The sequence below is a fragment of the Micromonospora sp. MA102 genome (assembly GCF_025460765.1).
Taxonomy (GTDB): Bacteria; Actinomycetota; Actinomycetes; order Mycobacteriales; family Micromonosporaceae; genus Micromonospora; species Micromonospora halotolerans.
Genome location: NZ_JAMWEG010000005.1, coordinates 56,900 through 172,242, shown reverse-complemented (window position 1 = coordinate 172,242; position 115,343 = coordinate 56,900). Strand labels below are relative to the sequence as shown.

General features: G+C 73.8%; 89 protein-coding genes and 1 riboswitch (1 of these 90 cut by a window edge). Of the genes, 53 read left to right on the top strand and 36 right to left on the bottom strand.

From position 1 onward, the window contains the following. Positions 1-130 precede the first annotated feature (130 nt). The 3 genes from NFX44_RS12640 to NFX44_RS12630 all read left to right on the top strand — a co-directional run bounded on the left by NFX44_RS12640 (position 131) and on the right by NFX44_RS12630 (position 2,288). A complete protein-coding gene (locus NFX44_RS12640; protein ID WP_262283709.1) occupies positions 131-1,051 on the top strand; it encodes a proteasome assembly chaperone family protein in 921 nt (306 codons plus the stop codon). 96 nt (positions 1,052-1,147) lie between these two features. Next, on the top strand, positions 1,148-1,945 hold the full coding sequence (locus tag NFX44_RS12635) for an exodeoxyribonuclease III (RefSeq protein WP_262283708.1): 798 nt from the start codon (positions 1,148-1,150) through the stop codon (positions 1,943-1,945). A gap of 22 nt (positions 1,946-1,967) precedes the next feature. After that, on the top strand, positions 1,968-2,288 hold the full coding sequence (locus NFX44_RS12630) for an antibiotic biosynthesis monooxygenase (protein WP_262283707.1): 321 nt from the start codon (positions 1,968-1,970) through the stop codon (positions 2,286-2,288). A gap of 234 nt (positions 2,289-2,522) precedes the next feature. On the opposite strand, the gene NFX44_RS12625 is transcribed toward NFX44_RS12630, so the two are convergent. Together NFX44_RS12625 and NFX44_RS12620 are read right to left on the bottom strand one after the other, a co-directional pair. Beyond that, positions 2,523-3,188 carry a class F sortase gene (locus tag NFX44_RS12625; protein WP_262283706.1) on the bottom strand — a complete coding sequence of 222 codons (666 nt, stop codon included), beginning with the start codon at positions 3,186-3,188 and terminating at the stop codon, positions 2,523-2,525. 8 nt (positions 3,189-3,196) lie between these two features. Beyond that, entirely contained in the window at positions 3,197-3,799 is a 603-nt protein-coding gene (locus NFX44_RS12620; protein ID WP_262283705.1) for a hypothetical protein, read from the bottom strand. Positions 3,800-3,922: 123 nt separating this feature from the next. Between NFX44_RS12620 and trmB the strand changes: the two genes are divergently transcribed. From trmB to NFX44_RS12595, 5 genes are all read left to right on the top strand, one after another. Then, a complete protein-coding gene (trmB, locus tag NFX44_RS12615) occupies positions 3,923-4,627 on the top strand; it encodes a tRNA (guanosine(46)-N7)-methyltransferase TrmB (protein ID WP_262283704.1) in 705 nt (234 codons plus the stop codon). A gap of 47 nt (positions 4,628-4,674) precedes the next feature. Then, positions 4,675-7,179: an RNA helicase gene (locus tag NFX44_RS12610; RefSeq protein WP_262283703.1), complete on the top strand. Its 2,505-nt coding sequence runs from the start codon at positions 4,675-4,677 to the stop codon at positions 7,177-7,179. Between the two features lie 119 nt (positions 7,180-7,298). After that, on the top strand, positions 7,299-7,946 hold the full coding sequence (locus tag NFX44_RS12605) for a hypothetical protein (RefSeq protein WP_262283702.1): 648 nt from the start codon (positions 7,299-7,301) through the stop codon (positions 7,944-7,946). 251 nt (positions 7,947-8,197) lie between these two features. Next, the gene (locus tag NFX44_RS12600; protein ID WP_262283701.1) at positions 8,198-8,392 is read left to right on the top strand and encodes a hypothetical protein; all 195 of its coding nucleotides are present in this window, start codon (positions 8,198-8,200) and stop codon (positions 8,390-8,392) included. 26 nt (positions 8,393-8,418) lie between these two features. After that, positions 8,419-9,678, top strand: coding sequence for an Nramp family divalent metal transporter (locus tag NFX44_RS12595; RefSeq protein ID WP_262283700.1), 1,260 nt, complete (start codon positions 8,419-8,421; stop codon positions 9,676-9,678). 19 nt (positions 9,679-9,697) lie between these two features. On the opposite strand, the gene NFX44_RS12590 is transcribed toward NFX44_RS12595, so the two are convergent. The 6 genes from NFX44_RS12590 to NFX44_RS12565 all read right to left on the bottom strand — a co-directional run bounded on the left by NFX44_RS12590 (position 9,698) and on the right by NFX44_RS12565 (position 17,298). Then, on the bottom strand, positions 9,698-11,188 hold the full coding sequence (locus NFX44_RS12590) for an MFS transporter (protein WP_262283699.1): 1,491 nt from the start codon (positions 11,186-11,188) through the stop codon (positions 9,698-9,700). Next, positions 11,185-12,963, bottom strand: coding sequence for an IucA/IucC family siderophore biosynthesis protein (locus tag NFX44_RS12585; protein ID WP_262283698.1), 1,779 nt, complete (start codon positions 12,961-12,963; stop codon positions 11,185-11,187). The genes NFX44_RS12590 and NFX44_RS12585 overlap by 4 nt, the downstream gene beginning before the upstream one ends. Positions 12,964-12,974: 11 nt before the next feature. Further along, entirely contained in the window at positions 12,975-13,535 is a 561-nt protein-coding gene (locus NFX44_RS12580; protein ID WP_262283697.1) for a GNAT family N-acetyltransferase, read from the bottom strand. Positions 13,536-13,563: 28 nt separating this feature from the next. Next, positions 13,564-14,856, bottom strand: a complete 1,293-nt coding sequence (locus NFX44_RS12575) for a lysine N(6)-hydroxylase/L-ornithine N(5)-oxygenase family protein (RefSeq protein WP_262283696.1) — start codon at positions 14,854-14,856, stop codon at positions 13,564-13,566. A 22-nt stretch (positions 14,857-14,878) separates the two neighbouring features. Further along, positions 14,879-16,414 (bottom strand): aspartate aminotransferase family protein, encoded by a 1,536-nt coding sequence (locus NFX44_RS12570; protein ID WP_262283695.1) that lies wholly within the window; start codon positions 16,412-16,414, stop codon positions 14,879-14,881. A gap of 173 nt (positions 16,415-16,587) precedes the next feature. Then, on the bottom strand, positions 16,588-17,298 hold the full coding sequence (locus NFX44_RS12565) for a siderophore-interacting protein (protein ID WP_262283694.1): 711 nt from the start codon (positions 17,296-17,298) through the stop codon (positions 16,588-16,590). 98 nt (positions 17,299-17,396) lie between these two features. Here NFX44_RS12565 and NFX44_RS12560 point away from each other — a divergent pair, with 98 nt between their 5' ends. Next, on the top strand, positions 17,397-19,451 hold the full coding sequence (locus NFX44_RS12560) for a penicillin acylase family protein (protein ID WP_262283693.1): 2,055 nt from the start codon (positions 17,397-17,399) through the stop codon (positions 19,449-19,451). Next, positions 19,448-20,005 carry a GNAT family N-acetyltransferase gene (locus NFX44_RS12555; RefSeq protein ID WP_262283692.1) on the top strand — a complete coding sequence of 186 codons (558 nt, stop codon included), beginning with the start codon at positions 19,448-19,450 and terminating at the stop codon, positions 20,003-20,005. Before NFX44_RS12560 ends, NFX44_RS12555 begins: the two co-directional genes overlap by 4 nt. Before the next feature lie 56 nt (positions 20,006-20,061). On the opposite strand, the gene NFX44_RS12550 is transcribed toward NFX44_RS12555, so the two are convergent. The 4 genes from NFX44_RS12550 to NFX44_RS12535 are packed head-to-tail and all read right to left on the bottom strand — an operon-like array spanning position 20,062 to position 24,027. Continuing rightward, complete coding sequence (locus NFX44_RS12550) at positions 20,062-21,006, bottom strand: ABC transporter substrate-binding protein (RefSeq protein WP_262283691.1); 945 nt, start codon at positions 21,004-21,006, stop codon at positions 20,062-20,064. A 38-nt stretch (positions 21,007-21,044) separates the two neighbouring features. Continuing rightward, positions 21,045-21,887 carry an ABC transporter ATP-binding protein gene (locus NFX44_RS12545; RefSeq protein WP_262283690.1) on the bottom strand — a complete coding sequence of 281 codons (843 nt, stop codon included), beginning with the start codon at positions 21,885-21,887 and terminating at the stop codon, positions 21,045-21,047. Next, positions 21,884-22,984 (bottom strand): iron chelate uptake ABC transporter family permease subunit, encoded by a 1,101-nt coding sequence (locus NFX44_RS12540; protein WP_262283689.1) that lies wholly within the window; start codon positions 22,982-22,984, stop codon positions 21,884-21,886. Before NFX44_RS12540 ends, NFX44_RS12545 begins: the two co-directional genes overlap by 4 nt. Further along, positions 22,981-24,027, bottom strand: coding sequence for an iron ABC transporter permease (locus NFX44_RS12535; RefSeq protein WP_262283688.1), 1,047 nt, complete (start codon positions 24,025-24,027; stop codon positions 22,981-22,983). Before NFX44_RS12535 ends, NFX44_RS12540 begins: the two co-directional genes overlap by 4 nt. A gap of 123 nt (positions 24,028-24,150) precedes the next feature. Here NFX44_RS12535 and NFX44_RS12530 point away from each other — a divergent pair, with 123 nt between their 5' ends. After that, a complete protein-coding gene (locus tag NFX44_RS12530) occupies positions 24,151-25,083 on the top strand; it encodes a MerR family transcriptional regulator (RefSeq protein ID WP_262283687.1) in 933 nt (310 codons plus the stop codon). 4 nt (positions 25,084-25,087) lie between these two features. Further along, positions 25,088-25,447, top strand: coding sequence for a YciI family protein (locus NFX44_RS12525; RefSeq protein WP_262283686.1), 360 nt, complete (start codon positions 25,088-25,090; stop codon positions 25,445-25,447). Between the two features lie 16 nt (positions 25,448-25,463). On the opposite strand, the gene NFX44_RS12520 is transcribed toward NFX44_RS12525, so the two are convergent. Both NFX44_RS12520 and NFX44_RS12515 read right to left on the bottom strand, forming a co-directional pair. Beyond that, the gene (locus tag NFX44_RS12520) at positions 25,464-26,294 is read right to left on the bottom strand and encodes a phytanoyl-CoA dioxygenase family protein (protein WP_262283685.1); all 831 of its coding nucleotides are present in this window, start codon (positions 26,292-26,294) and stop codon (positions 25,464-25,466) included. A gap of 88 nt (positions 26,295-26,382) precedes the next feature. After that, positions 26,383-26,853: a cytidine deaminase gene (locus tag NFX44_RS12515; protein WP_244167727.1), complete on the bottom strand. Its 471-nt coding sequence runs from the start codon at positions 26,851-26,853 to the stop codon at positions 26,383-26,385. A 144-nt stretch (positions 26,854-26,997) separates the two neighbouring features. On the opposite strand from NFX44_RS12515, the gene hrpA reads away from it, so the two are divergent. Continuing rightward, a complete protein-coding gene (gene hrpA, locus NFX44_RS12510) occupies positions 26,998-30,993 on the top strand; it encodes an ATP-dependent RNA helicase HrpA (RefSeq protein ID WP_262283684.1) in 3,996 nt (1,331 codons plus the stop codon). Here the strand turns inward: hrpA and NFX44_RS12505 are convergent. Further along, entirely contained in the window at positions 30,990-31,925 is a 936-nt protein-coding gene (locus NFX44_RS12505; protein ID WP_262283934.1) for a LysR family transcriptional regulator, read from the bottom strand. The genes hrpA and NFX44_RS12505 overlap by 4 nt on opposite strands. A 77-nt stretch (positions 31,926-32,002) precedes the next feature. Here NFX44_RS12505 and NFX44_RS12500 point away from each other — a divergent pair, with 77 nt between their 5' ends. The 6 genes from NFX44_RS12500 (at position 32,003) to NFX44_RS12475 (ending at position 38,892) form a co-directional block, all read left to right on the top strand. Continuing rightward, positions 32,003-32,686, top strand: coding sequence for a succinate dehydrogenase cytochrome b subunit (locus NFX44_RS12500; protein WP_262283933.1), 684 nt, complete (start codon positions 32,003-32,005; stop codon positions 32,684-32,686). A 1-nt stretch (position 32,687) separates the two neighbouring features. Beyond that, complete coding sequence (locus tag NFX44_RS12495; protein ID WP_262283683.1) at positions 32,688-34,622, top strand: fumarate reductase/succinate dehydrogenase flavoprotein subunit; 1,935 nt, start codon at positions 32,688-32,690, stop codon at positions 34,620-34,622. Beyond that, complete coding sequence (locus tag NFX44_RS12490; RefSeq protein WP_262283682.1) at positions 34,619-35,380, top strand: succinate dehydrogenase/fumarate reductase iron-sulfur subunit; 762 nt, start codon at positions 34,619-34,621, stop codon at positions 35,378-35,380. Before NFX44_RS12495 ends, NFX44_RS12490 begins: the two co-directional genes overlap by 4 nt. A gap of 154 nt (positions 35,381-35,534) precedes the next feature. Next, positions 35,535-36,719 carry a zinc-dependent alcohol dehydrogenase gene (locus NFX44_RS12485; RefSeq protein ID WP_262283681.1) on the top strand — a complete coding sequence of 395 codons (1,185 nt, stop codon included), beginning with the start codon at positions 35,535-35,537 and terminating at the stop codon, positions 36,717-36,719. After that, a complete protein-coding gene (locus tag NFX44_RS12480; RefSeq protein WP_262283680.1) occupies positions 36,716-37,660 on the top strand; it encodes an SDR family NAD(P)-dependent oxidoreductase in 945 nt (314 codons plus the stop codon). Before NFX44_RS12485 ends, NFX44_RS12480 begins: the two co-directional genes overlap by 4 nt. Before the next feature lie 89 nt (positions 37,661-37,749). Then, a complete protein-coding gene (locus NFX44_RS12475; protein WP_262283679.1) occupies positions 37,750-38,892 on the top strand; it encodes an MBL fold metallo-hydrolase in 1,143 nt (380 codons plus the stop codon). Between the two features lie 9 nt (positions 38,893-38,901). On the opposite strand, the gene NFX44_RS12470 is transcribed toward NFX44_RS12475, so the two are convergent. Further along, a complete protein-coding gene (locus tag NFX44_RS12470; RefSeq protein WP_262283678.1) occupies positions 38,902-40,413 on the bottom strand; it encodes a deoxyguanosinetriphosphate triphosphohydrolase family protein in 1,512 nt (503 codons plus the stop codon). 154 nt (positions 40,414-40,567) lie between these two features. On the opposite strand from NFX44_RS12470, the gene NFX44_RS12465 reads away from it, so the two are divergent. Next, positions 40,568-43,039, top strand: a complete 2,472-nt coding sequence (locus NFX44_RS12465; RefSeq protein WP_262283677.1) for a Tex family protein — start codon at positions 40,568-40,570, stop codon at positions 43,037-43,039. Between the two features lie 379 nt (positions 43,040-43,418). Further along, complete coding sequence (locus NFX44_RS12460; protein WP_262283932.1) at positions 43,419-43,853, top strand: hypothetical protein; 435 nt, start codon at positions 43,419-43,421, stop codon at positions 43,851-43,853. On the opposite strand, the gene NFX44_RS12455 is transcribed toward NFX44_RS12460, so the two are convergent. Beyond that, positions 43,816-44,823, bottom strand: coding sequence for a DUF389 domain-containing protein (locus tag NFX44_RS12455; RefSeq protein WP_262283676.1), 1,008 nt, complete (start codon positions 44,821-44,823; stop codon positions 43,816-43,818). The genes NFX44_RS12460 and NFX44_RS12455 overlap by 38 nt on opposite strands. A gap of 202 nt (positions 44,824-45,025) precedes the next feature. On the opposite strand from NFX44_RS12455, the gene NFX44_RS12450 reads away from it, so the two are divergent. From NFX44_RS12450 to NFX44_RS12405, 10 genes are all read left to right on the top strand, one after another. After that, the gene (locus NFX44_RS12450) at positions 45,026-46,279 is read left to right on the top strand and encodes a DegT/DnrJ/EryC1/StrS aminotransferase family protein (RefSeq protein WP_262283675.1); all 1,254 of its coding nucleotides are present in this window, start codon (positions 45,026-45,028) and stop codon (positions 46,277-46,279) included. Positions 46,280-46,334: 55 nt separating this feature from the next. Continuing rightward, complete coding sequence (locus NFX44_RS12445; protein WP_262283674.1) at positions 46,335-47,546, top strand: glycosyltransferase family 4 protein; 1,212 nt, start codon at positions 46,335-46,337, stop codon at positions 47,544-47,546. 100 nt (positions 47,547-47,646) lie between these two features. After that, a complete protein-coding gene (locus NFX44_RS12440) occupies positions 47,647-49,509 on the top strand; it encodes a polysaccharide biosynthesis protein (RefSeq protein ID WP_262283673.1) in 1,863 nt (620 codons plus the stop codon). 62 nt (positions 49,510-49,571) lie between these two features. Then, positions 49,572-50,261 (top strand): sugar transferase, encoded by a 690-nt coding sequence (locus NFX44_RS12435; RefSeq protein ID WP_315974588.1) that lies wholly within the window; start codon positions 49,572-49,574, stop codon positions 50,259-50,261. 144 nt (positions 50,262-50,405) lie between these two features. Continuing rightward, entirely contained in the window at positions 50,406-51,053 is a 648-nt protein-coding gene (locus NFX44_RS12430; protein WP_262283672.1) for a NeuD/PglB/VioB family sugar acetyltransferase, read from the top strand. Beyond that, positions 51,050-53,806, top strand: a complete 2,757-nt coding sequence (locus NFX44_RS12425; protein ID WP_262283671.1) for an O-antigen ligase family protein — start codon at positions 51,050-51,052, stop codon at positions 53,804-53,806. Before NFX44_RS12430 ends, NFX44_RS12425 begins: the two co-directional genes overlap by 4 nt. Next, positions 53,803-54,999: a glycosyltransferase family 4 protein gene (locus NFX44_RS12420; protein WP_262283670.1), complete on the top strand. Its 1,197-nt coding sequence runs from the start codon at positions 53,803-53,805 to the stop codon at positions 54,997-54,999. Before NFX44_RS12425 ends, NFX44_RS12420 begins: the two co-directional genes overlap by 4 nt. Beyond that, positions 54,996-55,910, top strand: coding sequence for a D-glucuronyl C5-epimerase family protein (locus NFX44_RS12415; protein ID WP_262283669.1), 915 nt, complete (start codon positions 54,996-54,998; stop codon positions 55,908-55,910). The genes NFX44_RS12420 and NFX44_RS12415 overlap by 4 nt, the downstream gene beginning before the upstream one ends. Continuing rightward, positions 55,903-57,141 carry a glycosyltransferase family 4 protein gene (locus NFX44_RS12410; RefSeq protein ID WP_262283668.1) on the top strand — a complete coding sequence of 413 codons (1,239 nt, stop codon included), beginning with the start codon at positions 55,903-55,905 and terminating at the stop codon, positions 57,139-57,141. Before NFX44_RS12415 ends, NFX44_RS12410 begins: the two co-directional genes overlap by 8 nt. A gap of 9 nt (positions 57,142-57,150) precedes the next feature. After that, entirely contained in the window at positions 57,151-58,074 is a 924-nt protein-coding gene (locus tag NFX44_RS12405; protein WP_262283667.1) for an NAD(+)/NADH kinase, read from the top strand. Positions 58,075-58,083: 9 nt separating this feature from the next. Here the strand turns inward: NFX44_RS12405 and pgm are convergent, their stop codons facing one another. Together pgm and glgC are read right to left on the bottom strand one after the other, a co-directional pair. Then, positions 58,084-59,727: a phosphoglucomutase (alpha-D-glucose-1,6-bisphosphate-dependent) gene (pgm, locus tag NFX44_RS12400; protein ID WP_262283666.1), complete on the bottom strand. Its 1,644-nt coding sequence runs from the start codon at positions 59,725-59,727 to the stop codon at positions 58,084-58,086. A 31-nt stretch (positions 59,728-59,758) separates the two neighbouring features. After that, positions 59,759-60,991: a glucose-1-phosphate adenylyltransferase gene (gene glgC, locus NFX44_RS12395; RefSeq protein WP_262283665.1), complete on the bottom strand. Its 1,233-nt coding sequence runs from the start codon at positions 60,989-60,991 to the stop codon at positions 59,759-59,761. 95 nt (positions 60,992-61,086) lie between these two features. Between glgC and glgA the strand changes: the two genes are divergently transcribed. From glgA to NFX44_RS12375, 4 genes are all read left to right on the top strand, one after another. Beyond that, positions 61,087-62,295, top strand: a complete 1,209-nt coding sequence (gene glgA, locus NFX44_RS12390; protein WP_262283664.1) for a glycogen synthase — start codon at positions 61,087-61,089, stop codon at positions 62,293-62,295. Between the two features lie 38 nt (positions 62,296-62,333). Next, complete coding sequence (locus NFX44_RS12385; protein WP_262283663.1) at positions 62,334-64,436, top strand: alpha-1,4-glucan--maltose-1-phosphate maltosyltransferase; 2,103 nt, start codon at positions 62,334-62,336, stop codon at positions 64,434-64,436. After that, entirely contained in the window at positions 64,424-66,526 is a 2,103-nt protein-coding gene (gene glgB, locus NFX44_RS12380) for a 1,4-alpha-glucan branching protein GlgB (RefSeq protein ID WP_262283662.1), read from the top strand. The genes NFX44_RS12385 and glgB overlap by 13 nt, the downstream gene beginning before the upstream one ends. Before the next feature lie 476 nt (positions 66,527-67,002). Then, complete coding sequence (locus NFX44_RS12375) at positions 67,003-68,538, top strand: hypothetical protein (RefSeq protein WP_262283661.1); 1,536 nt, start codon at positions 67,003-67,005, stop codon at positions 68,536-68,538. A 314-nt stretch (positions 68,539-68,852) separates the two neighbouring features. On the opposite strand, the gene NFX44_RS12370 is transcribed toward NFX44_RS12375, so the two are convergent. After that, on the bottom strand, positions 68,853-69,893 hold the full coding sequence (locus NFX44_RS12370; protein WP_262283660.1) for an App1 family protein: 1,041 nt from the start codon (positions 69,891-69,893) through the stop codon (positions 68,853-68,855). A gap of 118 nt (positions 69,894-70,011) precedes the next feature. Between NFX44_RS12370 and NFX44_RS12365 the strand changes: the two genes are divergently transcribed. The 6 genes from NFX44_RS12365 to NFX44_RS12340 all read left to right on the top strand — a co-directional run bounded on the left by NFX44_RS12365 (position 70,012) and on the right by NFX44_RS12340 (position 80,040). Continuing rightward, on the top strand, positions 70,012-71,622 hold the full coding sequence (locus NFX44_RS12365; RefSeq protein ID WP_262283659.1) for a SirB2 family protein: 1,611 nt from the start codon (positions 70,012-70,014) through the stop codon (positions 71,620-71,622). A gap of 22 nt (positions 71,623-71,644) precedes the next feature. Continuing rightward, positions 71,645-72,442 carry a peroxide stress protein YaaA gene (gene yaaA, locus NFX44_RS12360; RefSeq protein ID WP_262283658.1) on the top strand — a complete coding sequence of 266 codons (798 nt, stop codon included), beginning with the start codon at positions 71,645-71,647 and terminating at the stop codon, positions 72,440-72,442. A gap of 108 nt (positions 72,443-72,550) precedes the next feature. Further along, positions 72,551-73,216 carry a hypothetical protein gene (locus NFX44_RS12355; RefSeq protein ID WP_262283657.1) on the top strand — a complete coding sequence of 222 codons (666 nt, stop codon included), beginning with the start codon at positions 72,551-72,553 and terminating at the stop codon, positions 73,214-73,216. 225 nt (positions 73,217-73,441) lie between these two features. Next, positions 73,442-75,703 (top strand): helix-turn-helix domain-containing protein, encoded by a 2,262-nt coding sequence (locus NFX44_RS12350; protein ID WP_262283656.1) that lies wholly within the window; start codon positions 73,442-73,444, stop codon positions 75,701-75,703. A 188-nt stretch (positions 75,704-75,891) separates the two neighbouring features. Further along, positions 75,892-78,963 carry a S8 family serine peptidase gene (locus NFX44_RS12345; protein ID WP_262283655.1) on the top strand — a complete coding sequence of 1,024 codons (3,072 nt, stop codon included), beginning with the start codon at positions 75,892-75,894 and terminating at the stop codon, positions 78,961-78,963. 162 nt (positions 78,964-79,125) lie between these two features. Beyond that, a complete protein-coding gene (locus tag NFX44_RS12340; protein ID WP_262283930.1) occupies positions 79,126-80,040 on the top strand; it encodes a TAXI family TRAP transporter solute-binding subunit in 915 nt (304 codons plus the stop codon). A 7-nt stretch (positions 80,041-80,047) separates the two neighbouring features. Here NFX44_RS12340 and NFX44_RS12335 read toward each other — a convergent pair whose 3' ends face one another. Together NFX44_RS12335 and NFX44_RS12330 are read right to left on the bottom strand one after the other, a co-directional pair. Further along, entirely contained in the window at positions 80,048-81,502 is a 1,455-nt protein-coding gene (locus NFX44_RS12335; protein WP_262283654.1) for a HAMP domain-containing sensor histidine kinase, read from the bottom strand. Positions 81,503-81,511: 9 nt separating this feature from the next. Beyond that, positions 81,512-82,180 (bottom strand): response regulator transcription factor, encoded by a 669-nt coding sequence (locus NFX44_RS12330; protein WP_262283653.1) that lies wholly within the window; start codon positions 82,178-82,180, stop codon positions 81,512-81,514. Positions 82,181-82,259: 79 nt separating this feature from the next. On the opposite strand from NFX44_RS12330, the gene NFX44_RS12325 reads away from it, so the two are divergent. Then, the gene (locus tag NFX44_RS12325) at positions 82,260-82,598 is read left to right on the top strand and encodes a DUF952 domain-containing protein (protein WP_262283652.1); all 339 of its coding nucleotides are present in this window, start codon (positions 82,260-82,262) and stop codon (positions 82,596-82,598) included. 151 nt (positions 82,599-82,749) lie between these two features. Next, a complete protein-coding gene (locus tag NFX44_RS12320) occupies positions 82,750-83,292 on the top strand; it encodes an acyltransferase (RefSeq protein WP_262283651.1) in 543 nt (180 codons plus the stop codon). 72 nt (positions 83,293-83,364) lie between these two features. On the opposite strand, the gene NFX44_RS12315 is transcribed toward NFX44_RS12320, so the two are convergent. Genes NFX44_RS12315 through NFX44_RS12305 form a run of 3 tightly spaced genes read right to left on the bottom strand, consistent with a single transcriptional unit; the run spans position 83,365 to position 87,777 of the window. After that, positions 83,365-84,648 (bottom strand): nucleotide sugar dehydrogenase, encoded by a 1,284-nt coding sequence (locus NFX44_RS12315; protein WP_262283650.1) that lies wholly within the window; start codon positions 84,646-84,648, stop codon positions 83,365-83,367. 4 nt (positions 84,649-84,652) lie between these two features. Continuing rightward, positions 84,653-86,224, bottom strand: a complete 1,572-nt coding sequence (locus NFX44_RS12310; RefSeq protein ID WP_262283649.1) for a glycosyltransferase — start codon at positions 86,222-86,224, stop codon at positions 84,653-84,655. Continuing rightward, positions 86,221-87,777 carry a glycosyltransferase family 4 protein gene (locus tag NFX44_RS12305; RefSeq protein WP_262283929.1) on the bottom strand — a complete coding sequence of 519 codons (1,557 nt, stop codon included), beginning with the start codon at positions 87,775-87,777 and terminating at the stop codon, positions 86,221-86,223. Before NFX44_RS12305 ends, NFX44_RS12310 begins: the two co-directional genes overlap by 4 nt. A gap of 293 nt (positions 87,778-88,070) precedes the next feature. Here NFX44_RS12305 and NFX44_RS12300 point away from each other — a divergent pair, with 293 nt between their 5' ends. Then, positions 88,071-89,261: a hypothetical protein gene (locus NFX44_RS12300; RefSeq protein ID WP_262283648.1), complete on the top strand. Its 1,191-nt coding sequence runs from the start codon at positions 88,071-88,073 to the stop codon at positions 89,259-89,261. Positions 89,262-89,291: 30 nt separating this feature from the next. On the opposite strand, the gene NFX44_RS12295 is transcribed toward NFX44_RS12300, so the two are convergent. Beyond that, entirely contained in the window at positions 89,292-91,145 is a 1,854-nt protein-coding gene (locus tag NFX44_RS12295) for a hypothetical protein (RefSeq protein ID WP_262283647.1), read from the bottom strand. A 520-nt stretch (positions 91,146-91,665) separates the two neighbouring features. Between NFX44_RS12295 and wecB the strand changes: the two genes are divergently transcribed. Genes wecB through NFX44_RS12280 form a run of 3 tightly spaced genes read left to right on the top strand, consistent with a single transcriptional unit; the run spans position 91,666 to position 96,312 of the window. After that, on the top strand, positions 91,666-92,751 hold the full coding sequence (wecB, locus tag NFX44_RS12290) for a non-hydrolyzing UDP-N-acetylglucosamine 2-epimerase (RefSeq protein ID WP_262283646.1): 1,086 nt from the start codon (positions 91,666-91,668) through the stop codon (positions 92,749-92,751). 34 nt (positions 92,752-92,785) lie between these two features. Then, positions 92,786-94,192 (top strand): glycosyl transferase, encoded by a 1,407-nt coding sequence (locus NFX44_RS12285; RefSeq protein WP_262283645.1) that lies wholly within the window; start codon positions 92,786-92,788, stop codon positions 94,190-94,192. Next, positions 94,189-96,312, top strand: a complete 2,124-nt coding sequence (locus tag NFX44_RS12280) for a glycosyltransferase family 1 protein (protein ID WP_262283644.1) — start codon at positions 94,189-94,191, stop codon at positions 96,310-96,312. Before NFX44_RS12285 ends, NFX44_RS12280 begins: the two co-directional genes overlap by 4 nt. An 87-nt stretch (positions 96,313-96,399) precedes the next feature. Here the strand turns inward: NFX44_RS12280 and NFX44_RS12275 are convergent, their stop codons facing one another. The 5 genes from NFX44_RS12275 to NFX44_RS12255 form a co-directional block, all read right to left on the bottom strand. Next, positions 96,400-98,034, bottom strand: coding sequence for a glycosyltransferase family 4 protein (locus NFX44_RS12275; protein ID WP_262283643.1), 1,635 nt, complete (start codon positions 98,032-98,034; stop codon positions 96,400-96,402). Positions 98,035-98,116: 82 nt separating this feature from the next. Next, a complete protein-coding gene (locus NFX44_RS12270; protein WP_262283642.1) occupies positions 98,117-99,820 on the bottom strand; it encodes a glycosyl transferase family 1 in 1,704 nt (567 codons plus the stop codon). Further along, on the bottom strand, positions 99,817-100,845 hold the full coding sequence (locus NFX44_RS12265) for a Gfo/Idh/MocA family protein (protein WP_262283641.1): 1,029 nt from the start codon (positions 100,843-100,845) through the stop codon (positions 99,817-99,819). Before NFX44_RS12265 ends, NFX44_RS12270 begins: the two co-directional genes overlap by 4 nt. Continuing rightward, positions 100,842-101,951, bottom strand: coding sequence for a DegT/DnrJ/EryC1/StrS aminotransferase family protein (locus NFX44_RS12260; protein WP_262283640.1), 1,110 nt, complete (start codon positions 101,949-101,951; stop codon positions 100,842-100,844). Before NFX44_RS12260 ends, NFX44_RS12265 begins: the two co-directional genes overlap by 4 nt. 155 nt (positions 101,952-102,106) lie before the next feature. Further along, positions 102,107-102,739, bottom strand: coding sequence for a TetR/AcrR family transcriptional regulator (locus tag NFX44_RS12255; protein ID WP_262283639.1), 633 nt, complete (start codon positions 102,737-102,739; stop codon positions 102,107-102,109). 163 nt (positions 102,740-102,902) lie between these two features. On the opposite strand from NFX44_RS12255, the gene NFX44_RS12250 reads away from it, so the two are divergent. The 4 genes from NFX44_RS12250 to NFX44_RS12235 all read left to right on the top strand — a co-directional run bounded on the left by NFX44_RS12250 (position 102,903) and on the right by NFX44_RS12235 (position 108,009). Beyond that, positions 102,903-103,805 carry an ABC transporter permease gene (locus tag NFX44_RS12250; protein ID WP_262283638.1) on the top strand — a complete coding sequence of 301 codons (903 nt, stop codon included), beginning with the start codon at positions 102,903-102,905 and terminating at the stop codon, positions 103,803-103,805. Further along, the gene (locus NFX44_RS12245) at positions 103,798-104,598 is read left to right on the top strand and encodes an ABC transporter ATP-binding protein (RefSeq protein ID WP_262283637.1); all 801 of its coding nucleotides are present in this window, start codon (positions 103,798-103,800) and stop codon (positions 104,596-104,598) included. Before NFX44_RS12250 ends, NFX44_RS12245 begins: the two co-directional genes overlap by 8 nt. 137 nt (positions 104,599-104,735) lie before the next feature. After that, complete coding sequence (locus NFX44_RS12240; RefSeq protein WP_262283636.1) at positions 104,736-106,289, top strand: bifunctional cytidylyltransferase/SDR family oxidoreductase; 1,554 nt, start codon at positions 104,736-104,738, stop codon at positions 106,287-106,289. Between the two features lie 22 nt (positions 106,290-106,311). Further along, positions 106,312-108,009: a CDP-glycerol glycerophosphotransferase family protein gene (locus tag NFX44_RS12235; protein ID WP_262283635.1), complete on the top strand. Its 1,698-nt coding sequence runs from the start codon at positions 106,312-106,314 to the stop codon at positions 108,007-108,009. Positions 108,010-108,017: 8 nt separating this feature from the next. Here NFX44_RS12235 and NFX44_RS12230 read toward each other — a convergent pair whose 3' ends face one another. The 5 genes from NFX44_RS12230 to NFX44_RS12210 form a co-directional block, all read right to left on the bottom strand. Beyond that, positions 108,018-108,770 carry an alpha/beta fold hydrolase gene (locus NFX44_RS12230; RefSeq protein ID WP_262283634.1) on the bottom strand — a complete coding sequence of 251 codons (753 nt, stop codon included), beginning with the start codon at positions 108,768-108,770 and terminating at the stop codon, positions 108,018-108,020. A gap of 102 nt (positions 108,771-108,872) precedes the next feature. Then, positions 108,873-109,715 carry a C39 family peptidase gene (locus NFX44_RS12225; protein WP_262283633.1) on the bottom strand — a complete coding sequence of 281 codons (843 nt, stop codon included), beginning with the start codon at positions 109,713-109,715 and terminating at the stop codon, positions 108,873-108,875. Between the two features lie 202 nt (positions 109,716-109,917). Further along, a riboswitch (cyclic di-AMP (ydaO/yuaA leader) is annotated at positions 109,918-110,059 on the bottom strand. Between the two features lie 360 nt (positions 110,060-110,419). Continuing rightward, positions 110,420-111,217: a hypothetical protein gene (locus NFX44_RS12220; RefSeq protein ID WP_262283632.1), complete on the bottom strand. Its 798-nt coding sequence runs from the start codon at positions 111,215-111,217 to the stop codon at positions 110,420-110,422. Between the two features lie 162 nt (positions 111,218-111,379). Beyond that, positions 111,380-111,778, bottom strand: coding sequence for a hypothetical protein (locus NFX44_RS12215; RefSeq protein WP_262283631.1), 399 nt, complete (start codon positions 111,776-111,778; stop codon positions 111,380-111,382). A gap of 219 nt (positions 111,779-111,997) precedes the next feature. Further along, positions 111,998-113,182 carry an acyltransferase gene (locus NFX44_RS12210; RefSeq protein WP_262283630.1) on the bottom strand — a complete coding sequence of 395 codons (1,185 nt, stop codon included), beginning with the start codon at positions 113,180-113,182 and terminating at the stop codon, positions 111,998-112,000. A 222-nt stretch (positions 113,183-113,404) separates the two neighbouring features. On the opposite strand from NFX44_RS12210, the gene NFX44_RS12205 reads away from it, so the two are divergent. After that, a complete protein-coding gene (locus NFX44_RS12205) occupies positions 113,405-114,043 on the top strand; it encodes an alpha-ketoglutarate-dependent dioxygenase AlkB (RefSeq protein WP_262283629.1) in 639 nt (212 codons plus the stop codon). Positions 114,044-114,137: 94 nt separating this feature from the next. Further along, on the top strand, positions 114,138-115,343 hold the 5' portion of the coding sequence (locus NFX44_RS12200) for a uracil-xanthine permease family protein (protein WP_262283628.1). 132 nt of this gene lie beyond the right edge of the window; only the first 1,206 of its 1,338 coding nucleotides appear in the window; the start codon lies at positions 114,138-114,140; the stop codon falls past the right edge of the window.

Genomic DNA, 115,343 nt, shown 5'->3' with positions numbered 1-115,343 from the left:
GTGCCGTCGCCGAATTGTGATCATCGGTCGGCCCGTAACGGAATGGACCACGGCGGCCGGTACGTTGGCCGAACGGGGTGCCCCGTACGCGCGGCCCACCCCGTACGCGTCGACAGGAAGGTCCGAACCGGTGCTCGACCCACACGAGCTCTACGAACTCACCGACGATCTGCCCGATCTCGGCCAACCGGTGCTGATCCAGGCCCTCACCGGTTTCGTCGACGCCGGCAACGCCACCCGGCTGGCCCGGGAGCAGCTGCTCACCTCCCTGGAGGCGCGGCCCATCGCCCGCTTCGACGTCGACCAGCTCTTCGACTACCGCTCCCGCCGGCCGGTGATGACCTTCGTCGAGGACCACTGGGCCGACTACGACGCCCCCGCGCTGGAGCTGCACCTGCTGCACGACGACGACGAGACCCCGTTCCTGCTGCTCACCGGCCCCGAGCCGGACGTCCAGTGGGAACGTTTCGTGGCCGCCGTGGCCGCGCTCTCCGCGCGGCTCGAGGTCCGGCTCACCGTCGGGCTCAACTCGATCCCGATGGCCGTCCCGCACACCCGGCCCACCGGCGTCACCGCGCACGCCACCCGGCGCGAGCTGATTTCCGGGTACGAGCCCTGGCTCCAGAAGGTCCAGGTGCCCGCCGGCGTGGGTCACCTGCTGGAATACCGCCTCGGCGAGCGGGGTCGCGACGCCCTCGGCTTCGCCGCGCACGTGCCGCACTACGTGGCCCAGACCGAGTACCCGGCCGCCGCCGAGGCGCTGCTCGCCGCGGTGTCCCGCAGCACCGGGCTGCTGCTGCCCCGCGACGGCCTGCGCGCCGCCGCCGAGGTGGTGCGGGTGGAGATCGACCGCCAGGTCGCCCAGACCGAGGAGGCGGCCACCCTGGTCCAGGCCCTGGAGGAGCAGTACGACGCGTTCGCCCGCGGGCGCGGCGAGAAGAGCCTGCTCGCCCCGGAGACCGGCCCGCTGCCCACCGCCGACGAGCTGGGCGCCGAGCTGGAACGCTTCCTCGCCGAGCAGACCCGGCCCGGGGACACCCCGGAACGCTGACCGACGGCCGCGTCGGGGCGGCACCCCGGGAGGCGACGGCGCGACACCCCGCGGGCTGACCCGGCGGGGTGACCGCCGATGCGGCAGGCTGGAGACATGCGCCTGGCGACCTGGAACGTCAACTCGGTGAAGGCCCGCCTCCCCCGCCTGCTCGACTGGCTGGCCACCACGAAGCCCGACGTCGTCTGCCTGCAGGAGACCAAGTGCCCCGACGGGGCCTTCCCGGTCGCCGAGGTGGGCGAGCTGGGCTACGAGGCGGCCAGCCACAGCGACGGCCGGTGGAACGGGGTGGCCATCCTGTCCCGCGTCGGGCTGGCCGACGTGGCGGTCGGCTTCCCCGGCGAGCCGGGCTTCCCCCTGCCGGAGGCCCGGGCCATCTCGGCCACCTGCGCCGGCCTGCGGGTCTGGTCGGTGTACGTGCCGAACGGCCGCTCCCCCGACGACCCGCACTACGCGTACAAGCTGGCCTGGTTCGCCGCGCTGCGCGACGCGCTGGAGCCGGAGGTGGCCTGCGGGCTGCCCGTCGCCGTCTGCGGGGACTTCAACGTCGCACCGACCGACGCCGACGTCTGGGACCCGAAGCTCTTCGTCACCTCGACCCACGTCACCCCGGCCGAGCGGGCCGCCCTGGCCGCGCTGCGCGACCTCGGCCTCAGCGACGTGGTGCCGACGCCCATGAAGGGGCCGCACCCCTACACGTACTGGGACTACCGGGCCGGCATGTTCCACCAGAACAAGGGCATGCGGATCGACCTGGTCTACGCGACGGCGCCGTTCGCCCGCGCGGTCACCTCCGCGTACGTGGACCGGGAGGCCCGCAAGGGCAAGGGCCCCTCCGACCACGCCCCGATCGTGGTCGACGCCGACCTGGTGCCAGCTGTCGAGTCGTTCTGACCCGGCTCGTTAGGGTGGAGCCATGGCAGTCGTGAAGATCAACGCGATCGACGTCCCGCCGGGCGCCGGCGAGGAGCTGGAGAAGCGGTTCGCGGCCCGGGCCGGCGCGGTGGAGAACTCCCCCGGCTTCCTCGGCTTCGAACTGCTCCGCCCGGTCGGCGGGGAGAGCCGCTACTTCGTCTACACCCGCTGGGAGACCGAGGAGGCCTACCAGGCGTGGGCGCAGGGGCCGTCCCGGGCCGCGCACGCCGGCGGCCAGGGCGGCGAGCCGCGCAAGCCGGTCTCCACCGGCGCCACCTTGCTGGAGTTCGAGGTCGTCCAGCAGGTCCCCGCGAAGGGCTGACCCCTCCTACCGCTGACATATGGTCCGCGCCACGTCGGCCATGAGCTGCCAGCAGGGCCAGGGCATCTTCGTCGCCGAGGCGGAGCAGCCGAACACTCCTGGCTTGAGTCATTGCTGACGTCAGCTCCAAGGCGTTCGCGGATGCGCGCGCCGCTCCCTCGCCAGGGCCCACGAACTTGATGTCGCCGTCCAAGGCGCCGCCGGTCGCAGGCCCGGCGCGCGGGATCCGCGGTGTCAGGGGTTGGCGGTGCCGAGGAGGGAGGCGAAGGCGATCACGTTGTCCTGGTAGCCGGTGTGGCCGCCCACCCACTCGCCACCGCAGGTGATCAGCCGCAGCTCGGCCGGCCCGGCGTCGCCGTACACCCGGTCGGCGGGGAGGTTGGCCTTGTCGAAGTACTCGACGGTGTCGACCTTGAAGGTCACCACGCTGCGGTCCGCCCGGGTCACCTCGATCCGGTCCCCCGGCTTCAGGTCGTGCAGCCGGTAGAAGACCGCCGGCCCGCTCTTGGTGTCCACGTGCCCGACGATGATCGCCCGACCCGGGTCGCCGGGCACCGCCCCGCGGTCGTACCAGCCGGTCTGGTGGTGCTGGGTCAGCGGCGGGACCGCGATCGAGCCGTCCCGGGCCTGACCGACCGGGGTGACCGGGGCGGTGATCTTGATGGCCGGCACGGCGAGGCGGACCGGAAGGCTGGTCGGCTCCCGCGCCCGGGTCGGCTCCGCGGTGCGGTGGCTCGACCCGGTCGCCGCGTCGGCCCAGTCGAACGGCCCGGCGGTCCGGCCCAGCCCGGCGCCCGTGGCGAACACCCCGACCAGCACCAGCAGCACGGCGAGCGGGACCGACCACGGGCTCCGGCCGGTGGCCCGGGGGCTGGGCTGGGGGGTGGGGTTCGCGGCCATGGCGGGGCTCAGCGCCGGGCGGCGCCACGGAGGCTACGGGGCTGCTGGCGGGACGCGGCCACGCCGACCACCGCGCCGGCCACGGTCAGCGCCAACCCGACCGGCACCAGCAGCCCACCGCCGAGCCCGCCGCCGGCCGTGCCGCCGAAGCCGGTCGCCGGCCCGCGGCTGGGCTGCACCTGCTTGACCACCTGCAGCATGGTGGACGCCGTCTGCCCGCTCGGGCACTCCAGCTTCACCCGGTAGTTGCCGGGGCGGGTGCGGTCCCGGACCATCGGCGAGGCGGTGAGCAGGCCGCGCTGCGGCTGCACCTGGACCCGGCCGAACGCGTCGGACACCACGGTGGCCGGCACCGAGTTGTCGCGGCAGCTCGCCCGGATGCCGACGAGGAAGCCGGCCTCGACGGTGCTCGGCGTCACCTCGACGAAGATGAGGTCGGCGGGGGGCTGCGTGCCGGGCTGGTCGGGCACGGGCTCGGCAGCGGGGGCGGCCGCTCGCACCGTCGCCGCGGCGAGCCCCGGGGCGGCCTGGGCGGGCAGCGCGCCGACCAGCGGGGCGGTGCACGCGGCGGCCGCGACCAGCAGCGCCGCACGTCCCGTGACTGACACCATGCCCCCTCCCGGCGTCGGGGTCGGGCGGCGGGCCACCCGTCCTGCCGTACGGGATGAATCCTCTCACCCCGGGCCGCCCATCACATCCGATCCGCTCCGGCGGTCGCGTACGCTCGGGTCGCTGTGACCTCCACCGACTTCAGCGCCGCGCCGCCGGCCCACGCCGCCCGTATCCGCACCTTCCACCCGCGTCGCGGGCGGATGAGCGACCGGCAGCGCGACGCGCTGGCCCGGCTCTGGCCCGCGTACGGCCTGGAGATCGACGACCTGGACGGGCCGTGCGATCCAGCGGCGCTGTTCGGACGGCGGGCGCCGCTGGTGCTGGAGATCGGTTCCGGCATGGGCGACGCCACCGCGGCGATGGCGGCCGCCGACCCGGACCGACACTATCTGGCGGTTGAGGTGCACACGCCCGGAATCGCCAACCTTCTCGACCTGGTCGAACGGCACGGCCTGGGCAACGTGCGGGTGGCCAAGGGCGACGCGCTGGACCTGGTGCGGGCCATGCCGGAGGGCTGCCTGGACGCGGTGCACGTCTTCTTCCCCGACCCGTGGCCGAAGGCCCGGCACCACAAGCGGCGGATCATCCAGCCGGGGCACGTGGCGCTGCTGCGCTCCCGGCTGGTCCCCGGCGGGACGCTGCACTGCGCGACCGACTGGGCCGAGTACGCCGAGTCGATGCGGGAGACGCTCACCGCCGACCCGGAGCTTGTCGACGTGCACGGCGGCTTCGCGCCCCGCCTGGAGCACCGGCCGGTGACCAAGTTCGAGCGCCGGGCGCTGACCGCCGGGCGGGAGATCTTCGACCTGGTCCACCGGCGGCGCTGAACCCGGTTGGCGCAGCGACCCATGATCCAGGCACGATGGGAACCGCCATGACTCTCACCGCCGTGCTGCCGAAGAGCGCCGACCCCGACACCCTCTACGACGCGTTCGCCGGCTGGGCGTCCGAGCGCGGCCTCGACCTCTACCCCCACCAGGAGGAGGCGGTCATCGAGATCGTCTCCGGCGCGAACGTGATCATGAATACGCCGACCGGCTCGGGCAAGAGCCTGGTGGCGATCGCCGCGCACTTCGCCGCGCTGGCCGACGACCGGACCACCTTCTACACCGCGCCGATCAAGGCGCTGGTCTCGGAGAAGTTCTTCGCCCTCTGCGAGGTATTCGGCGCGGAGAACGTCGGCATGCTCACCGGCGACGCCAGCGTCAACGCCGACGCCCCGATCATCTGCTGCACCGCGGAGATCCTGGCGAACCTGGCGCTGCGCGAGGGCGCCCGGGCCGACGTCGGCCAGGTGATCATGGACGAGTTCCACTTCTACGCCGAGCCGGACCGGGGCTGGGCCTGGCAGGTGCCGATCATCGAGCTGCCGCAGGCCCAGTTCGTCCTGATGTCCGCGACGCTCGGCGACACCACCCGCTTCGTGGACGACCTCAGCCGGCGCACCGGGCGGCCCACCGCCGTCGTCCGCTCGGCCGAGCGGCCGGTCCCGCTCCTCTTCTCGTACGCGCTGACGCCGCTGCACGAGACCCTGGAGGAGCTGCTGGCCACCAAGCAGGCCCCGGTCTACGTCGTGCACTTCACCCAGGCCGCCGCGCTGGAGCGTGCCCAGGCGCTGATGAGCGTCAACGTGTGCACCCGCGCGGAGAAGGACATGATCGCGCAGGCGATCGGGAACTTCCGGTTCACCTCGGGCTTCGGCAAGACGCTGTCCCGGCTGGTCCGGCACGGCATCGGCGTGCACCACGCCGGCATGCTGCCCAAGTACCGCCGCCTCGTGGAGACCCTGGCCCAGGCCGGGCTGCTCAAGGTCATCTGCGGCACCGACACCCTCGGCGTCGGCATCAACGTGCCGATCCGCACCGTGCTCTTCACCGGCCTGTCGAAGTACGACGGCACCCGGACCCGGCTGCTCAAGGCCCGCGAGTTCCACCAGATCGCCGGCCGGGCCGGGCGGGCCGGCTTCGACACCCTCGGCCGGGTCGTGGTGCAGGCCCCCGAGCACGTCATCGAGAACGAGAAGGCCCTCGCCAAGGCGGGCGACGACCCGAAGAAGCGCCGCAAGGTGGTGAAGAAGAAGCCGCCGGAGGGCTCCATCGGCTGGGGCGAGCCGACCTTCCAGCGCCTGGTCGAGGCCGAGCCGGAGCCGCTCACCTCCAGTTTCCAGGTCAGCCACTCGATGCTGCTCAACGTCATCGGCCGTCCCGGCGACGCGTTCGCCTCGATGCGGCACCTGCTCACCGACAACCACGAGGACCCGGCCGCCCAGCGCCGGCACATCCGCCGGGCCATCGCCATCTACCGTGCGCTGCGGGCCGGCGGCGTGGTCGAGGAGCTGCCCGAGCCGGACGAGCAGGGCCGCCGGGTGCGCCTGACCGTCGACCTCCAGCTCGACTTCGCGCTCAACCAGCCGCTCTCCCCGCTCGCCCTGGCCACCGTCGAGCTGCTCGACCGGGAGTCCCCGGCGTACGCGCTGGACGTGCTCAGCGTGATCGAGTCGATCCTGGACGACCCGCGCCAGGTGCTCTCCGCGCAGCAGTTCAAGGCCCGCGGCGAGGCGGTCGCCGCAATGAAGGCCGAGGGCATCGAGTACGAGGCCCGGCTGGAACTCCTCGACGAGGTGACCTGGCCGAAGCCCCTCGCCGAGCTGCTGGAGTCGGCGTACGAGATGTACCGGCAAGGGCACCCGTGGGTCGCCGACCACCAGCTCTCCCCGAAGTCCGTGGTCCGGGACATGTACGAGCGGGCCATGACCTTTACCGAGTACGTCCAGTTCTACGGCCTGTCCCGCTCCGAGGGCCTCGTGCTGCGCTACCTCGCGGACGCGTACAAGACGCTGCGGCAGACCGTCCCCGAGGACGCCAAGACCGAGGAGCTGGTCGACCTCATCGAGTGGCTGGGCGAGCTGGTCCGCCAGGTCGACTCCAGCCTCATCGACGAGTGGGAGCGGCTGCGCAACCCGTCCGACGTGGCGGAGGTGGCCGCCTCGCTGGACGACCGGCCGCCGGCGGTCACCCGCAACGCCCGGGCGTTCCGGGTGCTGGTGCGCAACGCGCTGTTCCGCCGGGTCGAGCTGGCCGCGCTGCGCCGCTGGGACCTGCTCGGGGAACTGGACGCCGAGCACGGCTGGCACGCGGACGCGTGGGCGGACGCGCTGGAGCCGTACTTCGAGGCGTACGACTCGATCGGGGTGGGGCCGGACGCCCGCGGGCCGGCCCTGCTGATGATCGAGCAGGGCCGGGAGCGGTGGACCGTACGCCAGATCCTGGACGACCCGGAGGGCGACCACGACTGGGGCATCAGCGCCGAGATCGACCTCGCGGCCTCCGACGAGGCGGGCGCCGCGGTCGTCCGGATCACCGACGTCGGCCAGCTGTAGGACTTCGCGAAAAAGGGCCGCCCGGAATGCCCGGGCGGCCCTTTTCGCACCCTGGGCGATGTCAGGGTCGTCGATTAGAATGTATGTACTAATCGAGCTTTTGACCTGGGAGGATGCTCGTGACTGCGCCCACCTCCGCCGCCCCCGTCACCCCCTACGCCACCCTCCTCGGGTTCACCCGCTACGTGGACCGCACCGGTCCCACCAAGGCCACCTTCGTCGGCGGCCTGCGCAAGCAGCGGGCGAGCCGGCACGGCTTCAACCCGCACGGCCAGTTCGTCAAGGCGCTCAAGGCCGACGTGGCCTTCCACACCGGCGGGACGCACCTGGCCCAGATCGCCGACCTGGTCAAGCCACGCTGGCGCCCGCTCTACGAGGCGCTGGTGCCCGGGGCGACCACCTGGCTGCACTCGCTCGGCGAGCCGGCCAACGTCGACCTGGCCCAGACCCGCGACGCACTGGCCATGCTGGGCGACCTGCCCGTGAAGATCAACCCGCAGTTCGGGGTGCGCTACGCCGACGGTCGCGCCGAGGCGATCCGGCTGCACTTCGACGAGGCCCCGCCGAGCGAGGAGACCACCCTGGCGACCCTGCACCTGATGGCCCGGCACATGGACGCGGTCCTGCCGCACGCCGAGCCGGTGCTGGTCGACGTGCGGCGCGGCGAGTCCTACCGGATGCCCGCCGACGTCAAGCCGGAGCAGGTCGAGCAGTGGCTGGCAGGTGAGGCCGCGGCGTTCCGCGCCATCTGGTCCACCGCCGCCTGACCCGGCCCGCCCCGACGAGCGGCCGCCCCTCCCCGGGCGGCCGCTCGTCCGTGTCCGCGGCTGGTCGACCAGCATGCTCAGCCCGGATGATCGTCTCTGCGATCCGTTTCTCCCTCTTTCGGGAAGATCCGTGGCATCTGTGAGCTGATGTCGGGAAGCTGGACTCATGAGAGTTCCTCAGCGTGTGCCCGCCGCCCGCCGACCGGGCCCGCTCGCGAGCCGCTGGACCGCCGCCTGATCCGGGAGGTGACATGTCCACCGCCAACCGCACCAAGCTGGCCGTCTTCGCCCTGCTCACGGTCGGCGCGGCGAGCGCCGGCACGGCCCTGCCGGCGGTCCTCGCGCTGGCCGCCGTCACGGCGCTCATCCCGGTCGCCGACGCGCTGGACCGGAAGGCCGCGGCGCGGCCGGCCCGCCGGCCGGCGCCCGAGCGCGAACCCGTCTGATCGCCCGGCCGGTCAAGGAGCACACCGTGGTCACGAACGACGTCACCATCGCGTCACCGCTGCAGACCGCCCGCGCCCGGGGCCGGGTACGCGGCCGCCTCATCCTGCTCGGGCCGGCCTTCGTCGCCGCGGTCGCCTACGTCGACCCGGGCAACTTCGCCACGAACTCCACCGCCGGCGCGCGCTACGGGTACCTGCTGGTCTGGGTCGTCGTGGCGGCGAACCTGGCCGCCATGCTGGTGCAGACGCTCACCGCCAAGCTCGGCCTGGCGACCGGCCGCAGTTTGCCCGAGCTGTGCCGTGAGCACCTGCCCCGGCCGGTCAACCGGGTCATGTGGGTCCAGGCCGAACTCGTGGCCATGGCCACCGACCTGGCGGAGGTCATCGGCGGCGCCGTCGCCCTCTACCTGCTCTTCGGCATCCCGCTGCTGGCCGGCGGCCTGATCGTCGGCGCGGCCGCGTTCGCCGTCCTCGCGTTGCGCTCGCGGGGTTTCCGGGCCTTCGAGATCGCGATCGCCGTGCTGCTCGGCGTGATCGTCCTGGCCTTCGCCGTGAACCTGCTCAGCGCGCGGCCCGACGTGCCCGCCGCGGCCGGCGGGCTGCTGCCCCGGATGCAGGGCACCGACAGCATGATGCTGGCCGCCGGCATCCTCGGCGCGACGGTGATGCCGCACGTCATCTACGTGCACTCCGCGCTGACCCCGAACCGCATCCCCGCGGCCGACGAGGCCGAGCGGCGGATCGTGGCGAAGGGCCTGCGCACCGACGTGCTGCTCGCCCTGAGCGCCGCCGGCGCGGTCAACCTGGCCATGCTGCTCGTCGCGGCGTCCACCTTCCACGGCAGCGGGATCCCCGGCACCGACACGCTGGAGGGCGTCCACGCCGGTCTGGCCGGCAGCCTCGGCGCGGTGGCGGCGCTCGGCTTCGCGGTGGCGCTGCTGCTGTCCGGGCTGGCCTCGACAAGCGTCGGCACCTACGCCGGCGAGGTCATCATGCAGGGTTTCCTGCGCCGCCGCGTACCGCTGGCGGTGCGCCGGCTGGTCACCCTGGTGCCCGCGCTGCTGGTGCTCGCCGTCGGCGTCGACCCGACCCGGGCCCTCGTGCTGTCGCAGGTGGTGCTGAGCTTCGGCATCCCGTTCGCGCTGATCCCGGTGGTGGCCTTCACCCGCCGCCGGGACCTCATGGGCAGCCTGGTCAACCGCCCGGCGACCACCGCCGTCGCGTCGGTGATCACCGCCCTCGTGGTAGCGCTCAACCTGTTCCTGCTCTGGCAGTTGGTCGCCTGACCGGCCGGGCCCGGCGCCGTCACCGCTGCCGGGCGCGGTGCAGCAGGTACGCGGTGACCAGGCCACCGGCCAGCACGGCCGCCGCCCCGGCCGTCTGCCCGGTCTCCAGCGCCACCCGGAACGCGTCCCGGACCAGGACGCGCTCACCGTCGGTGCCGGCGGCGGCCAGCGCCGCCGGGAACGAGCCGGCCCCGGCCAGCGCGGCCGGCAGCAGGGCGGTGAAGCGCGCGTTGAGCACCGCGCCGAGCACGGCCACGCCGAGGCTGCCGCCGACCTCGGTCATGGTGCCGTCGACACCCGCCCCGGCGCCGGCCCGCTCCGGCGGCAGCGCGCTCACCACCGCCTCGACGATCGCCGGGTTGGCCAGCGCGCAGCCGGAGCCCATCAGCAGCAGGCCCCCGAGCAGCACCGGATAGCCGTCGCCCGCGGTGTACGTGACGGCCAGCAACCCGACGGCGAGCAGCGCCATCCCGACGGCGACCGCGGCCGGCCGCCCCATGCGGCGGATCAGCGCGGCGGCCACCCCGGTGAGGTTGAGCACCACGATGGAGAGCGCGAACGGCGCCAACCGTAGCCCGGCCTCCCAGGCCGGGTAGCCGCGAACGAACTGCAGGTGCTGGGTGAGCAGGAACAGCGCGCCGGTCGCGCCGAAGGTGATCAGCACGACCCCGGAGACCGCGCCGGTGAAGCGGGGGTCGCGGAACAGCCCCATGTCCAGCATCGGGTCGGCGACCCGGTGTTCCCAGGCGACGAAGAGGCCGAGCAGCAGCAGGCCGGCCACGGCCGCGGCGAGCACCGCCGGAGCGGCGAAGCCCTCCTCCGGCCCGGCCGTGATGGCCCACACCACGCCGGTGAGCCCGGCCGTGCAGAGCAGCACGCCGGGCACGTCCAGGCGGCCGGTGACGGCCTTGCGGGACTCCGGCACGAGCAGCCGGACGGCCACCAGGCAGACCAGCACCACCGGCACGTTCACCAGGAAGATGGCCTGCCAGGGCAGGTGGGCCAGGATCGTCCCGCCGACCGGCGGCCCGACGGCGAAGCCGAGCGCGCTGGTCGCCGCCCAGACCCCGATGGCCCGCTGCCGCGCGGGCCCCTCGAAGGCCTGCACGGCCACCGCGAGGGTCGCGGTGACCAGCAGCGCGCCGCCCACGCCCATCCCGGCCCGGGCCGCGATGAGCTGGCCGGTCGTGGTGGCCAGCCCGGCGGCCAGCGACCCGGCCCCGAACAGCACCAGCCCGGCCAGCAGCATCCGCCGCCGGCCGTACCGGTCGGCGGCGCTGCCCGCGCTGATCAGCAGGCCGGACAGGACCAGGGCGTACGCGTTGATGATCCACTGGATGTCGCTGGTGCTGGCGTTCAGCTCGGTGGTGAGCACCGGCACCGCCACGGTGAGGACGGTGTTGTCCAGCACCACGGTCACCTGGGCCAGGCAGAGCACGGCCAGGATCCACCAGCGGTGCCGGAGCACCGCCGGCCCGACCGGGGCGGCCGGCGCCGCGAGGGCACTCACGGCCGCGTGGCGTACGGGGCGAGGGGGTTGGCCAGCGTCCCGACGAACTGGAGCGCCGCCGAGGGATCCGCCAGGTCGACCATCTGCTGGTTGTTGCGCAGCTGCAGCCGGTTCAAACAGGACAGCGCGAACTCCGGGGCGAACAGGTCGTGCCGGTCGGCCAGGTGCGGCACCGACGCCGTGTACGCCCGGACGCACTCGGCCACGGTCCGCCAGAAGCCCTCCTCGTCGAGGATCCCCTCGGTGGTCAGGATGGCGTTGAGGTGGCGCAGGAACGAGTCGAACACGTCGGTGAAGACGGCGAGCACCTTCTCGTCCTCGGGCACGGCGGCCCGGATCCGGCTCACCGCCTCGGGCAGGTCGGCCGCCGGGTCCATCACCACGATCTCCTCGGCGATGTCCTTGAAGACCACCCGCTCGACCACGTGGTCGCGCAGCACGAGGATGACGTTCTCGCCGTGCGGCATGAACGCCAGGTCGTACGCGTGCAGCGCGTGCAGCACCGGCACGAGGTAGGCGTCCAGGTAGCGGCGCAGCCAGTCCGCGGGGGCCAGCCCGGAGCCGGCGATCAGCGCGCCGGCGAACGAGCGGCCGGCGCGGTCGACGTGCAGCAGCGACGCCATGGTGGCCAGGCGCCGGCCGGGCCCCAGCCCGGGCACCGGACTCTCCCGCCAGAGCGCGGCGAGCATCTTCCGGTACGGCGAGTACCGGTCGGTGGCCGCCTCGAACTGCCGGTGCCGGTAGCCGATCGCGGCCCGCTCCCGGATGATCGACAGCCCGGTCCGCGCGAACACCGGGTCGGCGGCGATCAGGCCGGCCAGCCAGTCGTTGATGGCCGGGGTGTGCTCCATGTACGCGGCGGACAGCCCGCGCATGAAGCCCATGTTGAGCACCGAGAGCGCGGTCTTCACGTAGTGCCGGTTCGGGTCGGTGACGTTGAAGAAGGTGCGCACCGACTGCTGCGCCAGGTGCTCGTCCGGTCCCTCGCCCAGCGGCACCAGGTGCCGCCGGGCCACCTCGCCGGCGAAGGTGACGGCCAGCCTGTTCCACCACTGCCAGGGGTGCACCGGCAGCAGCAGGTAGTCGGCCGGGTCGAGGTCGAGCCCGGTGAGGGTACGGGCGAACCCCGCGAGCGTCTCCTCGCCGAGTTCGGCCCGGACGTGGGTGTCGTAGTCCAGGTCGGCGGCGCAGGTGAAGGTGGCGTGGTCGCGGTGGGCGGCGAGCCAGAGCAGGCGGACCGGCTGGCCGGCCTCCGGGGCGTACCGGTGGTGGTCGTGCACGCCCCAGCCGATCCGGCCGCTGTTGGCCACGAAGCACGGGTGGCCCTCGGTCATCGCGGTCTCGATCCGCTGGAAGTCCGCCTCGACCAGCTCGGCCGCCGTCAGCTCGGGCCGGGCCAGCTTGTAGGCGAGCCCGGCCAGGGTGGAGGTGATCTCCTCGAGGTAGACGGGCAGGACGGCGTCGGTGAGGCCGAGCGCGCCGCGCAGCTCCAGGCAGAGGTCGACCGCGTCGAGCGGGGCCGCCCGCCCGTCGACGTGCCGGGTCAGGCCGGCGGGGTCGATCCACCAGTGGTTCAGGGCGAGCTGCCGGGCCGCGAAGCGGTACTCGACGCTGCCGTCGTCGCTGCGTACCCGGTAGTGGCCGGGGCCCTGGGGCTCGGGGGTGACGAGCCGTTCGTGGGCGAACTCGGCCAGGGCCTTGCGGACCAGGTGGCGGTTGGCGGCGGCCCACCGCTCGGGGGTGAGGTGGTCGACGGCGGCGGAGGGGGTGGTCACGCGGGTACCTCTCAACGGGTGGCGGCCAGGAACTGCGCGCGGGTGCAGACGCTCAGCAGGGCGGTCTTCTCGGGCTTGGTGATCGGGCCGACGACGGTGAAGCCGACGGCCGCGTTCAACGCGTGCACGGCGGTGTTGCGCACGTCGGGCTCGACCACCACCCGGCGGGTGGCCGGGTCGGCGAAGAGCCAGTCCAGCACCGTGGTGAGCACGGCGCGGGTGAAGCCGTGCACCGGCGCCCCGGCGGGCGCGCAGAGGAAGTGCATCCCCACGTCGCCCTCGACCGGGTCGTAGAGGCCGACCAGCTCGACCTCGGCCGGGTCGTAGCGCTCGGCGAGGAACGCCGGCCGGTCCTGCCAGAACCCGAGGTACGCGTCGTGGTGCGGGTGCGCGGCGATCCGCCGGTACTCCGCGGCCACCCGGGCGACGTCGGCGTCCTGCATCATCCAGAACACCGCCTTGGGGTGGGTGACCCAGCCGTGCAGCAGCACGGCGTCGGCGTCCGGGTCGAGCGGGCGGAGGCTGAACTCGCCGAGGCGCGGATCGTGCCGGCGGTGAGCGGGCGTGGTCACGGGCCACCTTCCGGTCGCGACCGCGGGGTCACGAGGCCACCCCGGCCGGCGCGCCGAACTCCTGGAACGCGATGCTCTTCTCGATCGGGTAGTGCTCGCGGCCGGTCAGCTCCCGGATGATCCAGGAGTTGCGGTAGGGACCCATGCCCAGGTCGGGCGAGGTGACGCTGTGCGTGTGGGTGCCGGCGTTCTGCAGGAAGATGCCCCGTCCGGTGTGGTCGACGCTGTAGTTGCGGGCCACGTCGAAGCGGCCGTGGCCGTCCCAGCGGATCCGGTCCCGGATCGGGTCGAGGAAGGCGGGCACCCGGTAGCGGTAGCCGGTGGCAAGCACCAGCCCCTCGGTCTCCAGGGTGAAGTCACGCCCCTGCTCGACGTGGTGCAGCCCCAGCGTGTACGTCGCGCGCTCCGGGTCGTGGGCCGCCTCGGTCAGCTCGGTGTTGGTGAGCAGCCGGGTGGGCACCGGGCCGCCGATGCTCTTCACGTAGAGCAGGTCGAAGATCGCGTTGATCAGCTCGGCGTCGATGCCCTTGAACAGGCCCTTCTGCTCCGTCTCCAGCCGGTAACGGGTCGGCTCGGGCAGGGCGTGGAAGTAGTCCACGTAGTCCGGGGACGTCATCTCCAGGGTGAGCTTGGTGTATTCGAGCGGGAAGAAGCGCGGCGAGCGGGTGACCCAGTTCAGCTGGTAGCCGTGGGTGTCGATGTCGGCGAGCAGGTCGTGGTAGATCTCGGCGGCGCTCTGCCCGCTGCCGACCACGGTGATGCTCCGCTTGCCACGCAGCGCCGTCCGGTGCTCCCGGTACCGCGAGTTGTGGATCACGTCGCCGCCCAGCCGCGCGCACGCGGGCGGCACGTGCGGCGGGGTGCCGGTGCCGAGCACCAGCCGCCGTGCCCGGTGGGTGACCTCGCGGCCGTCCACCCGGGCGTGCACCACGTACCGGTCGTCCGTCGGGTCGTACTCGATGGCGGTGACCTCGTGGCCGAACCGGACGCCGGGCAGCTTCGCGGCGGCCCACCGGCAGTACGCGTCGAACTCGCTGCGCAGCGGGAAGAAGTTCTCCCGGATGTAGAACGGGTAGAGCCGGCCGGTCTCCTTGAGGTAGCTGAGGAAGGAGAACGGCGAGGTCGGGTCGGCGAGCGTGACGAGGTCGGCGAGGAACGGGGTCTGCAGGTGGGCGGTCTCCAGCAGCATGCCGGGATGCCAGTCGACGTCGTCGCGGGCCTCCAGGAAGAGGCCGTCGAGGTCGGCGATCGGGGCGGTCAGGCAGGCCAGGCCGAGGTTGTACGGGCCCAGCCCGACGGCGATGAAGTCGTGGGTCGACATGGGGTTCTCCAGGGCGGGCCGGTCAGCCGACCGGGCAGGACAGCTCGTCGGCGGTGCGGGTGCGGGCGTACCAGCCGGCGTGTTCGGCGATCAGGTCGAGCACCGCGGCGACGTCCTCCCCGGTCGCCTCGGGGTTGAGCAGGGTGAACTTCAGGTGGTGGGCGCCGTCGACCCGGGTGCCCGCGACGAGCGCGGCGCCGGAGGCGGCGAGCGCCTCGCGGGCGTACAGGTTGGCGTCGTCGACGAGATCGGCGGCCAGTCCGGCGGGCCGCCAGCGGAACACCAGGGTGCTCAGCGTCGGCCGGGTCACCACCTCGAAGCGCGGGTCGGCGTCGAGCAGGCGCCACGCCTCGCCGGCCCGGTCCACCACCTCGTCGAAGAGCGCGCCGACCGCGTCGGCGCCCATGATCCGCAGGGTGAGCCAGAGCTTGAGCGCGTCGAAGCGGCGGGTGGTCTGGAGGCTCTTGTCGACCTGGTTGGGGATGCGCTGCTCGACGGCGCGCGCCGGGTTGAGGTAGTCGGCGTGCCAGGTGGCGTGCCGCAGCGTCCGGCGGTCTCGCACCAGCACGGCGCTGGAGCTGACCGGCTGGAAGAAGGACTTGTGGTAGTCGACGGTCACCGAGTCGGCCTGCTCGATGCCGTCGAGCAGGTGCCGGCGGGTCGGCGAGACCAGCAGCCCGCAGCCGTACGCGGCGTCGACGTGCAGCCACACGCCGGCCGCCGCGCAGATGTCGGCGACCTGCGGCAGCGGGTCGATGCTGCCGAAGTCGGTGGTGCCGGCGGTGGCCACGACGGCCATGACCAGCAGCCCGTCCGCCCGGCAGCGGGCGATCTCCCGGGCCAGCGCGTCGGGGCGCATCCGCCGCTGCGCGTCGGTGTCGACGGTGCGGACCGCGTCCGGGCCGAGGCCGAGCAGCCGGGCCGCCTTCTGCACGCTGAAGTGGCCGGCGGCGGAGGTGACCACCCGCAGCCGGGACAGCGCCTCCGGCCCGGGCCGCAGCCCGGCCCGCGTCCGCGTCTCCTCCCGGGCCAGCAGCAGCGCCTGGAGGTTGGAATGGGTGCCGCCGCTGGTGAACACCCCGTCGGCGGCGGGCCCGAGGCCGATCCGCTCGGCCGTCCAGTCGATGAGGCGCCGCTCGATGAGGGTGCCGCCGGCGCTCTGGTCCCAGGTGTCCAGTGAGGAGTTGACCGCGCTGAGGACCGCCTCGCCGAGCAGCGCCGGGATCACCACCGGGCAGTTCAGGTGGGCCAGGTACCGGGGGTGGTGGAAGTACACGGCGTCGCGCAGGTAGACGTCGTGCAGCTCGTCGAGGGCCGCGCCGGTGTCGCCGAGCGGCCGGTCGAGGTCGACGGCCGCGACGCGCGGGGCCAGGTCGTCCGGGCCGACCCCTGTGAACGGCCGGTCGGCGCTCGCCACCCGGCGGGCCACCCGCTCGATCCCCTCGGCCAGCACGCCGCGGTAGCGGTCCACCGAGCGCGCGGTGAACAGGTGGTCCCGGGCGGCGGCCGGGCCGGCGCCGGCCGAGGGGGCCGGAACGGTTGCTCCGGGCAGACTCATGGGCAGTCCTCAGTGGTCGGAAGCGGACCCGGCGGCGACGGCGCGACGGCGCCTCGCGATCCCGCGCGGTCCGGAAGTGATCGCTAAGTTAGGTTACCCTAACCTAACTTGTGAGGGTCAAGAGGCCGGGTGGCGACACGCGGGTCCCATGGGCAGCGTGCCCAGGCGACCGGTCACCGGACGCTCCAGTAGCCCAGCGAGGTCACCTGGTGCTTCCCGACCCCGAGGGTGCGGCGCAGGTGCCGGGTGATGTCCCGGGTGCTGGCCGCCTCGGCGGCGACCCAGTAGTGCGCGTCGTCGGCGGCCGGCAGCGCGTCCCGGACGATCTTCACGAGGCCCTCGCCATCGGCGCCGCGCGGGATCCAGGTGACCTCGTGGTGTTCGCGGGCGCGCGGCGCCAGCGCCCGCTCGCCGTCGTGGGCGTACTCCAGCCAGACCGTCGCGGGCACGTCGGCGGCGGCGTCGAGCAGGCTGTTCACCGCCGGCAGCGAGGCGGCGTCGCCGACTAGGTAGAGGTGGCGCGGGGCCGGCTCGGGCAGGGCGAAGGCGCTGCCCTGGACGGTGGCCTCGATGGTGTCGCCGACGGCCGCGGTCTCCGCCCAGCGGGCGGCGCACCCGTCGTGGAGGGCGAACTCCAGGTGGAAGCGGCCGGTGGCCGGGTCGGGGTCGACAAGGGTGTACGCCCGCTGGTGCGGCTTGCCGTCGTTGTCGAACCACAGGCGGATCCACATGGTGGGGTGCACACCGCAGGCGTCCAGCAGGTCGCCGCCGTCCATCAGCAGCCGCCGGTACCGGTCGCCGACCGGCTCGGTGTCGAGCACGGTGAGCCGGAAGTTCCGCCCGCCCATGACGCGCAGCACGACCGCTTCCCAGTTCCGCTTCACGTGACCCCTCCAGTAAGGTCTGGATTAGTTAGGGAAGGGTAACCTAAGTTGATGTTCATGACGTGGCCGGCCGGTGACGTGTCCGCGACGGCCGGCCGGTGACCGGCACCCGGCGTGACGCCTGGGGCGTGCCGCAGCTGTGGGGGGACACCGTCGAGGAGCTGGCCCGGCTCCAGGGCCGCGCCGCAGCGCTCGACCGGGCCTGGCAGATCGAGGTCGAGCGGTGGCGCGCCGAGGGCCGGCTGGCCGAACACCTCGGCCCCGCCGAACTGGGCTGGGACCGGTTCGCCCGGCGGGCCCGCCTCGCCGACACCGCCGCCCGCTGCTTCCGGCGGCTCTCCCCCGCCACCCGCCGCTGGGTCACCGCCTACGTCGACGGGGTGAACGCGGGGCTCGCCGAGGGCGCCGCGGGCGCCCCCGAGTTCGCGGCGACCGGCTGCGCCCCCGGCCGGTGGCGGCCGTGGTCCCCGCTCGGCGTCTTCCTGGTCCAGCACATCCTCTTCGGCACGTTCCCCAACAAGCTCTGGCGGGCCCACGTGGACGCCACCCTCGGCCCGGCGGCGACCGGCCTGTTCGCGGTCGAGGGACCGGGCGGGTCGGGCAGCAACGCCTGGGTGGTGCCCGGCGACCCGGCCGCCGGCCGGGGGCCGGTGCTGGCCGGCGACCCGCACCGGGTGCTGGAACTGCCCGGGATCTACCAGCAGGTCCGGCTGGCCTGCCCCGAGTTCGACGTACTCGGGTTCGCCTTCCCCGGCGTGCCGGGGCTGCCCCACTTCGGCCACGCCGGCGAGGTGGCCTGGGCGGTCACCAACGCGATGGCCGACTACCAGGACGTCTACCGCGAGCGGCTGCGCCGCGACGGCGGGCGGGTGCTGGTCCGGGACGCCGAGGGCTGGCTGCCGGCCCGCCACCACGTCGAGCGGATCCGGGTCCGCGGTGCCGCCCCCGAGCCGGTCCAGGTGATCGAGACCCCGCGCGGCCCGGTGGTCGACCACGACCGGCACACCGGCGAGGCGCTCAGCCTGCGGACCCCCGCCCGGGTCGAGGCGGACCTCGGCTTCGACGCGCTGCTGCCGCTGCTGCGCGCGCGGACCGTGGACGACGTCACCGAGGCGCTGCGCGGCTGGGTCGAGCCGGTCAACAGCGTGCTGGTGGCCGACCGGCACGGCGGCGTGCGGCAGCTCGTCGCCGGGCTGGTGCCGCTGCGCGACGACCGCTGCCGGTGGGTGCCCGTGCCCGGCTGGGAACCGCGCTACCGGTGGTCCGGCCGGTACGCCGAGGCCAAGCCGGTCGAGGTGGCCGGCGTGGCGGTCTGCGCCAACGACCGGCGCGACGACGTGGCCGACCTCGGGATCGACTTCGCGCCCCCGCACCGCGCCGCGCGGATCCGGGACCTGCTCGCCGCGGACGTGCCCTCCGACGCCGTGCACGTCGACACCCGGCTGGCGGCCGGCCCGCTGCGGGCGGTGCTCGACCGGCTCGACCCGGCGGCCCTCGACCCGGCCACGCGGACGCTGCGGGACCGGTTGCGCGCCTGGGACGGCCGGATGGCCGCCGACAGCACCGACGCCGGCGCCTGGGCGGCCTGGCGGAGCGCGCTGGTCCGCCGGCTGCACGAGCACCCCCGGGTGCGCCCGCTGCGCACCCCGGTCCGGTACGACGCGCTCTTCGCGCCGTGGACCGACCCCCTCGCCCGGCTCGGGCACGCCCTCGACGGCCTGGTCGCCGGGGCGGACCGGCTCGGGGTGGACGTCGACGCGGTCGCCACGGCGGCGCTGGCCGAGGTGGCGGCCGCCGGCCCGGCCCCGGCGTGGGGCGCGCGGCACCGCCTGCACCCCGTGCACCTCGGGGCGGCCCCCGAGGTCGACACCGCCGTGGCGGCCATGCGCGAGCGGGTCACCCTCGGCGGCGACACCGACTGCGTGCTCGCCACCTCCAGCGTCCCCGGGGTCTCCGACGCGTGCTGGCGCGGGCCGGTGGCCCGCTACGTCTGGGACCTCACCGACCGATCGCGCAGCCGCTGGGTGGTGCCGTTCGGCGCCTCCGGCCGCGCCGGCGACCCGCACTTCGACGACCAACTGCCGCGCTGGGCGGCCGGCGAGCTGATCCCGGTGCCCGACGCGGACCTCACGCGAGAAGGAGACCCGTCATGACGTACCAGGAGAAGCTGCCCGGCCTCGGCGAGCTGCGGCTCGTCCCGGTCGAGCCGGCGACCGACGCGGCGCTGCTGCACGGCTGGGTGACCCAGCCCTGGGCCCGGTTCTGGGGCATGGGCGAGCACACCGAGGTGGAGGTGCGGGAGGTCTACACGTTCCTCGACGGGCTGACCACGCACCACGCGTACCTGATCGCCCTGGACGGGACGCCGGTCGGCCTGTTCCAGACCTACCAGCCCGAGGCCGACCCGGTCGGTGAGCGCTACCCGGTCCGCGCCGGCGACGTCGGGATGCACCTGCTGCTCGTGCCCGGCCGGCAGCTCCCCGGGCTCACCTCGGCGGTCGGGCCGGCCCTGGCCCGCTTCCTCTTCACCGACCCGACGCGGCAGCGCATCGTCGTCGAGCCGGACGTGCGCAACGAGCGCGCGCTGCGCCGGTTGGAGCGGGGCGGCTTCACCTTCGACGCCGAGATCGACATGCCGGACAAGCGGGCCCGGCTCGCCTTCCTCACCCGGGACCGGTTCGAGGCCGCCCACCCGCTCCCGGCCTGAGGACGACAGCGCCCGCCCGGCACGGGGCCGGGCGGGCGCGGACGGTCGTCGGTGGCTCAGGCGGCCAGGAACTTCTCCAGGTCGTCCAGGATCTTGTTGGCGGCGCCGACACCGATGCCGGTCATCCAGACCTCGTCGGAGACGACGTGCGCCTTGCCCGCCTTCACCGCGGACAGGCCCTGCCAGAGGCTGCCGGCCGTGACCTTCGTCTGCTCGGCGGCGGCCTTCTCGCCGTACGCGGTCACGAAGACCACGTCGCCGTCGACCTCGTTGACCCGCTCGGGGCTGACCAGGTCGAAGCGCTTGTCCTCCTTGCCCTCCAGCAGCTGCCGCGCGGGGCGGCCCAGGCCGGTGTCGCCGACCACGATGCCGGAGAACGAGTCCGGGCCGTAGACCCGGATGTTGCCCGGGATGAAGCGCACGATGGAGATCTTCCGCGACGAGGCGTCGCCGAGCTTCGCGCCGAACTCCTTGGCCCGCTTCTCGTACGCGGCGAGCTGGTCCTTGGCCTGCTGCTCCTTGCCGAGGGCCTTGCCGTCGAGGAGGAAGTTCTCCTTCCAGGTGATGCCCACCTTCTCGGTGAACACGGTCGGGGCGATGGCGGACAGCTCGTCGTAGAACTTCTCCTGGCGGAACTTGCTCCCGAGGATCAGGTCCGGCTTGAGCGCGTTGATCGCCTCCAGGTCGGGCTCGGTGAGCACCCCGACCTCCTTGATGCCGGCCAGCTTCTCCGCGCCGAAGTAGGTGGGCCAGCTCTTCGCCTCGCCGGCGGTGGCCGCGCCGACCGGGGTGACACCCAGCGACAGCGCGGTGTCGATCTTGTCGGTGTCGAGCACCACGACGCGCTTCGGCTCGGCGGGCACCTTGGTGGTGCCCATGGCGTGGGTGATCTCCCGGGTCTCCCCGGCGCTGGTGCCGGAGACGGGATCGCTCTCCCCGCAGGCGGTGAGGCCCACCCCGAGGGCGAGGGCCGCGGTGAGAGCGACGGCGAGACGACGCATCAAGGGTCCTTTCATGACGGGTACGGGCCGGCGCGCGGTCACGCGTCGCCGGCGGAGGCGCCGGCCGGGGCCGGCGTGGCGGCCGGAGTGGCCGAGGTGTGCGTCAGGGCCGGCACCACGAGCGGGGCGCCGGTGACCGGGCAGGGCACGACCACGCAGTCGAGCCCGAAGACGTCGCGGACCAGGTCGGCCGTGAGGATCTCGCGCGGCGGGCCGGCGGCGACGACCGCGCCGGCCCGCATGGCGACCAGGTGGTCGGCGTAGCGGGCGGCCTGGTTGAGGTCGTGCAGCACGGCGACCACGGTCCGGCCCCGCTCGGCGCGCAGCCGGTGCAGCAGGTCCAGCACCTCCACCTGGTGGGCCAGGTCAAGGAAGGTGGTCGGCTCGTCCAGCAGCAGCGCGTCGGTGTCCTGGGCCAGGGTCATGGCGATCCAGACCCGCTGCCGCTGGCCGCCGGAGAGGGTGTCCACCGGCCGGTCGGCCAGCTCGGCGACATCGGCCATGGCCATGGCCTCGTCGACGGCCCGGCCGTCCTCCGCGGACCACTGCCGCCACCACCGCTGGTAGGGCTGGCGGCCGCGACCGACCAGGTCGGCGACGGTGATCCCCTCGGGCACCAGCGGGCTCTGCGGCAGCACGCCGAGCCGCCGGGCCACCTCGCGGGTGGGCACGTCGCGGATCGCCGTGCCGTCGAGCAGCACCGCGCCGCGGCGCGGGGTGAGCAGCCGGGCCATGGTCCGCAGCAGGGTGGACTTGCCGCAGGCGTTCGGCCCGACGATCACCGTGAACGCGTCGGCGGGCAGGTCGAGGTCCAGCCCGTCGAGCACGGTCCGGGACTCGTAGCCGACGACCAGGTCGCGGGTGGACAGCAGCGCGGTCACGACCGCCTCCCTCGGGTCCGCAGCAACAGGAAGATCAGGTATGGGCCGCCGATCGCCGCGGTGAGCACGCCGGCCGGGAGCTGGGTCGGGGCGAACAGCCGGCGGCCCGCCAGGTCGGCCAGCACCAGCAGCAGCGCGCCGAGCAGGGCGGAGCAGAGCAGCGGCGGTCGCTCCGCCCGCACCAGCCGCCGGGCCACCTGCGGGGCGACCAGCGCCACGAAGTCCACCGCGCCGACCTGGGCCGTGACGGTGGCGGCGGCGAGCACGCCGGTGGCGGCCAGTCCGACCCGGCGGGCCACCGGTCGCAGCCCGATCCCCCGGGCGGTGTCGTCGTCCAGCGCGGTGCTGCGCAGGGCCCACCCCGCCCAGAGCAGGACGGGCAGCAGCGCGGCGAGCGTGCCGGCGATCCAGGCCGCCTCGGTCCAGCCCTTGCCGGCCAGCGTGCCGATCAGCCAGAGCTGGGCGCGCAGCCCGTCGATCGGGTCGGCCGAGAGCATCACCACCTCGGTCAGCGCCCGGAGCGCGAACGCCACCGCCACGCCGGCCAGCACGAAGCGCTGCGCGGCCAGGCCGTGCCGCGCGCCGAGGGCGAACACCAGGACGGCCGCCACCAGGCCGCCGACCAGGGCGGCCGGCGCCACCAGGACCGCCGCGGCGCCGCCGGTCAGGGCCACCGTGGCGGCCAGGCCGGCGCCCTGGGTCACCCCGATGACGTCGGGGCTGGCCAGGGGGTTGCGGGCCACGCTCTGGATCAGGGTGCCGGCCACGCCGAACGCGGCCCCGGCCAGCGCCGCGAGCACCGCGCGGGGCAGCCGCAGGTCGAGCACCACGAGGTCGTACGGGGTGCCGGCGCCGGAGAGCGCACGCAGCACGTCGGCCGGGGCCACGTACGGGGTGCCGAGCGAGAGGCTGACCACCATGGCGGCGGCGAGCAGCAGGACGAGCGTGACGGCGACCAGCACCGGCCGGCGGCGCACCGGGACGGCCACCGGACCGACGCGCAGCAGCGACCGCCCCGCCAGGGCGCTGGACGTACGCAGCGCTTCCCTCGTTCGCGGCCGCGGGGCGCGCAGGCCCGGCGCACTCCCGGCGCTCACGCCGTCACGACCTTGGCGCGGCGGACCAGGAAGGCCAGCAGCGGCGCGCCGACCAGCGCCGTGATGATCCCGGCCGGGACCTCGCCGGGCGGGGCGACCAGCCGGCCGACCACGTCGGCCCCGAGCACCAGGGCCGGACCGAGCAGCGCGGCGACCAGCAGGGTCCACCGATGGTCGGCGCCGACCAGGGCCCGGGCGAGGTGCGGCACGGCCAGCCCGACGAAGGCGATCGGCCCGGCGGCGGCCACCGCGGCGCCGGTGAGCAGCACCCCGCCGACCCCGGCGGCGAGACGGACCAGGGCGATCCGGTGGCCGAGGCCGCGGGCGACGTCGTCGCCGAGGGCCAGCGCGTCCAGCCCGCGGGCGGCCAGCGCCGCGAGAACCGTGCCGGCCAGGACGAACGGGAGCACCTGCCCGGCGACGCCGACGTCCCGGCCGGTGAGGCCGCCGACCACCCAGAACCGGTACTCCTCGAAGGTGCGGGCGTCGATGCTGAGCAGCGCGTACACGACGGCGCCGAGACCGGCGTCGAGCGCCGCGCCGACCAGCGCGAGCGTGACCGGGCTGGCGCCCTCGCGGGTGCGGTTGGCCACGGCGAAGACCAGCAGCCCGGCGAGCAGCGCGCCGGCGATGCCGAACCAGACGTACCCGGTGAGCGTGCTCACGCCGAACACGGCGATGGCCAGCACCACACCGAACGACGCGCCCGCGCTGACCCCGAGGATGCGCGGCTCGGCGAGGGGGTTGCGGGTGACGGCCTGGAAGAGCACGCCGGCCAGGGCCAGGGCGACCCCGACGACCAGCCCCAGGGCGGTCCGCGGCAGCCGCAGCTCGCGGACCACGGTGGTGGCGTCGCCACCGTCCGGGGCGACCAGGGCGTGCCAGACCTGGTCGACGGGGAGGTGGCGGCTGCCGAGCGCCAGGCTGGCCAGCAGCGCGGCGACGAGCAGGAGGGCCGCCGCCACGGTGACCGCGAGTCGACGGGGCGTGCCGCGGCGGGTGGGGGCGTCGGTCCGGGCGGACCGGACGGCGACGGTGGTCACAGGGGGTGCTCGCCTCTCGGATTAGGTACGCCTTACCTTAACCGAGCTGGTTAGGCAGGCCTAACTCGGTTTCGTCGATGCGCGGTTGCGCCTCCACCGGGGGGAGGCGGCAGGGTGGGCGGCATGGACGGTGTGACGCGCTATTCGATCGGCGACCTGGCCCGGCGGACCGGGCTGCCGGTGAAGACCATCCGCTTCTGGTCCGACCGCGGGATCGTGCCGCCGACCGACCGCGGCCCGACCGGTCACCGCCGGTACGGCGCGGACGCCCTGGCCCGCCTGGAACTGGTCCGGACGCTGCGTGAGCTGGGCGTGGACCTGCCGACGGTGCGCCGGGTGGTGGAGCGGGAGGTCGGGCTGGCCGAGGTCGCCGCGGCGCACGCCGACGCCCTGGCCACCCAGATCCGGGTGCTGCGGCTGCGCCGCGCGGTGCTCACCGTGGTCGCCCGGCGCGGGTCCACCGCCGCCCAGGCGGAACTCCTGCACCGGCTGGCCGGGCTGGCCGCGGCGGAACGGCGGCGGCTGGTCGACGAGTTCCTCGACGCCGCCTTCGCCGGCCTGGACGAGCCGGGGTTCGCCGGGATCCGCCGCTCGCTCACCCCCGAACTGCCCGACGACCCCACCGACGAGCAGGTCGAGGCGTGGGTGGAGCTGGCGGAGCTGGCCCTGGACCCGGGCTTCCGGGCCGGCCTGCGGCGGCTGGCGGAGCAGCACGCGGCCGACCGGGCCGGCGCGCCGGGGGTCCGCCGGGACGCGGTGGCCGTGGTCCGGGAGGAGGTCACCCCGGCGCTGGCCGCCGGCGTCGACCCGGTCTCGCCCGGAGCCGACCCGGTCGTCGCCGCGGCCGCGAGCCGGTACGCGCGGCTGTGCGGCCACCCGGACGACGCCGACCTGCGGCGGCGGCTGCTGGACCGGCTGGAGGCCGCCGGCGACCCGCGCCGGGAGCGGTACCTGAGCCTGCTCTCGGTGGTCAACGGCTGGCCGCCGGTGGAGAGCCTGACCCCGGTGCTCGACTGGTCGATCCGGGCGCTGCGGGCCCGGCAGCCCCTACCCTGAGGGCATGCGATTCGACCAGCACACCGTGGTGCTCCTGGTCCGGCCGGACGACGCGCCCGACCTGCCTCAGGACGCGCTCGACCGGCTCCAGGACGCGCACCTGGCCCACCAGGCCGGGCTCGTGGAGCAGGGGGCCGTGCTCGCGGCCGGCCCCTTCCTCGGTGGTGACGACGAGCGGATCCGCGGGATCGCCGTGCTCTCGGTCGACCCGCAGATGGCCCGCGACCTCTACGCCAACGATCCGGCCGTCCGGGCCGGGCGGCTGGAGGCGCAGGTGCTGAGCTGGATGGTGCCGGAGGGCAACGTCCGCTTCGAGCAGGTGCCGGTGCCCCGCTCGATGCTGGAGGCGGCGGCCGGCGACTGACCGCTCGCCGGCGCCCTCACTCGGCGCCCATCACCAGCCCCTCGATGGTGTGCTTCTGGCGGATCGGCACGAGGGTGTCGACCACGGGGCAGTCCAGGTGTGCCCGGACCGGTTCCGGCAGGCCCGCCCAGTAGCCCCGGGTTACCGCCATGTCGTGGTGGGCGGCGTTGCCCGCGCCCGGCGCGTCGACGCCGAGCACCAGCACGGGCCGGGCCAGCCGGCTGACGTTCGGGGTGCCCCGGTGGATGGTGAGCGCGGAGCGCGCCGAGATGTCGCCGCGCTTCGGGTACTTGCGGACCGCGCGCGCCTCGTAGCGGGGGTACCGGTCCTTCGGCGGGAACATCTCGTGGTCGAAGTCGCGGCCGTCGTCCCACTGGGTGCCCGGGGCGATCTCGAACGGCCCCATCTCCTCGACGGTGTCCACAGTGGTCAGGTTGAAGGCCAGCGAGGTGAGCCGGCGTCGCAGGCGGGTCTCCTCGGGCATCGGGAAGTCCCGGTGCCACGGCTGCGTCTTCGCGCCGGGGAACGGGATGTCGAACCCCAGCTCGACGATCTCGTAGTCGGGGCCGAGCACCGCGCGGCACACCGACACCACCCACGGGTGGGTGACCAGGTCGACGAAGCCGCGCAGCTGCTCCGGGTGGATCTCGACGTACCAGCGTTCCGGGCCGCGGCCGACCGCGCCGTCGGGGCGGGCCCGGGCCTCCCGGAACGCGGCGTCGATGTCCTCGTCGACCCGAGCGACCCAGTCGACTCCGAAGGCGCCACGGCAGGCGGTGATGCCGTCGCGGTAGAGGTCACCGAGGGCCTCGACGGGGGTCTCGTCCTCGGTCAGCTGGGATGTCATCGGGCCTCCTCGTCGGGGGGACGACCCGAGTATTACAACGTTGTAGAAGCCTCGCAAGACCGGGCGACGACGCTCCGTGCGAGCGGGCTCAGTCCTCGGCGGCCTGGCGGCTGCCCGGCACCACCGGCATCGGCCACACCCCGGTGCGCGGCGGCCCGACCGGCACCTCCACCTGGTGGTCCGACCAGACGTACGTCTCCGGCAGCAGGTCGGTCACCGGGACCGCCCGCAGCGCGTCCGGCGGGCCGACGATCACCCGGATCGACGGGAAGTAGTCGAGGAGCACCTGCCGGCACCGGCCGCACGGCGGGATGACGCCCCGGCCCCGGTCCCCCACCGCGACGATGGTCTCCAGGTCCCCCGCGCCCTGCGTGGCGGCGGCACCGATGGCCACCACCTCGGCACACGGGCCGCCGGTGAAGTGGTAGACGTTCACGCCGCTGAAGACCCGGCCGTCCGTGGTCCGCGCGGCGGCGGCGACGGTGTGGTTGTCGCTGCGGCAGCGCAGCTTGGCGACGGCCATCGCGGCCTGCACCAGCGCCCGGTCGGTGTCCCGCATGATCATCCCGTCCCGTCGTCGACCTCGCCTCGGCGGAAACTCTAGCCCGGCCACCCGTTCCCACCTGGGAGGGCGCGCGGACGGCCGCGGTCGCCGGTAACCCGGGGGCGCTCCGCCGCACGCCTGCCTATCCTTGGCGACGTCATGCAGAATCCAGCCGCACCCGCCGTACCCGAGACCGCCCGCGACCTGCACCGCCGCCTCCCCGCCCTGATGTTCCGCGACCAGCGCCGGCTCCAGCGGCGGCTCGACGGGGTACGGAAGCTGCGCGACCCGCAGCGGCGGGAGTCGGCGCTGGCCGAGATCGCGGCCGACGTGGCCCGGGCCGAGGCCCGCCTGGCCGCCCGGCGGGCCGCCGTGCCGACGATCACCTATCCGGCGCAGCTGCCGGTCAGCGAGCGCAAGGACGACATCGCCGCCGCCATCCGCGACCACCAGGTGGTGATCGTGGCCGGCGAGACGGGCTCCGGCAAGACCACCCAGCTGCCCAAGATCTGCCTGGAGCTGGGCCGCGGGGTCACCGGGCTGATCGGCCACACCCAGCCCCGGCGGCTCGCCGCCCGGACGGTGGCGGACCGGATCGCCGAGGAACTCGGCACCGAACTGGGCGACGTGGTCGGCTACAAGGTGCGCTTCACCGACCAGGTCGGCGAGAACAGCCTGGTCAAGCTCATGACCGACGGCATCCTGCTTGCCGAGCTGCAGACCGACCGGATGCTGCGCCAGTACGACACGTTGATCATCGACGAGGCGCACGAGCGCAGCCTCAACATCGACTTCATCCTCGGCTACCTCCGCCAGCTGCTGCCCCGCCGCCCCGACCTCAAGGTGATCATCACCTCGGCGACCATCGAGACCGACCGGTTCGCGAAGCACTTCGCCGACGCCGAGGGCAACCCGGCGCCGGTCGTCGAGGTGTCCGGCCGGACCTATCCGGTGGAGGTGCGCTACCGCCCGCTGGTCGAGGTCGTCGAGGGCGAGGAGGAGGACGACGGGGACGAGGAGAACGTCCGGGACCAGATCCAGGCCATCGGCGACGCGGTCGAGGAACTGGCCGCCGAGGGGCCCGGCGACATCCTGGTCTTCCTCAGCGGCGAGCGGGAGATCCGGGACACCGCCGACGCGCTCGGCAAGCTGGTGCAGAAGAAGCGCTCGCTGCTGGGCACCGAGATCCTCCCCCTCTACGCCCGGCTCTCCACGGCCGAGCAGCACCGGGTCTTCGCCCCGCACGCCGGGCGCCGGGTGGTGCTCGCCACCAACGTCGCGGAGACCTCGCTGACGGTTCCCGGCATCAAGTACGTGGTGGACCCCGGCACGGCCCGGATCTCCCGCTACTCCAGCCGGCTCAAGGTGCAGCGGCTGCCCATCGAGCCGGTGTCCCAGGCGTCGGCCAACCAGCGCAAGGGTCGCTGCGGGCGCACGTCGGACGGCATCTGCATCCGCCTCTACGACGAGTCGGACTTCGCCTCCCGGCCCGAGTTCACCGACCCGGAGATCCTGCGCACCAACCTGGCCTCGGTCATCCTCCAGATGACCTCGATCGGGCTGGGCGACATCGCCGCGTTCCCGTTCATCGACCCGCCGGACCGGCGCAACGTCACCGACGGCGTGAACCTGCTGCACGAGCTGGGCGCGCTGGATCCGGCCGAGACCGACCCGGCGAAGCGGCTCACCCCGCTGGGCCGGCGGCTGGCCCAGCTCCCGGTCGACCCGCGGCTGGCCCGGATGGTCCTGGAGGGCGAGCGCAACGGCTGCGCCACCGAGGTCGTCGTGATCGCGGCGGCGCTGTCCATCCAGGACCCGCGCGAGCGGCCCGCCGACAGGCAGGCGCAGGCCGACCAGGCGCACGCCCGGTTCGCCGACAAGGAGTCGGACTTCGTCGCGTACCTGAACCTGTGGCGCTACCTGCGGGAGCAGCAGCGTGCCCTGTCCTCCAGCGCGTTCCGGCGGATGTGCAAGGCGGAATACCTGAACTACCTGCGGGTGCGCGAATGGCAGGACATCGTCAGCCAGCTGCGCCAGGTGCTGCGTACCTCGGACAAGGGTGACGGCCGGCGCGGGGCCGGCGCGGACCTGCCCGAGGAGATCGACACCCCGAAGGTGCACCAGTCCCTGCTGCCCGGCCTGCTCTCCCACCTCGGGCTCAAGGACGCGCAGAAGCACGAGTACCTGGGGGCACGCGGGGCGAAGTTCGCGATCTTCCCGGGCTCGGCGCTGTTCCGGAAGCCGCCGCGCTGGGTGATGGCCGCCGAGCTGGTCGAGACCTCCCGGCTCTGGGGCCGGGTGGCCGGCCGGGTCGAGCCGGAGTGGGTCGAGCCGCTCGCCCAGCACCTGGTGAAGCGCAGCTACAGCGAGCCGCACTGGGAGAAGAAGCAGGCCGCCGTGATGGCCTACGAGAAGGTCACCCTCTACGGCATCCCGCTGGTCACCTCCCGCAAGGTCAATTTCGGCCGGATCGACCCGGTGCTGAGTCGGGAGCTGTTCCTCCGGCACGCCCTCGTGGAGGGCGACTGGCAGACCCACCACCAGTTCTGGGCGGACAACCAGCGGCTGCTGGCCGAGGTGGAGGAGCTGGAGAACCGGGCCCGCCGGCGGGACATCCTGGTCGACGACGAGACCATCTACCACTTCTACGACCAGCGGATCCCCGCCGACGTGGTGTCCGGCCGGCACTTCGACACCTGGTGGAAGAAGACCCGCCGGGAGCAGCCGGACCTGCTCACCTTCACCCGCGAGCTGCTGGTCAACTCCGGGCGGGGCGGGTTGGACGAGACCGACTACCCGGACGAGTGGCGGGCCGACGGGGTCGCCCTGCCGCTCACCTACACCTTCGACCCGGGCACCCCCACCGACGGCGTCACGGTGGACATCCCGCTGCCGCTGCTCAACCAGGTGCCGGCGGAGAGCTTCGACTGGCAGGTGCCCGGCCTGCGCGAGGAACTGGTGATCGCGCTGATCCGGTCGCTGCCCAAGGCGATCCGGCGCAACTTCGTCCCGGTGCCCGACTACGCCCGGGCGGCCCTCGCCGCGATCACGCCCGGCGAGGAGCCGCTGCTCGCCGCGCTCACCCGGCAGCTGCGCCGGATGACCGGGGTGACCGTCCCGCCGGACGCCTGGGACCCGGGCCGGCTGCCGCCGCACCTGCGGGTCACCTTCCGCGTGCTCGGCGAGGACGACAAGCCGGTCGCCGAGGGCAAGGACCTGCCGGCCCTGCAACGCGAGCTGCGCCAGGAGGTACGCCAGGTCGTCGCCGCCGCCGCGCCGGACGTGGCCCGCACCGGCCTGACGGAGTGGTCCATCGGCACCCTGCCGCGCACCATCGAGCAGGTCCGCGCGGGCTACGCGGTGACCGCGTACCCGGCCCTGGTCGACGAGGGCACGACCGTCGGGGTGAAGGTGTTCGACTCCCCCGCCGAGCAGGAGGCCGCGCACTGGGCCGGCACCCGGCGGCTGCTCCGGCTGACCGTGCCCTCCCCGGCGAAGTTCCTCCAGGGGCGGCTCAGCAACGAGGCGAAGCTGGCGCTGTCCCGCAACCCGCACGGCGGGGTGCCGGCGCTGATCGAGGACGCGGCCGGCGCGGCCATCGACAAGCTGATGGCGGACGCGGGCGGCCCGGCCTGGGACGCCGAGGGCTTCGCCGCCCTGCGGGAGCGGGTCCGCGCCGACCTGGTCGACACGGTGGTGGAGGTGATGGGCCGGGTCCGGCAGGTGCTGGCCGCCGCGTACGCGGTGGAGCAGCGACTGGGCGCCACCCGGAACCTGGCCGTCGTGGCCGCGCTGGCCGACATCCGCAATCAGCTCGGCGGCCTCGTGCACAAGGGCTTCATCACCGAGGCCGGGTACGCCCGCCTGCCCGACCTGCTGCGCTACCTGACCGCGATCGAGCGGCGGCTGGACCGGCTGCCCGGCAACCCGCAGCGGGACAAACAGCAGCAGGACCGGATCGCCGTGGTGCAGAAGGAGTACCAGGACCTGCTCGCCGCGCTGCCCCCGTCGAAGCGGCAGTCCACCGCGGTCCGGCAGATCCGCTGGATGATCGAGGAGCTGCGGGTGAACGTCTTCGCCCAGGCGCTCGGCACCCCGTACCCGGTCTCCGAGCAGCGCATCTACCGCGCCATGGACGACGCCGAGGGCCGCTAGAGCGGCTCCACGCCGGCCGGGAGCTGGTCGGCGGCGGTGGCGTCGTGCACGTACTCCAGGAGGATGCGGCGCAGCTCGCGGCCGGCGTGGGTGGGCACCACGTCGCGGCGGCGGGCCACCGCGATGGTCCGGCGGACGCCGGGCGGGGCGAGCCGGGTGACCCGGATGCCGGGGCGGCGGGTGACCGCGATGCCGGGCACCAGCGCGGCGCCGAGGCCGGCCTCGACGAAGCTGAGCACGGCGTCCAGCTCCCCGCCGTCCACCGACAGGGTGGGCTCGAAGCCGGCCGCCCGGCACGCCTGGAGCGTGGCGTCGCGCAGGTCGTAGCCCTGGCGGAACATCACCAGCGGTTGGTCGCGCAGGTCGGTGATGCGCACCTCGCCCCGGTCGGAGGCGGCCGGCAGCGGGTCGACCGAGGCGACCACGAGGCTCTCGCGCAGGATCGGGTCGGCGCGCAGCCCCGGGTCGGTGCCGGCGGACGGCATGATGATCAGCGCCAGGTCGAGGTCGCCGCGGAGCAGGTCGCGGACCAGGTCCTGCGAGCCGCCCTCCTCCACGCGGAGGTCGACGGTGGGGTGGGCGTCGCGGAACCGGCGCAGCACCGGGGGCGCCAGCGAGGTGGCCAGGCTGGGGGTGGCGCCGAGCCGGACCCGGCCCCGCCGCAGGCCGACCAGCTCCTGCACCTCCCGGGTGGCGGTCTCGACGTCGGCGAGGATCCGCTTGGCCAACGGCAGCAGCACCTCACCGGCCGCGGTGAGGGCGATGTTGCCCCTTACCCGCTCGAACAGCGGAGCCCCCAGGTCGGCCTCCAGGGCGTGAATTTGCTTACTCAACGAGGGCTGCGTGATGCCCACCAGATCAGCAGCTTGGGTGAAATGTCGTACTTCTGCGACCGCGACGAAGTACCGGAGCTGATGGAGCTGCATCTGTATAGCTTATGGCTATCAAGACTGCGAGGTCGATGCATTGGACGACTGATCAAACTGCTCCTAGCGTCGGTCACGTGGTAATCACGAAAACTCGGTCGCCCATCCGCTCGAACGTCGGCCTCAAGGCCGTCATGGCGGTGACGGGCATCATCCTCGTGCTGTTCCTGATCGCGCACATGCTCGGCAACCTGAAGATCTTCACGGGCGAGACCTCGTTCGACCACTACGCGCACTGGCTCCGCGAGATCGGAACGCCGCTGCTGCCGTCGACCTGGTACCTGTGGATCCAGCGCACCGTGCTCACCGTGGCGGTGGTGGCGCACATCGTCTCGGCCACCGTGCTCGCGATGCGTGCCCGGGCCGCCCGCCCGGTGGCGTACGCGCACCGCAGGAAGATCCACGTGAACTACGCGGCCCGCACGATGCGCTGGGGTGGTGTGATCATCCTGCTCTTCGTGATCTACCACATCCTGGACCTGACGACCGGTCACCTGAACCCGCAGGGCGACCCGGCCAACCCCTACGGCAACGTGGTCCAGGACTTCGCGGCGGACCGCTGGTACGTCACGCTCTTCTACACCCTGGCGATCGTCACGCTCGGCTTCCACCTGCGGCACGGCGCGTTCAGCGCGTTCCGCAGCCTCGGCCAGCAGACCCCGAAGGGCGAGCGCCGGGCGCGCGCCGCGGCCCTCGTCTTCGCCGTCGCGCTCTGCGTCGGCTACCTCGTGGTCCCGTTTGCCGTACTCACCGGATTGGTGGCCTGACATGGATCTCTTCACCACCGGCGACCCGATCGCCGACACCAAGGCTCCCGACGGCCCCATCGAGACCCGCTGGGACCGCCACCGGTTCGAGATGAAGCTGGTCAACCCGGCGAACCGGCGGAAGCTGACCGTGATCGTGGTCGGCACCGGCCTGGCCGGCGGCTCCGCCGCGGCCACCCTGGCCGAGCAGGGCTACCACGTGAAGTCCTACTGCTACCAGGACAGCCCGCGCCGGGCCCACTCCATCGCCGCGCAGGGCGGCATCAACGCCGCCAAGAACTACCGCAACGACGGCGACTCGGTGCACCGGCTCTTCTACGACACCGTCAAGGGCGGCGACTTCCGCTCCCGCGAGTCGAACGTGCACCGGCTGGCCGAGGTCTCGGTCAACATCATCGACCAGTGCGTCGCCCAGGGCGTCCCGTTCGCCCGCGAGTACGGCGGCCTGCTCGACACCCGCTCCTTCGGCGGCGCGCAGGTGCAGCGCACCTTCTACGCCCGGGGCCAGACGGGCCAGCAGCTGCTGCTCGGCGCGTACCAGGCGCTGGAGCGGCAGATCGGCCTGGGCAACGTGGAGATGAACGCCCGGCACGAGATGCTCGAACTGGTCATCGTCGACGGCAAGGCCCGCGGCATCGTGGTCCGCGACCTGGTCACCGGCGAGATCAGCACCGAGATGGCCGACGCGGTCGTGCTCGCCTCCGGCGGCTACGGCAACGTCTTCTACCTCTCCACCAACGCCAAGGGCTGCAACGTCACCGCCTCCTGGCGGGCGCACCGCAAGGGCGCGTACTTCGCCAACCCCTGCTACACGCAGATCCACCCGACCTGCATCCCGGTCTCCGGCGACCACCAGTCGAAGCTGACCCTGATGAGCGAGTCGCTGCGCAACGACGGCCGGGTGTGGGTGCCCAAGGCCAAGGGCGACGCCCGCAGCCCGAAGGACATCCCCGAGGACGAGCGGGACTACTACCTGGAGCGGATCTATCCCTCCTTCGGCAACCTGGTCCCCCGGGACATCGCCTCCCGCGCCGCCAAGAACGTCTGCGACGAGGGGCGCGGTGTCGGCCCCGGCGGGCTCGGCGTCTACCTCGACTTCGCCGACGCGATCAACCGGCTCGGCCGCAAGGCCATCGAGGCGAAGTACGGCAACCTCTTCGAGATGTACGAGCGGATCACCGGCGAGGACCCGTACGAGGTCCCGATGCGGATCTACCCCGCCGTGCACTACACGATGGGCGGCCTCTGGGTCGACTACGACCTCCAGTCGACCATCCCGGGCCTGTTCGTGATCGGCGAGGCGAACTTCTCCGACCACGGCGCGAACCGGCTCGGCGCCTCGGCGCTCATGCAGGGCCTGGCCGACGGCTACTTCGTGCTGCCGAACACCATCGCCAACTACCTGGCGTCCGGCGCGCTGGAGAAGGTCGACGCCAGCCACCCCGAGGCGGTGGCCGCGCGGACCGAGGTCGAGGAGCGGCTCCAGCGGCTGCTGGCGATCAACGGCGACCGCACGGTGGACTCGTTCCACCGGGAGCTGGGCCAGATCATGTGGGAGCACTGCGGCATGGAGCGCTCCGAGGCCGGGCTGCGCAAGGCGATCGACGAGATCCGCACCCTGCGCGACGAGTTCTGGCAGCGGGTCCGCGTCCCGGGCGACGGCGAGGGGCTCAACCAGTCGCTGGAGAAGGCCGGCCGGGTGGCCGACTTCTTCGAGCTGGCCGAGCTCATGTGCATCGACGCCCTGCACCGCGAGGAGTCCTGCGGCGGCCACTTCCGGGCCGAGCACCAGACCCCCGACGGTGAGGCGCAGCGCGACGACGACCGGTTCTCCTACGTGGCCGCCTGGGAGTACACCGGCACCGGTCAGCCCGTGCTGCACAAGGAAGACCTGACCTTCGAATACGTCCACCCCACGCAGCGGAGCTACAAGTGAACCTGACCCTGCGCATCTGGCGCCAGAAGGGCCCCGAGGACAAGGGTCAGATGGTGACCTACCCGGTGCAGGACGTGTCCCCGGACATGTCCTTCCTGGAGATGCTCGACGTGCTCAACGAGCGGCTGATCCTCGACGGCGAGGAGCCGGTCGCGTTCGACCACGACTGCCGCGAGGGCATCTGCGGCATGTGCAGCCTCATGATCAACGGTGAGGCGCACGGCCCGCAGCGCGGCACCACCGCCTGCCAGCTGCACATGCGGCAGTTCTCCGACGGGGACACGATCGACATCGAGCCGTGGCGGGCCCGGGCCTTCCCGGTCGTCAAGGACCTCGTGGTCGACCGCAACGCCTTCGACCAGATCATCGCCGCCGGCGGCTACGTCACCGCGCCGACCGGCAGCGCCCCGGAGGCGCACTCCACGCCGGTGGCCAAGGCCAACGCCGACGCGGCCTTCGAGTCGGCCGCCTGCATCGGCTGCGGCGCCTGCGTGGCGGCCTGCCCGAACGGCTCCGGCATGCTGTTCACCGCCGCCAAGATCACCCAGCTCTCGCTGCTGCCGCAGGGCCAGCCCGAGCGGTACACCCGGGTGATCGGCATGGTGGACGCGCACGACGAGGCCGGCTTCGGCGGCTGCACCAACATCGGCGAGTGCGCGGCGGCCTGCCCGAAGGGCATCCCGCTGAACACCATCGGCCGGCTCAACCGCGACTACCTCAAGGCGACGTCCAAGCGCGCCGGCACCCCGGGGTCCTGAGCCGCCCGCCGTCCGACCCACCCGACCGCCGCGCCCCCACCCGGGGCGCGGCGGTCGCCCTTTTCCGGGGCGACGCGGGCCGCAGCGCCGCCGGTTCAACCCCTCTCCCGCGGGTAGCAGTCCGATGGACGGCACCGAGAGGGGACATTCAGGCATGAAGGCACTGACCTGGCACGGCAAGCGTGACGTCCGCGTCGAGGATGTACCGAACCCCCGGATCGAGGAGCCGACCGACGCGGTCATCCGCGTCACCTCGACCGCCATCTGCGGCTCCGACCTGCACCTGTACGAGGTGCTCGGGCCGTACCTCAAGCCCGGCGACGTGCTCGGGCACGAGCCGATGGGCGTCGTCGAGGAGGTCGGTCCGGGGGTGACCCGGCTCAAGCCCGGCGACCGCGTGGTCGTCCCGTTCAACATCTCCTGCGGCTCGTGCTGGATGTGCGACCGCCAGCTCTACGCCCAGTGCGAGACCACCCAGGTGACCAGCCAGGGCAAGGGCGCCGCGCTGTTCGGCTACACCTCGCTGTACGGCTCCGTCCCCGGCGGGCAGGCCGAGTACCTGCGGGTGCCGCAGGCCCAGTTCGGCCCGATCAAGATCCCGGAGACCGGGCCCGACGAGCGCTGGCTCTACCTCTCCGACATCCTGCCCACCGCCTGGCAGGCCGTGAAGTACGCCGACACCCCGCGCGGCGGCACCCTGGCCGTGTTCGGCCTCGGCCCCGTCGGGCAGTTCTGCGCCCGCATCGGCCGGCACCTCGGCGCCGACCGGGTGATCGGGCTGGACCTGGTGCCGGAGCGGCTGGAGATGGCCCGCCGGCACGGCATCGAGGTGCTCGACGTCAGCGAGCTGGACGACGTGCCCGGCGCCCTGATCGACCTGGTCGACGGGCGCGGCCCGGACGCGGTCATCGACGCCGTGGGCATGGAGGCGCACGGCGCGCCGCTGGGCAAGGTCGCCCAGGCGGCCGCCGGCCTGCTGCCGGACAAGCTGGCCCAGACCATGACCGACAAGGCCGGCGTGGACCGGCTCGTCGTGCTGCACGCCGCGCTCAAGGCGGTCCGGCGCGGCGGCACCGTGTCGATCTCCGGCGTGTACGGCGGCGAGCAGGACCCCATGCCGCTCATGGAGATGTTCGACCGGGGCGTCCAACTGCGCATGGGCCAGTGCCACGTGAAGCGGTGGGTCGACGAGATCATGCCGCTGCTCGCCGGCGACGACGACCCGCTCGGCGTCGAGGACCTGCGGACCCACCGGCTGCCCCTGGCGCGGGCGCCGCAGGCGTACGAGATGTTCCAGAAGAAGCAGGACGGCTGCGTCAAGGTCGTGCTCCAACCGTGAGCCGTACGGTGGTCATCACCGGCGCGACCAGCGGGATCGGCCGGGCGGCGGCCCGGGAGTTCGCCGGCCGCGGGGACCGTCTGGTCCTCGCGGCCCGCTCCCCCGCCACCCTGGCGCAGGTACGCGACGAGTGCCGGGCGGCCGGCGCCGAGGTGCTGACCGTACCGCTGGACGTCACCGCGCCCGGCGCGGTGGCCGCCCTGGCCGATGCGGCGGAGGCCGAGTTCGGCCGCATCGACGCCTGGGTGCACACCGCCGCCGTGATGGCCTACGGCCGCTTCGACGAGACCCCCGCGGAGGTCTTCGACCAGGTCGTCCGCACCGACCTGCTGGCCGCGAGCGAGGTGGCCCGGGTGGCGCTGCGCCGCTTCCGGGCCGCCTCGGCCGGCACGCTGGTCCTCACCGGCTCGGTCCTCGGGCACATCACCGCGCCCTACATGAGCGGCTACGTGGCGGCCAAGTGGGGCCTGCAGGGGCTGGCCCGGGCGCTGCAGCAGGAGGCCCGGGAGACCCCCGGCGTGCGGATCTGCCTGGTCAACCCGGGCAGCGTCGACACGCCGGTCTACCGGCAGGCGGCGAACTACCTGGGCCGCGTCGGGCGCCCGCCGCCGCCGGTCACCACGCCCGAGCGGGTGGCCCGGGCCATGGTCGACTGTGTCGACCGGCCCCGCCGGGAGGTGTCGGTGGGGCGGCTCAACGTCGTCATGCGGTTCGGCTTCACCGTGCTCCCCGGCGTGTACGACGTGCTGGTGGGGCCGCTCATGCGACTCGCCGGGCTGACCAACCAGCCGATCGCACCCCACCCGGGCATCATCTTCGACCCGAACCCGGCCGGCGAGGCCGTCCGGGGCGGCTGGCTGCCCGACGTGTCGCGGGCGGTCCGGACGGTGGGCGGGGCGACCGCGGCGGCCGGCTCGGCGCTGCTGCGCCGGCTGCGCTGAGCGGGGCGCCGGCGGGGTGCGTCGTCGCCCGCGCGGGGTGGCGGGCGGATGGCTACCGTGTACTGCGGGACACGGCGGAGGGACGGGACATGCGGGAAGCGGACCGGGAACTGGACCGGGCGGTCGGCGGGCGGCTGTGGCGGCTGACGGGGCTGGCCGCGGTGGCCGGGCTGGCCTGGGCGGCGCGGGACGTGCCCGCCCAGCTCGGCGGCCGGCTCGCCGGCGCCCGCGCGGAACGGGCGGCCCGCTCGCCGCGCTTCCGGGACGGCACCTTCCACAACCCGTCGGGCACCCGCAGCACCATGGTCGCCGACCCCGGGCGCAACCTGGTCAAGGAGCTGATCTTCGGCAAGCAGAAGCGGCGGCCGGGCAGCGCCGTGCCGGTGCTGCGCCCGACCGACCCGGCGCCGGCCGACCCGGCCCGCGAGCTGAACGTCGTCTGGTACGGCCACGCCTCCACGCTGGTCGAGATCGAGGGGCACCGGGTGCTGCTCGACCCGGTCTGGAGCGACCGCTGCTCCCCGTCGGCGCTGGTCGGCCCGCGCCGCATCCACGAGCCGCCGGTCCGCCTCGAGGAACTGCCCCGGCTCGACGCCATCCTCATCTCGCACGACCACTACGACCACCTCGACCTGGCGACCGTCCGCGGGCTGCTCGCCCACCAGACCGCGCCGTTCCTGGTGCCGCTCGGCGTCGGCGCCCACCTGGACCGGTGGGGCGTGCCGGAGGACCGGATCGTCGAGCTGGACTGGTCGGAGAGCCACCGCGTCGGCGGGCTGACCCTCACCGCCACCGCCGCACAGCACTTCTCCGGGCGGGGCCTGCGCCGCGACGGCACGCTCTGGAGCTCCTGGGTGGTGGCCGGCGCGCAGCGGAAGGTCTTCTACACCGGCGACTCCGGCTACTTCGACGGCTACGCCGAGATCGGCGCCGAGCACGGCCCGTTCGACGTGACGCTCATGCAGATCGGCGCGTACGACCGCGCCTGGCCGACCATCCACATGTTCCCCGAGGAGGCCGTCGCCGCCCACCTCGACCTGCGCGGCGGGCTGTTCGTGCCGGTGCACTGGGCCACCTTCAACCTGGCCCTGCACGACTGGTCCGAACCGGTGGACCGGCTCTGGGCCGAGGCGAAGGCCCGGGACGTCCGGCTGGCCGTGCCGCGTCCCGGCGAGCGGGTGGTGGTGGACGAGCCGCCGGCGGTGGACGGCTGGTGGCAGGCGGTCGCCTGAGCCCGCGCCTCAGAGCACGAAGGCGTCCGTCCAGAGGGCGCCGGAGCGGCCGGAGAGCGCGTCCAGCATCGCCACCGCCTGCCCGTCGGTGAGCTGCGCGACGAAGTCGACGATCGCCCGCCCCCGGGCCCGGCCGATCCGGTCCGGCGTGCGCGGGTGCAGCTCCGCCTCGGCCAGCTCGACCAGGTCGTGCAGCCGCCGGGGCAGCCGGGACTCCTCCTCCGGGTCGAGCAGCCACTCCCACAGCGCCTCCACCAGCGTGCCGAGCAGCCGCGCCTGACCACGCTGGTGCAGCGCCAGGTCCGGGCGGGCCAGCACGAACCGGTGGTGCACGAACTTGAGCACCTGCACCTCGTGCCACTGCGGCTTGGCCAGCAGCACGTACCCGGACCGGACGTCCGGCTCGGGGGTCACCGTGATGGCGTCGACGAACCGGGTGGACCAGCGGGCGGAGAACCGGGCCACGTACTGCTCGGCCTCGATCGAGCCGTCGAAGGGCAGCGCCAGCAGCCCCTCCACCAGCTCCTCGCGGACGTGCTCGACGGCGGCGGCGAACGCCTCGTCGTCGGCGATCCAGGCGTCCTTGCGGTGCAACTGGCGGCGCAGCCGCTCGATGGCCGCACCGGGGCGCCGGCCCGCCGCGGCCAGCGCCGAGGCGGTGATCGCCCGGAAGTGCCCGCACTCGCGCTGCCAGGCCGACAGCTCGGCGGCCACCGCGCCCTGCTGGAGCACACCGACCCGGTAGAAGTCCTCCACGTCGTGGATGGCGTACGCGATGTCGTCGGCCGTGTCCATGATCGACGCCTCGGGGGTCTGCTGCCAGTCCGGGATCCGGCCGGCGAACGGCTCCCGGGCCTGCCGCAGGTCGTCCAGCTCGGTCCGGTACGCGCCGAACTTCACCGACCCGCTCTCCGGGTCGTCGGGCGGGCCGGCCGCGCCGCGCGGGGCCGGGTCCAGGTGCCGCGGGTGCGGGTCCGGGTGGTCCAGCCGGGTCCACGGGTACTTCAGCATCGCGGCCCGGACCGCCGCGGTCAGGTCCAGGCCGGTGGTCGCCGCGCCGCGGATCTCGGTGCTGGTGACGATCCGGTACGACTGGGCGTTGCCCTCGAAGCCGTCGGCCAGCCCCAGCCGCTGCCGGGCCAGCCGGTCCAGCACCCGCTCCCCCAGGTGCCCGAACGGCGGGTGCCCGAGGTCGTGGGCGAGCGCAGCGGCCTCCACCACGTCCGGGTCGCAGCCGCCCAGCTTCTCCAGCAGGTCACGGTGCGCCGGGTCGGCGGTCAGCCGCTCGGCGACCGCCCGGGCCACCTGCGCCACCTTGAGGCTGTGGGTGAGCCGGTTGTGCACGAGCAGCCCCGACCCGCCCGGGCTGATCACCTGGGTCACCCCGTTCAGCCGGCTGAAGAAGGGTGACCCCACGATGCGGTCACGGTCGGCCCGGAACGGGCTGGCCGCCAGGTCGCCGAGCGCCCGGGCGCTGCCTCCGAAGAGCCGCCGGGCCCGCGGATCCGCAGGTTGTTCCATGATCGCCACGCTAGCGCAGGGCACCGCCGGTCGCGATGCTCCGGACACCCCCTGGGGCCGGTGGGACGGATGGGGTCCGGCGGGTGCCGCGCGGCCAGCCGCGACGCGACCGGCACAATGACTGCCGAACCCACCCGAGAAGGCGGATCAGATCGTGACCCAGTCTGTGCACCAGCGGATCGCCGAGGAACTCGGCGTCGCCGAACGTCAGGTGCGGGCGGCCGTCGAGCTGCTCGACGGCGGTGCCACCGTGCCGTTCATCGCCCGCTACCGCAAGGAGGCCACCGGCCTGCTCGACGACGCGCAACTGCGCACCCTGGAGGAGCGGCTGCGCTACCTGCGGGAGCTGGACGAGCGGCGCGCCGCGGTGCTGGAGTCCATCCGCGGGCAGGGCAAGCTCGACGAGGCCCTGGAAGCGCAGATCATGGCGGCCGACTCGAAGTCCCGGCTGGAGGACATCTACCTGCCCTACAAGCCGAAGCGGCGGACCCGCGCGCAGATCGCCCGCGAGGCCGGGCTGGAGCCCCTCGCCGACACGCTGCTGGCCGACCCGACGCGGGACCCCCGCGCCACGGCCGCCGACTTCGTCGACGCCGACCGGGGGGTGGCCGACGCCGCCGCCGCGCTCGACGGCGCGCGGGCCATCCTCATCGAGCGGTTCGCCGAGGACGCCGACCTCATCGGCACGCTGCGGGAGCAGATGTGGTCGCGGGGCCGGCTGGTCTCCCGGGTACGCGAGGGCCAGGAGACGGCCGGCGCCAAGTTCGCCGACTACTTCGACTTCGCCGAGCCGTACCCGAAGCTTCCCTCGCACCGGATCCTCGCCATGTTCCGGGGCGAGAAGGAGGGCGTGCTCGACCTGACCATGGACCCGGAGGCCGACGGCGACTCCGACGCCGTGGTCACCGGCCCCACCCGCTACGAGGCGGCCATCGCCGGCCGGTTCGGGGTCAGCGACCGGGGGCGGCCCGCCGACCGCTGGCTCACCGACACGGTGCGCTGGGCCTGGCGTACCCGGATCCTCATCCACCTCGGCGCCGACCTGCGGCTGCGACTGTGGCAGGCGGCCGAGGAGGAGGCCGTCCGGGTCTTCGCCACCAACCTGCGCGACCTGCTGCTGGCCGCGCCTGCCGGCGCGCGCCCCACCATGGGCCTCGACCCGGGCCTGCGCACCGGCGTGAAGGTGGCCGTGGTCGACGCCACCGGCAAGGTGGTCGCCACGGACACCATCTACCCGCACGAGCCGCGCCGGCAGTGGGACGCCTCCGTGCACACGCTGGCGACCCTGGCCGCCGCGCACGGCGTCGAACTGGTCGCCATCGGCAACGGCACCGCCAGCCGGGAGACCGACAAGCTCGCCGGTGACCTGATCAAGCGGCACCCGGAGCTGAAGCTGACCAAGGTGGTGGTCTCCGAGGCGGGCGCCTCGGTCTACTCCGCGTCCGCGTACGCCTCCCAGGAACTGCCCGGGCTCGACGTCTCGCTGCGTGGCGCGGTCTCCATCGCCCGCCGCCTCCAGGACCCCCTCGCCGAGCTGGTGAAGATCGACCCGCGCTCGATCGGCGTCGGGCAGTACCAGCACGACCTGTCCGAGGTGAAGCTGTCCCGCTCCCTCGACGCGGTCGTCGAGGACTGCGTCAACGCGGTCGGCGTCGACGTGAACACCGCCTCCGCCCCGCTGCTCACCCGGGTCTCCGGCATCGGCGCCGGACTGGCCGAGAACATCGTGCTGCACCGCGACGCCAACGGGCCGTTCCGCACCCGCGGCGAGCTGAAGAAGGTGGCCCGGCTCGGGCCGAAGGCGTTCGAGCAGTGCGCCGGCTTCCTGCGCATCCCGGGCGGCGACGACCCGCTCGACTCCTCCAGCGTGCACCCCGAGGCGTACCCGGTGGTGCGCCGGATCCTCGCCCACACCGGCCAGGACCTGCGCGCGCTGATCGGCAAGTCGGCCATCCTGCGCGGGCTCCGGGCGACCGAGTTCGTCGACGACACCTTCGGCCTGCCCACCGTCACCGACATCCTCGCCGAGCTGGAGAAGCCCGGCCGCGACCCGCGCCCGGAGTTCCGCACCGCCACCTTCGCCGAGGGGGTGGAGAAGATCAGCGACCTCACCCCGGGCATGGTGCTGGAGGGCGTGGTCACCAACGTGGCCGCGTTCGGCGCGTTCGTCGACGTCGGCGTGCACCAGGACGGCCTGGTACACGTCTCGGCCCTGTCGCACACCTTCGTCAAGGACCCGCGCGACGTCGTGAAGTCCGGCGACGTGGTCCGGGTCCGGGTGCTCGACGTCGACGTGCCCCGCAAGCGGATCTCGCTGACGCTGCGGCTGGAGGACGAGGCGCCGGCCGGACGCCCGCAGGGCGGCGACGGGCGCCGCGACCGCGGCGGGTCGCGCGGCGGTCGTGACGATCGGGGCGGTCAGCGCGGCGACGGTCAGGGAGGCCGTGGCGGCCAGGGTGGCGGCGGACGGCGCGGCGGCCCGGGCGACGGTGGCCAGGGCGGCGGTCAGCGCGGCGACCGGGGCGGCTCGCGCGGCGGGCCGCAGCGGCAGGGGCGCGGCGGTGGCGCGCCGGCACCGGCCAACGACGCCATGGCGGACGCGCTGCGCCGCGCCGGGCTGGCCTGAGGTCACGCGCCGCTGTCGAGCTGACGTCACGAACGACTCGGCTCGACGGCGCACCCACTCGGGGCCGTTCCGTGCACCTTTCGGATCTTGGAGAGTTGCGCCTCTTCGCCGGCGGGAGGCAGCAGTGCTGCTGCCTCCCGCCACCAGCGCGAGTGCGCACGACGGCGTTGCGCCGGTCCCGCCCCGGGTCTTCCGGCGCTGTCGAGCTGGGATCAGGAAGGACTTTCTGCGGTGATCTCACCGACGCCTGGGTGCGCAGACGTCACTGACGGCTCGGCGCGATGACCTCACCGACCACAACGGTGTGGTGACGTCACCGACGACTCAGGCCGACAGCGTGGACGTGGTGGGGCGGGGCCGGGCGCGTACCCTCGCCGACGTGGGTGGCGACGACGGCCTGGAGTGGCGGGAGCGGCAGCGCCGCGCGGTGCGGGCGCACGCGGCGGCCGACGCCCGGCAGCGCGCCGCCGAGCAGGGCCAGGCCGCGGAGTTGGTGGCCCGGTTCGCGGCCGAGGCGCTGCGGCGCGGGCTGCGGACCGAGCGGCTGACGGCGGCCGGCTACGACGGGCGGGGCCGCTACCGGACCCGGCTCACCGGCTGGTACGTGGATCGGGCGCACAGCCGGGCGGTGGACACCGAGGGCCGCTTCTACCTGCTCACCGTGCCGCCCGGCCTGCGGTCGCGCCTGTTCGGGGCGGACCCCGAGCCCGCCCCGCCGCCGCTGGTGGTCGGGCGGGGCGGCCGGGACGGCGAGTCGGTGCCCCTGGCGACGCTGCTCAGCGTGCGTCTCGAGGCGGGCGACGACTGGCGCTGACCGGGGTGGGCCGATCGGCCCGCTGCCGCGGCACGCCCCGCGCCGACCGCCGCTGCACCCGCCGCCACCAGCAGAGCTGCACGACCAGGGTGAGCAGGCCGGCCAGCACGATGGCGGCCAGGTTGATGACGAGCTGGAGGGCTGAGCCGGCCGCCTCGTGCCAGACCCCGTAGGCCGCCGCGACCGCCACGTTCGCCGCCGCCGGCACGGTGGTCACCGAGATCAGCACGCCGACCAGGGAGCCGGACTTCTTCGAGGTCAGCGAGAGCATGCCGGCGACCCCGGCGAGCAGGCCGACCACCCAGGAGAGCGCATCCGGGCGCCAGATGAAGTCGGTGAGCGGCCGGTCGGCCAGCAGCATGTCCCGGCCGACCAGCCCGGCGGCGGTGAGAGCCCAGGTGCTCAGCACGGTGACCAGCATGGCGGCGAGGAAGCCGACCACCAGCGCCTGCACCGACCGGCCGATGATGCGCGGCTGCCGGCGCAGCAGCGCCACACAGAGCGCGGCGAGCGGGCCGAACTCCGGGCCGACGACCATGGCGCCGACGATCAGGATGGGCTGGTCGAGCAGCACGCCGATGCCGGCGATCATGGTGGCCACGATGATCAGCGCGAGGAAGGTGCCGGTGAGCACCGTCTGCTCCCCGGTCTTCGCGGCGATCTCGTCCCAGACCACGGCGTCCTCGCCGTGCCCGGGGGCGTCCTTCGCGGCCTTGTCCGCCGCGGCGGACAAGGTCAGCTCGACGTCGTCCGCGGCGATCGCCCCGTGCGCCTCGACGCCCAGCTCCTGGAGCGCGTGCAGCACGCCGTCGGCGCTCTCCCGCACCACGTCGCAGGTGACGTAGTCACCGGCCGGCTGGCGGGCGGCCCCGGCCAGCACGACGAGGTGGGTGACGCCGGGATCGGCCGCGAGCAGGTCGACGACGGCGCTCGACCGATCCGGGGGCGCGATCACCCGCAGGTGCAGCACCGGCCACCTCCTGCTGCCGTTGCGGCGGCCCAGCACCGCCGGCCGCCGCACTTTACCGGTCCGGTCCGGCCGCCGCAGGGAAGCGGGCGAGAAACGCGAAAGGGATCTTCGTTGGTATTAGGGCAACACCGCCGATCAGGTGCCTCGTTGACCTTCCCGGAGACAGCGGGACGACTCCCGCCGACAGACCCGGGGGCTGAGGATGGCGGCAGGCGGACAGGACGACACTCAGCGGCCGACCGAAGGCGGTCACGAGCGCGTACTGCTCTCGCCGCCCGACGTCGGGCCGCTGGAGGAGTCCTACCTGCTTCGCGCGCTGCGCTCGGGCTGGGTGGCGCCGGTCGGCCCCGAGGTCGACGCCTTCGAACGCGAAGCCGCCGAGCGGGTGGGTACGGCCCACGCGGTCGCGTTGTCCTCCGGCACCGCCGGGCTGCACCTGGCCCTGGTCGCCCTGGGCGTCCGGCCCGGAGACGCGGTGATCGTCCCCACGTTGACCTTCGTGGCGACCGCCAACGCGGTGGTCTACACCGGCGCCGAGCCGGTCTTCGTCGACTGCGAGCCCGACACCGGCAACCTGGACCCGGAACTGCTCGAACGCGCCCTGCACGAGCTTCGCGCTGCCGGCCGCCGGGTCGCCGCGGTGCTGCCCGTCGACATGTTCGGCTCCTGCGCCGACTACGGCCGCATCCTGCCGATCTGTGCCGCCGCCGGCGTGCCGGTGGTGGAGGACGCCGCCGAGGCACTGGGCGCGACCCGCGACGGCCGGCCCGCCGGATCCTTCGGCCGGGCCGGGGTGCTGTCCTTCAACGGCAACAAGATCATCACCACCTCCGGTGGCGGCATGCTGGTCTCGGACGACGGAGCTCTGGTCGACCACTGCCGCTACCTCTCCACGCAGGCACGCCAGCCCGTGCCGCACTACGAGCACACCGACACCGGCTACAACTACCGGCTGAGCAACCTGCTGGCCGCCGTGGGCCGCGCCCAGCTGCGCCGGCTCGACTCGATGATGGCGCGGCGCCGGTCCCACCGGTCGCGCTACGCCGAGCTCTTTGCGCAGACCGCGGGTGTACGCCTGCTCAGCGCCGGCGATCCGACCGCCAACTGCTGGCTGACCAGCATCGTCGTCGACGCACAGGCGACCGGCTGGCAGGCCGGGGAACTGGCGGCCCACCTGGCCGGGGCGCACATCGAGACCCGGCCGGTCTGGAAGCCGATGCACCTGCAGCCCGTCTTCGCCGGCGCCCGCGCGCTGCTGACGGGCACCGCCGAACGGCTCTTCGCGACCGGTCTGACCCTGCCCAGCGGCTCCGGGATGAGCCCGGAACAGCTGGACCGGGTCTGCGCCCGGATCGGCGACTTCCTGCGCTCCCGGCCGGCGAGGAACAGGAACCTGCCGGGGGTCCGGCCGGCCCAGGACGCCGAGTCGGTCGGCTCCGCGCTCTCCACCTCCTGAGCGCCCCGGGACACCGTTCGCCGCCGTCTCCGCATCTACCTCCGGAGGTTCTGCCATGGACACCCGACAGCGCCGTCGGCGGGTGGTCGTCCTCAACCAGTACGCCCAGCCCCTGTCACGCGCCGGGGGGACCCGGCACGTCGAGCTGTTCGGCCGCCTGCACGGCTGGGACTGGTCGATCGTCGCGGCGGCCTGGGACCACTTCAGTCACAGCGACCTCAGCGCCGACGACCCGCACTTCGTCACGGTCCCGGTGACCCGCTACACCGGCAACGACCACCGGCGGGTGCTGAGCTGGCTCACCTACGCCCGCAACGCGTGCCGGGCGGTCCTGCGCGGGCCGCGCCCCGACGTCGTGTACGCCTCCTCCCCGCACCTGCTCACCCCGGTGGCCGGATGGCTGGCCGCCCGGCTGTGCCGGTCCCGGTTCGTGCTCGAGATCCGCGACCTGTGGCCCGAGGCCATGGTGAGCACCGGCTTCCTCCGCCGGAACTCGCCGACCCACCGGCTCCTGCGGGCGCTAGAACGGTGGCTCTACCGACGGGCCGACCGGATCGTCATCGTCGCCGCCGGCTGGCGCGCCTACTTCGCCGAGGCGGGAGTGCCGGCCGAGAAGCTGGAATGGGTGAGCAACGGCGCCGAGCCGGGGGACTTTGATCTCCGCCCAGACCGGTACCAACCGCTGCGCCGGCGCGTTCCGGTACGCGGTCGGCTGCTGGTGTTCGCCGGCTCGCACGGTGCGATCAACGGGCTGCACCGGCTGCTGGACGCCGTGGCCCAGGTGCCGGAGCACACCTTCGTCCTCATCGGCGACGGCCTGGAGAAGCCCGCGCTGGTGGCCCGCGCGGCGGCCGAAGGCCTCACCAACGTGCACTTCCTCGACCGGGTTCCGAAGCAGGAGCTGCGGGGCATCCTCGGCGACGCCGACATCGGCATCCACGTGCTCGCACACAGCCCCGTCTACGACCTGGGCGCCAGCCCGAACAAGCTGTACGACTACCTCGCCGCCGGCCTGCCAGTGGTGAACAACTGCCCCGGCGAGCCCGAGGACATCCTGCGGGCCGCTGATGCGGGGCTCACCGTCCCGACCGCCGACCTCGCCACTGGCCTGCGGGAACTTGCCGCTCTGGAGCCCGAGAAGCTCGCCGCGATGGGTCGGCGTGGTCGCCGGTATGTGGAGGAGAACCGGTCCCGGACGGTGGTGGCGGCGAAGTTGCAGCGAGTGCTGGACACGCTCGTGGATGATGTTCCAGCCGTTCGGTCCTGAATACGTGAAATATCACCTTTAAGCATGTTTGACCGTTTATAACGGTTGGGGCGTTCATCGCCGCCGCTCGTACTCGAAGCCCTTCCAGCAAGGAGCCTCCATGCCGCTCAGCGCCGGTAATTCCGCCTCGACCAAGACCACCGCCGGCAGATGGCCGGACGGAGCCACCGGCTTCGCCCCGGCCGACGCCCCGGCGTGGCTGGTCGGCGTCACGGTCGCCACCTGGGCCCGCTACGAGTTCGACCTGACCGCGGCGCAGATCCTCGGAGCGGCCGGATTCGGACTTCTCCTGGCCCTGCTGCACCAGGTGTTCGGGTGGTACCGGCGGCTGCGGTGGGGCCGCCACCCGGTCGGCAGCCTGGAGGACGCCCGGTCGTTGGCCTACATCGCAGGCGTCGTCGCCGTGGTTGGAACGGTGGTGGACCTGGCCCTGCCCGGCCGCCCGGTGCCGGCCAGCGCGCCGATCCTGGGTGCCGCCGTGGCCCTCGTGGGCATGCTGACCGCCCGCTGGGCACACCGGAACCGCCGCGACCGCACCCTGCGTCCCGACCCGCAGACGGCCAGACCGGTGCTGCTGTTCGGGGCCGGCGAAGCTGGGCACGCCCTGCTCCGGGCGATGCTCAGCGACCCGCAGGGGCGCTACCTGCCGGTGGGGCTGCTCGACGACGACCCCGCCAAGCGCGGCCTGCACGTGATGGGTGTGCGGATGCTGGGCGACCGGAACGACATCGCGGCGGCCGTGCGCGGCACCGGCGCCACCACGGTGATCTTCTCGGTGGCGACCGCCAGCGCCGAGGAGATCCGCGAGGTCCGGGCCCTGGCCGTCGCCACCGGCGCCGACTTCAAGGTCCTCCCGCCCGTACGCGAACTGGTCGACCACCGCATCACCGTCACCGACGTGCGCACCCCGGACATCGCGGACCTGCTCGGACGTCGGCAGGTGGTGGCCGACCTGGCGACGGACGGAGGGCTGCGCGGCCAGCGGATCCTCGTCACCGGGGCCGGCGGCTCGATCGGCTCGGAGTTGTGCCGACAGATCATGCGGGCGGAGCCGGGTGAGCTGATGATGCTCGACCGCGACGAGTCCGCCCTGCACGCCCTGCAACTGTCGCTCAACGGCCGGGCGCTGCTCGACGGCAACGAGTTGATCCTCGCCGACCTGCGCGACGACGAGGGTATCCGGCGAATCATCCGGGAGCGCCGTCCCGACGTCATCTTCCACGCTGCCGCGCTCAAGCACCTGCCCCTCCTGCAGCGGCATCCCGGCGAGGCGGTCAAGACCAACATCTGGGGCACGTTGTCCGTCCTGGATGCGTGCCGGGATGTCGCCAAGTTCGTCAACATCTCCACCGACAAAGCCGCTGACCCGGTCAGCGTGCTCGGGTACTCCAAGCGGATCACCGAGCGGCTGACCGCGCACGCGGCACAGTCGTACCCCGGGACGTTCCTCAGCGTGCGCTTCGGAAACGTACTCAGCAGCCGGGGCTCGGTGGTCACGGCGTTCCGGGCCCAGGTCGAGGCCGGTCTCCCGATCACGGTGACCCACCCGGAGGTCACCCGGTACCTGATGACCGTGCAGGAGGCCGTGCACCTGGTCCTGCAGGCCGCCGCGATCGGGCGGGACGGCGAGGCGCTCGTGCTGGACATGGGCGAGCCCGTCCGCATCGACGACCTCGCGCGCCAGATCGCCGCGCAGTCCCCCGGCGAAGCCCGGATCGTCTACACCGGGCTGCGCCCCGGCGAGAAGCTGCACGAGGACCTGTTGGGTCGGGACGAGACGGACGTCCGGCCGCTGCACCCGCTGATCTCCCACGTGGTGGTGCCGCCGCTGGACCCGGTCGAGACGACCACGCTCGACCCGTACGACGACCCCGACAAGACGATCGAGCGGCTGGCGTGGCTCTGCCGGCAGCCGGCCGGCCTCCCGGCGGAACTCGAGAGCATGACGTTCGGCACCCGCTGACTTCCGGCCGGCGACCCGGGCCGCCGGCCACACCCTCCCCGAACCACCATCCGGAGGTCCTGATGATGATGCCCTCGACCGCGGTCCTGGCTGGTGTCCCGGTGGACCGCTCCAGCGCCCGCTACGAACGGGGCAAACGACTGTTCGACGTGCTCGTCGCGGCGGTGCTGCTGGTCGTACTGGCGCCGCTCGTGGCGTTGGTGGCGGCGCTGGTCGCCCTGAAGCTCGGCTGGCCCGTGCTGTTCCGCCAGATCCGCCCGGGGCGGCACGGACGGCCGTTCCTCATGGTCAAGTTCCGGACCATGCGGATCGACGATTCCGTCGTGGGGCCGAGCGGCGACGAGCAGCGGCTCACCCCGTTCGGGAACCTGCTCCGCTCCACCAGCCTGGACGAGTTGCCCTCGCTCTGGAACGTGCTCAAGGGCGACATGAGCCTGGTCGGTCCGCGACCGCTCCTCCCCGAGTACCTCGATCGTTACTCACCGGAACAGGCCCGGCGTCACGACGTGCGGCCGGGGATCACCGGGCTGGCCCAGGTGAGCGGCCGCAACGCAGTGAGCTGGGAGGAGAAGTTTGCCTACGACACCTGGTACGTCGACAACCGCTCCTTCCGGCTGGACTTGCGCATCCTGCTCGCCACCGTCGCCACCGTACTGACCCGTCGGGGCGTCGCCGCCGCCGGCACCCGGACCGCCCACGAGTTCCACGGTTCGGGCTCGCCGGTCCGGCAACTGGAGGACGCGTCCCGCTGACCGGCCGGCTCCCGCCGGCCCCGCCATACCGTCCGGAAGAAGGCCGATGACCACATTCGCGCAACTCCTGTTCCGCCCTGGGCCCTGTGCGGACGGTCGCGCCGTGCCGCCACCGACGGCTCGCGGATCGGAGGGCGTCCAGGCATGAGCACGGATGTCGTGATCGTGGGCTGTTCCGGCCACGGACGTGAGGTGTTCAGCATTATCCAGGCCGTCAACCAGGCCGGCGGCGACCGGGAGCCGGTCCGCGTGCTCGGCTTCGTGGACGATGCGCCGTCCGAACGCAACCTCAAGCTGGTGCAGCGTCTGGACGCCGCGTACCTCGGTCGCATCGACTGGCTGCGGACCGCGCCGGCGGGCACCCACGTGCTGCTCGGTGTCGGTCACCCGGCGGTCCGCCAGCGGCTCGGCCGGCGGGTCGGCGACTATCGCCTGCCCGCGCTCAGCGTCGTCCACCCGGACGCGACCCTGGGGCGGGACTTGGTGCACGGCGAAGGGCTCGTGGTCTTCCCCGGCGCGCGGGTCACCACGAACGTGACCCTGGGCCGGCACGTCCACCTCAACCAGAACGCCACGGTCGGCCACGACTCGCTGCTGGACGACTACGTGTCGGTGAATCCGTCGGCGGCGGTCTCCGGCGACTGCCACCTGGCCGAGGCGGTCCTGGTCGGCACGTGCGCCGCCGTCCTGCAGGGACGGCGGGTCGGCGCCGGCGCCACCGTCGGGGCCAGCGCCTGCGTGGTCCGGGACGTGCCGGGTGGGACGGTGGTGAAGGGGGTGCCGGCCCGATGAGCACCGGATACACGGCGTCCGGCGCACTCGGCGGAACCTCCGGGCGGGTCCGCCGCACCGCCCTTCACGCCGCTCCCACGACCACGCGAGCCGACGGCGGATCCCGCACCCGTGCGCTGGTCAGCGCCACCGCCGGCACCGCCGGCACCCGCATCGGCACGCTTCTGGTCAGCCTCGTCGCGGGCGTGGTCGCGGCGCGCGCCCTCGGCCCGCACGACCGGGGGCTGCTGGCCGTCGCCATCGCCTCGTCCGCGGTGTTCAGCACAATGTTCGCGCTCGGCATCGACACGGCGAACCTCCGGCTGGCCGGTCGCTCGGCCGAGTTGCACCGGTACGCGGCCCTGACCAGCGTCCGCTACGCGCTGCCGCTCGGCGTGGCGGCCGGCACCGTGTGGGGGCTGGTCGGCTACCTGGGCGGCCCCACGGCGCGGCTCGGACTCGACCCCGCGACCTTCCGGTTGACCCTGGCGCTCTGTCCGGTGGTCCTGCTGGCCGCGTTGCTCGGCGCCGCAGAGATCGGCCGGGGACGGGCCGCCACGTACAACCTCACCGTCATCGGCTCGCTCGTGGCGTACCTGGCGGCTCTGGTGTTGTTGGTGGCGGTCGACCGGGCGAACCCCGCCACGGTCCTAGGCGCCTACCTGCTCGGCCAGGTCGGTGGGCTGGTGGTGCTGCTGCGGCAGGTCGTCGGCAGCCGGCACCTGGCCCGTCCCGCCGCGGAGACCCGCCGGGAGTACTGGTCGTCGGCGCGCCGGGGCTTCGCCCCAAACGTCGCCCATTTCAGCATGGTGCGGGTGCAGGTGCCACTGACGCAGGTGCTGATCGGGGCGAGCGCTGTCGGCGTCTACTCGGTGGCCCTCGCGCTGGCCGAGACATTGCTGATCGTGCCGATCGCGCTGAGCCTGATCCTGGTCCCCACGGTGGCCAACGGGCACGCCGACTGGCATCAGGTCGCCCGGCTCGCCGGACGGTCGCTGGTCGTCACGGTGCTCAGTGCCGCGGCGCTGGCCGCCGCCGGTCCGCTGCTCGTAGCCACCCTGTACGGCGATCGTTTCGCCCCTGCCGTTCCGGTCCTGTGGGCGCTTCTGCCCGGCGTCGTCATCTTCGCCCTGGCGAGGGTGGCGCAGAGCTATCTGACCGCGACCGACCGGCCCGCCGGCACCCTGGTCGCCGCCGTCGCGGCGTCGGTCGTCGGGTGCGGCCTGATGGTCGCGCTGGTGCCGCGGTTCGGCCCGGTGGGTGCGGGTGTTGCGGCCTCGGCAGGATTCGTCGTCTACGCGACGGTCATCGCGGCGGTCTTCCTCCGGCTGAACCCGGCTCGCCGCGCGGTCACGGCGACGACCCCAGGGACGACCCTCGGCGAGTCCAGACCCACCGGAGGGCGTACGCCGCGTCGAGGCACGACACCGCCGCACGGCTCGTGGGACGGATGGTTCCTGGCGCTGGTGCTGGCCGTCATTGGCGGGGCGGTGGCTAGTGTCGCCGTGTCCCTCGGCCCCGGCCTGCCGCTCTCGACCGCGCAGCTCGTCGGCGCCGTCGTGGTCGCTGTCCTCGCGACACTCCTGCCCAGCGTTGGCCTGTACGGGCTGGCGCTGCTGGGTCCGCTGAGCCAACTGCCCGCGCTCCCGCTGCCGGCCATTCCCGCCATGCTGGTGTGCGGCCTCTGCTGCCTGTTCGGCACCGTGCTGCGGCGGCGGCTTCCGGTCCGCAACCGTACCGCGGCCGCGCTCCTCGTAGCCCTGGTCAGCTGGCTGCTTATCAGCATCACCATGATCAATCCCGACGTCACGCTGCCCCGGGCGTTCTCGGTGGTGGCGGTGGTGGCCCTGCCGCTGGTGGTGCTCCCACTGGTGGCTCCCGAGGGTGGCCTCGGCGGGCGGGTGATGCTCACCTTCGCGTTCGCGACGGCCGGTGTCGGACTGGTGCGGTTGGTGACGGTCGCCCGCGAGGGCGATCTCGCGTCGGCCGGTCCGCTGGCCGGTGACGCGCCCACGTACAACCACAATGCCTGGGGCTGTCTCCTGGTAATCGCACTGGCGGTGCTACTGGCCCGGCTCGCCGGGACGAGCCGACCACCGCTGCGCGCCCTGACGCTCGCCGCGGTCCTGCTGACGCTCGTATCGACCGGCTACTCGTACAGCAGGTCCGCGTACCTGGGGGCGCTGGCCGTGCTGGTGTGCTTCGCGTTGCGCCGGCCGGCCCGCAGCGTCGCGTGGGCCGGCCTGGTAGCAGCCGTCACGCTCGCCCTCGGCGTCACCAGTGCGTTGCTGCCGTCCACCATCGTGGACCGGATCACCGGAACCGCCACCGGCGACACCCTCGACCTCTCCTCGTCGATCCGGCTCGATCTGTGGACGGCGGCGCTGCGGATGGCGGCCGACCACCCTGTCCTCGGGGTCGGGTATCTCAACTTCAACACCCGGCTGGCCGAGTACTTCGTCCCCACCCAGACCGACGCGCACGCGTACACCGGCCTGGAGTGGAGTCAACTCGCCCACCCGCACAACCAGTACCTGATGCTCCTGACGGAGACCGGCCTCGTCGGCACGCTGCTCGTCGGTGGCCTCCTCGTCCTGACGGTGAGGTCGGTCTGGCGCCGCTATCGCGCCCGCGTCGAGTGGACCGCCGAGGCAGCACTGCTCGCCCTGCTGGGAGTCGGGATCGCCAGTCTGACCGGCGAGCCACTGCTGGCGCCGGCGGTCCTCGTCCCGTTTCTGCTGCTGCTCAGCACCGCTACCCGGAGTACACCATGACGACCCGAGCATCGGCCGACGACCGGCCCCTGCGCATCCTCCAGGTCACCACCACGCCCACCGGAGGTGACTGGTTCCTCGACCAGGTAACCGGGCTGCGCGACCGCGGGCACGACGTGCTGGCCGTGGTGCCCGGCGAGGGTCCGCTCGCCACCCGGCTCCGGCAGGCGCGCGTACCGCTGCGGATGGTCCCGCTCGCCGGCTGGCACCCGCACAAGCTGCCCCGGGTCGCCGCAGCCGAGCTGCGGCTCGTCCGGCTGATCCGACAGTTCCGGCCCGACGTGGTGCACGCCCACCTGCTCAAGGCCAATGTCGCCTGCCGGGTGGCCAGCCTGCTCGCCGGCCGGCCACTGCACGTCAACCAAGTCACCGGCATGATCCATCTGCACAGCCCGTGGCTGCGCCGGATCGACGTGACGACGCTCTCCCGTGCCGACGTGCTGATCACCTCGTGCCGCGCGTTCGCCGAGCGCTACCGGACCTTCGGGGCGCGGGAGGTCGCGGTCAGCTACTACGGCTGCGACGTGCACGCACTCGACCCGACCGCCTCCGGGGAGCCGTTCCGCAAGGAGTTCGGGCTGGCTGCGGACACCCCGACCGTCGGGATGGTGGCGCACATGTACCCGAGCCGAATTCGGGCGTACCGCGAGGTGGGGGTGAAGGGGCACGAGGTGCTCATCGACGCGGTGCCGGAACTGCTGTCCCGGGTGCCCGACGTGCACGTCTTCGTGATCGGCGACCAGCTGGTGGGCGATGGGGCGTACCGGCGGTCGCTCGAGGAACGGGCCCGGCGGCGGGGCGTGGAAGGCAGGGTGCACTTCACCGGCCACCGGGCCGACAAGCAGCACGTCATCGCGGGTCTGGACGTGCTGGTCAGCCCGTCCCTGGAGGAATCCGCGTGCTACGCGATGGTGGAGGCGCTGCTGATGGAGAAGGGCGCGGTGGCCAGCAACGTCGGCGGGCTGCCGGACACGGTGCAGCATGGCGAGACCGGCCTTCTCGTGCCACCAGCCGACCCGCACGCCCTGGCCGCCGCGGTGGCCGAGCTGCTGTCTAACCCGGATCGGCGGCGGCAGATGGGGCGGCTCGGCCGCACCCGCTGCCTGGCCCAGTTCGACATCTCCCAGACCGTGGCCCAGGTGGAGAACATCTACCGGTCCGCACTCGCCGGGTGGGCGAGGGCCGGCCGATGACCGGGCTGCGGACCCTCGTCGCCCACGGACTGCGCGACCTGCAGGTCCGTGACTACCCGGTGGCCGCCGATGCCCGGCCCGACGGACGCGGACCGTACCCGTTGTTCTGGGACCACCTGCCGCACGGCACACGGCTGGATCCGGCTGGGGTCGTGCAGGCGGCACGCCCGGACGGCGGCTGGTACCCGAATCCGGTCTCGATGTGCCTGTACGCGCTCGGCCGGCACAACCGGGTGGTCGCCGCACGGCGGCCCGAGCCGCGGGCGGATGGTCCGCTGCTCACCCAGGCGGCCTGGCTCCGCGCGCACCAGGACCGCTCCGGTGGTTGGCGCTACCCGGTGCCGGCACCTCGGTACGGCGTTGCGGCCGGCTGGTACTCCGGGATGGCCCAGGGCATGGCGACCTCGGTGCTGCTGCGGGCCGCCGACCTCACCGGGGACCGCTCCTACCTGGATGCCGCCGACAGGGCCGTCGAGCTGCTGCTACGGCCCGCGAGCGCGGGCGGCTGCGCCCACTACGACGGGACCGGTCGCCCGTTCCTGGAGGAGTGCCCGGCCGAGCCGGCGAACCACATCCTCAACGGTGCGGTATTCGCGCTCTTCGGCCTGATCGAGCACCAGCACCGGCTGGGCGGCTCCGCACACCTGGCCGCCCAGGCCCGGCTCGCCGAGGAACTGCCCCAGTTCGACCTCGGGTACTGGTCCCGCTACGACCTGCGCTGGCCGTGGCCGGCGACGGTCAACTACCACGCGCTGCACGTCGCCCTGCTGTCGGCGTTGGGCCGGCTGACCGCGACCCCGGCGTTCACCGACATGTCGACGCGCTGGGCCCGGACGCTGCGGAACCCACGACACCGGTTGCGGGCGCGGCTGGTCAAGGCCACCGGGATCTGGAGGCATCAGCGTGGCTGACCGGGGGGCGGGCGAACCACGTACGGTCGTGCTGCTCGGCGCCGGGCAGTCCGTGCACGTGCGCCGCTGGGCCAGCGCCCTGGCCGCCCGGGGTCACCGGGTGGTGGTCACCACGTGGTTGCCGGCCGATCCGTTGCCGGAGGTCGACATCCGCAGCCCCGGCACGGTGGACCGGTTCGGTGGCCCGGCCGGGCGGGTCTGGCGGATGCTGCGCACCGCCCGGTGGCTGCGTCGGGAGATCCGCCGGATCGCTCCGGACGTCGTCCACGTCCACTCGGTGGGGCGGGCCGGGTTGCTCTCCCTGGCGGTCCCCCGGGCCACCGCTCGGGTCGTCACGCCCTGGGGCAGCGAGCTGCGGTTCGCCGCGCGGTCCCGGTGGCGCGCCCAGGTGGCCCGGAGCGCGCTGCGGCGAGCCGCCCTGGTGGTGCCCACCTCCCGGTCCGTCACCCGGGAGGTGGTCGACACTTATGGGGTTCCGGCGAGCCGGACGGTCACGGTGTCCTGGGGTGTGGACGACGATTTCCTGCGGATGCGGGATTCGGTGAACCCGGCGGCGGTGCGGGCGGGCCTGGGTGTACCGCCGGACGCGCGCGTGGTCCTTTCGATGCGGGGCGCCGGTCAGGTCTACCGGACCGACGAGATCCTGCGGGCCTACGCCGTCACCGCAGCCGACCAGCCGGACCTGCACCTGATCGTCCTCGCCGGACACGAGCCGGCCGACGCGGCGGCGGCTTCGGCACGGGCCGAGTGCCTGAGCCGGGTCAGGGCGGCGGTGGCCGCGCTGCCGGGCCGGATCACCCTGGTCGACCGGACGCTGCCACCGGCCGACGTGTTCCGGCTGATGCGCGCCTCGGACGTCGCCGTCTCGACGCCGAGCTGGGACCAGCGCAGCTCGGCCGTGCTGGAGGCGGCCCTGGCGGGATGCCGGCTGCTCCTGGCCGATCTACCGCCGTATCGGGAGATGATCGCCGACGGGCTGGTCGCCGAACTGCTCGGCGAGCCGCTGGCCGACCGACTCGCCGACCGGCTGCGCACCGCCGGGCCGCTTTCACCCGAGGAGCAGCAGCGCAACCGGTCCTTCATCGAGAACTCCGAGCTGTGGTCGCGCCAGGTCGAGGTGATGCGGGGGCTGTACCGGCTGATCCCCGAGATGCCATCGGGCAGGCCGGCGTCAGTCTCCATGCCGGCCTGCCCGCCCGTACACCACGCCGACCGACCTGGGATGTGGTGAGCTGTACGGGTGGCGGGGCTGGGTCTGGTGTTGCACCCCACCCGGGACGTCTCCGAGGTGGTCGGGATCATCGAGCGGTGGGCGTCGGGCCACCGCAAGACGCTGCTGGTCCGGAGCGAGGACGAGCACCGGGTGCCGTCCTGCGTCGAGCCGGTTCCCGCCGACGAGCTGGCCGTCCGGGCGGACGCGCTGATCAGCATCGGCGGCGACGGGACCATGTTGGGCGCGCTGCGCATGGCGGTGCGCGACCCGAAGCCGGTGCTCGGCGTGCACCTGGGCCGGCTCGGCTTCCTCGTGGAGGTGGAGCCGCCGGACCTGCCGAACGCGCTGAGCCGGCTCGCGGCGAAGGACTTCACCGTCGAGTCGCACGCCTGCCTCGCCTGCGACGTGTGCGGCGACGACGTGGTGGCCTTCAACGACATCGCCCTGGTCCGCCAGCCGGGCTCCGGGTTCGTCACGGCCAGCCTGGCGGTGGACGGGCAGCGGTACGGCTACTACCGCTGCGACGCGCTGGTGGTCAGCACGCCGACCGGCTCGACCGCGTACAGCTACGCGGCGGGTGGTCCGCTGATCTCGCCGGCGGCGGACGCCGTGGTGGTGACCCCGTCGGCGCCGATGGCGGGCATCTCCCGGGCGGTGGTGCTCGCCCCGGAGGAGGGCATCCGGCTGGACCTCCAGCCGCACTCGGCGGCGGTCGCCGTCGAGATGGACGGGCTGGTGATCAAGGAGGCGGCGACCGAGGGGGCGGTGGAGATCCGCTACCGGCGGAACGCCGGCCTGGTGGTCCGCTTCGACCCGAAGCGCTACCAGGAGCGCAACCAGTTGAAGCTGAGCCTGCTCGACCTGCCGTTCCTGCCCGACCAGCTCCGCGAGCTCCTCCCCGAGGAGCTGCGGCGCGAGCGCGACCAGCGGGAGCTGGAACCGCCCTGCTGACCGGTCCGGTCAGGCCTGTTGGAGCACCTCGGAGACCAGCGCCCGCGCCTCCTCCTGGATCCGGGTGAGGTGCTCAGAGCCCTGGAACGACTCGGCGTAGATCTTGTAGACGTCCTCGGTACCGGACGGCCGGGCGGCGAACCAGCCCGAGGCGGTGGTCACCTTGAGCCCGCCGATCGGCGCCCCGTTGCCCGGCGCGGTGGTCAGGGTGGCGGTGATCGGCTCCCCGGCCAGTTCGGTCGCGGTCACCTGCTCGGGCGACAGCTTGGCCAGCACCGCCTTCTCCTCCCGGCTGGCGGGGGCGTCGATCCGGGCGTACGCGGGCGCGCCGAAGCGCTCGGCCAGTTCGGCCCAGTGCTCGCTCGGCGTCCTCCCGGTGGTGGCGACGATCTCCGAGGCGAGCAGGCAGAGCAGGATGCCGTCCTTGTCGGTGGTCCAGACGCCGCCGTCGCGGCGCAGGAAGGAGGCGCCGGCGCTCTCCTCGCCGCCGAAGCCGACCGCCCCGTCGAGCAGGCCGGGCACGAACCACTTGAAGCCGACCGGCACCTCCAGCAGGGGGCGGCCCAGGTCGGCGGCCACCCGGTCGATCATCGAGGAGGAGACCAGGGTCTTGCCGACGGCCGCCGCCGGCCCCCACTGCTCCCGGGTACGGAACAGGTGGCCGATGGCCACGGCCAGGTAGTGGTTGGGGTTCATGAGGCCGCCGTCGGGCGTGACGATGCCGTGCCGGTCGGCGTCGGCGTCGTTGCCCGTGGAGATCTGGAACCGGTCGCGGGCCGCGATCAGCGAGGCCATGGCGTTCGGCGACGAGCAGTCCATCCGGATCTTGCCGTCGCCGTCGAGGGTCATGAACCGCCAGGTCGGGTCGACCGTCGGGTTGATCACCGTGAGGTCGAGGCGGTGCCGTTCGGCGATCTCCCCCCAGTACGCCACGCTCGCCCCGCCCATCGGGTCGGCGCCGATGCGGACCCCGGCGTCCCGGATCGCGGCGATGTCCAGGGCGGCCGGCAGGTCGTCGACGTAGCGGGCGAGGAAGTCGTACCCCCCGGTGGTGTCGGCGGCGCGTGCCCGCGCGTACGGGATGCGCTTCACCTCCTTGAGCCCGGCGGCGAGGATGCTGTTCGCGCGGTCCTGGATCCACTTCGTGACGTCGCTGTCGGCGGGCCCGCCGTGGGTGGGGTTGTACTTGAAGCCGCCGTCGTCCGGCGGGTTGTGCGAGGGCGTGATCACGATGCCGTCGGCGAGCCCGGCGGTGCGGCCCCGGTTGTGGGTGAGGACGGCGTGCGACAGCGCCGGGGTGGGGGTGTAGCCGTCGCGGCTGTCCACCAGCACGGTGACGTCGTTGGCGGCGAGCACCTCCAGCGCGCTGGCCTCGGCCGGGGCGGAGAGCGCGTGGGTGTCCCGGGCCAGGAACAGCGGGCCGTCGAGGCCCTGCTCCCGCCGGTAGTCGCAGAGCGCCTGGGTGACGGCGAGGATGTGGTCCTCGTTGAAGGCGTTGCGCAGGCTCGACCCGCGGTGCCCGGACGTGCCGAAGGAGACCTGCTGCGCCGGGTCGCTCGGATCGGGGTGCCCGGCGTAGTAGGCGGTGACCAGGCGGGGCACGTCGACGAGGTCGGCGGGCTCGGCGGGCTGGCCGGCACGTGGGTGGGCCACGGTGGGAACCTCCTGGGACGGTGCGGGTGGATCAGGCTTCGACGCGCTGGCCCTTGCCGATGACGACGATGCCGTTGTCGGAGACGGTGTACCGCTGGCGGTCCTTCTCCAGGTCGACGCCGATCTCGGCGCCCTCCGGAACGTAGACGTTCTTGTCCAGGATCGCGCGCCGGACCACCGCGTGCCGGCCGATCTCGACACCCTCCATGAGCACCGCGCCGTCGACGTGCGCCCAGGAGTGCACCTTCACCTTCGGCGAGACGATCGAGTTCTCCACCAGCGAGCCGGAGATCACCGAGCCGGGCGACACCATGGAGCTGACCGCGCGGCCGACCCGTTCGCCCCAGGCGTGCACGAACTTGGCCGGCGGGTACGGCGGCTGGTTGCTGTAGATCGGCCAGTCGAAGTTGTAGAGGTTGAACACCGGGTGGACGTTGATGAGGTCCATGTGGGCGTCGTAGAAGGAGTCGAGCGTCCCGACGTCCCGCCAGTAGCCGCGGTCCCGGTCGGTGCTGCCCGGCACCTCGTTGTCCTTGAAGTCGTAGACGTTGGCCTCGCCGCGCTCGACCAGCATGGGGATGATGCTGCCGCCCATGTCGTGCTTGCTGGTCTTGTCCTCGGCGTCGCGCTCGACCGCCTCGCAGAGTGCCTTGGTGCTGAAGACGTAGTTGCCCATCGAGGCGTAGATCTGGTCGGGCGCGTCGGGCAGACCCACCGCGTCGGTGGGCTTCTCGCGGAACGCGCGGATCCGCCGGCCGTCCTCGCCGACCTCGATGACGCCGAACTGGTCGGCCATCGACAGGGGCTGCCGGATGCCGGCCACGGTGACCGCCGCGCCGGAGGCGATGTGGTCCTCGACCATCTGCCGCGGGTCCATCCGGTAGATGTGGTCGGCGCCGAAGACGATCACGTGGTCGGGCTGCTCGTCGTTGATGAGGTTGAAGCTCTGGTAGATCGCGTCGGCCGAACCGGCGAACCACCACGGGCCGCGGCGCTGCTGCGCCGGCACCGGGGTGACGTAGTTGCCGAGCATCGTCGACATCCGCCAGGTCTGGGTGATGTGGCGGTCCAGCGAGTGGGACTTGTACTGGGTCAGCACGACGATCTTGAGATAGCCGGCGTTCGCCAGGTTGGAGAGGACGAAGTCGACCATGCGGTACATCCCGCCGAAGGGGACGGCGGGCTTCGCCCGGTCGGTGGTGAGGGGCATGAGGCGCTTGCCCTCCCCGCCGGCAAGGACGATCGCGAGCACCTTGGCAGCCATGCTCAGACGCTATCCATACCGCACCGACTTCACCACTCGTACGGGCACGTTTCCGCACCCGGTGCCGGGCTGGAAAGCGCGCTAGGGTGCCGGTCATGAGCGATTCCGCACGGCTGCGCGTCGACCTGCTCACCCGGGAGTACCCGCCGGAGGTCTACGGCGGCGCCGGGGTGCACGTCGAGTACCTCGCGCGCGAGCTGCGCCGCCTCGCCGACGTGCGGGTGCACTGCTTCGGCGCGCCCCGAGACGAGCCGGGCGTCACCGCGTACGCCGAGCCCGCGGCGCTGGCCGGCGCGAACGCCGCGCTGCGCACCATGGGCGTCGACCTGGAGATGGCCGCCGGCACCGCGGGCGCCGACGTGGTGCACAGCCACACCTGGTACGCCAACCTGGCCGGGCACACCGCGAAGCTGCTGCACGGCGTGCCGCACGTGGTGACCGCGCACAGCCTGGAGCCGCTGCGCCCGTGGAAGGCCGAGCAGCTCGGCGGCGGTTACGCGCTCTCGTCGTGGTGCGAGCGGGTCGCGTTCGAGGCGGCCGATGCGATCGTCGCGGTGAGCGACGGCATGCGGCGGGACGTGCTGACCGCGTACCCGGAGGTCAACCCCGACAAGGTGCGCGTCGTCCACAACGGCATCGACACGGCGCAGTACACCCCGGACCCGGGCACCGACGTGGTGGAGCGGCTGGGCATCGACCCGACCCGGCCCAGCGTGGTCTACGTGGGCCGGATCACCCGGCAGAAGGGCCTGCCGTACCTGCTGCGGGCGGCCCGGGAGCTGCCCGCCGACACCCAGCTCGTGCTGCTGGCCGGCGCCCCCGACACACCGGAGATCGCCGCCGAGGTGGAGGGCCTGGTCGCCGAGCTGCGGGCCGGCCGCTCGGGCGTGGTCTGGATCGCCGAGATGCTGCCCAAGCACGAGGTGATCCAGGTGCTCACCCACGCCACGATCTTCGTCTGCCCGTCCGTCTACGAGCCGATGGGCATCGTCAACCTGGAGGCCATGGCCTGCGAGACGGCCGTGGTGGCCACCGCCACCGGCGGCATCCCCGAGGTGGTCGCCGACGGCGAGACCGGGCTGCTCGTCCCCATCGAGCAGGCCGGCGACGGCAGCGGCCGGCCGCTGGACCCGGAGCGGTTCGTGGCCGACCTGGCGGCGACCATCAACGGCCTGCTGGCCGACGAGAAGCGCGCCGCGGAGTTCGGTCTGGCCGGCCGCCGCCGGGCCGTCGACCACTTCTCCTGGGACACGATCGCCCAGCGGACGCTGGAGGTGTACCGGTCGGTGGGCGCCGCCGGCTGACTTGAGCGCGAAGCGATCTCGGGCAGTAGGTTGAACCGGTGACTGGACGGTTCCCGATCGAAGACGTCTCCCCTGTCGTCGCCTGCGGTCGCTACCCGGCCAAGGCGGTGGTCGACGAGATCGTGCCCGTGTCGGCCCGCGCCTACCGCGAGGGCCACGACGCGCTCGGGTGCGACGTGGTCTGGCTCGGCCCGGACGGCGCCGCCCGCCCGTTCACCCGGATGCGCCCCGGTGAGCCCGGCCAGGACCGCTGGCACGCCACCATCCGCCCCGACGCGGTCGGCCTCTGGCGGTTCACCGTCGAGGCGTTCCAGGACCCGTACCTGACCTGGCAGAACGCCGTCACCAAGAAGGTTGCCGCCGGCCAGGGCCCGGCCGAGCTCGCCAACGACCTGGCCGAGGGCGCCCGGGTGCTGGAAGCCGCCCTCGACCTCGTGCCGGCCGGCGACCGGGAGCGGGTCCGGGCGGCGGTGACCGCGCTGCGCGACGAGGACGCCGAGCTGCCCCGCCGGGTCGGCCCGGCGCTCGACCTGGCCCCGCTGCTCTGGGACCACCCGGTCCGCGAGCTGGTCACCACCGGCGACGAGCACACCCTCTGGGTGGACCGGCCGCGGGCGCTCTTCTCCGCCTGGTACGAGTTCTTCCCCCGCTCCGAGGGCGCGATCCCCGCCACCGTCGACGCGCCCGCCCGGTCCGGCACCTTCGTCACCGCCCTGGACCGCCTGCCGGGCGTCGCGGCCATGGGTTTCGACGTGCTCTACCTGCCGCCGATCCACCCGATCGGCCGGGTCAACCGCAAGGGCCCCAACAACGCGCTCACCGCCGGGCCCGACGACGTCGGCTCGCCGTGGGCGATCGGCGCCGCCGAGGGCGGCCACGACGCCATCCACCCCGACCTGGGTACGCCGGAGGACTTCCGCGACTTCATCGCGGCGGCCGCCGAGCAGGGCCTCGAGGTGGCCATGGACCTGGCGTTGCAGTGCGCCCCGGACCACCCGTGGGTGACCGAGCACCCGGAGTGGTTCACCACCCGGGCCGACGGCAGCATCGCGTACGCGGAGAACCCGCCGAAGAAGTACCAGGACATCTACCCGCTGAACTTCGACAACGACCCGGAGGGCATCCGGGCGGAGATCCTGCGGGTGGTGCTGCACTGGGTCGGCGAGGGCATCCGGATCTTCCGGGTGGACAACCCGCACACCAAGCCGTTCGACTTCTGGCACTGGCTGATCTGGGAGGTCAAGAAGGTCGACCCGGACGTGCTGTTCCTGGCCGAGGCGTTCACCCGCCCGGCGATCATGCACGGGCTCGGGAAGATCGGCTTCACCCAGTCGTACACCTACTTCACCTGGCGCACGTCCGCGGCCGAGATGCGGGAGTACTGCGCGGAGCTGGTCGCGGCGGCCGACTACATGCGACCGAACTTCTGGCCCAACACCCCGGACATCCTGCACGAATCGCTGCAGCACGGCGGCCCGCCGATGTTCAAGATCCGGGCGGTGCTGGCCGCGCTGCTCTCCCCCTCCTGGGGCATGTACGCCGGCTACGAGCTGTTCGAGCACGTCGCTCGCCCCGGCGCCGAGGAGTACCTGGACAACGAGAAGTACGAGCTGCGCCCCCGCGACTGGGCCGGCGCGCAGGAGCAGGGCCGCTCGCTCGCCCCGTTCATCGCCACCCTCAACCGGGTCCGCCGCGACAACCCCGCCCTGCACCGGCTGCGCAACCTGCGCTTCCACGACATCGACAACCCGGCGCTGCTCTGCTGGTCCAAGCACGACCCGGACACCGGCAACACGGTGATCGTGGTCTGCTCGTTCGACTCCCGCGCCGTGCAGTGGGGCAACACCACCCTCGACATGCCGGCGCTCGGCTTCGACTGGCACGAACGGTTCACCGTGCACGACGAGCTGACCGGCGCCGACTACGACTGGGGGCAGCGCAACGCGGTGCGGCTCGACCCGTACCTGCAGCCCGCGCACGTGTTCACGGTGCGGCGGCCCGCCGCACCGGCCGAGCCCGACGCCGCGCCGCCGGCCCCCGCGACGACCGACCTGACCGTCGAAGACGTACCCGCCGACCTCTCCGGCGGCACCGCCCCGACCGCACCGGCCGCGAAGGACGACGCACGATGGAGCAGCTGATCGCCGGCCAGGCGCACGACCCGCACGCCACGCTCGGCGCGCACCCCGCCGGCGGGCGCACCACCATCCGGACCCTGCGCCGGGGCGCGACCGACGTGGCCGTGCTCGCCGGCGACGAGCGGCACCCCATGAAACGGATGCACGACGCGGGCGTCTTCGAGGCCGTGCTGCCCGGCGAGGTGCTCGACTACCGGATCGAGGTGGACGGCGCGCCGCACGACGACCCGTACCGCTACCCGCCCACCCTCGGCGACCTGGACCTGCACCTCATCGGGGAGGGCCGGCATGAGCGGCTCTGGGAGGCGCTCGGCGCCCGGGTCTTCGACGAGGGCGTGGCGTTCACCGTCTGGGCGCCCAACGCCCGCGGCGTCCGCGTGGTCGGCGACTTCACCGGCTGGGGGCCGGACGACGGCTGGCCGATGCGCTCGCTCGGGTCCAGCGGGGTGTGGGAGATCTTCGTGCCCGGCGCCACCGTCGGCAGCCGATACAAGTACCGGATCCTCGGCGCCGACGGGCACTGGCGGGACAAGGCCGACCCCCTCGCGGCCCGCACCGAAGTGCCGCCGGCCACCGCCTCCGTGGTGCACCACTCCCGGTACGCCTGGGGCGACGCCGACTGGCTCACCCGCCGGGCCCGGCGGGCGCCGCACCAGGAACCCATGAGCGTGTACGAGGTGCACCTCGGCTCCTGGCGCCCCGGCCTCGGCTACCGGGAGCTGGCCGAGCAGCTCACCGCGTACGTCACCGAGCTGGGCTTCACCCACGTCGAGTTCCTGCCCGTCATGGAGCACCCGTTCGGCGGCTCCTGGGGCTACCAGGTCACCGGCTACTACGCCCCCACGGCCCGGTTCGGCGACCCCGACGAGTTCCGCCACCTCGTCGACCGGCTGCACCGGGCCGGCATCGGGGTCATCCTCGACTGGGTGCCGGCGCACTTCCCCAAGGACGAGTGGGCCCTGGCCCGCTTCGACGGCACCCCGCTCTACGAGCACCCCGACCCGCGCCGCGGCGAGCACCCCGACTGGGGCACGTACGTCTTCGACTTCGGCCGCCGCGAGGTGCGCAACTTCCTGGTCGCCAACGCCCTCTACTGGCTCGACGAGTTCCACGTCGACGGGCTCCGGGTCGACGCGGTCGCCTCGATGCTCTACCTGGACTACAGCCGCCAGGAGGGCCAGTGGGCGCCCAACGTGCACGGCGGCCGGGAGAACCTGGAGGCCATCGCGTTCCTCCAGGAGGTCAACGCCACCGTCTACAAGCAGCACGCCGGGGTGGTGATGATCGCCGAGGAGTCCACCGCGTGGCCGGGCGTCACCCGCCCCACCGCCGAGGGCGGGCTGGGCTTCGGCTTCAAGTGGAACATGGGCTGGATGCACGACACGCTGCTCTACACCTCCAAGGACCCCATCTACCGGCAGCACCACCACCACCAGCTCACCTTCTCCCTGGCGTACGCCTGGAGCGAGAACTACGTGCTGCCGATCAGCCACGACGAGGTGGTGCACGGCAAGGGTTCGCTGGTCGGCAAGATGCCCGGCGACACGTGGCAGCGGCTGGCCAACGTGCGGGCGCTGCTCGCGTACATGTGGGCGCATCCCGGCAAGCAGTTGCTCTTCATGGGCTGCGAACTCGCCGACGACCGCGAGTGGAGCGAGGAGCGCGGCCTCGACTGGTACCTGCTGCACGACCCGGCGCGGGCCGGCGTGCAACGCCTCGTCGGCGACCTGAACCGGGTCTACCGGGAGACCCCGGCGCTCTGGGCGCAGGACACCGACCCGGCCGGCTTCCGCTGGATCGCCGGGGACGACGTCGCCAACAACACCGTCTCGTTCATCCGGATCGCCCCCGACGGCCAGACCCTGGTCTGCGTGGCCAACTTCTCCGCGACCCCGCTGGAGGGCTACCGGGTCGGCCTGCCGGCCGGCGGCACCTGGACCGAGGTGCTCAACACCGACGCCCAGCACTACGGCGGGTCGGGGGTGGGCAACCTCGGGACGGTGCAGGCGGAGAGCGTGCCGTGGCACGGGATGCCGGCCTCGGCGGCGCTGCGCGTGCCACCGCTCGGGGTGCTCTGGCTCCGCCCGGCCTGAGACCTGGCCACCGCTGCCGCCTTCGCGCTGCTCGCCGCTCACTGCTTGTCGCTTGCCGCTCGCTGGTCGCTGGTCGCTGCTCGCCGGTCGCTGGTCGCTGCTCGCCGGTCGCTGGTCGCTAGTCGCTGATCGCTGCTTGCTAGTCGGTGGTCGCTGCATGCCGTTCGTCGTTCGCTGCCTGGCGCCTGATCTTGGAGAGCTGCCGTTCGTGGCGGACGGTAACGCGCCAAGATCTCGGAGAACCACGCACGACGTGAGCGGAGAGTAGCGCCAATGGCCGCAATCCCTACGCTGCGTGGAGATGTCGCGCGGAGCCGCGATCGACCTGAACGGACGTGCATCACCCTCCGTACCGCTGAACGGATGCCGGAACCCGTGACAGACGAGGCGGAGGAGCTTCAATGGCGTGGAGCAGAGGCACAACCAGGCGACGGACGACGGCGGGCCCGTCCCGGAACCGGAAGATCGCGGGCGGCGTGGCGCTGGCACTGACGGCCGGGGCGGCGTTCGCGGTCGCGACCGGCACCGGCCAGGCCGCCGAGAACTGCCAGGGCCTGGACACCGCCCTGCGCAACAACCTGACCTTCATCGCCGACCAGCGCCGCAACCCGGACGCCAACTCGGCCGCCCGGATCGCCAACCGGCAGGCCGTGGCCGACCTCATCCAGCAGCGCCGGGCCACGGCCGGCTGCACCGGCACCGTCGAGGTGGCCGGCGCGGCCTGCCCAGAGGTGCCGTGGGAACAGGCGATGGGCACACAGCTCGACCGGGCCTGGGCGGTCACCGGGCAGATGCGGGGCGAACGCTCCGGCCAGCTCGTCGACCCGCGACTGACCGAGGCGCGGGTGAAACGGCTCGCCGGCCTCCTCAGCGGGGTCCGCGACATCGTGCAGGGCGCCCGGAAGGCACAGGCCGGCGGAGCCGAGGCATCCAGGGCGGGGGCCGGCGGGACCGGGGCGCCCGGGGCCGCTGCCGGCGGGACCGAGTCCTCCGGGGCGGGGGCCGATCAGAGCGGAGCTTCCGGGGCCGGTGCCGCTGGGGCCGGGCCGTCCGGTGCCGGTGGGGCCGACGCCTCCGGTGCCGGTGCGGCTGGGGCCTCCGGGGCCGGTGCGGCCGAGGCCGGCGGCGCGGCCGGTGGCGCCGAGCGGGCCGCTGACATCATCAACGCGATCGGCGGTGTGCTGCAGCAGATCGCCGCGATCATTCAGGCGGCCCAACAGCAGGCGGACGGCGGCCAGCAGGCAGGCGACGCCCAGGACGACCAGCAGGCGGGTGGCGAGCAGGGTGCCGCCGGCCAGGAGGGCGCGGACCAGCAGAACGGCGACGGCGGCGCGGCAGCGGACCAGCAGGGCGCGGCCGAGCAGCAGAACGATCAGGCGGCGGACGGGCAACAGGACGCCGGTCAGGCCGCAGACGGTGAGCAAGCCGCAGACGGTGAGCAGGCCGCAGACGGTGACCAGGCCGCAGACGGACAGCAGGCCGGGAAGCGGGTCGCGGATCGGCTTCAGCAGATCAGGGCACGCATCCAGCAGCTCCGGGCGATAGTCAAGCAGATCCGTGCCGCCCGCCAGGCCGCACGCGACCAGGGCGGCCAGGGCCAGGGCGCGGGCCAGGGCCAGGGCGCGGGCCAGGGCCAGGGCGCCGGCCAGGGCCAGGAGGCCGGCCAGGGTAAGAGCGGCCAGGCCGGCCAGGGCATGAAGGGCCGAGCGGGCCAGGGCATGGACGACCAGGCCGGCCAGGGCATGGACCAGGCCGGTCAGAGCGAGATCTACATGGTGGCCGACCCGAGCGTGCCGGGCTGCGCCCCGGGCGACGCGGGCCAGGGCGCGGGCAACGCCGACGCCGGGAAGCAGGACGACGCGACCGGCGCCAACCAGCAGGAGGGCGAGGCCGACGGCAAGGGCAGCGACCCCGCCGACTCAGCCGACACCGGCGCTGGCATGAAGGACACCGGCGCCGCCGCCGGCACGGGCGACGCCGACATGAACGAGGCCGGCCCGAACACCAACTGACCACCGGCACCTGCAGGTCACGGACCCGGGAACGGACGTGACCCACGATCCACCGGCAGTAACGGCGACCCGCCGGACCGACTCCACGGCCGGGTCGCCGTTCCTGCCACAACGCCACCCTCCGGCGACCGCCTCCCATCCCCGGCCGCCACCCAGAACCAACCCACCCCGTCGATCATGAGGTTGGCGGCAGTAAGAGAGATCCACTTCGCCGTCAACCTCATGATCGACCGAAATGGCCGGCCGAGATGACCGGCCGGGAAGGCCGGCCGAGACGGTCGGTCCGGAAGGTCGGCTGGGGCCGAGGGGCGGAGCTAGACCAGGCCGGCTTCGCGGAGGAGTTTCCAGAGGCCGGCGCCGTCGGGGGCGGCCAGCCACTTCTGGCCCACCGGGCCGGCGGAGGGGCGGCCCGCCGGGGTGGGCAGGCTGCCGGCGAGCACCGACTGGGTGGGCGAGAGCCGGCGGATGGCCACGCCGGCCACGTTGTCCGGGTGGGCGGCGGCGAACTCGCGGTAGATCTCCTGGTCGTGCTGGCCGTCGTCGCCGATGAGCAGCCAGCGGACGTCGGGGAACTCGCGGGCCAGCCGGGCCAGGGTGGCCCGCTTGTGTTCCCGGCCGCTGCGGAACCAGCGGTCGGCGGTCGGCCCCCAGTCGGTGAGCAGCAGCGGCCCGGCCGGGTAGAGGTGCCGGGAGAGGAACCGGGTCAGCGTCGGCGCGACGTTCCAGGCGCCGGTGGAGAGGTAGAAGACCGGGGCGCCGGGGTGTGCGGTGACCAGGCGCTCGTACAGCACGGCCATGCCGGGAACGGCGGCCCGGGCGTGCTCGTCGAGGACGAACGTGTTCCACGCGGCGAGCAGGGGCCGGGGCAGCGCGGTCACCATGACCGTGTCGTCGATGTCGGAGAGGATGCCGAACCGGACCTCCGGGTCGAGGATGCGGACCAGCGCCTCCACCGGTTCGGCGTCGGCCACGCTGAGGCGCACGCAGCCCCAGCCCGGGGTGAAGTCGGCCTTGACGACGGTGTCCACGAAGCCGCTGCGGTCCGCGGTCGCCTCCTGGCGTTCCCCGCCGGCCTCGATGGTGACCTTCGCGTACTTGGCGGGCAGGGTCGTGAAGCTGCGCCAGCCGCGGACCTTCTCCAGCCGGCCGCGCTGCCGGGTGTCGGGGCGGCCGAGCAGCACCCGGCAGAGCACTCGCGCCCAACCGGGTGCGCCGTACCCGGCGTACGCGATGATGTTGGCCTGCCACCCGGTGCGCCGGAGCCGGCGTTCGACGAGGCCGTGCAGGGCGTCCTCGATGCGTGCGGCCCGGTGCAGCTGCGGCACGGCCAGTTGGTCCGGTGGTGTGGGTGGCACGCTGTCACCCTGCCACAACCCACGCGGGCCGGCCACGCGAGTGGTCTGCGCCGATCCACCCCGCCGCCCGGCACCCCCGTGACAGACTGCGGTCGAGGCGACGACGGGGGCGTTGGTCGTGTCGACACCAGAGCGGGACCCGGGACGGTGGCGTCCGGCGCTGGACCGGCCGGCGCTGGTGGCGCTGCTGCTCGGCGCGGCCGGGGTCGGCTACCGGCTGGTGCTGACGCTGCTCACGCTGCCCACCTCGAACAGCGACGAGGCGACGTTCGGGCTGGCGGCGCTGCACATCGCCACCGGCGACGAACGGCCGGTCTTCCTCTACGGCCAGCGCTACATGGGTGTGCTGGAGTCCTACCTGGCGGCGCCGCTGGTCGGCTGGGCGGGGGCGAGCTGGCCGTTGCTGCGGTTGCCGTTGCTGGCGCTGTTCGCGGTGTTCCTGTGGCTGGCGTACCGGTTGACCCGCCGGTTGTTCTCGCCGTGGCTCGCCGCCTTCGTGGTGGGCCTGCTGGCGCTCGGCTCGGAGCGGGTCGTCCGGGACCAGCTCACCGTGGTCGGCGGCCGGCCGGAGGTGAAGCCGGCGGTGCTGGCGATGCTGCTGATCGCGCTCGCCCTCGGCGAGCGCCGGGTCCGGCACCGCTGGCTGGCCACCGGCCTGTTCGGGCTGCTGGCCGGGCTGGCGCTGTGGTCGGACTGGCTGATCGTGCCCTACCTGGCGGTGGCCGGCCTGGTGCTGGTCTGGGCCGCGCCCCGGGACCTGGTGGGCTGGCCGGGGGTGCTGCTGGTGGTGGGCTTCGTGCTCGGTGTCGCACCGGTGGTCAAGGACAACCTGGTCGCCCCGGACGGGCAGGACTCGCTGTCGGTGTTCCGGGAGATCAGCACCAAGGACGGGGTGACGCCGTCGGTGTCCGAGCGGCTGCACGGCGGGCTGCTGGAGGGGGTGCCGCTGGCCTCCGGGCTCTGCCCGATGGACGGCTGCGCCCGCTGGGCCCAGTGGTTCGGGCTGCTCTACCCGGTGTTGCTGGTGGCCGCCGCCGTGCTCGGGCTGGTCGCGTTCCGCCGGGCCGCGGACCCGGCCGCGCGGCTCCGGGCCGTGGCGATCCTCGCCCTGGTCGTCGGTGCGGCGTTGACCCTGCTGGCGTACGCGCGCAGCCCGCTCGCCGCGACCGATCCGCTGGGCAACTCCCGCTACCTGTCGGTGCTCCAGATCTCGCTGCCGGCGGTGCTGTGGCCGCTGTGGCGGGCCGCCGCGCACGCGGTCCGGGCCACGGCTGGCGTGGCGGCGCGGTGCGCCGGGGCGCTGGCCGGCCTGGTGCTGGCCGCGCTGGTGGCCGCCACGGTCGCGGGCACCGTGGCGTTCGTGCGGGACGCCCCGTCGTTGCGGGCCGAGGAGCGGCAGGCCCGGGAGCTGGCCGAGACGGTGCGCCGCGCCGGCCTGCGCGAGGTGTACGGGGACTACTGGACCTGCAACCGGCTGATCTTCAACACCGGCGAGGCGGTGGTGTGCGGGGTGCTCGACGGCGACCTGAGCCCCGGGCAGAACCGCTATCCGGCGTACTGGAAGCGGGTGGGGCGGGCGGCCCGGCCCGGCTACGTGGTGGCCGTCGGCTCGTCGGCGGAGCGCGCGCTGCGCCGGCTGCTCGGCGACCGGGCCGACGCGGCGGTGGTGGCCGAGGTGGGCGGCTATCGCGTGTACCACCCGGATGCCGCCGTGCGGCCGTGGCGCTGAACCCGCGCCGTACGCTGTGCCGATGCTCATCCTGCTGCCTCCGTCGGAGGGGAAGGCCGAGGCCGGCACCGGCCGGCGGCTGGACCTGTCGAAGCTCTCCCTGCCGGAGCTGAACCCGGCCCGGGAGGAGGTGCTGGCCGCCCTGGTCGACCTCTGCGCCGGCCCGGACGAGGGGGCGGCCCGCGACGCGCTGGGCCTGAGCGAGGGGCAGCGCGGCGAGCTGCGGCGCAACGCGCGGCTTCGGGCGGCGGCCACCGCGCCGGCCGGACGGATCTACACGGGCGTCCTCTACGAGGCCCTGGACCTGGCCACGCTGCCGCCGGCGGCGGAGCGGCTGGCCCGCCGCTCGGTGCTGGTCAGCTCGGGCCTCTGGGGCGCGGTCCGCCTCACCGACCGGATCCCGCCCTACCGCTGCCCGATCGGGGCGCGGCTGCCGGGGATCGGGGCGCTGTCGGCGTACTGGCGCCGGGCGCTCGCGGAGGTCATGGCGACGGCCGCCGGGACCGGCCCGGTGCTGGACCTGCGCTCCGGCGCGTACGCGGCCACCTGGGCGCCGCGCGGGACGGTGGCCGAGCGCACCGTGACGGTGCGGGTGCTGCACGAGCGCGAGGTGGACGGGGTGCCGACCCGGTCGGTGGTCAGCCACTTCAACAAGGCCACCAAGGGCCGGCTGGTCCGCGACCTGCTCACCGCCGGCGCCCGCCCGCGTACCGCCGACGCGCTGGTCGGGGCGTTGCGCGAGCTGAAGTACGCGGTCGAGGAGCAGCCGCGGGCGGCCGGCCGGCCCCGCCAGCTCGACGTGGTGGTCACCGAGCTCTGAGGGCGGGTTGCCGCAAATTTTGCTCAAGGCTCGGCCGCAGCGGTTTCGCGGCGCGGACGACGGGGGTCACGGTTAGGGCACCCCGATTCCGACCAAGGAGCTGTTCCGATGGCCCCCGAGTCCACCACCCTGCTCGACCGGCCCCGCCAGCCGTCGCCGCCCCCGCCACTGGACTGGCTCACCCTGGCCGACGCCTTCGAGGTCGCCTGCCTGGTGCGCTGCACCCCGCCGCCGGCCACCGACGCCCGCCGGGTCGACGCCGGCACGCACCGCGGCGGGATCGCCGAGTTCAACCGCGAGGACGCGGCGCAGCGGATGCGGCAGCTGCTGCGGCGGCTGGACGTGCCGGTGGAGCACGAGCTGACCACGGGCGGCCTGCGCCGCCGGTACGAGCTGCACCGGCTGTCGGTGCCCCGGGAGCACCGGCCGGCGTACGCGGCCCTGCTGGAGGCCGGCTGGCGGCAGGGTCGCCGGGAGCTGCTCGGCGGTCCCGTCCCGGGCGCCTCCACGGCCCGCCGGGTGTGGCGGCCCCGGCTGGCCGCCGCGGCGTGGCGGGCGGCGCTGCTGGCCGGCGGGCGGCACGTACGCCGGCACAGCCTCGGCATCCGGCTGGCCGACCGGGACCTGGCCGCGGTGCTGGTGCGGGGCGCGGCGCTGCTGGACGTCCCCGCGGTGCTCCGCCCCGGGGCGGGCTGCTTCCTGGTGAGCGTGGCCAACGGCGCGCACCGGGCGCGGATCGTCGAGAGCGCCGCGCTGGCCCCGGCGGCCTGCTGAGCCGCCCGCCGGTCGTCCGCCGACCCGGGCATCCCCCGGTCGGCGCCCAGCGGCGACAAGCACGGCGGCTGCCTACCGCGGCAACATGGGCGCAACAGCGCCCGGCTAGCGTCCAGTCGTTGCGCCGCGACCCGCGGGCCGACACGTCGGGAGTGTGGATCCAGCTTGCTTCGCCCCAGCGCTGACCATGCCGTACCGCCCGCACCGGGGTGGCACACCGGTGACGTGCGGCAGCTGGCGGCCCTGCTGCGCGAGCACCGGATGGCGGCGCGGCTCAGCCAGGAAGCGCTCGCGGAGACGGCCGGGGTCGCCGTGCGGACCGTACGCAACCTGGAAAGCTCCCGGATCGCCCGGCCGCGTCGCCGGACCGTGGAGGAGCTCGCGAACGCGCTCGGCCTGACCGGCCAACCGCGCGACCGCCTGCTCCGGACGGTGCACGGGATCGCGCCGGCGCCCGGTTGGCAGCACAGCAGCCTCCCCCCGGTGGTGCCCGACTTCGTCGGTCGGCAGGCCGAACTGGACCAGCTGGTCGCGCAGGCACGGCGCCTCACCCGCCAGCCGGGCAACGCCACGGTCGTGATCAGCGGGCAGCCGGGCGTCGGCAAGACCAGCCTGGTCGTGCGGGCCGCGCACGCCCTCGCGGCGGAGATACCCGGTGTCGCGTGCCACGTCGACCTGCGCGGCATGGACCTGGCGCCGCTCTCGGCCGACCAGGCGCTGGAACAGCTCCTCACCACCCTCAGGGGCGGCCGGCGCGGGCCGCTGCCGCCCGGGCCGGGCGAACGGCTCGCCCTCTACCGGATGCTGACCGCCACCCGTCCCGGGCTGCTGGTGCTCGACAACGCGGCCACCGAGGAGCAGGTACGGCCGCTGCTCCCGACGGGTCCCGGCTGGCTGGCGCTGGTCTCCAGCCGGTTCAGCCTCAGCGGGCTGGAGAGCACCGGCCGGCTGCGCCTGACGGACCTCGACGAGGCCACCGCGACGAGGCTGATCGAGGAGATCGTCGGCGCCGACCGGGTGTCGGCCGAACCGGAAGCCACCTCGGAACTCGTCCGGCTGTGCACCGGACTGCCCCTCGCCCTGCGGGTGGCCGGTAACCGGCTCGCCTCCCGACCGTCCTGGAGCATCGGCTGGCTGGTCGAGCGGATCCGCGACGAGACCGGCCGCCTCGACCTGCTGCATCCCGGCGACACCCGGGTCCGGGCCGGGTTCAGCCTGTCGTACGACCAGCTGCCGGAGATCGCGCGGCGGGCCCTGCGCCGGCTCGCGTCGCTGCCCTGGCCGGACTACTCGGCCGGCGCGGTGGCGCAGCTGCTGGGGGTCGACGTCGGCGCGGCCGAGGCGGCGCTGGAGACGCTGGCGGACGCGAGTCTGCTGTCACCGGCGGCGGCGCCCGACCGTTACCTGCTGCACGATCTGCTTCGCGTCTTCGCCGCCGAGCGCCTCACCGCCGAGGAACCGCCGGCGGATCGCGACGAGGCCGTCGCGCGGGTCCGGACGTGGTTGCTCGGGATGGTCGAGGCCGCCGGCCGATGGCTCGACCCCGACCCCAGGCGGGAACCGGCCGCCGGCACCGGATTCGGCGGCGTCCATGCCGCCGTGGCGTGGCTCAGCGCCGAGCGGCACGGCTGGTGGTGGGCCGTGCGGCAGGCCGCGGCGGCCGGGCGGCACCGGGACGTGATCGCGGCCGCCGACGGGCTCTACTGGTACTCGGACCGCTACCACCACGTGATCGACTGGCCGGAGCTCTTCGGCCTCGCCGTCACCGCGGCGCAGGCCAGCGGCGACACGATGGCCGAGGCCGCGCAGCGCAACGCCCTGGGCTGGGCCCAGACCATGGTGCTCGACCGGCCGGCGAACGCGGCCGAGCAGCACCGCGAGGCCTTCCGCCTGGCCACCGCGGCAGGCGACCGGCGCAACCTCGGCTGGGCGTGCTTCTACCTCACCGGGGAGCGCTACCGCGCCGGCGACCTGGCGGGCGCCGCCGAGGCCTGTGCTCGGGCGCTGCGCGAGTTGACCGACGCGGGAGACCTGACCGGGCGGATCATCACGTCGTACACGCTGGCCGACATCCGGCGGCAGCGCGGCGAACCCGCTGCCGCGCTCACCCACCTGCGGCGCGCACTCGACGACTGGCGAGCCGCCATGGTGGACGAGCCGGCCCACCACCTCGCCAGTCGCCCCCTGACAGGGTGGATCCACCACCGGCTCGGACGTGCCCACGCGGACCTGGAGCAGTGGCCCGAGGCGATCGCCTCGATGGAGGCGGCAGCCGCCGACTTCGCGGCCGGGGGCGACCCGTACGGTTCTGGTGAAGCCGCGCTGGGCCTCGCCGAGGTGCTGCTGCGGGCCGGGGACTCCCGCGGGAAGCGGGTGCTGCTGGACGCGGTACGGGATTTCGAGGCCGACGGCGACCAGGCGCGAGCGGCTCGGGCCCGGCAGCTGCTCGACCCCCGACCGGGCCTCGATACGGCAAATTGCCGGTGATCTTGCCTGGTCGACCACGGTCGTCGACCTTAGCGTCTCCTTGAACGTCATCCAGGTTGCTGACGACGAATCGCAGCCCACCAGTGGTGGTGAACCGAACCGGTCGGGTGGCGTCGGCATCTCCTCCGGATCGAGGGGTGCATCCACGCTTGGGAGCGCTTCCAAGCAGTAGTTCTGGAAGGAGCCTCGTGGCTACGAGCACGAGTAGTACCCGGCACCGAAGAGGACTGGCGGTTCCGCTGCTGGTTCTCGCCCTGGCTGGCGCCGGCACGGTCGCCACCGCGGGCACGGCGTCGGCAGCATCGACCGGGCCGGGCCGGGTGGCGGACAGCGGCCTCGACTTCGGACCGGCCAGGAGCGGTGACCGGGTGGATCTGACCGGCGGCGGGGGCCGGACCGGGAAGCCCGACACGAAGCCGAAGAGCACGCCCACCGGTCCCGCGCGGTACGTGGTCGAACTGGCTGAGGATCCGGTGACGACGTACACCGGCGGGATCTCGGGCCTGGCCCGGACCCGCCCGTCAGCCGGCAGGCGGCTGGAGCCGCACTCGGCGGCGGCCAAGGCGTACCGGCAGCACCTGGACATCCAGCGCAGTGCCGTGGCCGAGGCGGCCAAGGTCAAGGTCGACCAGGTCTACACCACCGCCTTCGACGGCTTCTCCGCCACGCTGACCCCCGCCCAGGTCGACGCGTTGAAGCGGGACAAGCGGGTCCGTTCGGTCACCGCTTCCCAGTCGTTCAGCATCAACCAGGCGACGCCGGGCGAGGCCACGCCCACCCCGACGACCGCCGCACCGACGACCGCCGCACCGACCGGCGACGCGGCCACCGGCGCCACGACCGCCGGTGCGCAGACGCCTGCGAAGCCGGGCAGCGGCACCGGCGCCGGGATCGTGATCGGCGTCCTGGACTCCGGCATCTGGCCGGACAGCCCGTCGTTCGCCCGGACCATGCCGGCCCCGGCAGGCTGGCACGGCACCTGCCAGACCGGGTACGCCTTCGTGGTCGAACACTGCAACGGCAAGATCGTCGGTGCCCGGTACTTCGCCGACACGTACCTCGCGGCTGCGGGCGCGCTGCCGGAGGGCGAGGTCCTGTCCCCCCGGGACATGGTCGGGCACGGTACGCACACCGCGTCGACCGCGGCCGGACTGCCGGTCGAGCACGTCACCATCTCGGGGCGGGACTTCGGTGCGATCTCCGGCGTTGCGCCGGACGCGCAGATCGCCGTCTACAAGGTCCTCTGGGGCGGTTCGGGGTACGACGCCGACATCATCGCCGGCATCGACGCCGCGGTCGCCGACGGCGTCCAGGTGCTCAACTACTCGATCGGGAAGCAGTTGGGGGACTGGGAACCGAACACCCCCATCGGCACCGCCTTCCTCAACGCCACGCTGGCCGGGGTCTTCGTCTCGGCGTCCGCCGGCAACGACGGCTTCAGCGGCGCGATCAGCAACGCCCAGCCGTGGGTGACCACGGTCGGCGCGGCGGTGACCAACGTGAACGAGGGAACGGTCCAACTCGGCAACGGCACCAGGATCGTGGGCGCCTCGCTGGACGTCCTCCCCGGTGGCAAGCCCCGCCCGCTGGTCTTCGGCGAGCAGGCCGGCACGTTGGCGGACGGCTCGGCGTACTGCTACGGCCTGGACCCGGCGAAGGTCAAGGACAAGGTGGTCGCCTGCGCCCTGGACTACCCGTACGGCCAGGTGGCGGAGGCCAAGGCCAACGGCGCCGCGGCGGTCGTCCTCTTCGACCCCTGGGGCAACTTCCGGGTCAACTCGATCTACGACTTCCCGGTGCTCTACCTGAACACCAGGGAGCAGTCCGGCAAGCTCTTCAACTACCTGATGCGCCACGCCACCGACGGCACCGCGCTGGTCACCTCCGGCGGTGACGGCTCCAGCGTCCCCGGCGTGCCGAGCGTCGCGGACTACTCGTCCACCGGGCCGGACAAGACGCACACCGGGCTCATGAAGCCCGACCTGGTCGCGCCGGGCAGCGACATCATCGCGGCGGTCTCCCCGCCCGGTAACTTCGGCCGGCAGTACGATGCGTACTCCGGCACCTCGATGGCGGCACCGCAGGTGGCCGGCGCGGCCGCGATCCTGCGGGCGGAGCACCCCGACTGGTCGCCCGGGGCGGTCGCCTCGGCGCTGCGGACCACCGCCACCGACACCGTGGGCACCGACAACCCGCTGGCCCAGGGCAGCGGCATGCTGGCCCCGGACCGGGCCGACGACCCGGGGCTGGTCATCGAGCCGGCCGCCGCGGACCTGGTCGCGTTCGCCGCGGCGGCGCAGCCGGACGGCCGGGACCTGAACCTGCCGTCGATCTCGCTGCGCGAGTACGACGGGACCAGGTCGGTGACGCTGACCCGCAAGCTGACCAACGTCGGCGGCAGGCAGGAGACGTACCAGGCCTCGGTCACCGGGCTGCCGGGCATGCAGGTCAGCGTGTCGCCGAAGGCGGTGACGGTGCCACCGGGCAAGACCGCCACGGTCACCATCACGCTGCGACGCGGCAGCGCACCGTGGGACCGCTATGTCACCGGCGCGATCACCTGGCGCAGCACTGCCCACGAGGTACGGATTCCGGTCGCCGCGCGCCCGTGGGGCATCTCCCCCCGGATCTACGACGACAACCTGGAGGAGTTCGGCCGGCTCGTCAACGGCGCCTACGGGCTGCTCGAGCCGGGCTTCACCGGCAAGATCTCCGGCCGGTCGACCGGCTACACCCCCATCCAATGGGACTCGTACTCGATGCCGGCGGGAGTCAACGGCGGCGTCTTCGACCCGGAGGCCCTCGGAGTGCGGGCGCACACCTTCACCGTGCCGGCGGGCAGCGCCGGGATCGTGGTGGAGACCGCCACCGACGACCCGAACACCAATCTCGACCTGTGGCTGTACAAGGGTGACAAGCTCGTGTACCGGAGTGCCGCCGACTGGCACAGCAGTGAGCGGGCCTGGGCCTTCATGCCGGAAGCCGGCACCTACACGGCGTACGTCTTCGCGCAGGCCTCCGGCGGCCCGGTCGTCGACTACCGGCTCGGCCACGTGATCCTCGGCCGCGACGGCCACTACGCCCCCGCCACGCTGGAGCTGCCGGCCAGGGTGGAACGGGGCACGACCCCGTCGTACAAGCTCCGACCGAACGCTCCGCTGGAGGAGAACGTCGAGTACTGGGCGTACACCGAGTTCGCCATCAACGGGGAGGTGGTCCCCGGACATCTGGCCTCCACCACGCAGTACTTCTGGGAGTGACGCGCTGATACCAGGTTCGGTGGGGCGGAGCCGTCAGCTCCGCCCCACCGGGCCGCCGCGCCGCCGGCCCGGCGGGCTTGCGCGGCGGGCCGTGCACGGCGCACAGTGCAGCCCGTGAACGGACACTGGCCCGTGCCCGGCCGACGCCGGGCCGCCGCGCCGATGGCGCTCGTGCTGCTGCTGGTGTCCGCACTCGCCGGGCTCGCCGGTTGTCGGGACGAGCCGACCGAGCCGGTGCGGATCCGGATCGCCACGGGTAGCCCCACGGCCGTCTACCACGCCTTCGGCCAGTCGCTGGCCGCGCTGCTCAACCGGGAGCTGCCCGGTGTGCAGGCCAGCGTGGAGGTCACCGCGGCGTCCGCGCAGAACGTCCGGCTGGTCGGCTCCGGCCAGGCGGAGCTGGGCTTCACCCAGGCCGACGTGCTGCCGCCGCGCGCGCCGGAGCACCCCACGGTGCTCGCCGTGGCCCGGGTCTACGACGACCTGCTGCACCTGGTCACCACGGCCGGCGGTCCGGTACGCACCCTGGCCGACCTGCGGGGCCGGCGGGTGTCGGTGGGCGCCGACGGCTCCGGCACCGAGGTCACCGCCAGCCGGCTGCTGGCCGTCGCCCAACTCGGCGGCGACCAGGTCCACCAGGAGCATCTCGGCCTGGACGCCTCGGTGGCGGCGCTGCGCGCCGGCCAGATCGACGCCTTCTTCTTCTCCGGCGGCCTGCCGGTGCGCGGCGTCACCGAGCTGGCCGGCAGCACCTCGCTGCGCATGGTCGACCTGGGCGACTGGACCGAGCCGCTGCGCCGCGGGTACGGGCAGGTCTACGTGACCCGGGACATCCCCCGCTCGGTCTACGGGGCGAACCCGGTCAGCACCGTGGCCAACCCGAACTACCTGATCGCCCGCGCCGACCTGCCGGCGGCGCTGGTGCGCGAGGTGACCCGGCTGCTGATGGAGCGCCGGGAGGAGCTGGCCGCCGCGCACCCGGCGGCCGGCCGGATGAGCCCCCGGGCGGCGATCGTCACCACCCCGCTGCCGCTGCACCCGGGCGCCGCCGACTGGTACCGCGCCACCAAGCCCTGAGGCGCGCTCAGCGGCGCCCGGCGTCGGAGCCGACCGCGTCGACCGGGTCGTCGCCGAGCACCGGAGCGGGTTCGTCCGGCTCGACGGGCTCGTCGTCCGGCGCCGGGAACCACACCTCCGCGACCAGCCCCCGTGGCTCGCCCTGACGCATGGTGAGCCGGCCGTCGGAGGCGTCGACCAGCACCGCGACGATCGTCAGCCCGAGCCCGGCGCCGTCGACGTTCTGCACGTCCGGCGCCCGCCAGAACCGCTCGGTGGCCTGGTCGAGCTGGCCGGCCGTCATGCCGGGGCCGGTGTCCCGCACCTCCAGCGCGATCCCGCCGTCGGCCGGGCGTACGGTCACCGTCACCGCTCCCCCGGCGCCGCTGAACTTGACCGCGTTGTCGATCAGCGCGTCGAGCGCCTGGTCCACGGCGGTCGGCACGGTCCGGGCGTACGCCGGCGCGCCGGCGCCGTGGAGGGCGAGGGTGACCGACCGGTGCCGGGCGAGCGGCAGCCAGGCCGCCACCCGGGAGGCGGCGATTCCGGCGGCGTCCACGGTGACCCGCTGGTTCTCCTCCCGCTCGGCGCGGGCCAGCGTGAGCAGCGCGTCGAGCACGGTGGCCAGGCGGTCGGTCTCCTCCAGCGCCAGCTGGTGCTCGGCCCGGCCGTCGGGGTCGGTGAGGCTCGGCCCCAGCTCCTCCACCCGCAGCCGCAGCGCGGTGAGCGGGTTGCGCAGCTGGTGGCTGGCGTGCGCGACGAACGCCCGCTGCCGGTCCATCACGTCGGAGACCGCGTCGGCCATGGCGTTGAAGCTGGTGGCCAGCCGGCGCAGCTCGGGCGGGCCGAGGCGGGGGCGGACCCGGGCCCGCCGGTGTCCCTCGGCGATCTCGTGGGTGACCGCGTCCAGCTCGGTGACCGGGCGCAGCACCCAGCCGGCCAGCCCGAACGCGGTGGAGACGCAGGCCAGCACCGCGAGCAGGCCGATCCCGGCGAGCAGCAGCCACCAGGCGGTGACGGTGCGGCGCACCTTGGCCGCCGGGGTGGTGGTGACCACGGCGCCGAGCACCTCGCCGCCGTCGTTGATCGGGACCGCCACCACCAGCGGCCCGTCCACCCAGGGTCGGACCGCCTCCGGCCGGCTGAACTGCTGCCCGGACAGCGCGGTGTCCAGGGCCAGGTCGGTGCCCGCGCCGAACTCCCAGCGCGTCGAGGCGACCACGGTGCGGCGGTCCCGGTCGACCACGGCCGCCCCGATGCCGTAAAGGTCGTCGTAGGCGGCGAGTTCCGCGTCCAGCGGGCCGGGGGTGCCGCCGCGCAGCGCCGGACCGGCCAGCGAGGCGAACCGGGTGGCGTCGGCGAGCCGGTCAGCGCGCACCCGGTCGGTCTCCCGGGTGGCCAGGGTGGCCGCCAGCGGGGTCTCCAGGGCGAGCAGCACCAGCACCATCAGCAGCAGATAGCTGATCACCAGCCGGCGACGCACGTGGCCTCCTCACTCGCCGCGGAGCCGGTAGCCGACCCCGCGGACGGTTTCCACAAGCGTCGGGTCGCCGAGCTTGCCGCGCAGCGAGCCGACGTGCACCTCCACGGTGTGCCGGTCGGCCCAGGTGGTGCCCCAGACGTCGAGCAGGATCCGGTCCCGCGGTACGGCCACCCCGGGCTGGCGGGCCAGGGAGAGCAGGATGTCGAACTCCTTGCGGGTGAGCGCCACGGGCCGGCCGGCCACGGTGACCGTCCGGCCACCCACGTCGATGCGTACGGCGCCGGCCTCGATGAGACTCCGCTCCGGCGCGGTGTGCGCGGCCCGGCGCAGCACCGCCTCGATCCGCGCCTGGAGCTCCACCATGGAGAACGGTTTCACCACGTAGTCGTCGGCGCCCAGCCGCAGCCCGAGCACCCGGTCGCGTTCCTCGCCCCGGGCGGTCACCGCGATGATGCCGAGCTGGCTGCTGCGCCGGCGCAGCTCCCGGCACAGGTCGGTGCCGTCCCCGTCGGGCAGGGTCAGGTCGAGCAGCACCAGGTCGCAGGGGGCGGCGGAGAGCGCGGCCTCGACGGTGGCGGCGTGCTCCACCTCGTACCCGCGGCGGGTGAGCGCCGACGAGAGGGCGGCGGCCACCCGACGATCGTCCTCGACCAGGAGGATCCGCACCCGTGCCTCCATCCGCTCGACGTGCTGCCCTGCGAATGGTGGCAGACGACGCGGCGGGACGGGAGGCCCGGTGGGCTTCTAGGCTGCGGTGGTGATCTACAAGATTCTGACCGACAGCGAGTGGGAGCAGGCGCGGGCGGACGGGCGGTTCACCGGCACCGCGATGGACCGGCAGGACGGCTACATCCACCTGTCCGCGGCGGACCAGGTGGTGGAGACCGCCCGCCGGGTCTTCGCCGGGGTCACCGGCCTCACCGTCCTCGCCGTGGACGAGACGCGGCTCGGCGACGCGCTGCGCTGGGAGGTGTCCCGGGGCGGCGCGCTCTTCCCGCACCTCTACGCGGCGCTGCCGGTGGACGCGGTGGTGGCCGCGCATCCCCTGCCCGCCGACCGGCCCGCCGCCGACGCGGTGGCCGAACTGGTGGCGTGACGGCTCGCTATGCTGCGACGTGCCCGCCCGCCGGCTCCGGGAGCCCGGCGCGGCCGGGTGGCCCTGGCCCGGCCGGGCGCGCGGCGGTCAGCCGGCGCGGCCGTCCGGCACCGACGGCGCGACGACGCGCCCTGCCACGATGCGAGTTGACATGACTGACACCAACGACCGGCCCGCCTCCGTCTTCGTCCACCCGACGGCCGACGTGGAGGACGGCGCCACGGTCGGCGACGGCACCAAGGTCTGGCACCTGGCCCACATCCGGTCGAGCGCGCAGGTCGGCGCCGGCTGCGTCATCGGCCGCAACGTGTACGTCGACGCGCAGGTCACCGTCGGCGACCGGGTGAAGATCCAGAACAACGTCTCGGTCTACCAGGGCGTGACCATCGAGGACGAGGTGTTCGTCGGCCCCTGCGCCGTGTTCACCAACGACTTCCGCCCGCGCGCCCAGAACCCGGACTGGACCATCACCCCGACCATGGTCCGCCGGGGCGCCTCGATCGGCGCCAACGCCACCCTGGTCTGCGGCATCGAGGTGGGCGAGTACGCGATGATCGCCGCCGGCTCGGTGGTCACCCGCGACGTCAAGCCGTACCAGCTGGTGGCCGGCAACCCGGCCCGGCCGAAGGGCTGGGTCGACGAGAAGGGCGAGGTCGTCTCCCGGGACGTCGACAACCCGCCGCACCAGGGCTGAGCGCGCGCGGCGGCGCCGCGACGCGAGCGGGCCCCGGCCGTCACACGGCCGGGGCCCGAAATCGCGGAAGGGTCAGCCGCCGATGACCACGCGGCGGACGCCGGCCCAGCGCGCCGGGTCGGTGACCCGGCGGCCGTCGACCAGCACCGTCACGCCCGGCAGGTCGGCCGGGGTGAGGTTGCGGTACTCGGCGTGGTCGGCCTGGATGACCGCCGCGCCGACCGGCTCGCCCTCGTAGCCGGGCAGGCCGTGCGCGGCCAGCTCCTCATTGGTGTACATCGGGTCGGCGACGTACGGGACGGCGCCCCGCGCGCGCAGCGCCTCGACGGTCGGGAAGACGCCGGAGAACGCGGTCTCCTTGACGCCGCCCCGGTAGGCCGCGCCGAGCACCAGCACGCCCACCCCGGTCAGGTCCCCGTACGCGGCGGCGAGCAGGTCGACGGCGTACTCCGGCATGGCGGCGTTGGCCTCGCGGGCCGAGCGGACCACGGTGGCCGCCGGGTCGTTCCACAGGTACATCCGCGGGTAAATCGGGATGCAGTGGCCGCCGACGGCGATGCCCGGCGAGTGGATGTGGCTGTACGGCTGGGTGTTGCAGGCCTCGATGACCTTGGTGACGTCGACGCCCACCGTGTCGGCGAAGCGGGCGAACTGGTTCGCCAGGCCGATGTTGACGTCGCGGTAGGTCGTCTCGGCGAGCTTGGCCAGCTCGGAGGCCTCGGCCGAGCCGAGGTCCCAGACGCCGTTCGGGCGGTCGAGGTCGGGCCGCTCGTCGAAGTCGAGCACCGCCTCGTAGAAGCGCACGCCGTGCTCGGCCGACGCCTCGTCGATGCCGCCGACCAGCTTGGGGTAGCGGCGCAGGTCGGCGAAGACCCGGCCAGTGAGCACCCGCTCCGGGCTGAACACCAGGTGGAAGTCCTGGCCGGCGGTGAGGCCGGAGCCCTCCTCCAGCATGGGGGCCCAGCGGTTGCGGGTGGTGCCGACCGGCAGGGTGGTCTCGTAGCTGACCAGGGTGCCGGGCTTGAGGCCACGGGCGATGGCCCGGGTGGCGTCGTCCATCCAGCCGAAGTCCGGCACGCCCTCGGCGTCGACGAAGAGCGGCACGACCACGACGACGGCCTCGGACTCGGCGACCGCGGTGGCCGTGTCGGTGGTGGCCGACAGCAGCCCGGCGGCGACCGCCTCCTTCAGCTTGACGTCCAGGTCGGTCTCGCCGGGGAACGGCACGGCGCCGTCGTTGACCAGCTGGACGACCCGCTCCGAGACGTCGGCACCGATCACGCGGTGCCCCTTCGAGGCGAACTGCACGGCGAGCGGCAGACCGATCTTGCCGAGCGCGACGACGCAGATGTTCATGAAACTACTTTCCTCCAGAGGGCCGCATTCGGCGCAGGCGGGCAAGGAACCGACCGGGGGTCACCGGCGTGATCGCGACGATCACCTGGCCCTTGTGATTGGTGGTGGGCGTGACGAGGTGGAGCCGGACGCCGCGCCGGGCCAGCCGCCGGGGCGCCGCGACGCGGCGGTCCGTCCGGAGCGGCGCCGAGGCGACCCCGCCCAGCGCGGTCACCTCGGCACGCACCACCCGACGCTCCCCGTTCGCCGCGGCGACCGCGAGCAGCCGGTCCACCGCGAAGTCCGTCCGTACGACGGTACCGGTGCCGTCGGGCGCGACCGACGTCACACCCGCCACCTCGCCCACGCTGACCCGGACCGCCCCGGGGGCCAGTTCGGACAGCACGGCCCAGGGGCTGCCCGCGGTGACCACCAGGGCGCGGGCGCCGCTGGCGTCCCGGCCCCAGGCCAGCTCGGTCGCGGTCAGCCTGGCCAGCACCTTGCCGGCCCGGTCGGTGACGTCGTACCAGTCGTCCGGGTAGCCGAACGCCGGGTCGCGGAAGCCGACGTGGTGGGCGTACCAGCGGCCGTCGGCGATGGTGACCTCGGGCAGCGCCTTGTCGGCCTGCTGCCCGATCAGCTCGCGCAGCTGCGCCAGGTCGCCGTCGCGCGCCACGGCGAGCCGCAGCCGCTCCGCGGGTGCCATCCGGGCCAGGACGCCCTCGGTCAGGTACGCCTCGGCGAGCTTGCGGATCCGGTCGTGGACGTGCTGCTGGACGTCCGGGGACAGGCCCAGGAACTCCGCCCGGAGCAGCTTCGCCACCTCCCAGCTGAAGTGGCGCAGCAGCACCGCGTCCCGGCGTGGGCCCGGCTCGATGAGCCCGGCCACGAAACCGACCAGTTCCTCGGCGCAGCGCAGCCGCTCCTCGAAGCGGCTGGCGTAGGTGATGTTCTGCGCGTTCTCCCGCTTGACCGCGTAGTAGTACTCGTAGTCGGCGAGGACGGAGATCTTGTCCGCCCGGAAGCAGGCCTCCAGCGTGAACGGCTGGTCGCTGCCCATCGGCATGTCGGTGCGGAACCGCAGGCCGTGGCGCTCGACCAGGGCCCGCCGGAACAGCTTGGTGTTCGACAGCGACCAGGGCAGCGCGCTGTCGAACAGGTCGAGCCGTTCCTGGGTGTTCGCGTAGACCGCCTGGTGCACGTAGCGCTTGTTGGTGCCGACCATCCGGCCGAGCACCACGTCGGAGTCCCACCGGTCGGCGGCGGCCACCAGCCGCTCCAGCGCCTCCGGGCCGAGGTGGTCGTCCGAGCCGATGAAGAAGACGTACCGGCCGTGGGCGTGGTCCAGGCCGAGGTTGCTCGGTGCGGCCGGGCCGCCCGAGTTGGCCTGGTGCAGCACCCGGACCGTCTCCGGGTAGCGGGCGGCGTACCGGTCCAGCTCGGCGCCGCTGCCGTCGGTGGAGCCGTCGTCGACCGCCACGATTTCCAGCCGGTCCAGCCCGATGGTCTGCCCGACCAGCGACTCCAGGCAGCTGGTGAGGTACGGCATCGTGTTGTAGACGGCGACGACCACCGTCACGTCCGGCTGACGGCTCACGCGCCGGCCCCCACCGAGGTCGGGACCGGGTCGCCGGCCGGCCGGGACGGGGCGTCGGGCAGCAGCCGGGAGTAGACGCCGTCGAGCACCTGCGCCTGCGCCTCCCAGGTCCAGCCGGCCAGCAGACCGGGCCGGTCGTACGCGGCGCGGTAGCGCGCCGGGTCGGCGAGCACCGCGGTGACCGCCCGGACGAAGTCGGCCACGTCCTCGGCCGTGAACACCTCGCCCTGCCCGGTCTCCCGGACAGTGTCCGCCATCGTCCGTACGTCGGAGACGACCAGCGGGAGGCGGGCGTGTGAATACTCGAAGAACTTGGTGATCAGCGCGATCTCGTGGTTGGGCCAGTGTTGGATCGGGATGACGCCGACCTGCGCGCCGGACAGGAACCGGACCACCTGGTGGTGCGGGACGTAGGGCAGCAGGTGCACGCGGTCCGCCACGCCCAGCTCGCCGGCCCGGGTGACCAGGCCCTTGACGTAGGCCGAGGTGGGCTTGTTGACCACGAACGCGACGTGTGCGCCGGGCAGCCGGGGCAGTGCCTCGACCATCACCCCGAGGCCGCGCTTGACGGCGGCCACCCCGCTGTAGACCAGCAACGGGGTGTCCGGGCCGATGCCGCAGAGCGCGCGGATGTCCGGCACCGGCTCGCCCGCGTCGGCCGGCAGCTCGTCCACGGCCGGGGCGTTGAGCACCACGGCCGGGCGCTCCGCCAGCCCGTGCTCGCGGCGCAGCAGGTCGGCCAGGCCGCCGGAGACGGTCATCGTGGCGTCCGCGTACGGCACGTACTCGCGCTCGTGCGCCACGTTGCCGGGCAGCCAGCGGGCGTTGTCCCGCCACGGCTGCACACCCGGCAGGTACTCGTGGGCGTCCCAGACCAGCGCGATCCGGCGGCCCTTGGCGGCGGCCCGGACCTTCGCGCGGGCGCCGACGCCGATCATCCGGAAGTCGTTGGCGTGGATCAGGTCCGGGGCCAGCTCGTCGACGACCGGGCCGTAGGCCAGCTCGTAGTCCCACAGCCCCGGTTCGAGGCGGCGCCACGCGCCGTCGCCGCGCAGCCGCTGCCAGAACAGCGTGTACGCCCGGTCCCAGGGGCCGTCGAGCTTGCGGCTCTTCCGGGCCTGGTTGAGCTGCCGGTTGCGGAAGCCCACCCACTTGCGGGTCAGGCCGGCGAGCTTCTCCTCGGCCCGCAGCGCGGCCCAGGGCAGCCCGCCGGGCCGGCCGGCGCCGGACTCCCGGGCCGCGGTGGTCAGCGCCGCCCGCCGGACCGCCAGGTCGGCCCGCCAGGCCCTCACGGCCTGGGAGCGGTGGGCGGCGATGCCGGACGGCGGGTAGGCGAACGGCCGGCGCAGCCACACCCGCCGGAACTCGTGCCGGCGCTTGGCGAGCGGCTCGGGCATCGGAATCAGGCGGACCTCGGCGTCGCCGAGTCGCCAGCGCTGCGGCTGCCCGACGGGCGCGCGCCCGAGGAGGACGACGTCCCAGCCGGCCTCGGCCGCCGACCGGGCGGCCTTCTGTACCCGGGAGTCACCGATGACCCCGTTGTCCACCAGCATGACGACCCGTCCCCGGGTGGCCGCCGGGGCGGTCGTGCCGTCAGATCCCATTCCTGCCCGTCTCCGTTGTCACCAGCACCGCACCCGCGGACCCGAGCGAGTCTACGACAACGGGTCCGCGGGAAACGCCCGCCGCCGTCGGCGGTCCGCGGCCTCCGGCGCCGATTGCTACCCTCCATGCTGTTCAACGACCGGCGACCTCGCCAGTTCCCCGGCCGGGCCGGCGTCGAGCCTCTCCGACGGGCCGCGCCCGCCGTCGGATCACCCCAGCTCAGCGCGGACAGGATCGCAGTATGGACATGGTGACAACCGAGGAGCCGAGCCGGCCGACGCCGCCCCCTTCGGCCACACAGGCGAGCCCCCTCCCGGATCGTCCCCGCCTCGGCCGCCGGCTGACGGCGGCCGGCCGGGCCGCGCTGCCCGCGCTCGCGGCCTACGCCGTGATCCGTCTGGTCGGGGTGCTGACCGTGTACGTCTGGGCCCGCAACCTGGGGCTCTCCCCCGAGCAGCGGCTCAGCAAGTCGGACGGCACCTACTACCTCTCGATCGCCCAGCACGGCTACGACGGGTACGTGAAGACGCAGAGCGACATGGCGTTCTTCCCGCTCTACCCCGGCCTCACCGGCGTCCTGGACCGGATCAGCCCGTTCAGCCCCCGCGAGGCGGCGCTGATCGTGGCGTGGCTGGCCGGGCTCGCCGCCGCCTGGGGGCTCTTCGCGATCGGGGCACACCTGCACGACCGGCGCACCGGTGTAATCCTGGCCGCACTCTGGGCCGCGCTGCCGCACGCCATCGTCGAGTCGATGACCTACAGCGAGAGCCTGTTCACGGCCCTGGCGGTCTGGACGCTGTACGCGCTGCTGCGCAACCAGTGGCTCACCGCCGGCGTGCTGTGCCTGTTCGCCGGGTTGACCCGGCCGACCGCCTCGTCGTTGATCCCGGTGGTGGGGCTCGCCGCGCTCGTGGCGATCGTCCGGCGGCGGGACGGCTGGCGGCCCTGGGTCGCCATGCTGCTCGCCCCCGCCGGCTGGCTCGGCTACCTGGCCTGGGTGGGCACGCAGACCGGGCGGCCGGACGGCTGGTTCCACATCCAGTCCGCCGGCTGGGGCAGCACCTTCGACCTGGGCGCGTACACCGTCCGCCGGGGCCAGGAGGTGCTCGCCGAGACGACCACGCCGCAGATGCTGGTGGTGAGCGTGGTGTCGCTGCTGGCGGTGATGTTGTTCGTGCTGAGCCTGCTCGACCGGCAGCCCTGGCAGCTGCTGCTCTACAGCGGGCTGCTCCTGGTCACCACGCTCGGCGCCGCCGGCTACTACCACGCCAAGGCGCGGTTCCTGCTGCCGGCGTTCGCGTTGCTGCTCCCGGTCGCGGCGGGTCTGGCCCGGGCCGGCTGGGCCCGGGCGGTCACCGTGCTGGTGGCGGCCACCATCTTCTCCGCCTACTTCGGCGGATACCTGCTGCTGATCTGGACGAAGTCGCCGTGACCGGTCACCCGGTGCGGGCGGGGACGCCCGTCACCGGGTGAACGGGCGCACGTCCCACAGCCAGACGTCGTCGACCTGCCGCCCCGGGCCGTACAGGGCGTCCAGCACGCTCCTCAGGTTGTCGTGCCGCCGGGCGCCCACCGGCAGCGCCACGGCGTCGGCCTTCCAGTAGCGGACGTCGGCGCGCGCCTGGGCGATCTCCGCCGGGTCGACCCGGGTGTCCCGTTCGCCCCGGGAGACGGCGGTGAGCAGCTTCGCGGTCGGCTGCGGTTCGACGCCCCACCGGCCGGTGGCGTCGGTCGCGGAGACCGGGCCGAGGAAGTAGCCCTCGGGGACGGCGAAGCCGACCAGCCCGGCGGAGCTCCAGTACACCGAGGTCATCTGGTTGACCGGGACGGGCACCAGGGTGCGGCCGGGCGCCACGTGGTCCTTCCACGCGCCGCTGGAGACGAAGTCGGGGGCGGGGACCCGGCTGCGGGCCTCCAGCGGCGTCGGCAGGACCGGCAGCAGCGCCGCCAGCGCCACTGCGGCGGCCAGCCAGGGAACCAGGCGGGCCCTGCCCGCGCCGGTCGCCCGCATCCGGACGAGGCGGTCCCCGGCGAGCGCGAACAGCACGCCGAGCGCCGCCGTGGTGATCAGCGCGAACCGGGAGACCACCACCGAGTCGAACACCGGCAGCTCGCTCACCAGCGCGAACGGTGCCGGGACAGCGGTACGCCGGGTGCCCCAGGTCCAGGTCGTGCCGATCGAGAAGAGCGCGGAGATCGCGATCACCACGCCGAGCACCCGGCCGGCGATCTCCCGGCGCAGCCACCAGCAGGCGAGAAGCGCCAGGACCACCACCGGCCAGCCGTAGAAGCTCGACTGCTCGGTGGTGTTCGGAGCCCAGTGCAGCGCGCTGGTGGGGCTGCCCGCCACCGACTCGGTGGCGTAGCGCACGAACGAGCCGAGGGTCAGCGCGTAGTCGTCCGGGTCGCCGGGGTGCCCGACCCGGTGCTGCGGCCCGGCGAACTGCATCCAGAGCGGGTACGCCGCCGCCGCGGCGACCAGCACGCCGGTGATCGCGAGCCCGCCGAGCACCGGCCGGACCCGCCGCAGCGCCTCGCGGGGCCGGAAGATCACGTAGCCGACCACCAGCATGAGACAGCCCAGCGCCAGCAGGAAGAGGATCTCCAGGCTGACGAAGAACTGCGCCACCACGAGGCCGCCGAGCACCAGGCCGTCCCGGACCGGGCGGCCGTCGCGGGCCAGGCGGACGACCCGCCACACGATGAAGGGCACCAGCCACTGGGCGGTGATGTGCGGGTGCCCGTTGCTGTGCGAGACGAGGGCCGGAGCGAAGGCGCAGAACAGGCCGCCCGCGAACGCCGCCACCCGGGACGGGACCAGGTGCCGGGAGAGCACGTGGTACCAGGCGTACCCGGTGCCGGCCAGGTTCAGCGTGATGAACAGCAGGTAGGAGAAGGAGGCGCCGAACAGCAGGGTGACCGGTGCCAGCACCAGGCCGGGCAGCTGCATCCCGACGTTGGTCATCAGGTTCACGCCGCTCGGGGCGTTCTGCAGCGTGGTGAAGAACGGGTTCTCCAGGTGGCTGACCGCGTGCGCCGCGTACGCCAGCATCCACTCGTTGAAGCCCTGGTCGTTGGGGCGGCTGCCGAGCAGCTGGCCGGCGGGGTCGCGCCAGCCGCGGGCGGTCACCCAGAAGGCGCCGGCCAGGAAGACCGCGGCGGCCAGGAGGTCCGGGCGCAGCCGGCGCCAGCGGGTGCCGCCGTCCGGGCGTTCGGCCGCGTCCACCGGCGGCTCGGTCCGCCCGGCGGCCTCGGCGGTCACCGGCTCGGTGCCGGCGGAGGCGCGGGTACGGATGTCGGGGCCCGGAGCGGTCATGGCGCCGTAGTTTACGCACGCGCCGGGACGCCCCTGGCCAGGATCGCCACGCGGGACCGCGCGTCCCGGCGTGGCGCGGCACCGACCGGCGGGTCGTGAACGGTCGACGAAGATCCGCCGTCGGGACCGCGAACGGAGCCCGTCGCCCGGCCCGTCCCACCTCGGCGGATCGGCCCCTGCGGCCGGATCCCGCCCGGCGCCACGGGGCCGGTGCGGGCCGGCGGCGGGCACCGTCGGTTAGGGTGGTGCGCTGTGTCCCGCGCCGCGCCGCTCGTCGCCATCGGCCCTGCTCCGGCGCCGATGACCGGAACCGCCCGGTGGCGCTGCGCACGATTCGCCGCCGACCGCCACCGCGTCCGTCGTCCGTCACCGGCCGGGGCACTACTATTCCTAGGGCCGCCCGCCCACGACCCGGGCCTCCGCGACCGGCCGGTCGGGGTGAGCACGGCCCCCGGCCCCACCGCCGGGGCGGCGCCCAATCCACCCGTCGTCCCCGTCGCAGATCACGAGGAGTCACGTAGTGAAGGTCGTCAGCATTGTCGGCGCCCGACCGCAGTTGGTGAAGCTGGCGCCCATCGCCGCGGCGTTCGCCGAGGACGGGTGCGAGCACGTGATCGTGCACACCGGTCAGCACTACGACGCCGACCTGTCCGACGTGTTCTTCTCCGGCCTCGGCATCCCGGACCCGGACGTGCACCTGGGCATCGGCTCGGGCAGCCACGGCGTGCAGACGGGCAACACCCTCGCGGCGCTGGACCCGGTGCTCGCCGCCGAGCGGCCGGACTGGGTCCTGGTCTACGGCGACACCAACTCGACCCTGGCCGGCACCCTGTCGGCGGTGAAGCAGCACCTGCGGGTGGCGCACCTGGAGGCCGGGCTGCGCTCGTTCAACCGGCGCATGCCGGAGGAGCACAACCGCGTGCTCACCGACCACGCCGCCGACCTGCTGCTCGCCCCCACCGAGGAGGCCATGCGGCACCTGGCGGCGGAGGGCCTGGCGTCCCGCTCCGAGCTGGTCGGCGACGTCATGGTGGACGTCTGCCTTCGGGTCCGGGACGAGGTGGCGCGCGGCGGCCTGCCCCGGCCGGCCCTGCCCGAGGGTGTCGACCCGGACGCCCCGTACCTGCTGGCCACCCTGCACCGCGCCGAGAACACCGACGACCCGCAGCGGCTCGCCGCGCTGCTCGACGCGCTGGCCGACCTGCCCGTGCCGGTCGCGCTGCTGGCCCACCCGCGGCTGGTCGCCCGGGCCGAGGAGCACGGCCTGAAGCTGTCCCGGGGCTCGCTGCACGCCGCCCGCCCGCTGCCGTACGCCGCCATGGTGGCGGCCGTGCGGGGCTCGGTCGGCGTGGTCACCGACTCCGGCGGCCTCCAGAAGGAGGCCTACCTGCTCGACCGCCCGTGCACCACGCTGCGGACCGAGACCGAGTGGGTGGAGACCCTCGCGGACGGCTGGAACGTGCTGGTCCCGGACCCGCGCGAGCTGGGCGCCCGGTGGGCGGCGACGGCGACCCGGCCCGCCCCGGAGGCGTCCCGCGGCACCCCGTACGGCGACGGTCGGGCGGCCCACCGCGTCGCCGAGACGCTGCGCCGGCACCTGGCATGACGGCGCGTCCCCTCTTCACGATCGGCTACCTGCGATGAGCAATCGACTTCTCCCCCTCCCCCGGTCCGGCGGCGGGCGGCGGCCGCACGCCATCTACCTGGCGATCGGCTTTCCGCCCGCGGCGAAGAGCAGCGCCTACCGGCTGCGCGAGACGGCGAACCAGTTCGTCGCGCTGGGCTGGGACATCACCGTCATCACCATCTGCCAGGAGGCCTGGGAGCGGGAGTACGGCCTGGACCACACCCTCTCCGAGAAGGTCGACCCGCGGGTCAAGGTGGTCGAGCTGCCGCTGATCCGGGAGGACCTGGAGACCGACATCCGGGCCTTCTCGGAGGAGCGCTCGCTGGACCCGGCGGGGTGGATCAAGCGGCTGCGCCAGCGTGAGCAGAAGGCCTTCCCCGAGCCGGTCTTCGGCGGGTGGCGGTACGACCTGGAGCAGGCGGTGCTGCGGGTGCACCGGGAACACCCCGCCGACCTCCTGCTCGCCTCCTGCGCCCCCTACGTGAACCTGGCCGCCACCTGGAAGCTGTGGGAGGAGCACAAGGTTCCCTACGCGGTCGACTTCCGGGACGGCTGGTCGCTGGACGTGATCGGCGGCGGCGAGGCGTTCACCCGGGACTCGGTCTCCGGCCGCTGGGAGTCCAAGGTGCTCGAACACGCCGTCGCGGTGTGGTGTGTCAACGACCCGATCGCCGGCTTCTACCGCGAGCGGTACCCGCACCTCGCCGACCGGGTGCACGTCGTGCGCAACGGCTACGACGAGGACAGCCTGCCCGACGTCAGCGGCCGGTCGCCCGATCCGGCCGCCGGGCTGACCTTCGGCTACCTCGGCTCGGTCAACTTCACGCCGGCCTTCCTCGAGTCGGTGCTCGACGGCTGGCGGATCGCCCGGCGGGACGACCCGGTGGTGGCGCGATCCCGGTTCGAGGTGCGCGGCCACATCGGCGCCGGTCCCGCCCGCGAGGCCAACCGCCACATGGACCTGCTCAAGGAGGCCGCGGCCGACGGGGTCAGCTTCGGCGGCCCGGTCCCGAAGGCCGACCTGGCGGCGACCTACGGCTCGTGGGACGCCCTGGTCCTCATGCTGGTCGGCGGCCGCTTCGTCACCTCCGGCAAGGTCTACGAGTTCATGGCCACCGGCCTGCCGGTGCTCTCCGCCCACGACGTCGACCACGACGCGACGAACATCCTGGCCGGGCATCCGCTGTGGACGGGAGCCGTCGGCCTGGACCCGCACCGCCTGGCCCACTCGTTCAGCGAGGCGGCCCGGATGGCCCTGAAGGCCACCGACGCCGACCGGACGACCGCCCGGGAACTCGCCCGCCGGTTCGCCCGGCCGGCCGTCCTCGGCCCCGCCGTCCGGCACCTCACCGAGCTCGTCCAGCCCACCACGGCCGGCGCTTCCGCACCGGCCGCTTCGACGGAGGATGTCCAGCTGTGACCACCGTGCTCATCGTGGCCGCCACCGCGCCGAAGCAGCCGGCCGTCCTGATCGAGGCGCTCGAACGCTTCCGCGCCAAGGGCGCCAGCGTCACCGTGGCCTGCTTCTTCAACAGCGCGGACCTGCCGGTCGACCCGGCGCTGGCGGAGGTGCGGACCTTCGCCGTACCCGGGGAGAAGCGGGACGCCCGGCTCCGCAAGGCGCTCGGCCGCGCGCCGGCCAACCGGAAGGTGTGGCTGCACGCCCGGCGCAACCCGTGGCTGCGGCAGCGCTACCGGAAGGCGGACGTGCTGGTGGCGCTCGACGCCCGCGCCGTGCACACGGTGTGGGAGATGGCGCAGCGCAACACCGGCGCCAGCGCCTGCTACGGGCTCGTGCCGGCGCAGAAGGCGCTCGACGCGCGACGGACCGAGTCAATGGGCCGGCGGCTGGAGCGTCAGGTCTCCGCGGCGGCGGGCATCGGCGCCCGCGGCGCCCGGCGGGCGGCCGTGCAGACCGTCCGGACCACGCTGCGCAAGGCCACCGGCCAGACGGTCATGAGCAACCCGGCGGGCGCCTGGTTCTGGACCCGCGCCGTGGCGGCTCCCCGCGTGCCGGACCGGTTGCGCAGCAAGCTCGCCGTCCGGCTGCACGACAGCGCGGTGAAGGCGGGCCGGCCGGCCGTCGCCGCCCGCGCCGCGTCCGCCGCCGTGAACCGGATCACCAGCGCCGGCACCCGCGCGGACGTGCTGACCAAGGCGGCGCAGGCGGAGCTGTCGGCCGGCCGGGTGCCGACCGGCCTGCACGACGCGATCCGGGCCCAGCTGGCGCTGGCGGACAGCCGGCTGCCCAAGGACAGCAAGAAGGCCGCCGCGGCGGTGTCCCGGGCGTGGAGCCTGGCCTCCAACCGGGTGCTGCACTTCGACCGGCTCTCCTCGCCCATGAGCGACGACCCGGGCGGGTTCCTGGCGCCGTTCCGGGAGAGCACCGCGGCCCGGAAGCTGTCGGCGAAGCGTGGCCGGCTCGCACCGGCCGCTCCGGCGCCCACCGACCGGCCGCTGCGCCTGCTGGTCACCACGCTGATCAACGACAACTTTCTGCAGGAGATCCTGGAGCGCTACCGGGCGATGCCGAACGTGGAGGTCCGGTTCCTGGACCTCTACGACGACCCGGCGACCCGCCCGCTGGCCCTGAGCGGCAGCGCCGTCATGGAGCACCTGCTGGCCGGCGAGTCGTCGTACGGCGCCAAGATCGAGGAGTGGCTGCGGCCGCACCTGGACTGGGCGGACACCATTTTCGTCGACTGGTGCCAGGCCACCGCGGCGCTGTTCACGCTGCACGACCCGGGCACCGCCCGGATCATCGTGCGGCTGCACAGCTTCGAGGCGTTCAACTTCTGGCCGCACCTCGTGGACTTCTCCCGGGTCGACGACGTCGTCTTCGTCTCCGAGCACCTGAAGGACCTGTCGACCGCGGTGCTGCCCCAGCTCACCGAGGCGGACGGCCCCCGCCTCTGGGTTATCGACAACGCCATGGACCTGCAGCGCTACCCGCGCTCGAAGCCGGCGGACGCCCGGTTCACCCTGGGCATGGTCGGGTTCAGCTCGGTGGCCAAGGACCCGCGCTGGGCGATCGAGGTGCTGCGGAGGCTGCGCGAGCGGGACGAGCGCTACCGGCTCATCCTCATCGGCAGCGACTTCAACAACCGGACCAGCAAGCCGGCCAAGGACTACGGCAAGCTGTTCAGCCGGGACCTGGCCGAGCTGGAGCCGCTCGGCGCGGTCCGGCGGTACGGGCAGACCGACGACGTCCCCACCGCGCTTCAGGAGGTGGGGGTCATCCTCAGCGCCTCGGTGCGGGAGAGCTTCCACTGCGGTCTGGTGGAGGGCGCGGCGAGCGGGGCGGTGCCGGTGGTCCGGGACTGGCCGTTCTTCGCCGGGAAGCCGCACAGCGCCCGCACCCTGTTCCCCGCCGACTGGGTGGCGGCCACTCCCGAGGAGGCCGCGGAGCGGATCCTGGCCGCCACGGCCACCGAGGAGCGGTGGGCGGAGACCGGTCGGGCCGCGTCCGAGCACGTCCTCAAGACGTGGGACTGGACCGTCACCCAGTCCGGTTACGACCGGCTGCTGCTGGACGACTGAGCCGTTCCGCCCGCGGGGCGCGGCGGCACCGAGCGAACGAGAGGGGCCCGGCCGGTCGGCCGGGCCCCTCTCGTCTGTCTCCGGTGGTCAGCGGACCGGCACGGCCGACCGCTGTGCCGGCACGGACGGAGCGGCGTCCGCCGGGGTGACCGCCTTCGGGTGGTTCGGCAGCAGGCGGGCGTAGACGTCGTCCATCACCCGGGCCTGCGCCTCCCAGGTCCACTGCTCCAGCACGCCGGGCCGGTCGTACGCGGCGCGGTACCGCTGCGGGTCGTCCAGCACCGCCCGCACCGCGCGCAGGTAGTCGTCCAGGTCCTCGGCCCGGAACACCTCGCCCTGGCCGGTGGCGCGGGTCGCCTCGGCCATGGTCTTGACGTCGCTCACCACCATGGGCAGCCGGCCGTGGGCGTACTCGAAGAACTTGGTGATCAGCGCGATCTCGTGGTTCGGCTTGTGGTGGATCGGGATGACGCCGAGGTCGGCGGGGGCCACGAAGGCGGACACCTGCCAGTGCGGCACGTACGGCAACAGGTGCACCCGGTCGGCGACGCCCAGCTCGGCGGCCAGCTCCTCCAGCTCGTACATGATCGGCACCCGGCCGTTCGGGTGCACCGACACCAGCGCCACGTGCGCGTCGGGCATCCGGGTCAGGCCGCGGATCATGATGTCCACCCCGCGCGACGGGTTGATGCCGCCGCAGTAGACCAGCAACGGGGTGGTGGCGTCGATACCGCACATCGCCCGAATGTCCGGCACCGGCACGGCCCGCTGCTCCGGGGTCAGTGCGGCGGGCGGGGCGTTCAACACGACGGCCGGCTGCTCGGGCAGGCCGTGGGTCTCCCGCAGCAGGTCGGCCAGCGTCGAGGAGACGGTGATGACGGCGTCGGCGTAGGGCGCGTGCTCCCGCACGTACGCGATCTGGGCCGGCAGCCAGCGCAGGTTGGTGGGCCGGCCGATGATGCCGGGGACGAACTCGTGCGCGTCCCAGACCAGCTTGACGTCCCGGCCACCGGCCCGGGCCCGCATGACGGCCCGCGCGCCGACGCCGAGCATCCGGAAGTCGTGCGCGTGGATGAGGTCCGGCTCCAGCTCGTCCACGACCGGCGCGAAGGCCAGCTCGAAGTCCCACAGCTCCGGGTCCAGGCGGCGCCAGGCCCGGTCACCCTGGAGGGCCTGCCAGAATCGCAGGGCCGCCCGGTCCAGCCGGGAGTTCGGGTCCTGCTGGTGCTCCTGGAGGCGCTTCAGCTCGCGGGAGCGCAGCTTGACCCACTGCATCGTCGCCTTGTTGACGAAGTACGGCGCGGCCAGCCGGGCCTTGCCGGCCAGCTCGGCCCAGCGCGGCCCGCCGGCCTGCCGCTGGACCTTGATCTCGGAGAGCCGGAAGTTGAGGTCGTCCCGCCGGGCCTTGAGCTTGTTCTGCTTCCGCTTCGACTCCGGCCCCGGCCGGTACGCCAGCGGGCGGCGCAGCAGCGCCCGGCGGTAGGTGACCGGGTGCGGCAGCCGCCGGGGCACCCGGATCAGGCGCACCTCGGCGTCACCGATCCGCCAGTTCTCCTCGGCGCCGGCGCCCTTCAGGATGCCGACCAGGATCACCTCCCAGCCGGCCTCCGCCGCCGACCGGGCGGCCTTCTGCACCCGGGAGTCGCCGTGGACCCCGTTGTCGACCAGCATCACCACCCGCCCCCGGGTCGGTGGGGCGTCGGTGGACGGCACAGCTCGCATGGGGTGCTTCTCCTCGTTGACGGGTCTGACACGGTCGGTCCGGTGACCCTGCGCCGGTCGTCCGGGGACGACCGGCGCGGGGTCACCGGAGGAAGGCGTCGAAGACCTCGGCGGTCCGCCGACCGTCGTGGTGCTGGCGGACGTAACCGGGCCCCTCGGCGGCGAGCGCCGCCGCGGCGGCACGGTCGTCGAGCAGCGACTCGATCGCCTTCACCAGGGTGGTGGGCGTGGCGTTCACGATCGGTGGTTGGATGCCGGCCGCGCGGTGCACCCCCTCGCTGAGGTATGCCACCACCGCCCTCCCGGCGGCCATCCCCTCGCAGGAGAACGTGCCGTAGGTGCCCATGACGAGCTGGTCGACGACGATGTCGGCATCCTGCACCAGGCGGCGCATCTCGCTGTACGGCAACCCTTCCACCAGGCGCAACTCGATGATCCGTCGGTCGTGCAGCTCCTGCAACCCGGGCAGCAGCCGGTCGGTGCCCTTCGTCCAGCGGTTGGACGGCGCGTGCAGCACCACCGGGCGGGCCCGTTCCAGGACCGGCCGGTCGCAGAGCCAGCCGTCGACGTCGACCACGAGCGGCGCCCAGGTGGCGAAGGGCACGTCGTCCAGCAGGTCGGGGGTGGTCACGTAGAGCGGGAGGCCGCTCTCCTCGGCGATGCGCCGGTTCCGCTCGGCCACCGTGGTGAGCCGCTCCCGCAGGTCCTCCGGGGCGTCCCGGAAGGCGGACTCGGCGTGCCGTTCCAGGTGCGCGCCCGGGTGGCGGATCTCACTGCCGTGCGCGAGCAGCGCGACCTTGATCCGGGCCCGGCGCAGGGCGGGCAGGTCGGCACCGATGTCGTCGCCGTTGAGCCGGCCGAGCACCGGACGGAAGGCGTCGACGATCAGGTGGGTGTACGCGCCGAGCACCCGCCGGGCCTGCTCCAGCTGCACGTCGAGCTGGTGCTCGGCCGGGAAGTGGAGGTAGCGGTCCGCCGGGTACCGGTAGGTGGCCGGCGGCTTGGCCATGACCAGCTCCACGCTCACGTCCCGGCGGGCGGCGCTGATCGCGGCCGCCAGCGCGGAGAGCTGACCGGCGTAGTTGGCGGTGCCCAGGCCGAGCCGCACCGGACCGGCGCCCAGGGCCCGCCACGGACCGGGCGTGCCGGCCTCGACCGGCGCGACGGCCGCCTCCGGCGTCTCCGCCGCACCGGCCGCCTCGGGCGCGTGTTCCCACACCCGCTCGACGACCTTCACGAAGGACGGCACCGAGCCGGGAGCGAACAGGTCGCCGGTGTGGTGCCGGGCCAGGTACTCGCGGACCGGCCGGGCGTTGCCGGCCACGATCCGCAGCCCGGCGGCCCGGTAGGCGTCGAGCACGGCGGGCGCCGGCGACGCGTCGCCGGCCTCCTCGGTGAACCCGTGCACGGCCAGGTCGGCCGAGGCGAGGAAGGCCGGCGTCAGCCGAGCGGGGCGGGGCACCTCGTGCACCCGCCGGCCCGCCTTGCCGGCGCGGCGGATCAGCTCCCGCACGGCCGCCCGCTCCGTCTCGGCGCGGACGAGGGCCAGGTGGAACTGGGGCAGGCGGACCAGGGCGGCGAGGATGCCGCCGAGCGCCCGGTCCGCCGTGACCCCGCCCGCGTGCACGAGCAGGGGCACGGTGGTGGGCAGCTCGCAGAGCTCACGTACCGAAGGAGTCTCCCAGGGCCGGTCGCCGGCGGCGGCCCGGCGGAGCGCGATGCGCCACCGCCGGGGGAGCCGCCGCTTCACCGCGGAGACCGTCCGCCGCACGGGCGCCGGGCTCATCGCAGTGCCGGCTCCACGCCGCTGCCGCTGGACGCGACGGACACGACCTTGCCGTCCGAGGCGGACTCCAGCAGGCCGGCGGCGACCTGCACGGTACGCAGGCCCTGCCGCAGGGTGACGATGTCGCTCTGCTTGCCCTCGACGGCGTCCCGGAAGCGCTCGTGCTCGACCAGCAGCGGCTCCCGCTTCGGGATCGCGTACCGCACCATGTCGCCCTCGGCCACGCCGCGGAACGCGCGCAGCGCCTCCCACTCGGTGTCGATGGCGGCGTTGGCGTAGAAGGTCAGGTCGGCGGTGAGCGTGTCGGCGACGAAGCAGCCCTTGTCGCCGGTGACCACGGTGGACCGCTCCTTGAGCGGGCTCAGCCAGTTGACCAGGTGGTTGACCATCGTGCCGTCGGCGAGCTGGCCCACCACGGCGACCATGTCCTCGTGCAGGCGGCCGCTGCGCGAGACCGTCCGGGCCGACACGGAGCGGTATTCGCTGCCGGTCACCCAGGCGGTGAGGTCGATGTCGTGGGTGGCCAGGTCCATCACCACGCCGACGTCGGCGATCCGGTGCGGGAACGGGCCCTGGCGCCGGGTGACGACCTGGAACACCTCGCCCAGCTCGCCGGCCTCCAGCCGGGTACGCAGGCTCTGCAGCGCCGGGTTGTAGCGCTCGATGTGGCCGACGCCGGCGACCAGACCGGCGGACTCGAACGCCTCCACCAGCCTGGTGGCGGCCTCGACGGACTGGGCCAGCGGCTTCTCGATCAGCGCGCAGACACCGTTGGCGGCCAGCTCCAGGCCGATCTGCTCGTGCAGGGCGGTCGGGCAGGCGACGACCGCGTAGTCGACGCCCATGGCCAGCAGGTCACCCAGCGTGGGGACCACCGGCGCGCGGAGCGTGCCGGTCACGTCGCCGGCCGGGTCGACCACGCCGACCAGCTCGACGCCGTCGAGGTTGGACAGCACCCGGGCGTGGTTGCGCCCCATCGCGCCCAGGCCGATCAGGCCGGCGCGCAGCTTGCGGGCCTGGCTCATCGGGCACCCCCGGCGAGGTTCGCACCCTCGGCGATCCGCTCCAGGTCGGCCGGGCTCAGCGACGGGTGCACCGGCAGCGAGACCACCTCGGCGGCGGCCCGCTCGGTCTCCGGCAGGTCCCACGGGCCCGGCTTGCCCTCGGAGTCGAGGTAGGGCTTGAGGCGGTGGATCGGGGTCGGGTAGTAGACCGCGTTGCCGATGCCCAGCTCGGTGAGGCGGGCCATGGCCGCGTCCCGGTTGCCCTGCACCCGCACCGTGTACTGGTGGTAGACGTGCTTGGCGGCGTCCGCCACGGGCGGGGTGACCATCCCGGTGATCTTCGAGTCGAGGAACTTGGCGTTGGCCCGGCGCTGCTCGGTCCACTCGGCGAGCTGGGTGAGCTGCACCCGGCCGATCGCGGCGGCCACGTCCGTCATCCGCATGTTGGCGCCGACGATCTCGTTGGCGTACCGCTGCTCCATGCCCTGGTTGCGCAGCAGCCGCAGCGTGCGGGCCAGCTCGGCGTCGGCGGTGGTGACCATGCCGCCCTCCAGGGCGTGCATGTTCTTCGTGGGGTAGAAGCTGAAGCAGCCCGCGGTGCCGAAGGCGCCGACCGGGGTGCCGTGCAGGGCGGCCCCGTGCGCCTGGGCGGCGTCCTCCACCACGGCGAGGCCGTGCCGCTCGGCGATGGCCATGATCTGGTCCATGGCCGCCGGGTGACCGTAGAGGTGCACCGGCATGATGGCGACGGTGCGCGGCGTGACGGCGGCGGCGACGGCCTCCGGGTCGACGCAGAAGCTGCCCGGCTCGATGTCCACGAAGACCGGCTCGGCGCCGACCAGCCGGACCGCGTTCGCGCTGGCGGCGAAGGAGAACGAGGGCACGATGACCTCGTCACCCGGGCCGAAGCCGAGCGCCATCAGGGTGAGCTGGAGCGCGGACGTCCCGGAGTTGACGGCCACGCAGTGCCGCCCGGCGACCAGCTCGCCGAACTCCTCCTCGAACGCCGCGACCTCGGGGCCCTGCACGACCCGGCCGCTCCGCAGCACCCGGACAGCCGCCTCGATCTCGGCCTCACCGATGATCGGTCGTGCTGGGGGAATGAACTCTGGATGCGGCCCGACCATGGGGCTTCCTCCTGTCGACAGGGTTCTCACGTGGGGGACGGTTTCGGGGGATGGTAGCGGTTGATGCTCAAAACAACCCGGTCGCACCCATTGTCCGACCAGTTGTGTCCTGGTGTTCATGATCGACTGGCGGGTCGCGGACGGGGACCCGGGGGTCACACTTCCACCTCGCCGCGGACAGGCCCCAAGCATGCTACCCGGAGGGCCGCGACGATCGCGGAGGCCAGGCGGGGCACCTCGTCGAGATCCAACGGCGCCCGGGAGATGGCCAGCCGCCAGTAGACCGGACCGACGATCAGGTCCACCGCCGCGCGCCGGTCGGTGTCCGGGGACAGCTCACCCCGCTCGACCGCCCGGCCGATGAGGATCCGGCCGACGGCCTGCTGGTAGTCGTCCAGCGCCGCCTGGAGCTTCTCCGCGATCTGCGGGTTGCGGGCCGCCTCGGCCAGCAGGTCCGGGATGATCTGCGAGGCCAGGCGGTGACGGAGCGCCCGGGCCATCACGTGGAGCAGGATCTCCAGGTCGCCCAGCAGGCTCCCGGTGTCCAGCAGCGGCAGGTTACGGCCCGCCGCCGCGGAGACCATGTCCAGCACGAGGTCGAGTTTCGAGCGCCAGCGGCGGTAGATCGCGGTCTTGCTGACCCCGGCCCGGCGGGCCACCGCCTCGATGGAGAGGCGGCCGTAGCCGACCTCGGCCAACTCCTGCATCACGGCGGCGCGGATGGCACTGGTGATCTCCCCGCGCAGCACCGCCGCGCCGGCCGGGGCACGCCTCTTCTCGGTCGTCACGTGGGACAATGTAGCGCAACGACGGTACGGTTGCGTCCCGACGTGTTTTCGACTACCTTCCACGCATCAGCGAGGCACCTTCCCGCCCGGCCACGCTAGATTTTCACGCCGCGACACACACTTCCCTGCTCCCCATCGGCACGAAAGATCGGAGCGCCTCACCATGGCCAACACCGCGGTGGCCGACCCCGAATCCGGGCTGACCCGGGCCCAGCTCGCCCAGCGGTACGGGCTCCGGGTCGCCGGGGAACGCCCGCCACTGGCCGAGTACGCCCGCCGGCTGTGGGCGTACCGACACTTCATGACCGCGTACTCGCGGGCGAAGGTCGCCTCCTCGTTCAGCAACACCCAGCTCGGCCAGCTCTGGCAGGTGCTCACCCCGCTCACCAACGCGGCGGTCTACTACCTGATCTTCGGCGTGATCCTCTCGCAGCACCGGAACATGTCGAACTTCATCGCGTACCTCTGCACCGGCGTGTTCATCTTCATGTTCACCCAGACCGCGGTGCAGAACGGCACCAGCGCGATCACCGGCAACCTGGGCCTCATCCGGGCCCTCCAGTTCCCCCGCGCCGCGCTGCCGGTCACGGTCACCCTGGTGCAGTTCCAGCAGCTGCTCATGTCGATGGTGGTGCTGGCGGGCATCGTGCTGCTGACCGGTGAGCCGCTGACCTTCCGCTGGTTCCTGATCGTGCCCACGCTGCTGCTCCAGTCGATCTTCAACGTGGGTCTGACCATGGTGATGGCCCGGCTCGGCTCGAAGGTCACCGACCTCAAGCAGGTCATGCCGTTCGTGATGCGGACCTGGCTCTACGCCTCGGGCGTGCTCTACCCGGTCACGCTGTTCCGGCAGCACCTGCCCTCCTGGGCGGCCAGCCTGCTGGAGTGCAACCCCCCGCTGATCTTCATCGAGCTGGCCCGGCACGCGCTGCTGGAGTCCAACCAGCAGAACCTGGTCAGCTCGCCCGCCCGCCTCTGGCTGCTCGCCGTGGCCTGGGCGGTCGTCATGGGCATCGGCGGGTTCGTCTACTTCTGGCGCGGAGAAGAGGAGTACGGCCGTGGCTGACCTCACGTCTCCGGCGGGCAACGCCGCCGTGGTGGACTCGGGACGCATTCCCACCGTCGTGGTGGACGACGTGCACGTGATCTACCGGATCCACAAGGGCGCCACCGGCGGCACCAGCCCGGTCTCCGCCCTCAAGCGCATCGTGTCCCGGACCAACGCGCCGAACATCCGTGAGGTGCACGCGGTCAAGGGGGTGAGCTTCACCGCGTACGAGGGTGAGGCCATCGGCCTGATCGGCAGCAACGGCTCCGGCAAGTCCACCCTGCTGCGGGCCATCGCCGGCCTGCTCCCGCCGGCCCGGGGCGCGGTCTACACCCAGGGCCAGCCGTCCCTGCTCGGCGTGAACGCGGCCCTGCTCAACGACCTCTCCGGCGAGCGCAACGTGGTGCTCGGGTGCCTGGCCATGGGCATGTCGCCCGAAGAGGTCAAGCGGCTGGCGCCGGAGATCATCGAGTTCTCCGGGATCAACGAGCGCGGCGACTTCGCCTCGCTGCCGATGCGCACCTACTCCTCCGGCATGGGCGCCCGGCTGCGCTTCGCCATCTCCTCGGCGAAGAAGCACGACGTGCTGCTCATCGACGAGGCGCTGGCCACCGGTGACCGCAAGTTCCGGGCCCGCAGCGAGCAGCGGGTACGGGAGCTGCGCGACAGCGCCGGCACCGTCTTCCTGGTCAGCCACTCCATCGGCTCGATCCGGGACACCTGCGAGCGCACCATCTGGCTGGAGAGCGGCGTCCTGAAGATGGACGGCCCCACCCAGGAGGTCTGCGACGCCTACGAGAACCAGAAGTAGCCGTCCGGAGCGCACCGGTCCCGGGGTCGCCCGGGTCGGTGCGCTCCGTCGTACGCGTTAAGGTTTCCCTCGGCGACGGCCAAAATTCACCACCCGGTCACCGAACCCCAAACCCCCCGCAGAAGTGAGGAACGGCAATGACGCAGGACCGCACCCCCGCACCGGACGCCGCGCCGGCGAGCCCGGCTCCCTGGCGCCCCTCGCGGACGGTGGCCGTGATCCTCGCCGGGGGAACCGGGACGCGTCTGGGGCTGGGCATCCCGAAGCAGCTGCTGAAGATCGCCGGCAAGCCGATCATCGAGCACACCCTGGCCGTGTTCGAGTCGGCGCCGGAGATCGACGAGATCATCGTGCTGATGGCGGCCGGCCACGTGCCCGACGCGGAGCGGATCGTCGCCAACGCGGGCTTCCGCAAGGTCAGCAAGGTGATCGAGGGCGGTGACACCCGCAACGACACCACCCGGATCGCGCTGGACGCCGTCGGCGAGGGCGACGTCAACATCCTCTTCCACGACGCGGTGCGCCCGCTGGTCAGCGCCCGGATCGTGCGCGAGTGCGCGAACGCGCTCTGGAGCTACTCGGCCGTGGACGTGGCCATCCCGTCCGCCGACACGATCATCCAGGTCGACCAGGACGAGTGCATCACCGACATCCCGGTCCGCGCCACCCTGCGGCGCGGCCAGACCCCGCAGGCGTTCCGCTCCGGCACCATCCGTGAGGCGTACCGGCGGGCCGAGGGCGACCCGGACTTCGCCGCCACCGACGACTGCGGCGTGGTCCTGCGCTACCTGCCCGGCACGCCGATCAAGGTGATCGACGGCTCGGACGAGAACATCAAGGTCACCCACCCGGTCGACGTGCACCTGGCGGACAAGCTCTTCCAGCTCGCCGCCGCCCAGGTGCCCAAGGTCAGCGACCACCGCGGCTACACCGAGGAGCTGACCGGCCGGACCATCGTGGTCTTCGGCGGCAGCTACGGCATCGGCCACGACCTCACCGAGCTGGCCCGCCGCTACGGTGCCCAGGTCTTCCCGTTCAGCCGCTCCACCACCGGCACCCACGTCGAGCGGGCCGAGGACGTCTCGGCCGCGCTGAAGACCGCCTTCGAGGCGACCGGCCGGATCGACCACGTGGTGGTCACCGCCGGGATCCTGGAGAAGGGCGCCCTGGCGGAGATGGACGAGGAGACGATGGACCGTCTCCTGCACGTCAACTTCGTCGGCCCGGTCACCATCGCCCGGCAGTCGCTGCCCTACCTGCAGCAGACCAAGGGCCAGCTGCTCCTCTACACCTCCAGCTCCTACACCCGGGGCCGGGCGCGCTACGCGCTCTACTCGGCCACCAAGGCCGCGCTGGTCAACCTGACCCAGGCGCTCGCCGACGAGTGGGCCGAGTTCGGCGTACGGGTCAACTGCGTCAACCCGGAGCGCACCGCCACCCCGATGCGCACGAAGGCGTTCGGCGAGGAGCCGGAGCACACGCTGCTCTCCGCCGAGGCTGTCGCCCAGGCCTCCCTGGACGTGCTGATCTCCGAGCTGACCGGCCAGGTGATCGACGTCCGCCGGGCGCCCGGCGAGCCGGTGGCCGCGGTGCCCACCCAGCCGGCGCCGCGTTCCTCGGACGACGACTCCCCGGCGGCGCGCGACGCCGAGCTGGACCTGTCGGCGCTGCCCACCGGCATCGACGCCTGAGCCGCGGGACGGGACGAACCAGATGCGCGGTGACCTGGTCCGGAAGCTGCTCGCCCGGGTGCTCACCACCGGGCTGGCGGTGCTGGCCTTCCTCGTCGTGGCGCTCACCGGGGCCACCGGCTGGGGCCTGACGGTCGCGGTCGCCGCGCTCGCCGCCGCCGCCTGGGAGCGCCGGGTCCGGCCGACCGCCGACGGCCTCGCCGAGTCGGTGCTGGTCGCCGCCGGCATCCTGGTCGGCTATGCCCGCCGGCTGGACGCCGGCTTCGACCCGGCGCTGGCGGCCACCGCGCTGGTCCTGCTCGGCCTGGTGCTGCTGGTCGGGCCGCTGCGCGACGCCGGCGCGCTGGAGATCCGGGCGGCCAACCTGCCGGTCCGGTCCTGGACGCCGCTGGTCGCCGCCCGGCTCGGCGACGCGTTGCTGGTGCTGCTCGCCCTGGTGGCACTCGCCGCCGGCCTGGCACTGCCCGCCTGGGTGGCCCTGGTGGCCGCTCTGCTGGTGGGGGCGGGCAGCGGTGCGGTCGGCCTCGACCTGGCCCGGCGCCGGTTCCGGCCGCCGGCCGGCGGCGGCCCGGTGGGCCGGGCGCTGCGCCGGCACCAGCCCGAGTTCCTGCTCTACTTCTCCGCCCCGCCCGGCTCCGAGTACCAGGTCACCATGTGGCTGCCCTACCTGGAGCGGATCGGCCGGCCGTTCCTGGTGCTGCTGCGCGAGCCCGAGTTCCTCCCGACCGTGGCCGCGGCCACCAGCGCGCCCGTGGTCTTCTGCCCCACGCTGAAGACCATGGACGAGGCGCTGGTGCCGAGCCTGCGCGCGGCCTTCTACGTCAACCACGGCGCGAAGAACAGCCACTGCATCCGCTTCTCCCAGCTCACCCACGTGCAGCTGCACCACGGCGACAGCGACAAGGCGCCCAGCGCCAACCCGGTCTCGGCGATCTTCGACAAGATCTTCGTGGCCGGGCCGGCGGCCATCGAGCGGTACGCCCGGGCCGGCGTGGACATCCCCGCCGAGAAGTTCGTCGTGGTCGGCCGGCCCCAGGTGGAGGCGATCGAGGTACGCCGGGAGCCGGTCACCGGGCTCCCCCACCCGACCGTGCTCTACACCCCCACCTGGACCGGGCACCACGCCGACGCCGACTACTGCTCGCTGCCGGTGGCCGAGACGCTGATCCGCCGGCTGCTCGACCGGGGGGCCACGGTGATCCTGCGGGCGCACCCGTACACCACCCAGAACCCGGCCTCGGCGCGCCAGCTGGCCCGCCTCACCGAGCTGCTCGCCGCCGACCGGTCCCGGACCGGTCGGGCGCACCTGTGGGGGGCGGCGGCCAGCCGCGAGCTGACCCTGACCGAGTGCGTCAACCGGGCCGACGCCCTGGTCTCGGACGTCTCCGGGGTGATCTCCGACTGGCTCTACTCGGGCAAGCCGTACGCGGTCACCGACATGGGCGTCGACGGGGAGGACTTCGTCGCGCGGTTCCCGCTGGCCGGCTCCGGCTACGTGCTGCGCCGGGACATGTCCAACGTGGACGAGGTGCTGACCGGGCTGCTGGACACCGACCCGAAGGCGGCGGCGCGCTGGGCCACCCGGGCCCGCTACCTGGGCGACTTCCCGGCCGAGTCGTACGCCGAGGTCTTCCTCGACGCCGCCCGCCGGCAGCTCGCGCCGGCCCCGACCGCGCCCGCCCCGCGCGACGGCTCGCCGGTCCCCTCCCCCGCCGCCTGACCCGGCGGTCAGAGGTACGCGTCGAGCAGGGCGAGCACCGCCGCCGGATCCTCGACGTGCGCGTTGTGGCCCAGGCCGGGCAGGGTGGCGACCGGGACGCCCAGTTCCTTGAGCTGGGCGTCGGTCACCATCGGGTCCTGCTCCCCACGGGCCAGCAGCACGGGGACGTCGACGGCGGCGAGCAGCGCCGGCAGCCGGGGCTCCCCCACCGCGAAGGCGGCCGGGTCCATGGCCAGCCGCCAACGGCCGTCCTCGCGGCGCAGCCCCGCCTCCACCACGGGGTGGTCGGGGGCGAACAGCCCGGCCAGCCCGGAGACCCGCAGGTAGCGGCGGGCCGCCTCGTCCCGGGTGGCGAACCAGGTCACTGGCCGGGCGGCCAGCTCGCGGGTCTTCTCCAGGTCGGCCGGGGACCAGACGGCCTTGATGCCGAGCCCGACCACCGCGTCGACCGGCAGGCGCCGCGACCGCGCGGCCAGCGCCAGGGCCACCACCCCGCCGAGCGAGTGGCCGAGCAGCACGAGCCGGTCCCGGGGACCGAGCCGTTCGGCCACCGGGCCGAACCCCTCGACCACCCGCCGGGCCAGGGCCTCGAAGGAGTATTCCGGTAGCGGGGGCGACCAGCCGTGCCCGGCCAGGTCGGGGGCGAGCCAGCGCCCCGCCCAGTGGCGCTCCAGCAGCGGCGCCCAGGGCAGCCACACCTCACCGGTGGCGCCCATGCCGTGCAGCAGCAGCAGCTGGCGGGTACCCGTCTCGTCGCCCATAGGGCGCAGTGTGCCACCGGACGGACACGACGCGCGAGAGCAGCAGGAAGACGACGTCGGGCACCGGCTCGGTGGAGCCGGTGCCCGACGGGAGAGCTGCGATCAGGCGGAGTAGCCCCGCGTGGCCGCCCAGTTCGCCAGATCGATGGTGCTCATCCAGTACGCGGGCAGCGCCGCGTTCGCCGAGTCGGCGATCCGGACCGTGCGGCCGTCGTTCTTGTAGCCGACCACGGCGATGTAGTGGCCGCCCGGGAACGAATGCCAGCCGCCGTCGGTGTCGGTGGCGTCACCGGCGATGTTGACCACCACACCCCGGCCGTCGGTGATCGCCTTGACCACGTCCGCCTGGAGCTGGTCCATCTCCGCCGGGCTCGCCGAGCCGCCGAACATGTGGGTCCGGTACGGGTTGCCCTTGACCATCTGGTTCAGGCCCCGGGTGGTGTCCTCGGCGGAGTTGGTGCCGTTCTCGCCGGCGTTCAGCGGGGCGATCATCGCGTCCTGGGTGGTCTCGACGCCGCTCGCGCTGAGCGCGTTGCGCACCGCGGCCGGGCCGCAGTTCCAGTAGGCGGTCTGCGCCTCGTAGGTGTAGTCGAGCACCTTGGTCGACGGCGGCTTCGGCTTCGCCTTCGGGGTGGTGTCCGGGTCGGTGGTGGCCTTGGCCGCGGCCTTCGCGACCGACGGCGACGCGCTCGGCGAGGCGGACGGCGACGGGACGGCGACCCGGGCCTCGCCCCGGCTGGCGACCTCACCGAGCCGCGAGCCCAGCTCGGCGACCGCGGCGGTGTTCTCCCGGTGGACCGGGGCCTCGCCGGTGGCGGTGAGGGCGGCGCCGGCGCCGCCGGCCAGCACGAGCGCGGCGGCCGAGCCGGCGAGAATCTGGTACGGGCGCTCGGTCACGAGACGCCGCAGCTGACGCTTCAGGTGATGCTTCACGGGTTCCTCCACGGAGCGTGCGCGGCACACACCGGCCCCACGCACGGAGGAGCTCTCACGCGCGCTGGCGGGGCGGCGGGTCGCCGCGGAAGGGGAGCGCCCGGGGGCCGGGCGGTCGGGGGGTGGCCGGGTCAGGTCGCCGTCAGGCGAGCGCCGGCACCACGATGCCGTGGAGGTGGGGAGACGAGCGGGGGGTGGTGAGCACGAGGAATGGCACTCCTTCCGTGGCCGCCGACCGGGTTAGCTGACGGATTCGGGCGGGAAGTAGGCCCTACCGCAGGCCGTGGCTTGCGGATTCACCCCGGTGTTGCTGTGGGTCCCCGGTTCGTGTGAGCACGATTAGGCGGGTCGGCACGGCGTCGCCACTTGCGATCGGAAACCGCACCGGACGCGCCGACACTACCGGTGGGCACCCCTCCTGCCAAGCACTCCCACCTGCGTAAACCTCGTGCACGACTACTGATACCGGAACAGTCGTCACTCACTTCACTCAATGGGACGAGCAGTTGCGGTGGCGCCGCGCGGCGGAAAGCGGACATCCGGTGGCGGCCGTCCCGAAATTGCGGCCATCGATCGGCCGCCCTGTCCCCGATGACCGTTTCCGGGTGCCCGTGACCGGGCTCACCACATTTCGGATAACAATTCGGTCGACCCCGCTCCGCACGGGCGGGACGGGCGTGCCCGCCGGAGCCGGTGGTGCCGCGAGCGGGTCCGGGTCAGCCGGCCCGGGCGGGGCGCCAGCGGGCGCCGGGCACCGCGGCCGACGCCGGAACCGGAAGCCGCGTCGTCGCCGCGTCGTCACGGCCCTCCACCGCCGCGGCCGGGTCCTCGGCGCGGCCGGGGCTGAGCGCGGTGGCCGCCGCGTAGGACTCGGCGGACAGGGTTCGTGCCGCCTCGGCGGCCAGCTCGGCGTCCCGCCAGGCCCGCCGCTCCCGCTCCGCGGTCGCCGCCCAGGCCGCCCGGCGGCTCTCGCGTACCGCGCGGGCCAGGACGATCTCCTGCTCGGCCGGGTGCCGGCGCGGGTCCCACCCGTTGCGGTGAGCCAGCACGTCGGCGAGCTGCCGGGCGCTCAGGTCGCCCCGCCAGTGCGCGGTCATCGCCGCGTGGTGCAGCCAGCGCTCCCGGGCCGCGTACTCGGCCGGGGTGCGCGGGGTGTGCGGCGCGGGCAGGGCGGCGGCCGGGGCCAGGCGGCGGGCGGCGGCCTCGGCCTCGTCATACGCCCGCCAGGCCCGGTCGGCCTCGTCCTGGGCGGTGACCCACTGCTCCCGGCGCCGCCGGGCGGTCTGCGCGGCACCGGCGGCGGCCACCGCCACCTCGTCGGCGTAGCGGCGCAGGTCGGCCCGGCGGGCGGCCGCCTCCACGGCCGGGTCCGGGGCCGGATCGGAGGCGCCGTCCCGCTCCGGGCGGGCGACCAGCACGGCGAGCAGGCCGAGGGCGAGCAGGAGCAGGGCCGACCAGATGGCGGCGGCCTCGGGCACCTCGGTCAGGAAATGGTAGAGAACGGTCTGCGGCATGGTCGGCACCTCACGGGAGAGAACGTGGCGGAGAGGTGTCCGCACGACCCGTGGAGGCGGCGGGCGCGGCGGCAACGGGTGCCGCCGGGCCGCCCTGCGGGCGGGTGCGGGGGTGAGGTTCGGTGCGTGCGGCGGGCGCAGGCCGTCGGCCCGCGGATGGGGTCAGCGGGCGGGCGGGGCCCGGGAGCCGACGGTTGCCGGGGCCAGCCCGGTCAGGGCGAGCGACCGGCCCGCCGCGCGGGTCACGGCCGCGGGCGCCGCCGGCCAGGGCTGACCCGCCGGCAGGGCCGGCGCGTCGACGGCTTCGCCCCGGACGTCCTGCCCGGTGCCGGCGGTGGCGGGGTCGGCTGCGGCCCGGAGCTGCCCGGCGGCGTCGGCACGCAGGGGCAGACCCTCGGCGGAGGCCACCACGGTGGCCGCCACCGGCGCGGTCGCGGGCCCGCCGAGCGGCAGCGTGGCCGCGCCGAACGAGCAGGCGACGAGCACGGCCAGAGTGGCCAGCGTCCGGGCGGTCCAGCGCGCCACCCACCACACGGGACAGGTGAGCGCGATCGGCAGCACGGGTACAAACTACCGCCGATGACGCCACATCGCACCGTCGCGCGGGCGTGTCGCGGCGCCGGCACGCGGCACCGGCCAGGGTGGACGGCGCGGGCGCCGGGGACGGCGGCGGGCGCAGCCGGGGCGGACCCGCGGTGGTGTGCTCGGCCGCGCATCAACCCCCGCCGGAGCGGTCGACCGGTCCGGCCGGGACGGCGGCGCCGAGGCGGGTGCACCGGCTCAGCCCGGGTCGCGCCGCCCGGCGTACTCGACGCTTCTGGCCGGGGTCTCGGGGGCCGCGCGGGGGGCGGGAACGCGCGGCGCCGGCGCGGCGGCGGCCGGCGCCCGGCGGGCCCGGCGCGACGGCCCGAGGCGGCGCGTCAAAGGCATCTCCACCCAGCGGTGCAGGGCCGCGGCGAGCAGGAGGTTGAGCAGCAGGAAGCCGAGCACCACGAGCGGGTCCCACCAGCCGCCCAGGCCGGTGCCCCAGTCGCCGGTGAGCCGCAGCACGGTCCTCATGACCAGCACGTGGACCAGGTAGAAGGCGAAGGAGACCTCGCCGAGCCAGACCATCGCGCGGGACCGCCACGGCGTGGGCCGGCCCCGCACGTCGGCGTCCGCCGCCGCCGTGATGACCAGCAGGTAGGCCGCCGCGAGCAGGGCCGCCCAGAACTCGGCGCGGATCCACAGCGCGGCCACCACCCAGGTGGCCACGAAGAGCAGGCTGGCCACGGTCAGGTTCGGGCCGCGCCAGCGGCCCCGGCGCAGCAGCTCGGCGGCCGCCACACCCAGCCAGAACTCGAAGGAGCGGGTGACCGGGAAGATCTGGGTGAACCACCAGCGGCTCTCCTCCGGCACCAGGAGCTGCGCGGGCCAGAGTGCCAGGATGAGCAGCGGCACGGCGACCACGACCGCCCACAGCGCGCCGGTCCGGGCCCGGCGCAGCCACGGCAGCACCAGCGGCAGGCAGAGGTAGAAAGCCAGCTCGCAGGAGAGCGACCAGCTCACGTTGTTGACGCTGTAGAAGTAGCCGTCCAGGGGGATCCAGGCCTGCAACAGGAAGAGGTTGCCGACCGCGGCCCACGGGGCGACCGGGTCGGCGAACCAGAACGCGACGGCCAGCGCCACCACGAAGGTCACCAGGTGGTTCGGGTAGATCTTTGCGAGCCGCCGGCGCAGGAAGGTGCGGCGGGGCTCGCCGTCGCGGTACGACCAGACCAGCACGAATCCACTGAGGATGAAGAAGAACTCCACCCCGGAGAGGCCGAGGCCGAACGCCGTGCCCACGAAGGCCTTCAGGTCGGGCTGGGCGACGATCCCCATGGTGCCGACGTGGAAGGCGAAGACCAGCAGGGCGGCGATCCAGCGCAGGCCGGTCAGCGACGGCAGGCGGGTGGCGCGAGGGGCGGCCGGAGCACTGGTCACGCCGGGGACCCGGCCATCCGCAGGGTCACCGGCACAGCTCCTCCTCGGGGGTGTCGGCGGGCGGCCGGAGGGCCTCCCGCGACGGCGCCCGCGGGCCGGGCCACCGCCGGGCACCCTACCCGGTGTCCGGATCCGCGCCCCCCGGCGCGACGGGGGCCGCCGTTCCCGGCCAACCCCGCCATTCCTCGTACGCCTGTTCGAGAGCAGGGTAGGATCGGGCGCGTGTCCGACGTCGCGTACCAGCCCTCGATGCTCGACTTCGCCGCGCAGGGTCCCACCCTGGGCCCGCTCGCCGGCCGGGTGCGCCGGCACGAGCTGAGCCGGGGCGCCTGGGTCGACCACCTGCCCGGCTGGGTGGCGGGCTCCGACGCGGTGCTCGACACGCTGCTGCACGAGGTGCCGTGGCGGGCCGAGCGCCGCACCATGTACGACGCCGAGGTCGACGTCCCCCGTTTGCTCTGCTGGTACGCCGCCGGCCGGCAACTCCCGCATCCGGTGCTCACCACGGCGCGCGACACGCTCACCCGGCACTACGCGGCCGAGCTGGGCGAGCCCTTCGTGACGGCCGGCATGTGCCTCTACCGGGACGGCCGGGACAGCGTGGCCTGGCACGGCGACACCCTGGGCCGCTCCGCGCACACCGACACCCTGGTGGCCATCGTCTCGTTCGGCTCGCCCCGGCCGCTGCTGCTGCGCCCCCGCGGCGGCGGGGGGACCAGCCTGCGCTTCCCGCTCGGCCACGGCGACCTCGTGGTGATGGGCGGGTCCTGCCAGCGCACCTGGGAGCACGCCGTCCCGAAGACGGCCCGGCCGGTCGGCCCCCGGGTCAGCGTCCAGTTCCGCCCCGCCGGCGTGGCCTGACGCCGAGCCGGCCCCGGGCCCGGCCCGGGGCCGTGCTAGAAACAACTCTCAGGGTCGATCACGCCCCCGTCACCTGACGACGCGAAGGGCTGCCATGACCCAGTCCCCCACCTCCCGCTGGTCCCCCTGGACCCTGCACGGCGACGGCCGCTCCGTGACCCCCGGCGACGTGGTCCACCCCGGCGAGCGGCTGTCCTGGCCGCGCACCGTCGGGGTCGGCGTGCAGCACGTGGTCGCCATGTTCGGCGCCACCTTCACGGTGCCGCTGATCACCGGCTTCCCGCCGGCCACCACGCTCTTCTTCTCCGGGCTCGGCACGCTGCTGTTCCTGCTGATCACCGGCAACCGGCTGCCCTCGTACCTCGGGTCGTCGTTCGCCTTCATCGCCCCGGTGCTGGCCGCGAAGACCGACGGCGGCATCGGCGCGGCGCTCGGCGGCATCGTGGTCGCCGGCGTCGCGCTGGCGCTGGTCGGCGTGGTGGTGCAACTGGCCGGGGCGCGCTGGATCGACGCCCTGATGCCGCCGGTGGTGACCGGCGCCATCGTGGCCCTCATCGGGCTCAACCTGGCCCCCGTGGCCTGGGACGGCGGCGGCAGCGGCACCGGCGTCAAGGCGCAGCCGCTGATCGCGGTGATCACCCTGGTCGCCATCCTGGTCACCACGGTGCTCTTCCGCGGCTTCCTGGCCCGGCTGTCGATCCTGGTCGGCGTCGTGGTCGGCTGGGTGCTGGCGGCGCTGCTCGGCCAGCTCGATTCGACGGCGGTCACCACGCTGAAGGAGGCCGCCTGGGTGGGCCTGCCGCAGTTCCACGCCCCGAGCTTCGGCCTGCGCGCCGTGGTGCTGGTCATCCCGGTGATCCTGGTGCTGATCGCGGAGAACGCGGGGCACGTGAAGGCGGTCGCCGCGATGACCGGGCGGAACCTGGACCGGGACATGGGCCGGGCGTTCCTCGGCGACGGCATCGCCACCGTGCTGGCCGGCTCCGGCGGCGGCTCCGGCACCACCACGTACGCGGAGAACATCGGCGTGATGGCGGCGACCCGGGTCTACTCGACGGCGGCGTACTGGGTGGCGGGGTTCGCGGCGGTGCTGCTCGGGCTCTGCCCGAAGTTCGGCGCGCTGATCCTCACCGTGCCGGCCGGGGTGCTGGGCGGCGCCACCACGGCCCTGTACGGCCTCATCGCCGTGCTGGGCGCCCGCATCTGGATCGAGAACCGGGTGGACTTCCACGACCCGGTCAACCTCATGACGGCGGCGGTCGCCGTGATCGTCGGCGCCGCCAACTACACGCTGACCGCC

Coding starts and splice junctions, on each gene's coding strand:
- NFX44_RS12415 (WP_262283669.1), top strand. CDS start 54,996: ATGACCGGGCTGCGGACCCTCGTCGCCCACGGACTGCGCGACCTGCAG.
- NFX44_RS12295 (WP_262283647.1), bottom strand. CDS start 91,145: ATGACCGCTCCGGGCCCCGACATCCGTACCCGCGCCTCCGCCGGCACC.
- NFX44_RS12300 (WP_262283648.1), top strand. CDS start 88,071: ATGGACATGGTGACAACCGAGGAGCCGAGCCGGCCGACGCCGCCCCCT.
- NFX44_RS12320 (WP_262283651.1), top strand. CDS start 82,750: ATGACTGACACCAACGACCGGCCCGCCTCCGTCTTCGTCCACCCGACG.
- NFX44_RS12285 (WP_262283645.1), top strand. CDS start 92,786: ATGAGCAATCGACTTCTCCCCCTCCCCCGGTCCGGCGGCGGGCGGCGG.
- NFX44_RS12520 (WP_262283685.1), bottom strand. CDS start 26,294: ATGACATCCCAGCTGACCGAGGACGAGACCCCCGTCGAGGCCCTCGGT.
- hrpA (WP_262283684.1), top strand. CDS start 26,998: ATGCAGAATCCAGCCGCACCCGCCGTACCCGAGACCGCCCGCGACCTG.
- NFX44_RS12475 (WP_262283679.1), top strand. CDS start 37,750: ATGCGGGAAGCGGACCGGGAACTGGACCGGGCGGTCGGCGGGCGGCTG.
- NFX44_RS12240 (WP_262283636.1), top strand. CDS start 104,736: ATGACGCAGGACCGCACCCCCGCACCGGACGCCGCGCCGGCGAGCCCG.
- NFX44_RS12530 (WP_262283687.1), top strand. CDS start 24,151: ATGGACGGTGTGACGCGCTATTCGATCGGCGACCTGGCCCGGCGGACC.
- NFX44_RS12525 (WP_262283686.1), top strand. CDS start 25,088: ATGCGATTCGACCAGCACACCGTGGTGCTCCTGGTCCGGCCGGACGAC.
- NFX44_RS12435 (WP_315974588.1), top strand. CDS start 49,572: ATGATGATGCCCTCGACCGCGGTCCTGGCTGGTGTCCCGGTGGACCGC.
- NFX44_RS12330 (WP_262283653.1), bottom strand. CDS start 82,180: ATGGAGGCACGGGTGCGGATCCTCCTGGTCGAGGACGATCGTCGGGTG.
- NFX44_RS12230 (WP_262283634.1), bottom strand. CDS start 108,770: ATGGGCGACGAGACGGGTACCCGCCAGCTGCTGCTGCTGCACGGCATG.
- NFX44_RS12485 (WP_262283681.1), top strand. CDS start 35,535: ATGAAGGCACTGACCTGGCACGGCAAGCGTGACGTCCGCGTCGAGGAT.
- NFX44_RS12630 (WP_262283707.1), top strand. CDS start 1,968: ATGGCAGTCGTGAAGATCAACGCGATCGACGTCCCGCCGGGCGCCGGC.
- NFX44_RS12235 (WP_262283635.1), top strand. CDS start 106,312: ATGCGCGGTGACCTGGTCCGGAAGCTGCTCGCCCGGGTGCTCACCACC.
- NFX44_RS12450 (WP_262283675.1), top strand. CDS start 45,026: ATGGCGGCAGGCGGACAGGACGACACTCAGCGGCCGACCGAAGGCGGT.
- NFX44_RS12515 (WP_244167727.1), bottom strand. CDS start 26,853: ATGCGGGACACCGACCGGGCGCTGGTGCAGGCCGCGATGGCCGTCGCC.
- NFX44_RS12555 (WP_262283692.1), top strand. CDS start 19,448: ATGACGTACCAGGAGAAGCTGCCCGGCCTCGGCGAGCTGCGGCTCGTC.
- NFX44_RS12550 (WP_262283691.1), bottom strand. CDS start 21,006: ATGCGTCGTCTCGCCGTCGCTCTCACCGCGGCCCTCGCCCTCGGGGTG.
- NFX44_RS12305 (WP_262283929.1), bottom strand. CDS start 87,777: ATGCTGGTGGACAACGGGGTCATCGGTGACTCCCGGGTACAGAAGGCC.
- yaaA (WP_262283658.1), top strand. CDS start 71,645: ATGCTCATCCTGCTGCCTCCGTCGGAGGGGAAGGCCGAGGCCGGCACC.
- NFX44_RS12250 (WP_262283638.1), top strand. CDS start 102,903: ATGGCCAACACCGCGGTGGCCGACCCCGAATCCGGGCTGACCCGGGCC.
- NFX44_RS12275 (WP_262283643.1), bottom strand. CDS start 98,034: ATGCGAGCTGTGCCGTCCACCGACGCCCCACCGACCCGGGGGCGGGTG.
- NFX44_RS12600 (WP_262283701.1), top strand. CDS start 8,198: ATGTCCACCGCCAACCGCACCAAGCTGGCCGTCTTCGCCCTGCTCACG.
- NFX44_RS12570 (WP_262283695.1), bottom strand. CDS start 16,414: ATGAGTCTGCCCGGAGCAACCGTTCCGGCCCCCTCGGCCGGCGCCGGC.
- NFX44_RS12270 (WP_262283642.1), bottom strand. CDS start 99,820: ATGAGCCCGGCGCCCGTGCGGCGGACGGTCTCCGCGGTGAAGCGGCGG.
- NFX44_RS12420 (WP_262283670.1), top strand. CDS start 53,803: ATGACGACCCGAGCATCGGCCGACGACCGGCCCCTGCGCATCCTCCAG.
- NFX44_RS12265 (WP_262283641.1), bottom strand. CDS start 100,845: ATGAGCCAGGCCCGCAAGCTGCGCGCCGGCCTGATCGGCCTGGGCGCG.
- NFX44_RS12220 (WP_262283632.1), bottom strand. CDS start 111,217: ATGCCGCAGACCGTTCTCTACCATTTCCTGACCGAGGTGCCCGAGGCC.
- NFX44_RS12260 (WP_262283640.1), bottom strand. CDS start 101,951: ATGGTCGGGCCGCATCCAGAGTTCATTCCCCCAGCACGACCGATCATC.
- NFX44_RS12610 (WP_262283703.1), top strand. CDS start 4,675: ATGACTCTCACCGCCGTGCTGCCGAAGAGCGCCGACCCCGACACCCTC.
- NFX44_RS12340 (WP_262283930.1), top strand. CDS start 79,126: ATGGCGCTCGTGCTGCTGCTGGTGTCCGCACTCGCCGGGCTCGCCGGT.
- NFX44_RS12620 (WP_262283705.1), bottom strand. CDS start 3,799: ATGGTGTCAGTCACGGGACGTGCGGCGCTGCTGGTCGCGGCCGCCGCG.
- glgC (WP_262283665.1), bottom strand. CDS start 60,991: ATGGCTGCCAAGGTGCTCGCGATCGTCCTTGCCGGCGGGGAGGGCAAG.
- NFX44_RS12445 (WP_262283674.1), top strand. CDS start 46,335: ATGGACACCCGACAGCGCCGTCGGCGGGTGGTCGTCCTCAACCAGTAC.
- NFX44_RS12315 (WP_262283650.1), bottom strand. CDS start 84,648: ATGAACATCTGCGTCGTCGCGCTCGGCAAGATCGGTCTGCCGCTCGCC.
- NFX44_RS12430 (WP_262283672.1), top strand. CDS start 50,406: ATGAGCACGGATGTCGTGATCGTGGGCTGTTCCGGCCACGGACGTGAG.
- glgA (WP_262283664.1), top strand. CDS start 61,087: ATGAGCGATTCCGCACGGCTGCGCGTCGACCTGCTCACCCGGGAGTAC.
- NFX44_RS12470 (WP_262283678.1), bottom strand. CDS start 40,413: ATGGAACAACCTGCGGATCCGCGGGCCCGGCGGCTCTTCGGAGGCAGC.
- NFX44_RS12575 (WP_262283696.1), bottom strand. CDS start 14,856: ATGTCGACCCACGACTTCATCGCCGTCGGGCTGGGCCCGTACAACCTC.
- NFX44_RS12495 (WP_262283683.1), top strand. CDS start 32,688: ATGGATCTCTTCACCACCGGCGACCCGATCGCCGACACCAAGGCTCCC.
- NFX44_RS12355 (WP_262283657.1), top strand. CDS start 72,551: ATGGCCCCCGAGTCCACCACCCTGCTCGACCGGCCCCGCCAGCCGTCG.
- NFX44_RS12625 (WP_262283706.1), bottom strand. CDS start 3,188: ATGGCCGCGAACCCCACCCCCCAGCCCAGCCCCCGGGCCACCGGCCGG.
- NFX44_RS12440 (WP_262283673.1), top strand. CDS start 47,647: ATGCCGCTCAGCGCCGGTAATTCCGCCTCGACCAAGACCACCGCCGGC.
- NFX44_RS12425 (WP_262283671.1), top strand. CDS start 51,050: ATGAGCACCGGATACACGGCGTCCGGCGCACTCGGCGGAACCTCCGGG.
- NFX44_RS12635 (WP_262283708.1), top strand. CDS start 1,148: ATGCGCCTGGCGACCTGGAACGTCAACTCGGTGAAGGCCCGCCTCCCC.
- glgB (WP_262283662.1), top strand. CDS start 64,424: ATGGAGCAGCTGATCGCCGGCCAGGCGCACGACCCGCACGCCACGCTC.